The sequence below is a fragment of the Micromonospora sp. GCM10011541 genome (assembly GCF_042650725.1).
GTDB classification, from domain to species: Bacteria; Actinomycetota; Actinomycetes; order Mycobacteriales; family Micromonosporaceae; genus Micromonospora; species Micromonospora sicca.
In genome coordinates, this window is record NZ_JBHSBP010000049.1 from 55,801 (window position 1) to 169,391 (window position 113,591).

At 74.0% G+C, this 113,591-nt stretch carries 100 protein-coding genes, 1 tRNA gene and 1 pseudogene (2 of these 102 only partly in view); 54 read left to right on the forward strand and 48 right to left on the reverse strand.

The annotated features are described in order from the left end of the window. Nucleotides 1–681 carry the 5' portion of a 2-isopropylmalate synthase gene (gene leuA, locus ACFOYX_RS17380; RefSeq protein WP_322441362.1) on the reverse strand. The gene continues 1,071 nt to the left of window position 1, outside the view, so only the first 681 of its 1,752 coding nucleotides appear in the window; the start codon lies at nt 679–681; its stop codon lies beyond the left edge, outside the window. 336 nt (nt 682–1,017) lie between these two features. Then, nucleotides 1,018–2,346, reverse strand: a complete 1,329-nt coding sequence (locus ACFOYX_RS17385; protein ID WP_322441363.1) for an MFS transporter — start codon at nt 2,344–2,346, stop codon at nt 1,018–1,020. A 77-nt stretch (nt 2,347–2,423) separates the two neighbouring features. On the opposite strand from ACFOYX_RS17385, the gene ACFOYX_RS17390 reads away from it, so the two are divergent. Further along, a complete protein-coding gene (locus ACFOYX_RS17390) occupies nt 2,424–3,413 on the forward strand; it encodes an ArsR family transcriptional regulator (RefSeq protein ID WP_322441364.1) in 990 nt (329 codons plus the stop codon). A 102-nt stretch (nt 3,414–3,515) separates the two neighbouring features. Here ACFOYX_RS17390 and ACFOYX_RS17395 read toward each other — a convergent pair whose 3' ends face one another. Next, nucleotides 3,516–4,046, reverse strand: a complete 531-nt coding sequence (locus ACFOYX_RS17395; protein ID WP_109800884.1) for a nitroreductase family protein — start codon at nt 4,044–4,046, stop codon at nt 3,516–3,518. An 85-nt stretch (nt 4,047–4,131) separates the two neighbouring features. Next, nucleotides 4,132–4,914, reverse strand: a complete 783-nt coding sequence (locus ACFOYX_RS17400) for a hypothetical protein (RefSeq protein ID WP_236647389.1) — start codon at nt 4,912–4,914, stop codon at nt 4,132–4,134. A gap of 235 nt (nt 4,915–5,149) precedes the next feature. Here ACFOYX_RS17400 and ACFOYX_RS17405 point away from each other — a divergent pair, with 235 nt between their 5' ends. Further along, nucleotides 5,150–6,415 carry an aspartate kinase gene (locus tag ACFOYX_RS17405; RefSeq protein ID WP_109800885.1) on the forward strand — a complete coding sequence of 422 codons (1,266 nt, stop codon included), beginning with the start codon at nt 5,150–5,152 and terminating at the stop codon, nt 6,413–6,415. A 4-nt stretch (nt 6,416–6,419) separates the two neighbouring features. Then, nucleotides 6,420–7,481: an aspartate-semialdehyde dehydrogenase gene (locus ACFOYX_RS17410; protein WP_109800886.1), complete on the forward strand. Its 1,062-nt coding sequence runs from the start codon at nt 6,420–6,422 to the stop codon at nt 7,479–7,481. Nucleotides 7,482–7,638: 157 nt separating this feature from the next. Here the strand turns inward: ACFOYX_RS17410 and ACFOYX_RS17415 are convergent, their stop codons facing one another. Then, complete coding sequence (locus tag ACFOYX_RS17415; protein ID WP_377534133.1) at nt 7,639–9,015, reverse strand: diguanylate cyclase; 1,377 nt, start codon at nt 9,013–9,015, stop codon at nt 7,639–7,641. Between the two features lie 230 nt (nt 9,016–9,245). On the opposite strand from ACFOYX_RS17415, the gene ACFOYX_RS17420 reads away from it, so the two are divergent. Together ACFOYX_RS17420 and ACFOYX_RS17425 are read left to right on the forward strand one after the other, a co-directional pair. Beyond that, on the forward strand, nt 9,246–10,025 hold the full coding sequence (locus ACFOYX_RS17420; RefSeq protein WP_109805471.1) for a phosphodiesterase: 780 nt from the start codon (nt 9,246–9,248) through the stop codon (nt 10,023–10,025). A 258-nt stretch (nt 10,026–10,283) separates the two neighbouring features. Next, nucleotides 10,284–10,421, forward strand: a complete 138-nt coding sequence (locus ACFOYX_RS17425; protein WP_322441366.1) for a hypothetical protein — start codon at nt 10,284–10,286, stop codon at nt 10,419–10,421. A gap of 5 nt (nt 10,422–10,426) precedes the next feature. On the opposite strand, the gene ACFOYX_RS17430 is transcribed toward ACFOYX_RS17425, so the two are convergent. Further along, nucleotides 10,427–10,951, reverse strand: a complete 525-nt coding sequence (locus ACFOYX_RS17430; RefSeq protein WP_322441367.1) for a hypothetical protein — start codon at nt 10,949–10,951, stop codon at nt 10,427–10,429. A 282-nt stretch (nt 10,952–11,233) separates the two neighbouring features. Between ACFOYX_RS17430 and ACFOYX_RS17435 the strand changes: the two genes are divergently transcribed. After that, nucleotides 11,234–12,973 carry a bifunctional metallophosphatase/5'-nucleotidase gene (locus tag ACFOYX_RS17435; protein WP_322441368.1) on the forward strand — a complete coding sequence of 580 codons (1,740 nt, stop codon included), beginning with the start codon at nt 11,234–11,236 and terminating at the stop codon, nt 12,971–12,973. A 64-nt stretch (nt 12,974–13,037) separates the two neighbouring features. Here the strand turns inward: ACFOYX_RS17435 and ACFOYX_RS17440 are convergent, their stop codons facing one another. Next, a complete protein-coding gene (locus tag ACFOYX_RS17440; protein WP_322441369.1) occupies nt 13,038–14,327 on the reverse strand; it encodes an MFS transporter in 1,290 nt (429 codons plus the stop codon). Nucleotides 14,328–14,437: 110 nt separating this feature from the next. Here ACFOYX_RS17440 and ACFOYX_RS17445 point away from each other — a divergent pair, with 110 nt between their 5' ends. Then, on the forward strand, nt 14,438–14,911 hold the full coding sequence (locus ACFOYX_RS17445) for a hypothetical protein (RefSeq protein ID WP_109802586.1): 474 nt from the start codon (nt 14,438–14,440) through the stop codon (nt 14,909–14,911). 31 nt (nt 14,912–14,942) lie between these two features. Here ACFOYX_RS17445 and ACFOYX_RS17450 read toward each other — a convergent pair whose 3' ends face one another. The 5 genes from ACFOYX_RS17450 to ACFOYX_RS17470 all read right to left on the reverse strand — a co-directional run bounded on the left by ACFOYX_RS17450 (nt 14,943) and on the right by ACFOYX_RS17470 (nt 20,468). Continuing rightward, nucleotides 14,943–15,755: a methyltransferase domain-containing protein gene (locus tag ACFOYX_RS17450; protein WP_322441370.1), complete on the reverse strand. Its 813-nt coding sequence runs from the start codon at nt 15,753–15,755 to the stop codon at nt 14,943–14,945. Between the two features lie 69 nt (nt 15,756–15,824). Next, nucleotides 15,825–18,434, reverse strand: a complete 2,610-nt coding sequence (locus ACFOYX_RS17455; protein ID WP_322441371.1) for an AAA family ATPase — start codon at nt 18,432–18,434, stop codon at nt 15,825–15,827. A 78-nt stretch (nt 18,435–18,512) separates the two neighbouring features. Beyond that, nucleotides 18,513–19,145, reverse strand: coding sequence for a VOC family protein (locus ACFOYX_RS17460; RefSeq protein ID WP_322441372.1), 633 nt, complete (start codon nt 19,143–19,145; stop codon nt 18,513–18,515). Between the two features lie 268 nt (nt 19,146–19,413). After that, a tRNA-Pro gene (locus ACFOYX_RS17465) sits at nt 19,414–19,490 on the reverse strand. A gap of 84 nt (nt 19,491–19,574) precedes the next feature. Further along, a complete protein-coding gene (locus ACFOYX_RS17470; RefSeq protein ID WP_238454381.1) occupies nt 19,575–20,468 on the reverse strand; it encodes a metallophosphoesterase in 894 nt (297 codons plus the stop codon). Between the two features lie 25 nt (nt 20,469–20,493). On the opposite strand from ACFOYX_RS17470, the gene ACFOYX_RS17475 reads away from it, so the two are divergent. Beyond that, nucleotides 20,494–20,949 carry a GatB/YqeY domain-containing protein gene (locus ACFOYX_RS17475; RefSeq protein ID WP_109802591.1) on the forward strand — a complete coding sequence of 152 codons (456 nt, stop codon included), beginning with the start codon at nt 20,494–20,496 and terminating at the stop codon, nt 20,947–20,949. Nucleotides 20,950–21,026: 77 nt separating this feature from the next. Here ACFOYX_RS17475 and ACFOYX_RS17480 read toward each other — a convergent pair whose 3' ends face one another. Next, nucleotides 21,027–23,465, reverse strand: coding sequence for a transglycosylase domain-containing protein (locus tag ACFOYX_RS17480; RefSeq protein ID WP_322441373.1), 2,439 nt, complete (start codon nt 23,463–23,465; stop codon nt 21,027–21,029). A 403-nt stretch (nt 23,466–23,868) separates the two neighbouring features. Here ACFOYX_RS17480 and ACFOYX_RS17485 point away from each other — a divergent pair, with 403 nt between their 5' ends. Next, nucleotides 23,869–24,189, forward strand: a complete 321-nt coding sequence (locus tag ACFOYX_RS17485) for a WhiB family transcriptional regulator (RefSeq protein ID WP_109802593.1) — start codon at nt 23,869–23,871, stop codon at nt 24,187–24,189. Nucleotides 24,190–24,196: 7 nt separating this feature from the next. Here ACFOYX_RS17485 and ACFOYX_RS17490 read toward each other — a convergent pair whose 3' ends face one another. Genes ACFOYX_RS17490 through ACFOYX_RS17500 form a run of 3 tightly spaced genes read right to left on the reverse strand, consistent with a single transcriptional unit; the run spans nt 24,197 to nt 27,000 of the window. Next, a complete protein-coding gene (locus tag ACFOYX_RS17490) occupies nt 24,197–25,345 on the reverse strand; it encodes an ArsA-related P-loop ATPase (RefSeq protein WP_322441374.1) in 1,149 nt (382 codons plus the stop codon). A 57-nt stretch (nt 25,346–25,402) separates the two neighbouring features. Further along, nucleotides 25,403–26,368 carry an ArsA-related P-loop ATPase gene (locus ACFOYX_RS17495; RefSeq protein WP_322441375.1) on the reverse strand — a complete coding sequence of 322 codons (966 nt, stop codon included), beginning with the start codon at nt 26,366–26,368 and terminating at the stop codon, nt 25,403–25,405. Nucleotides 26,369–26,394: 26 nt separating this feature from the next. Continuing rightward, nucleotides 26,395–27,000, reverse strand: a complete 606-nt coding sequence (locus ACFOYX_RS17500; protein ID WP_322441376.1) for a hypothetical protein — start codon at nt 26,998–27,000, stop codon at nt 26,395–26,397. Between the two features lie 362 nt (nt 27,001–27,362). Here ACFOYX_RS17500 and ACFOYX_RS17505 point away from each other — a divergent pair, with 362 nt between their 5' ends. The 7 genes from ACFOYX_RS17505 (at nt 27,363) to ACFOYX_RS17535 (ending at nt 35,244) form a co-directional block, all read left to right on the forward strand. Beyond that, nucleotides 27,363–27,824 (forward strand): hypothetical protein, encoded by a 462-nt coding sequence (locus ACFOYX_RS17505; protein WP_322441377.1) that lies wholly within the window; start codon nt 27,363–27,365, stop codon nt 27,822–27,824. A 52-nt stretch (nt 27,825–27,876) separates the two neighbouring features. Then, entirely contained in the window at nt 27,877–28,032 is a 156-nt protein-coding gene (locus tag ACFOYX_RS17510) for a DUF4177 domain-containing protein (RefSeq protein WP_013289021.1), read from the forward strand. Between the two features lie 5 nt (nt 28,033–28,037). Further along, nucleotides 28,038–28,499 carry a RidA family protein gene (locus ACFOYX_RS17515; RefSeq protein WP_109802598.1) on the forward strand — a complete coding sequence of 154 codons (462 nt, stop codon included), beginning with the start codon at nt 28,038–28,040 and terminating at the stop codon, nt 28,497–28,499. A gap of 118 nt (nt 28,500–28,617) precedes the next feature. Next, nucleotides 28,618–29,454: an MBL fold metallo-hydrolase gene (locus tag ACFOYX_RS17520; RefSeq protein WP_322441378.1), complete on the forward strand. Its 837-nt coding sequence runs from the start codon at nt 28,618–28,620 to the stop codon at nt 29,452–29,454. Further along, the gene (locus tag ACFOYX_RS17525) at nt 29,451–33,023 is read left to right on the forward strand and encodes an adenylate/guanylate cyclase domain-containing protein (RefSeq protein ID WP_322441379.1); all 3,573 of its coding nucleotides are present in this window, start codon (nt 29,451–29,453) and stop codon (nt 33,021–33,023) included. Before ACFOYX_RS17520 ends, ACFOYX_RS17525 begins: the two co-directional genes overlap by 4 nt. 139 nt (nt 33,024–33,162) lie before the next feature. Beyond that, nucleotides 33,163–33,687, forward strand: a complete 525-nt coding sequence (locus ACFOYX_RS17530) for a hypothetical protein (RefSeq protein ID WP_322441380.1) — start codon at nt 33,163–33,165, stop codon at nt 33,685–33,687. 30 nt (nt 33,688–33,717) lie between these two features. Then, on the forward strand, nt 33,718–35,244 hold the full coding sequence (locus ACFOYX_RS17535; RefSeq protein ID WP_322441381.1) for a serine/threonine-protein kinase: 1,527 nt from the start codon (nt 33,718–33,720) through the stop codon (nt 35,242–35,244). Here the strand turns inward: ACFOYX_RS17535 and ACFOYX_RS17540 are convergent. Next, a complete protein-coding gene (locus tag ACFOYX_RS17540; RefSeq protein WP_322441382.1) occupies nt 35,231–35,614 on the reverse strand; it encodes a hypothetical protein in 384 nt (127 codons plus the stop codon). The genes ACFOYX_RS17535 and ACFOYX_RS17540 overlap by 14 nt on opposite strands. A gap of 243 nt (nt 35,615–35,857) precedes the next feature. Here ACFOYX_RS17540 and ACFOYX_RS17545 point away from each other — a divergent pair, with 243 nt between their 5' ends. Beyond that, nucleotides 35,858–37,648, forward strand: a complete 1,791-nt coding sequence (locus ACFOYX_RS17545; protein ID WP_322441383.1) for an alpha/beta hydrolase — start codon at nt 35,858–35,860, stop codon at nt 37,646–37,648. A 169-nt stretch (nt 37,649–37,817) separates the two neighbouring features. On the opposite strand, the gene ACFOYX_RS17550 is transcribed toward ACFOYX_RS17545, so the two are convergent. The 9 genes from ACFOYX_RS17550 to ACFOYX_RS17590 form a co-directional block, all read right to left on the reverse strand. After that, complete coding sequence (locus tag ACFOYX_RS17550; RefSeq protein ID WP_322441384.1) at nt 37,818–38,981, reverse strand: acyl-CoA dehydrogenase; 1,164 nt, start codon at nt 38,979–38,981, stop codon at nt 37,818–37,820. Then, the gene (locus tag ACFOYX_RS17555; RefSeq protein ID WP_322441385.1) at nt 38,978–40,984 is read right to left on the reverse strand and encodes a biotin carboxylase N-terminal domain-containing protein; all 2,007 of its coding nucleotides are present in this window, start codon (nt 40,982–40,984) and stop codon (nt 38,978–38,980) included. The genes ACFOYX_RS17550 and ACFOYX_RS17555 overlap by 4 nt, the downstream gene beginning before the upstream one ends. 11 nt (nt 40,985–40,995) lie before the next feature. After that, on the reverse strand, nt 40,996–42,597 hold the full coding sequence (locus ACFOYX_RS17560) for a carboxyl transferase domain-containing protein (protein ID WP_322441386.1): 1,602 nt from the start codon (nt 42,595–42,597) through the stop codon (nt 40,996–40,998). After that, complete coding sequence (locus ACFOYX_RS17565; RefSeq protein WP_322441387.1) at nt 42,594–43,787, reverse strand: acyl-CoA dehydrogenase family protein; 1,194 nt, start codon at nt 43,785–43,787, stop codon at nt 42,594–42,596. The genes ACFOYX_RS17560 and ACFOYX_RS17565 overlap by 4 nt, the downstream gene beginning before the upstream one ends. Beyond that, nucleotides 43,784–45,490, reverse strand: a complete 1,707-nt coding sequence (locus ACFOYX_RS17570) for an acyclic terpene utilization AtuA family protein (RefSeq protein WP_322441388.1) — start codon at nt 45,488–45,490, stop codon at nt 43,784–43,786. The genes ACFOYX_RS17565 and ACFOYX_RS17570 overlap by 4 nt, the downstream gene beginning before the upstream one ends. After that, the gene (locus ACFOYX_RS17575) at nt 45,487–46,332 is read right to left on the reverse strand and encodes a TIGR03084 family metal-binding protein (protein WP_322441389.1); all 846 of its coding nucleotides are present in this window, start codon (nt 46,330–46,332) and stop codon (nt 45,487–45,489) included. The genes ACFOYX_RS17570 and ACFOYX_RS17575 overlap by 4 nt, the downstream gene beginning before the upstream one ends. Nucleotides 46,333–46,372: 40 nt before the next feature. Next, nucleotides 46,373–47,038: a TetR/AcrR family transcriptional regulator gene (locus tag ACFOYX_RS17580; protein WP_236647983.1), complete on the reverse strand. Its 666-nt coding sequence runs from the start codon at nt 47,036–47,038 to the stop codon at nt 46,373–46,375. A gap of 288 nt (nt 47,039–47,326) precedes the next feature. Continuing rightward, the gene (locus ACFOYX_RS17585) at nt 47,327–48,070 is read right to left on the reverse strand and encodes a metallophosphoesterase family protein (protein WP_322441390.1); all 744 of its coding nucleotides are present in this window, start codon (nt 48,068–48,070) and stop codon (nt 47,327–47,329) included. A gap of 111 nt (nt 48,071–48,181) precedes the next feature. Then, nucleotides 48,182–48,859: a Crp/Fnr family transcriptional regulator gene (locus tag ACFOYX_RS17590; protein ID WP_007466162.1), complete on the reverse strand. Its 678-nt coding sequence runs from the start codon at nt 48,857–48,859 to the stop codon at nt 48,182–48,184. Between the two features lie 219 nt (nt 48,860–49,078). On the opposite strand from ACFOYX_RS17590, the gene ACFOYX_RS17595 reads away from it, so the two are divergent. The 6 genes from ACFOYX_RS17595 (at nt 49,079) to ACFOYX_RS17620 (ending at nt 54,447) form a co-directional block, all read left to right on the forward strand. Beyond that, nucleotides 49,079–49,741: an adenosylcobinamide amidohydrolase gene (locus ACFOYX_RS17595; protein ID WP_322441391.1), complete on the forward strand. Its 663-nt coding sequence runs from the start codon at nt 49,079–49,081 to the stop codon at nt 49,739–49,741. Between the two features lie 89 nt (nt 49,742–49,830). Further along, nucleotides 49,831–51,003, forward strand: a complete 1,173-nt coding sequence (locus tag ACFOYX_RS17600) for a CapA family protein (RefSeq protein ID WP_322441392.1) — start codon at nt 49,831–49,833, stop codon at nt 51,001–51,003. Between the two features lie 69 nt (nt 51,004–51,072). Next, complete coding sequence (gene nth / locus ACFOYX_RS17605; RefSeq protein WP_322441393.1) at nt 51,073–51,852, forward strand: endonuclease III; 780 nt, start codon at nt 51,073–51,075, stop codon at nt 51,850–51,852. Then, nucleotides 51,849–52,457 (forward strand): TlpA disulfide reductase family protein, encoded by a 609-nt coding sequence (locus tag ACFOYX_RS17610; protein ID WP_109802624.1) that lies wholly within the window; start codon nt 51,849–51,851, stop codon nt 52,455–52,457. The genes nth and ACFOYX_RS17610 overlap by 4 nt, the downstream gene beginning before the upstream one ends. A gap of 55 nt (nt 52,458–52,512) precedes the next feature. Next, nucleotides 52,513–53,205, forward strand: a complete 693-nt coding sequence (locus ACFOYX_RS17615; protein WP_109802625.1) for a CoA pyrophosphatase — start codon at nt 52,513–52,515, stop codon at nt 53,203–53,205. A 63-nt stretch (nt 53,206–53,268) separates the two neighbouring features. After that, the gene (locus tag ACFOYX_RS17620) at nt 53,269–54,447 is read left to right on the forward strand and encodes a MarP family serine protease (RefSeq protein WP_109802626.1); all 1,179 of its coding nucleotides are present in this window, start codon (nt 53,269–53,271) and stop codon (nt 54,445–54,447) included. Nucleotides 54,448–54,484: 37 nt separating this feature from the next. On the opposite strand, the gene ACFOYX_RS17625 is transcribed toward ACFOYX_RS17620, so the two are convergent. The 4 genes from ACFOYX_RS17625 to eccCa form a co-directional block, all read right to left on the reverse strand. Continuing rightward, complete coding sequence (locus tag ACFOYX_RS17625) at nt 54,485–55,204, reverse strand: phosphatase PAP2 family protein (protein WP_322441394.1); 720 nt, start codon at nt 55,202–55,204, stop codon at nt 54,485–54,487. Nucleotides 55,205–55,234: 30 nt separating this feature from the next. Continuing rightward, nucleotides 55,235–56,020: a phosphatase PAP2 family protein gene (locus ACFOYX_RS17630; protein ID WP_322441395.1), complete on the reverse strand. Its 786-nt coding sequence runs from the start codon at nt 56,018–56,020 to the stop codon at nt 55,235–55,237. A 77-nt stretch (nt 56,021–56,097) separates the two neighbouring features. Next, the gene (gene mycP / locus ACFOYX_RS17635; protein ID WP_322441396.1) at nt 56,098–57,432 is read right to left on the reverse strand and encodes a type VII secretion-associated serine protease mycosin; all 1,335 of its coding nucleotides are present in this window, start codon (nt 57,430–57,432) and stop codon (nt 56,098–56,100) included. Between the two features lie 130 nt (nt 57,433–57,562). After that, nucleotides 57,563–61,525, reverse strand: a complete 3,963-nt coding sequence (gene eccCa, locus ACFOYX_RS17640) for a type VII secretion protein EccCa (RefSeq protein ID WP_322441397.1) — start codon at nt 61,523–61,525, stop codon at nt 57,563–57,565. A gap of 99 nt (nt 61,526–61,624) precedes the next feature. Between eccCa and eccD the strand changes: the two genes are divergently transcribed. Further along, entirely contained in the window at nt 61,625–63,028 is a 1,404-nt protein-coding gene (gene eccD / locus ACFOYX_RS17645) for a type VII secretion integral membrane protein EccD (protein ID WP_322441398.1), read from the forward strand. Between the two features lie 51 nt (nt 63,029–63,079). Here eccD and ACFOYX_RS17650 read toward each other — a convergent pair whose 3' ends face one another. Then, nucleotides 63,080–63,583: an inorganic diphosphatase gene (locus ACFOYX_RS17650; RefSeq protein WP_109802630.1), complete on the reverse strand. Its 504-nt coding sequence runs from the start codon at nt 63,581–63,583 to the stop codon at nt 63,080–63,082. Between the two features lie 675 nt (nt 63,584–64,258). Between ACFOYX_RS17650 and dacB the strand changes: the two genes are divergently transcribed. The 3 genes from dacB to tilS all read left to right on the forward strand — a co-directional run bounded on the left by dacB (nt 64,259) and on the right by tilS (nt 67,836). Continuing rightward, nucleotides 64,259–65,686 (forward strand): D-alanyl-D-alanine carboxypeptidase/D-alanyl-D-alanine-endopeptidase, encoded by a 1,428-nt coding sequence (gene dacB / locus ACFOYX_RS17655; protein ID WP_377534267.1) that lies wholly within the window; start codon nt 64,259–64,261, stop codon nt 65,684–65,686. 79 nt (nt 65,687–65,765) lie between these two features. Then, entirely contained in the window at nt 65,766–66,833 is a 1,068-nt protein-coding gene (locus ACFOYX_RS17660) for a zinc-dependent metalloprotease (protein ID WP_322441399.1), read from the forward strand. 10 nt (nt 66,834–66,843) lie between these two features. Further along, entirely contained in the window at nt 66,844–67,836 is a 993-nt protein-coding gene (gene tilS / locus ACFOYX_RS17665; RefSeq protein WP_322441400.1) for a tRNA lysidine(34) synthetase TilS, read from the forward strand. Between the two features lie 199 nt (nt 67,837–68,035). Here tilS and ACFOYX_RS17670 read toward each other — a convergent pair whose 3' ends face one another. Beyond that, nucleotides 68,036–68,995, reverse strand: coding sequence for a helix-turn-helix domain-containing protein (locus ACFOYX_RS17670; RefSeq protein ID WP_322441401.1), 960 nt, complete (start codon nt 68,993–68,995; stop codon nt 68,036–68,038). A gap of 99 nt (nt 68,996–69,094) precedes the next feature. Here ACFOYX_RS17670 and ACFOYX_RS17675 point away from each other — a divergent pair, with 99 nt between their 5' ends. From ACFOYX_RS17675 to folE, 4 genes are all read left to right on the forward strand, one after another. Continuing rightward, complete coding sequence (locus tag ACFOYX_RS17675) at nt 69,095–69,283, forward strand: hypothetical protein (protein WP_322441420.1); 189 nt, start codon at nt 69,095–69,097, stop codon at nt 69,281–69,283. Between the two features lie 99 nt (nt 69,284–69,382). Beyond that, on the forward strand, nt 69,383–69,958 hold the full coding sequence (hpt, locus tag ACFOYX_RS17680) for a hypoxanthine phosphoribosyltransferase (RefSeq protein ID WP_109802634.1): 576 nt from the start codon (nt 69,383–69,385) through the stop codon (nt 69,956–69,958). A 336-nt stretch (nt 69,959–70,294) separates the two neighbouring features. Further along, complete coding sequence (gene ftsH / locus ACFOYX_RS17685; protein ID WP_109802641.1) at nt 70,295–72,301, forward strand: ATP-dependent zinc metalloprotease FtsH; 2,007 nt, start codon at nt 70,295–70,297, stop codon at nt 72,299–72,301. A gap of 32 nt (nt 72,302–72,333) precedes the next feature. Further along, on the forward strand, nt 72,334–72,999 hold the full coding sequence (gene folE / locus ACFOYX_RS17690) for a GTP cyclohydrolase I FolE (protein ID WP_322441419.1): 666 nt from the start codon (nt 72,334–72,336) through the stop codon (nt 72,997–72,999). 27 nt (nt 73,000–73,026) lie between these two features. Here folE and ACFOYX_RS17695 read toward each other — a convergent pair whose 3' ends face one another. Continuing rightward, nucleotides 73,027–73,731 (reverse strand): hypothetical protein, encoded by a 705-nt coding sequence (locus tag ACFOYX_RS17695; RefSeq protein WP_322441402.1) that lies wholly within the window; start codon nt 73,729–73,731, stop codon nt 73,027–73,029. Next, a complete protein-coding gene (locus tag ACFOYX_RS17700) occupies nt 73,728–76,256 on the reverse strand; it encodes an FtsK/SpoIIIE domain-containing protein (RefSeq protein ID WP_322441403.1) in 2,529 nt (842 codons plus the stop codon). Before ACFOYX_RS17700 ends, ACFOYX_RS17695 begins: the two co-directional genes overlap by 4 nt. A 226-nt stretch (nt 76,257–76,482) precedes the next feature. Here ACFOYX_RS17700 and ACFOYX_RS17705 point away from each other — a divergent pair, with 226 nt between their 5' ends. Next, a complete protein-coding gene (locus tag ACFOYX_RS17705; RefSeq protein ID WP_238454310.1) occupies nt 76,483–77,043 on the forward strand; it encodes a hypothetical protein in 561 nt (186 codons plus the stop codon). A 4-nt stretch (nt 77,044–77,047) separates the two neighbouring features. Here the strand turns inward: ACFOYX_RS17705 and ACFOYX_RS17710 are convergent, their stop codons facing one another. The 7 genes from ACFOYX_RS17710 to ACFOYX_RS17740 are packed head-to-tail and all read right to left on the reverse strand — an operon-like array spanning nt 77,048 to nt 85,589. Beyond that, nucleotides 77,048–77,650 (reverse strand): hypothetical protein, encoded by a 603-nt coding sequence (locus ACFOYX_RS17710; protein WP_322441404.1) that lies wholly within the window; start codon nt 77,648–77,650, stop codon nt 77,048–77,050. 13 nt (nt 77,651–77,663) lie between these two features. Continuing rightward, nucleotides 77,664–78,851, reverse strand: a complete 1,188-nt coding sequence (locus tag ACFOYX_RS17715; protein ID WP_322441405.1) for a M23 family metallopeptidase — start codon at nt 78,849–78,851, stop codon at nt 77,664–77,666. Next, the gene (locus ACFOYX_RS17720; protein WP_322441406.1) at nt 78,848–79,405 is read right to left on the reverse strand and encodes a hypothetical protein; all 558 of its coding nucleotides are present in this window, start codon (nt 79,403–79,405) and stop codon (nt 78,848–78,850) included. The genes ACFOYX_RS17715 and ACFOYX_RS17720 overlap by 4 nt, the downstream gene beginning before the upstream one ends. Beyond that, entirely contained in the window at nt 79,402–81,333 is a 1,932-nt protein-coding gene (locus ACFOYX_RS17725; protein WP_322441407.1) for an MFS transporter, read from the reverse strand. The genes ACFOYX_RS17720 and ACFOYX_RS17725 overlap by 4 nt, the downstream gene beginning before the upstream one ends. Nucleotide 81,334: 1 nt before the next feature. Continuing rightward, nucleotides 81,335–84,850: an ATP-binding protein gene (locus tag ACFOYX_RS17730; protein WP_322441408.1), complete on the reverse strand. Its 3,516-nt coding sequence runs from the start codon at nt 84,848–84,850 to the stop codon at nt 81,335–81,337. A gap of 49 nt (nt 84,851–84,899) precedes the next feature. After that, entirely contained in the window at nt 84,900–85,262 is a 363-nt protein-coding gene (locus ACFOYX_RS17735) for a hypothetical protein (protein WP_091317037.1), read from the reverse strand. A gap of 12 nt (nt 85,263–85,274) precedes the next feature. Continuing rightward, complete coding sequence (locus ACFOYX_RS17740; RefSeq protein WP_109800264.1) at nt 85,275–85,589, reverse strand: hypothetical protein; 315 nt, start codon at nt 85,587–85,589, stop codon at nt 85,275–85,277. Between the two features lie 357 nt (nt 85,590–85,946). On the opposite strand from ACFOYX_RS17740, the gene folP reads away from it, so the two are divergent. The 7 genes from folP to ACFOYX_RS17775 all read left to right on the forward strand — a co-directional run bounded on the left by folP (nt 85,947) and on the right by ACFOYX_RS17775 (nt 90,590). Further along, entirely contained in the window at nt 85,947–86,879 is a 933-nt protein-coding gene (gene folP, locus ACFOYX_RS17745; RefSeq protein WP_322441409.1) for a dihydropteroate synthase, read from the forward strand. Beyond that, on the forward strand, nt 86,876–87,235 hold the full coding sequence (folB, locus tag ACFOYX_RS17750) for a dihydroneopterin aldolase (protein ID WP_201749478.1): 360 nt from the start codon (nt 86,876–86,878) through the stop codon (nt 87,233–87,235). The genes folP and folB overlap by 4 nt, the downstream gene beginning before the upstream one ends. Then, nucleotides 87,232–87,759 carry a 2-amino-4-hydroxy-6-hydroxymethyldihydropteridine diphosphokinase gene (folK, locus tag ACFOYX_RS17755; protein WP_322441410.1) on the forward strand — a complete coding sequence of 176 codons (528 nt, stop codon included), beginning with the start codon at nt 87,232–87,234 and terminating at the stop codon, nt 87,757–87,759. The genes folB and folK overlap by 4 nt, the downstream gene beginning before the upstream one ends. Before the next feature lie 61 nt (nt 87,760–87,820). After that, the gene (locus ACFOYX_RS17760) at nt 87,821–88,309 is read left to right on the forward strand and encodes a DUF3180 domain-containing protein (protein WP_201749477.1); all 489 of its coding nucleotides are present in this window, start codon (nt 87,821–87,823) and stop codon (nt 88,307–88,309) included. A gap of 118 nt (nt 88,310–88,427) precedes the next feature. After that, entirely contained in the window at nt 88,428–89,648 is a 1,221-nt protein-coding gene (locus ACFOYX_RS17765) for an ABC transporter permease (RefSeq protein WP_322441411.1), read from the forward strand. A gap of 52 nt (nt 89,649–89,700) precedes the next feature. Further along, the gene (locus tag ACFOYX_RS17770) at nt 89,701–90,003 is read left to right on the forward strand and encodes a hypothetical protein (RefSeq protein WP_109800260.1); all 303 of its coding nucleotides are present in this window, start codon (nt 89,701–89,703) and stop codon (nt 90,001–90,003) included. An 86-nt stretch (nt 90,004–90,089) separates the two neighbouring features. Next, nucleotides 90,090–90,590: a hypothetical protein gene (locus tag ACFOYX_RS17775; protein ID WP_109800259.1), complete on the forward strand. Its 501-nt coding sequence runs from the start codon at nt 90,090–90,092 to the stop codon at nt 90,588–90,590. 60 nt (nt 90,591–90,650) lie between these two features. On the opposite strand, the gene ACFOYX_RS17780 is transcribed toward ACFOYX_RS17775, so the two are convergent. Next, a complete protein-coding gene (locus ACFOYX_RS17780; protein ID WP_322441412.1) occupies nt 90,651–91,652 on the reverse strand; it encodes an ATP-binding cassette domain-containing protein in 1,002 nt (333 codons plus the stop codon). A gap of 2 nt (nt 91,653–91,654) precedes the next feature. On the opposite strand from ACFOYX_RS17780, the gene ACFOYX_RS17785 reads away from it, so the two are divergent. From ACFOYX_RS17785 to ACFOYX_RS17800, 4 genes are all read left to right on the forward strand, one after another. Next, complete coding sequence (locus ACFOYX_RS17785) at nt 91,655–92,341, forward strand: ABC transporter permease (protein WP_322441413.1); 687 nt, start codon at nt 91,655–91,657, stop codon at nt 92,339–92,341. Then, nucleotides 92,338–93,063: an ABC transporter permease subunit gene (locus ACFOYX_RS17790; protein WP_322441414.1), complete on the forward strand. Its 726-nt coding sequence runs from the start codon at nt 92,338–92,340 to the stop codon at nt 93,061–93,063. The genes ACFOYX_RS17785 and ACFOYX_RS17790 overlap by 4 nt, the downstream gene beginning before the upstream one ends. 188 nt (nt 93,064–93,251) lie before the next feature. Continuing rightward, entirely contained in the window at nt 93,252–94,256 is a 1,005-nt protein-coding gene (locus ACFOYX_RS17795) for a glycine betaine ABC transporter substrate-binding protein (RefSeq protein ID WP_322441415.1), read from the forward strand. A 134-nt stretch (nt 94,257–94,390) separates the two neighbouring features. After that, nucleotides 94,391–96,082, forward strand: coding sequence for a hypothetical protein (locus ACFOYX_RS17800; RefSeq protein WP_322442272.1), 1,692 nt, complete (start codon nt 94,391–94,393; stop codon nt 96,080–96,082). Nucleotides 96,083–96,094: 12 nt separating this feature from the next. On the opposite strand, the gene ACFOYX_RS17805 is transcribed toward ACFOYX_RS17800, so the two are convergent. After that, the gene (locus tag ACFOYX_RS17805) at nt 96,095–97,261 is read right to left on the reverse strand and encodes an NADH-quinone oxidoreductase subunit D (RefSeq protein WP_322442273.1); all 1,167 of its coding nucleotides are present in this window, start codon (nt 97,259–97,261) and stop codon (nt 96,095–96,097) included. Nucleotides 97,262–97,294: 33 nt separating this feature from the next. Further along, nucleotides 97,295–97,513: a hypothetical protein gene (locus ACFOYX_RS17810; RefSeq protein WP_322442274.1), complete on the reverse strand. Its 219-nt coding sequence runs from the start codon at nt 97,511–97,513 to the stop codon at nt 97,295–97,297. Between the two features lie 169 nt (nt 97,514–97,682). Between ACFOYX_RS17810 and ACFOYX_RS17815 the strand changes: the two genes are divergently transcribed. Then, on the forward strand, nt 97,683–97,943 hold the full coding sequence (locus ACFOYX_RS17815; RefSeq protein WP_322442275.1) for a hypothetical protein: 261 nt from the start codon (nt 97,683–97,685) through the stop codon (nt 97,941–97,943). 111 nt (nt 97,944–98,054) lie between these two features. Here ACFOYX_RS17815 and ACFOYX_RS17820 read toward each other — a convergent pair whose 3' ends face one another. Beyond that, entirely contained in the window at nt 98,055–99,227 is a 1,173-nt protein-coding gene (locus tag ACFOYX_RS17820) for an SAM-dependent methyltransferase (protein WP_322442324.1), read from the reverse strand. A gap of 235 nt (nt 99,228–99,462) precedes the next feature. Between ACFOYX_RS17820 and ACFOYX_RS17825 the strand changes: the two genes are divergently transcribed. The 7 genes from ACFOYX_RS17825 (at nt 99,463) to ACFOYX_RS17855 (ending at nt 106,264) form a co-directional block, all read left to right on the forward strand. Continuing rightward, nucleotides 99,463–100,440, forward strand: coding sequence for a Rossmann-like and DUF2520 domain-containing protein (locus ACFOYX_RS17825; RefSeq protein WP_322442276.1), 978 nt, complete (start codon nt 99,463–99,465; stop codon nt 100,438–100,440). Continuing rightward, entirely contained in the window at nt 100,437–101,285 is an 849-nt protein-coding gene (panC, locus tag ACFOYX_RS17830; protein ID WP_322442277.1) for a pantoate--beta-alanine ligase, read from the forward strand. Before ACFOYX_RS17825 ends, panC begins: the two co-directional genes overlap by 4 nt. A 31-nt stretch (nt 101,286–101,316) precedes the next feature. After that, nucleotides 101,317–101,745, forward strand: a complete 429-nt coding sequence (gene panD / locus ACFOYX_RS17835) for an aspartate 1-decarboxylase (protein WP_322442278.1) — start codon at nt 101,317–101,319, stop codon at nt 101,743–101,745. A gap of 182 nt (nt 101,746–101,927) precedes the next feature. Further along, nucleotides 101,928–102,824, forward strand: coding sequence for a septum formation family protein (locus ACFOYX_RS17840; RefSeq protein ID WP_322442279.1), 897 nt, complete (start codon nt 101,928–101,930; stop codon nt 102,822–102,824). 61 nt (nt 102,825–102,885) lie between these two features. Then, a complete protein-coding gene (locus tag ACFOYX_RS17845; protein ID WP_322442280.1) occupies nt 102,886–104,580 on the forward strand; it encodes an L-aspartate oxidase in 1,695 nt (564 codons plus the stop codon). Then, nucleotides 104,577–105,473, forward strand: a complete 897-nt coding sequence (gene nadC, locus ACFOYX_RS17850) for a carboxylating nicotinate-nucleotide diphosphorylase (RefSeq protein WP_109800364.1) — start codon at nt 104,577–104,579, stop codon at nt 105,471–105,473. Before ACFOYX_RS17845 ends, nadC begins: the two co-directional genes overlap by 4 nt. 32 nt (nt 105,474–105,505) lie before the next feature. After that, entirely contained in the window at nt 105,506–106,264 is a 759-nt protein-coding gene (locus tag ACFOYX_RS17855) for a type III pantothenate kinase (protein WP_109800363.1), read from the forward strand. Nucleotides 106,265–106,301: 37 nt separating this feature from the next. On the opposite strand, the gene ACFOYX_RS17860 is transcribed toward ACFOYX_RS17855, so the two are convergent. Continuing rightward, entirely contained in the window at nt 106,302–107,042 is a 741-nt protein-coding gene (locus tag ACFOYX_RS17860; RefSeq protein ID WP_322442281.1) for a class I SAM-dependent methyltransferase, read from the reverse strand. Between the two features lie 91 nt (nt 107,043–107,133). Between ACFOYX_RS17860 and lysS the strand changes: the two genes are divergently transcribed. The 3 genes from lysS to ACFOYX_RS17875 all read left to right on the forward strand — a co-directional run bounded on the left by lysS (nt 107,134) and on the right by ACFOYX_RS17875 (nt 112,140). Then, a complete protein-coding gene (gene lysS, locus ACFOYX_RS17865; protein WP_322442282.1) occupies nt 107,134–108,642 on the forward strand; it encodes a lysine--tRNA ligase in 1,509 nt (502 codons plus the stop codon). 111 nt (nt 108,643–108,753) lie between these two features. Beyond that, the gene (locus tag ACFOYX_RS17870) at nt 108,754–109,104 is read left to right on the forward strand and encodes an Lsr2 family protein (RefSeq protein ID WP_304598663.1); all 351 of its coding nucleotides are present in this window, start codon (nt 108,754–108,756) and stop codon (nt 109,102–109,104) included. Between the two features lie 504 nt (nt 109,105–109,608). Further along, nucleotides 109,609–112,140 (forward strand): ATP-dependent Clp protease ATP-binding subunit, encoded by a 2,532-nt coding sequence (locus ACFOYX_RS17875; protein ID WP_109800359.1) that lies wholly within the window; start codon nt 109,609–109,611, stop codon nt 112,138–112,140. Nucleotides 112,141–112,365: 225 nt separating this feature from the next. Here the strand turns inward: ACFOYX_RS17875 and ACFOYX_RS17880 are convergent. Together ACFOYX_RS17880 and ACFOYX_RS17885 are read right to left on the reverse strand one after the other, a co-directional pair. Next, nucleotides 112,366–113,093 (reverse strand): annotated as a pseudogene (locus ACFOYX_RS17880) (transposase). 184 nt (nt 113,094–113,277) lie between these two features. Beyond that, a protein-coding gene (locus tag ACFOYX_RS17885) for a TetR/AcrR family transcriptional regulator (protein WP_236647335.1) crosses the window boundary here: on the reverse strand, nt 113,278–113,591 show its 3' portion. 274 nt of this gene lie beyond the right edge of the window; only the last 314 of its 588 coding nucleotides appear in the window; its start codon lies beyond the right edge, outside the window — the gene reads right to left on this strand; the stop codon is at nt 113,278–113,280.

Genomic DNA, 113,591 nt, shown 5'->3' on the forward strand with positions numbered 1-113,591 from the left:
CAGCTTCCGGTCCGGGGTCGGGTCGATCACCTCGATGACCTTGGCGCAGACCTCCAGCGCGTACTCCAGCTCCGTGCCGGTGTACGACTCGGGGGAGTACTCGTAGTGGATGTCGGTGTCCGGGGTGTGGATCTCGGCGTACTTCTGGCAGAGCCGGGCACCCTGGGTGGCGATGTCGGTGATGCCGTCGCGGTCCAGACCGAAGACCACCCGGCGCTGGAGCGTCGAGGTCGAGTTGTAGAAGTGCACGATGGCCCGGCGCGCGCCGCGCAGCGACTCGAAGGTCCGCTCGATCAGGTGCTCCCGGCACTGGGTGAGCACCTGGATGGTGACGTCCTCGGGGATCAGGTCCTGCTCGATCAGCTGCCGGACGAAGTCGAAGTCCGTCTGGCTGGCCGACGGGAAGCCGACCTCGATCTCCTTGTAACCCATCTGCACCAGCAGCTGGAACATCCGGCGCTTGCGCTCCGGCGACATCGGGTCGATCAGCGCCTGGTTGCCGTCGCGGAGATCGACCGCACACCAGCGCGGCGCGGCCCCGACCCGGCGGGTCGGCCAGCTGCGGTCCGGCAGGTCGAGCCGGAACTGCTGGTGGTACGGCAGGTAGCGCTGGAACGGCATCCGGCTGGGACGCTGCCGGGCGATCGGATCGGTCTCGACGTCGGTGACAGGTTGAGCCATGACGGAGTGCTCCCTGGGAACATGTGGCGTCAGCAATCGGAAGGTGTCGGCGGGTGCTGCCGGGCCACGGTGCCCGGGCGGTGCCGAGGTGAAGTTCGGATGTGCTGGACGGCGCGGTTCAACTCCGCGACGAGGTGCCGGCCGTCAGGCCTCGTCGCGGCAGCCAAGAAGAAGAAACGCCCGCCACATGACAGGGTGACCCTACGTGATCACGGCGGCCCGTGGTAGCCGGGTCCGTCATGTGAGACGCGGATCCCAGTGCCGGCCGCCGACTTCGCCCTCGCCGCCGCCCGGGATCGGCCCGGTCGCCGTCGACAAGGCCACCGGCAAGGCGTGCTACCTGTCCACCGTGCCGCTCCCCGTCGCGCTGGACATGGCCCCGGCGGCCCGGGACCGCTGAACCTCACCCTGCTCGGCCGGCGGGGCGGCCTCGCCGAGGCGCGGGCGGCGGTCCGCCCAGGCGACCATCGGCACGGCGGCCAGGGCGGCGGCGGCGAAGAGCCCGGCCATCGGCAGCCACCCCCAGCCGCCGGTGCCCACCCCCAGGGCGGTCAGCCCGGCGGGCGCGGCCAGGTTCTGGAACTGCCCGCCGAGCCGGAACGCGCCGACGTACGCGCCCCGGTGCGCGGCCGGCGGCAGTGTGCTGGTGATCCCCCAGGCGCCAGCCGACTGGACCAGCTCGGCGAGGGTGAGCACCACCGCCGCGCCGACCAGCACCACGACGGTCGCCACCCCGCCGGTGAGCGCCGACACCGGCAGGATCAGGCAGAACAGGGCGATCAGCAGGCCCCCGGTCCGCAGCGCCCGGCCCGCGCCGGCCACCGTGTCGGCGCCCCGGCTGGCCCGTACCTGGAGCAGCACCGCGAGGATCGTGTTGAGCAGCACCAGGGCGGCGATCAGGGTGCGCGGGGCGTCGGTGTGGCTGAGCACCCAGAGCGGCAGCACCACCAGGTAGAGCGTGCCGTGCGACATCAGCAGCCCGCACAGCAGTGACACCGCCATGAACGGCCGGTCGCGGAGCACGGCCAGGCGGCTGGTCTTCTCGGTCGGCCGCGTCGCCGCCGGCACCCGGGGCAGCCGGTACACGAAGGCCGCGGTGACCAGCAGCATGACGGCGTTGAACCAGACCATGCCCCGGTACGCGGCCATCGTGTCCACCGCCAGCACCACGCCGCTGATCACCGCGCCGAGCCCGAATCCGACGTTCAACGCGGAGCGCTGGTACGCCAGCGCGGTCACCCGTTCCTCAGGGCGGAGCACGTTGATCGAGTAGACCTGCCGGGCCACCCCGGTGGTCGCGTCCACCACGGCCAGGGCGACCACCACGGCCAGGAAGCCGGCGAAGCCACCCACGAAGGGGTACGCCCCGAAGAGCACCGCCTCGGCGAACATGCCGACCAGCCAGACCCGCTGCGCGCCGTACCGGTCGGTCAGCGCGCCGAGCGGGACCGTCCCGAGCAGGGAGACCCCGGCGGCGATCGACAGCCCCAGCCCGACCTGGGTGGGGGCGAGGCCGAGCGCCCGGGTGAAGAAGACCGCGCTGCCGGCCATGAAGAGGCCGTGACCGACCGCGTACACCATGGCCTGCACGGCCAGGGCGCGGGTCAGCCCGGCCGGTGGTACGACGTGCCGGACGGCGGTGCGGATGGTGTCCCGGGTCCCCATGGGCGCTGAGCAAACCGTGTCCCCCACGGGCGCGTCGAGCCTTTTAAGCTGAGCCGAATTCTCGACGGGGGTGGCGGATGTCGCAGCTGCGGTTCGGCGCGTCCGACGTCGCGGGGGTGCGGTTCGCCGTCTCGCCGGTCTGGGAGACCGTCTCCAGCATGTGGGCCCTGGCGGACCCGGTCCGGCACGCCGTGCACCTGCCCTGGATCGACCAGGCGCGGGCGACCCTCCGCCGCCCCGATGTGGCCGTCCGGGTCCGGCCGCTGGTCGAGCTGACCCGGCCGCGTCGCTGGCTGCCCGACTTCCTCACCCCGCCGGCTGCCGGTCCCGACGCCGACCTGGCCGAGCAGCTCGACGAGATCGCCGCCACCCCGCCCGACGTGGTGGTCCGGGACCTGCTCGCCACCACCCCGGCGAGCCCGCTCAGCCCGTTCGGCCGGGCGCTGCGCGACGACCCCGCCGGCCTGCTGCCGAAGCTGGTCACCGCCGTGCGGGTCTGGTACGACGAAGCGATCGCCCCGGACTGGCCCCGGATCCGGGCGCTGCTGGAGGCGGACATCGCCCACCGGGCCGCGGTGCTCGCCGAGGGCGGCGCCGGGCAGCTCCTCGGCCAGCTGCACGCCAGTCTGCGCTGGACCGGTGACCGGGTGGTGAGCGACGACCCCTGGCAGCTCGACTTCGACCTGGGCGGCCGGAGGCTCGCCCTCAACCCGGGCATCTTCACCGACCGGCGGGTGCTGTGGAACCTGCTGGAGGACTCGCCGCCCGGCGGGACGTACCCGGTGCGCGCGGTGGCCACCCTCTGGGAAGCGGCCCCGGTGGCGGCCGGCGACCCGCTGGCCCGGGTGATCGGGTCCGGCCGGGCGGCGCTGCTCAACCTGCTCGACACGGCGGCCACCACCACCGACCTCGCCCGGCGGACGGCGATGTCCTGCGGGAACGTCTCCCAGCACCTGTCCGCTCTGCACGCCGCCGGCCTGGTGTCGCGGTCCCGGCAGGGCCGGCACGTCCTCTACCGGGGCACCGAGGCCGCCGCGGTCCTGCTTCGCGCGAGCCGGGGCGAGTAACCCACGCGACCGCGCGACCGCCGGCGGCGCGACTGCCGGCCGCGCGACGCCGACCGCACGACGGCCGACCGCGACCCGGGGCCGCCGGGCGCTGGGCGCCGGTCAGCGCAGGAGGAGGGTGGGGAGCGGGTGGCGGTGGCGCAGGCCGGTCTCCTGGCGGCGCAGCTCCTCCGGCAGGGCGAGCGGGTCGCCGAGTCGCCCGACGGCGGCCACCACCACGGGGCGGACCTCGGGTGACAGGTCCAGCTCGGCGGCGAGGCCGGCCCGGTCGAACCGGGTGAGCTGGTGCACGTGCAGACCGAGCGCGGTGGCCTGCACGGTCAGGTGGGCGATCGCCTGACCCAGGTCGTACGCGGCCCGTTCGGCGTCGCCGCCGGTGTGCGCGCCGACCACCAGCGCGGAGGCGTGCCGGACCCAGTGCTGGTCGCCGGCCGCCAGGCTGACGAGGATCCGCTTCCAGGTCTCGTCCTGCCGGTGTCCGAGGGCGAACCGCCAGGGCTGCGCGTTGCCCGCCGAGGGGGCCCAGCGGGCGGCCTCGAGCAGCGAGGACGCCTCGTCGCCGGCCAGCTCGGCGTCCGGATCGAAGGACCGGGGGCTCCAGCGGAAGGCGAGCAGCGGGGTGAGGTCGGCCATGGGGAAAAGAGTCCCCTATGGGCGATTCGCCCCTCGAGGTAGGGCGGCCGGATGTGGCGAAAAGCACCCGTAACGTCACCCAGGGTCAGGGCGTTCCCGCGCTCGGGGTGTCGGACGGGGACGACCCGGCGCGACCGACCGCGTCGCCGTCCACCACCGGCCCGGCGAGTTGCACGGTGGCCGGCGCCGGACCGGGCTCGCCGGCCAGCCTGAGGGTGCCGAAGTCGGCGCGTACCGCGGTCGGCGTCCCGTCCGGCCGGTAGCAGTAGATGCCCACGTCCAGCGGGGCGTTCAGCGAGGCGGAGGTCGACTCGACCGAGTAGCACTGACCGGTGGCCCCGGTCGGCGTCGTGGCGGGGGAGACCGCGAGCGGGGCCCGCCGGTCGGTGAGCACCTCCAACCAGTCGGTGAACGGGTGCTGCACCCGGGGATCGAGCCGCCGGGGCACGGCGTCGTCGGGGTCGCCGAGGCGTACGCAGCTGGCCGGCTCGGGCCGGCCCGCCGACGGCAGGGCGCACTGGAAGAGCCCGTCCGTGGTGGCGGCGAGCGAGACGTCCACCGTGCCGCCCAGTCCCCACGCCGGTACGTCGACCCGCCAGGTGCCGTCGTTCGCGCTGGTCACCACGACCGTGCGTGCCGGGGCGTCGGCCGTGACGTACGCGTACTGCGCGGTGAGGTGGCGGTCCTGCGCGGCGGCCGCCAGTGCGGCCAGCTCGTCGCGCGTCGCGTCCACCCCCGCCGGCACCGGGTCGGCGGTGGTGAGCGGGGCCGGTGTCGGCTGGTCGGCGGTGCAGGCGGCGAGGAGCGCCGGCAGGGTGATCGCCACGACGCCGGTCAGGCGCCGGGCCGCGCGGAGGTGAGCGTGCACCGGGACATTCTGCGGTGCGGGGACGGGTGTCGGGAGCCCGGCGTACGGCGTGTCGCGCCGCCCTCCCGCCGGCGGTTCCCGCCCTGATGAGCCGGCCCTCACCGGGCCGGATGGTGGGATCACCCGACCCGGCGGCTCGTGCCGCCCGATAGGCTGATGAGGTCTGACACGCGCCGCCGGACCGGATCCCGGCGGCGTCGGCACGCTCAGGGTCGCTGGGAGGGAGTGCACCGTCGTGGCACTCGTGGTGCAGAAGTACGGCGGGTCCTCCGTCGCCAATGCCGAGCGGATCAAGCGGGTGGCCGAGCGCATCGTGGCCGCCCGCAAGGCCGGCGACGACGTGGTCGTGGTGGTCTCCGCGATGGGGGACACCACCGACGAGCTGCTCGACCTGGCCAACCAGGTCAGCCCGCTGCCGCCCGGCCGCGAGCTGGACATGCTGCTCACCGCCGGGGAGCGGATCTCCATGGCGCTGCTCGCCATGGCCATCCACAACCTGGGGTACGAGGCCCGCTCGTTCACCGGCTCGCAGGCCGGCGTGATCACCACCTCGGTGCACGGCAGGGCCCGGATCATCGACGTCACGCCGGGCCGCCTCAAGGGCGCGCTCGACGAGGGCGCGGTGGTCATCGTGGCCGGCTTCCAGGGCGTCTCGCAGGACACCAAGGACGTCACCACGCTCGGCCGGGGTGGGTCGGACACCACCGCCGTGGCGCTCGCCGCCGCGCTCGACGCGGACGTCTGCGAGATCTACACCGACGTGGACGGCATCTTCAGCGCCGACCCGCGGATCGTGCCGAACGCCCGGCACATCAAGCACATCACCTACGAGGAGATGCTGGAGCTGGCCGCCTGCGGCGCCAAGGTGCTGCACCTGCGCAGCGTCGAGTACGCCCGGCGCGCGGGGTTGCCGATCCACGTCCGTTCGTCATACTCGACCAACACCGGCACGATGGTCACCGGATCAATGGAGGACCTTCCTGTGGAACAGGCACTGATCACCGGGGTCGCCCACGACCGCAGCGAAGCGAAGATCACCATCGTCGGGGTGCCCGACGAGCCGGGCGCCGCGGCGAAGATCTTCGACACCGTCGCGGGTGCCGAGATCAACATCGACATGATCGTGCAGAACGTCTCCACCGAGGGCACCGGCCGCACGGACATCTCGTTCACCCTGCCCAAGACCGACGGCCCGACCGCGATGGCCGCGCTCAGCAAGATCCAGGAGGCGGTCAAGTTCAAGGGCCTCCTCTACGACGACCACGTCGGCAAGGTCTCCCTGATCGGCGCCGGCATGCGGTCCCACCCCGGCGTCGCGGCCGGCTTCTTCGCCGCGCTCGGCGGGGCCGGGGTCAACATCGAGATGATCTCCACCTCCGAGATCCGGGTCTCCGTGGTCTGCCGCGACACCGACCTCGACAAGGCGGTCCGGGCCATCCACGACGCCTTCGAGCTGGGCGGCGACGCCGAGGCCGTGGTCTACGCGGGCACCGGGCGGTAACCCGATGACCTCGCTGCCCACCCTCGCCGTGGTCGGGGCGACCGGCGCCGTCGGCACGGTCATGTGCCAGCTGCTCTCCTCCCGGCGCAACGTCTGGGGAGAGATCCGGCTGCTCGCCTCCGAGCGCTCGGTGGGCCGGCAGGTGCAGTGCCGCGGCGAGCAGCTAACCGTCCAGGCCCTCACGCCCGAGGCGTTCGACGGCGTCGACGTGGCCATGTTCGACGTGCCCGACGAGGTCTCCGCCGAGTGGGCGCCGGTCGCGGTGAGCCGGGGCGCGGTGGCGGTGGACAACTCCGGCGCGTTCCGGATGGACCGGGACGTGCCGCTGGTGGTCCCGGAGATCAACCCGGAGCAGGTGCGCAACCGGCCCAAGGGGATCATCGCCAACGCCAACTGCACCACCCTGGCGATGATCGTGGCGATCGCGCCGCTGCACCGCGAGTACGGCCTGCGCGAGCTGGTGCTCGCCTCGTACCAGGCGGTCTCCGGGGCGGGGCAGGCCGGCGTGGACACGCTGCACGCCCAGCTCGGCAAGATCGCCGGGGACCGGGTGCTCGGCTCGCGGCCCGGTGACGTACGGCAGGCGGTCGGCGACGAGCTGGGGCCGTTCCCGGCCCCGCTGGCGCTCAACGTGGTGCCCTGGGCCGGCTCGCTCGCCGACGGCGGCTGGTCGTCCGAGGAGATGAAGATGCGCAACGAGTCGCGCAAGATCCTCGGGCTGCCCGACCTGAAGGTCTCGGCCACCTGCGTACGGGTGCCCGTGGTGACCGGCCACTCGGTGGCCGTGCACGCGGTGTTCGCCACCGAGGTGGACGCCGAGGGCGCCCGCGAGGCGCTGCGCAACGCGCCCGGGGTGATCCTGGTCGACGACCCCGCCGCGGGCGAGTTCCCGATGCCGATCGACGCCGTCGGCACCGACCCGTCCTGGGTCGGCCGTATCCGCCGCGCCGTCGACGACCCGCGAGCGCTCGACCTCTTCGTGACGGGCGACAACCTCCGCAAAGGCGCGGCCCTGAACACCGCCCAGATCGCCGAACTCCTAGCCAAGGAACTAACCCACCCCTAACCCCCTCCCTCCCCTCACTCCCCCTCCCCGCGATCTTGCAGTTTGTGCCCGGGCGAATGGCGCGAATGGTGCAAGACGTGGGCCCAAAGTGCAAGATCGCGCGGGAGCGGGAGCGGGAGCGGGAGCGGGAGCGGGAGCTGGAGCGGGGAGTCGGGAGTTAGGCGGCGGCGAGGCGGACGCCGTCGCGGCCGTGGCGCTTGACGGCGTAGAGGGCCTGGTCGGCGCGGCGGAGGGTGAGCTCGGCGGATTCGCCCGGTCGGGGCAGGGCGACGCCGACGCTGATGGTGCGGCCGGTCCGGCGGGCCGCCTCGGTGAGGCGCTCGGCGATCCGGACCGCCTCCTCGGGGCGGTTCACCTCGATCACCGCGACGAACTCGTCACCGCCGATCCGGTACAGCTCGTCGCCGTGCCGCAGCGCCTCCTCCAGCGCCCGGGCCAGTCCGACCAACAGCCGGTCACCGGCCTGGTGGCCGTACGTGTCGTTGACGTCCTTGAAGCCGTCCACGTCGATCGCCAGCAGGGCGGTACGCCCCGGGGTGGCGGTCGCGATCCGCTGCCCGAACGGCCCGGTGTGGCGCAGCCCGGTGAGCGGGTCCGAGCTGGCCTGTTCGCGCAGCCGGGCCAGGGTGCGGAGCCGGTCCAGGCAGGTCCACGCCTGCCCGGCCAGCAGCTCCATCAGGTTGACCGTGGTCGGGTCGGGCCGGAGCAGCCGCTCGTCGGCGACCAGCAGCACCCCGCCGGCGTCCGGTGGCCCGACCGGCACCGCCACCAGGGTGCGCGCCCCGGCCCGGGAGAGCGGCAGGTAGTCGTCGGTCGGCGGGTGCCCGGCCTCGCCCAGCGTGTACGCCGCGCCGTGCCGATGGGCCCGGGCGATCAGCCGGCCGAGCGGGACGGCGCCGGCCTCGGTCAGCTCGGCGCGGATCCGCGCCTCCAACTCCCCGGGAGCGCTGGTCGGCGCGCCGAGCCGGGCGCCGCGCCGGCCGGCGAGGACCAGTACGGCGGCGGAGAGGGTCGAGACGTCCCGGGCCGCGGTGATCGCGGCGGTCATCAGGTCCCAGTCGGTGGGGGCGGAGGTCATCGCGGCGGCGTGCCGGAGCAGCTTCTCGCTGCGGCTCTCGGCCGGCGGCCCGCCGAGCGCCGTGATCCGGGCGCCCAGCCGGGCGGCGAGCCGCTCCGCGGTCTCCCGCCACGGGCCCAGCTCGACCGGGTCGCCCCACTGCAGGTCGAGCACGCCGATCGGCCGCCCCGCCGGATCCAGCACCGGTACGCAGAGTTCGGTGGTCACGTCGGGGCGTACCGGGAGGTAGTCGGGGTCGGTGGTGACGTCCGCGACGGTGGCGGGCTCGCCGGAGGCGTACACCCGCCCGACGATGCCCGTCTTCGGCGGCACGGTGGAGAAGACCTGCCAGGCGCCGGTGGCCGCGACGCAGCGGAGCCGGTCGTGGACCTGGAGCAGGATCGAGATGGTGGCCGGAGTGTGCCGGGCGAGCGCGGCGACGGTCCACTGGCACGCCTCCAGGGCGGTCGACGCCATCGGAAGGCGGACCGTGACGTCTCGGATGACTCGCTCGTGATCCACGTCGTTCCTGGTGGGAGGCCCGGGCCGGCGCCGGGGGGCGCGATCAAGGGTACCCAGCGACGGGTGGCGCGGCCTTCGTACACATGTGCTATCCACAGCCTGTGGACACGGCCTGTGGGGACGGCGGGGCCGCGCGGCGGGGGGGTCGGCGATAGCGTGAGGGTCCCGGTCCCGAGGAGGCGTCGATGCTCATCGCCCAGCTCAGCGACCCGCATGTGACCACCGGCCCGCTCGCCGCCGAACAGGCCGCCGGGCTGCACCGCGCCCTCGGCCGGGTGCTGGCGCTGCGACCCCGGCCGGACTGCGTGGTGATCACCGGCGACCTGGTCAACAACGGCCGCACCGACGAGTACGTCGCGCTCCGCGAGATCATCGGCCGCTTCCCGCTGCCGGTGCACCTCGCCACCGGCAACCACGACGACCGGGAGTCGCTGCTGGACACCTTCGGCGGCACGCCCTACCTGGGTGGCGGCTTCTCGGCGTACTACCACGTTGACCACCCGGACGGGACCCTGGTGGTGCTGGACTCGCTCGCCCCGGGCGGCAGCGGTGGGCGGCTCGGCGACGACCAGTTGGCCTGGCTCGACGGGCTGCTGGCCGGCCGGCCGGAGGTGCCGGCCGTCGTGTGCCTGCACCATCCGCCGGTCGCCGTCGGCGTCCCGGCCGCCGACGCCATCCGGCTCGCCGACTCCGACGCGCTCGCCGAGGTGATCGGCCGGCATCCCCATGTCGTACGCGTCACCGCCGGTCACCTGCACCGCGCGGTCACCGCCGGCTTCGCCGGCACGGTGCTCACCACCGCGCCGAGCACCTGGGTGCAGGCCTCGCTGACGATGAGCGACGACGAGCAGATCGGGCTGGTCGCCGAGCCGACCGCGTTCCTGCTGCACCGGGTGGCCGACGGCGGCTGCGTCACGCACACCGTCCAGGTCAGCCACGCCGCCGGGCAGACCTGCTGGTTCTGATTCGTCGGACCAACTCTGGTACGTCGCGTAGCGGCGCCGCCCGCACGGCCCGCCGATCCGGCCGGCCCGCTGCGAGGATGGCGCGATGTCCCGATGGCGACTGGCTCGGATCGCCGGGGCGATCCTGGTGCTCGGCACCCTGTTCTGCCTCTGTGGCGTGCTCGCGGTCGCGCGGCCGGGCCGCCCCCGGTACGACGTCGAGGCGGAGAACGCCGCGTTCACGGAGGTGCAGACCTGGGTCCTGCTGGTGGGCTGCTCGTGCTGGCCGGGGTGGTGCTGGGCGTGGCCGGCGCGATCGGCGAGAACGGACCCCTCCCGGGCCCGCACCGGGGCCGGGAGTCCTCCGGCGACGGGCCGGCCGCGGGGGAGCGCGGGGAGCCCGGGCCGGACGCCTGACTCACTCAGCCGAGCAGGGCCTCGCGCAGCGCCGGGGCCAGCACCTCCGGCGGCACCTCGTGGAAGCTGCCGGCCAGGCTGAGGTGGGTGGCGCGGGGAATCGCCCCGGCCGTCGCGGCGGCGGCGTCACGCAGCCAGTCCGGACTGCCGGTGCTGTCCAGGACGACGGTCGGGACGGCGATCGCCGCGAGCCGGGCGGCGGGCAGCGCGCCGTCACCGGTCACCGTGCTGTCGTACGCGAGGGTGTGCGCCAGGCCCTCCATCCAGGACCACTCCGGCATCCCGCGCATCCCGGCCACGGCCTCGGCGGGCACCCCCACCGCGTCGGTCAGGAAGAGCGCGACCGCGTCCCCGCGCCGGTCGGCCGACACCATCTCGGTCAGCCGCTCGGCCAGTCCGGGTTTGCTGCCGCCCGTGCGGGCCGGACTGAGGATGATCGGCGGCCCCTCGCCGGCGGTCTCGTACGCGATCGTGGTGCCGTCGGCGGACCGGACCGAGCCCACCGTCCAGGTCGTCCCGTCGGGAGTCATGACTACTTTCTAGCCAGCCCCCCGACAGCGGGCGGTCCTGAAGGAATTCATCTGCCGGTCATGTCGGACTCGTCGGGCAGACCGGTACAGGTCGTCACCCATATCCGTGGCTCTGTTGTGCTGCCCTGGTCGACCGATCGCGTGTCGGATGGCAAGCTTGCCCCGGCGGTGCGGCATCCCCGACCGCCGTCACCCGCCATCGACCCCTGCCACGGCACGGATCAGGGTCGCCGGGCGAACCATCGTCCGGACCGTCACGCGCCGATTCTCACGAGGAGTTCCATGTCCGTCCCCGGGATGCGCCGGGCCGCCGTCGGCCTGGTCGCGCTCGCCGCGACCGCGCTCGGCACGGTCGCCGTCAACCCCAACCAGGCCGAGGCCGGCCCCAAGCCGGTCGACGTCAAGCTGCTCGCCATCAACGACTTCCACGGCAACCTGGAGCCGCCGACCGGCTCCAGCGGCACCATCGAGGGCAAGCCGGCGGGTGGCGCGGAATACCTGGCCACCCAGCTCGCCAAGCTGCGTGGCACCACCGATGAGGAGCGGGAGCGCACCATCACGGTCGCCGCCGGTGACCTGATCGGCGCCTCCCCGCTGCTCTCCGCGGCCTTCCACGACGAGCCCACCGTCGAGGAGATGAACCTCGCCGGGCTCGAGTTCACCAGCGTCGGCAACCACGAGTTCGACGAGGGCGCCAGCGAGCTGCTCCGGATGCAGAACGGCGGCTGCCACCCGGTGGACGGCTGCGCCGACGGCACCCCGTTCGAGGGCGCGAAGTTCCAGTACCTCTCCGCCAACGCCTTCACCACCGCCACCGGGCAGCCGCTGCTGCCGCCGTACGGCATCAAGAAGGTCGACGGCGTCAAGGTCGGCTTCATCGGGATGACCCTGGAGGGCACCCCGCAGATCGTCAGCCAGCAGGGCGTCGCCGGCCTCACCTTCGCCGACGAGGCGGAGACCGCCAACAAGTACGCCCGCATCCTGCGCGCCCAGGGCGTGCAGGCCATCGTCGTGCTGCTGCACGAGGGCGGCGTGCAGAACGGCGGCGGGATCAACGACTGCACCGGCTTCAGCGGGCCGATCGTCGACATCGCCAACCGGATGGACCCGTCCATCGACGTGATCGTCAGCGGGCACACCCACGCCGCGTACAACTGCAACATCAACGGCAAGCTGGTCACCAGCGCCAGCTCGTTCGGCCGCCTGGTCACCGACATCGACCTGCAGATCGACCGGAAGTCCGGCGACGTGATCACCGCCAAGGCGAACAACGTCGTGGTCACCCGGGACGTCCCGAAGGACCCGGCGAGCACCGAGCTGATCAACCGGTACAAGACCGCGCTCGGCCCGGTCGCCGACAAGGTGGTCGGCGAGACCACCGCGGCGATCACCAAGACGCAGGAGAACCTGTACCAGACCGGCGTCGACGCCAACGGCAAGCCGACGTACCAGACCGGTGAGTCGCCGCTGGGCAACCTGATCGCCGACGCCCAGCTCGCCGCCACCGACAACGAGCAGAACGCGGTCGCCGCGTTCATGAACCCCGGTGGTGTCCGCGCCGACCTCGACGCCGGCCCGGTCACCTACGCCGAGGCGTTCACGGTGCAGCCGTTCGCCAACAACCTGGTGACGCTGGACCTCACCGGGGCGCAGCTCTACTGCATGCTGGAGCAGCAGTTCACGGTCGCCCGCGTGCTGTACGCCTCCTCGACCGTGCACTACGTGGTCGACCCGAACGGGACCACGGCCGCGGCCGGCGCGCCGTGCAGCGGCAGCCGGGTGGTCCGGGGCAGCCTCACCATCAACGGTGCCCCGGTCACCGACGCCGCGACCTACCGGGTCACGGTGAACAACTTCCTCGCCGGCGGCGGCGACGGGTTCAGCGTCCTCACCGGCGGCACGAACCTGGTCACCGGCATGATCGACCTGGACGCGTTCGTGGCGTACCTGACCGCGCAGTCGCCGGTCTCCGCGCCGGCGCTGAACCGGATCCAGACCACCACCGAGGTGCCCGCCGCCTGACGGCAGGTCCGCACGCCGACGGGCCCCGGAGCATCCGCTCCGGGGCCCGTTCGCATTCCCAGCGTCAGCGGGCCGCAGGCTCCGGGGTCCGGGCGGGGGTCGGGGCCGCGGTGAGGCGGCCGTCCTGGGCCGGGGTCAGCAGCCGGCGCAGCGACAGGGCCAGCACCGAGGCGGTCAGACAGCCGCCGACCACGACGATCACCCAGATCCGCCCGTCGGCGGCGCCGATCAACGGGCCGGCGGTCACCGGGCCGATGATCCCGCTGACCCCGAAGATCATCGAACTCATCGCGTTGTACCGGCCGCGCAGTTCGTCGGTGGCGAGCGCGTTGGTCAGCGCGGGCATCACCGGCGACAGCATCGTCTCGCCGAAGCCGAAGATCGCCGCGCAGGCCACCACGCCGAGCGCAGCCACCAGCGCGCTCCCCGTACGGATGACGCCGGCCGCGCCGAGCACCAGCCAGGCGGCCGCGAAGACCGCGCCGACCGCGGCGAGCGCGCCGGTCCGGCTGCGCCCCTCCATCCGGCGGATCACCAGCAGCTGGGAGAGCACGATCATCACGGTGTTGCCGGCGAGGGCCCAGGCCACCACCCGCGGCGTCACCTCGGCCACCCGGACGGAGTACGCGGTGAAGCCCACCTCGATCTGCGCGTACCCGCAGGTGGTGAGGACCAGGCCGAAGATGACCAGCCGGCGGAACGGCCGGTCCCGCAACACGGTCAGGTAGCCCCCGGTCGACGGCCGGTCCCCGGCGGTCGGGGCGGCGGCGAGCCGGCGGCCGACGTGCGGCAGGGTCAGCAGGATCAGCCCCGGCATCAGGTAGCTCAGCGCGTCCAGCAGGTAGATGGCCTGGAAGGTGACCGGCCGGGCGGTGTCCACGACCGCGCCGGAGATCAGGCCACCCACCCCGATGCCGAGGTTGAGCAGGGCGAACTGGAGGCCGAAGACCCGCTGCCGCTCGCCGTCGTCGGTCAGCGAGGCGAGGATGGTGGTCTGTCCGGACCAGAGCGCGGAGCCGCCCACCGCGATCAGCGTGGCGACCGCGAACGCCGACGCGGCCGAGTCGACCAGGGCGAGCGAGCCGGTGCCCACGGCCTCCACCAGCAGGCAGGGCAGCACCACCCGGCGGGCCCCGAACCGGTCGATCAGCGTGCCGCCCACCGGCGACAAGGCCAGGGTCACCGCGCCGAACCAGCCGATCACCAGACCGGCCCGGGTGTCGGTCAGCCCGCGCACGTCGGTGAGGTAGATGAACAGGAACGGCAGGGTCAGGCCGCGCCCGATGGCCGAGAGCAGGGTGCCGAGCAGGATCCGGCGGGCTTCCGGGCGGGCGGGCAGGGCGCGGCGCAGCATGGCTGGATTCTCTGCGGCGGGTACGACGCGCCGCGAGTCGTTTACCGGCGGCCAGGCGTACCGGCGGGCCGCCAGGTGAGCAAGCACACGCGGTCTGGGATGCTGGGCCGGTGACCGGCACCTGGCGACACCTGCCCGCTCCGGCCCGCGAGATCGCGGTGGCCGCCACCGACGCGGTCGCCGCCGCCCAGTCCCGGGACGCCGGGGCGTACGAGCCGGCGGTCGACCGGCTCACCGGCGTCGACCGGGCCGGCCTGGTGCTCGGCGGGGTGGTCCGGCTGCTGCTGGAGGAGACCCACCCGGACGGGCTGGACGGCGACGACGTACGACAGGTGCTGGAACGCTGCGTGCGGGACGTGGCGGCGTGGCGGCCCGACGTGGACCCGCACGTGCTGCTGGTCCTGCTGGCCGGCGCCCTCGGCGTGTACGACCCGGGCGAGGACGACGCCCCGCCGGACCCGGCGGCGATCGCCCGGCACGCCCCGCTGCTCGTCGCCGACCTGCTGGCGGTCACCGGCCGGCCGCTGGCCGGCTACCTGACCGCCGCCTTCGCCGAGGTGGCCCGCACCGAGCTGCACGACTGAGCCGGCGCGACGGCGAAGGGGCGGGCGGGCGTCACGCCCGGGTCGCCACCACCTCCAGGTACTCCGCCGGGATGCGGACCGTGCCGTCGGTGGAGCGGTCGTACCGCCGGGCCAGCTCGACCAGGTCGGCGTGCAACGCCGGCCGCCGCGGCTCGTCGAGCGCCTCGAACGCCTTCAGCGTCGGCCCGTAGTTGACCCGGAAGAAGTCGGCGAACTCCTCCGGCGCGGTGAAGCGGAAGACGAAGGTCCGCCGGGTGGCCAGCAGGTCACGCAGCGCCGCCCCGAACAGCTCGGCCAGCCGCTCCTCGCGGCCCCACTCGACCGGCCCGCGCAGCCCTGCGGGCGGCGGTAGGTGCCGGCTGACCGTGCGGAACAGGTCGCCGATGAAGCCCTCCGGCGTCCAGGCGGCCAGCGCGACCGTGCCGCCGGGCCGGCAGACCCGGACCAGCTCGGCCGCCGCGCGTTCCTGGTCCGGCGCGAACATCACCCCGACGCAGGAGAGCACCGCGTCGAACGAGGCGTCCGGGTAGGCCAGCCGCTCGGCGTCACCGGTCACGAACGTCACCGGCAGCCGCTCCGCCACCGCCCGCGCGTGCGCGCGTTCCAGCAGCTCCGGTACGTAGTCGACGCCGGTCACCCGGCAGCCGCAGCGGGCCGCCGCGATCGCCGCGTTGCCGGTGCCGGTCGCCACGTCCAGCACGGTTGCCCCGGCGGCGAGGTCGGCCGCCTCGACGAGCAGCTCGGAGACGAGGTGGATGCGGGCGGCGACGGCGCCGTAGTCGCCGCTGGCCCAGGTCTGCTGTTGCCGCGCCTTGACGGCGGCCAGGTCGATCGTGCTGGTCATGGCAGTGCCCTTCGGTCGGTTGCCGGTGACGCTAGGGCTGCCGCGGCGGCCGGACATGGGGAGAACCACCTATGTTGGCGGCACCAGGCCCCGCCGGCGCGCGACCGCGGCGGCCTGCCCCCGGTTGGGCACGGCCAGCTTGCCGAGGACCGCGGAGACGTGGTGCCCGACCGTGCGCGCCGACAGCGACAGCCGTGCGGCGATCTCGGCGTCGCTCAGCCCGTCGACGACAAGCGCCAGCACCTCCAGCTGCCGGGCGGTCAGCCCGGGCGGGTTGGCCGCCGTCGCCGGTCGTGGGCCGCGCGGCACCCGGGCCAGGCCGCGCCCGCGCAGCTCGGCCCGCAGCCGCCGGGCCGTCCGGACCGCGCCCAGGGCGTCCAGAATCCGCAGCGCCTCGCCCGCCGCCTCGGCGTCTCCGCAGGCCAGGGCCTCCGCCCGGCGGTACGGGCAGTCGAGGCGCCGCCACTCGTCGGCCGCGCCGGCCCAGTCGCCGTCGAGCAGCCGCCGGTACGGCGACGCAGCCACCTCCGGCGCCGACATCAGCCCCCCGGCCCGCCACCGCCAGTACGCCAGCTCCCCGGTGGACCACGGCTCTCCCACCGCGACGGCCAGCTCATAGCCGCGCCGGGCCTCGGCGGCGGCCTGCTCCGGCTCGCCGTCGAGCCAGTGGTGCTCGGCGAGGGCCGCCGCCGCGGGGCCGACGAACTGGAGCTCTCCCGTGCCGTATGCCCACCCGGCCACCCGGGTCAGCCCGTCCGTCGCCGCCGGATCGCCGTACCGGGAGCGGAGCAGGCCGCGGACGAGCAGCGCCGGCATCAGGCTGCCGCCGGGTTGCCCGGAGCCGGCGAGGGCGCTCTCGGCGTCGGCCAGCGCGCCCGTCCAGTCGCCCCGCAGCAGCCGCAGCCGGGCCCGGTAGCCCAACAGGTGGCGGGCGTACCCGTCGAGGTCCCGCCCGGTGGTGAACTCCAGCGCGCGGGCCAGTCGGGCACCGGCCGCGTCGAGGTCGTACCGCTCGACGGACATGGTGGCCAGGTTGACCAGGGCCCTCGCGGCATGGTCGTCGAGCCCGTCGAGCGCGGCCCGGACGTGCGCCCGCTCCAGCAGCTCGACGCCGTCCGGGTCGCCGCGCTGCAGCCGCGCCGACCCGACGTTGACCAGCGCGTGCGCCTCCGTGTCCCGATCCCCGATGCGGGCCGCCAGCGCGAGCGCCCGGCCGCCCCAGTCGATCGCCTCGTCGTCCCGGTTGGCCAGCATCAGCAGCTGCGCCATCCCGCTGTACGCCATGGCCAGCTCCCGGCCGGGCGGCGCCGACTCCAGCACCTCGACCGCCCGGGTGGCCGCCGCGCGGGCGGCCACACTGTCCCCGGTCCACCAGCAGAGCCGGGACAGCCAGCGCAGGTTCTCCCCGATCGGGACGGCAGCGCCGTCGGCCTCCCGCAGCGCGAGCGTCTCCCGTCGGGCGGCGAGGGCCTCCGTGCCCAGCCCGGCGAGGTAGGCGGCGGACGAGTACCCCTCCAGCAGCTCCGCCCGGCGCGCCGCCGGCAGCCCGGCCGCGCGCGGCAGGGCCACCGCGTAGTGGGCGACGGCCTGCCGGTGCGCGCCGACCGCCGCGGCCCGGCGCGCGGCCAGCGGCGCCCACCGGAGCACGGCCGGCGCGTCGTGGGCGTGGTGCGCGTGGTGCACCAGCCGGGCGACGTCCACGTCGGACCGGCCGGCGAGCCGGGCCAGCATCGCCGCGTGCAGGGCCGAGCGGCGTACCGGGGAGAGGCCGTCCCGGACCGCCCGGCGGAGCAGTTCGTGGCGGAACCGCACGCCGTCCTCCGCCGGCACCAGCAGCCCGCCGGCCAGGCACTCCTCGACGGCCGCCGCCGGCTCCCCGGCAAGCAGGTGCGACTCGGCCCGGGACGGCACCACCGACACCAGCCGGGCCACCTCCCGCGCGGCCGGGCTGAGCGCGGCGAGCCGGGCGGCCACCAGGTCGCGTACGGTCGGCGGGACACCCGGCTCGGCGGCGGCCAGCACCTCGGTGACCAGCAGCGGGTTGCCCCCGGTGGCCTGGTAGAGGCCGGCGGGGGAGCGCCCGGCGCGGCGGGCCAGCTCCTCGACGGCGGCGGTGGAGAGCGGCGGCAGCGGCAGCCGGCGCACCAGCGCGCGGGGCAGCCCGGCGAGCACCGCGTGCAGGGGGTGCTCCGGACCCACCTCGTCGTCGCGATAGGTGAGCACCAGCAGGGCGCGGCAGCCGGCCAGCCGACGGCCGAGGAAGGCGGTCAGGTCGAGGGTGGCCTCGTCCGCCCAGTGCGCGTCCTCGATCACCAGCACCGGTCGGCGGCGTTGCCGAGGTCCGGCCAGCTCGTCGAGGAGGGCGTCGAAGAGCACGCCTCGGCGTTCACCCTCCCGCCCGCCACCGGCCCGGCTGTCGGCGAGCCGCTCGGCCAGCGCGCCGCCGATCTGCCGGCCGATGTCGTGCAGCGGGCCGAGGGCGCGCGGGGTGAGCAGGGGGTCGCAGCCGCCCTGGAGCACTCGGGCCCGAACTCCGACCGCCGCCGTGAACGCACTCACCAGGGCGGACTTGCCGGCGCCCGCCTCGCCGGCGACGAGCGCGATGCGGCCACCGGCGGCACTGGCCGTCAGCAGCTCGTCCAGCGCGTCGAGTGGGCCGGCCCGCTCCAGCAGCTCCATTGCCGCCGATGCTAGTCACGGCGGGCGGCGGGCGAGCCGTCCTGACGTCGAGCCGACTGGTGGGCCGCGACAGCTCGCTCACTTGGGCGGTTCCGCGCCGCTCTGCTCGCTCACCATGTACTCCGCGTACCAGTGGGGCCAGTTCGCGTCCGTCTTGCCGGTGCGCTTCTCGTGCTCGCCGTGTGCGGCCGCCGCCCGCCGAAGCGCGCCCGCCAGGTCGCTTGCCGAGCCGAACGAGGTCGCAGCAGCCTCGATGCGCCCGGGAAGCCGGGTCGTGATCTCCTGAAGCAGCCAGTTGTTGCCGTCGGGGTCGCTGAACGAGGCGCGCGAGAAGTAGCTGCGACGCTCGGGATCCAGACCGCTCACCGGCCCGTCCGGGCCGATGTGGAAAATGTCGCTCACCTCGACACCGGCGGCGACCAGCGCGTTCCGGGCCGCCTCGATGTCGGACACGATCAGGTACTCCTTGGCCGAACCAGGCGTGGCCGACGTGAGGTTCGGTCCGAACTGGACCGAGCACTCGGAGCCGTGCGGCGTGAACTGGATCACACCCGGCGGCGTCTGGTCGAGCCGCCACCCGAGGCGCCCGTAGAACTCCTTCGCGCGGTCGACATCCGAGACGGGGATGACGACCACCTCGAGCTTCATGTCGACCTTCTTGATGCTCGTCGTCCCGCTCGCGTCGCTGCTCCGGACGTCCGTCGTGCTCATCGCGGCCTCCCCGGGCTGAGTCAGGGCGTCATCGTCTCGGTTACGAACGTACTGCCTCCGTACCTGCGGGGTGCCTCGATCTCGGCATCGCCTCCGCCGCCGGCTGGGACGCCCGCCGAGAGCGTCGTCCGGCTGCACCTGATCCCGGCACTCAGCACCAAACGCCTCGACACCCGGCAGCTGCCTGCTCAGTGCCTTCTAGAGAGCAGTGATCCCCAGAAACGAATCAAGGCCCCTCCACGGAGGGGCCTTGACCTGCTGTTACCTCTGGTCGGGGTGGCCGGATTCGAACCGACGACCTCTTCGTCCCGAACGAAGCGCGCTACCAAGCTGCGCCACACCCCGAGGCGTGCCGACAAATAGTAGCCCACCCGGACCGATGGTCAAACTCGGTACCCCCGCGCCGGGTCCGGGGCGTCCCGGACCCGCTCAGCGGGGGATCAGGGTGAGGATGCTCGCCTCCGGCGGGCAGGCGAAGCGCACCGGCGCGGTCGGGTGCGTGCCGAGCCCGGCGGAGACGTGCAGCCAGGAGTCCGAGCCGGGCCAGCGGTGCAGGCCGCGGGCCATCGAGCGGGGCAGCCCGCAGTTGGTCACCAGCGCGCCGTAGCCCGGCACGCAGACCTGGCCGCCGTGGGTGTGCCCGGCGAGCAGCAGCCCGAAGCCGTCCGCGGCCATCTGGTCGAGGACGGCCGGCTCGGGGGAGTGGGCCAGGGCGAGGGCGAGTTCGGCCGAGGCGGACACCGGGCCGGCCACCGCGGCGTAGTCGTCCCGCTCGATGTGCGGATCGTCGACGCCGACCAGTTCGACCTCCCGGCCACCGGCCTTCACCGTGGTCCGGGCGTTGTTCAGGTCGACCCAGCCGGCGCCGGTGAAGACGTCCCGGAGTTCCTCGTACGGCAGCGCCACGCCCTCGGTGTACTCCCGGTCGGGCAGGAAGTAGGTGAACGGGTTCTTCCAGACCGGCCCGGTGTAGTCGTTCGAGCCGAAGACGAACGCGCCCGGGAAGTCGAGCAGCGGTTGCAGGGCCCGCAGCACGCCGGGAACGGCGTCGGGGTGGGCCATGTTGTCGCCGGTCACCACGACCAGGTCGGGGTCGAGGGCGGCCAGCGAGGCCACCCAGTCCTGCTTGCGCCGCTGGCCGGGCGTCATGTGCAGGTCCGACAGGTGCAGCACGCGCAGCGGCTCGGCGTCGGCCGGGAGCACCGGCACGTCGTACCGGCGGAGGGTGAACATGTTGCGTTCGACGAGCGACGCGTACGCCAGGGTGGCCGTGCCCGCGGCGAAGGTCCCGGCGGCGAGCCGGAATAGTGTGCGCTTTCGCATGGCGTTCAGGGTAGTTTGACCGTCCATGAGCACGCTGAAGGACCGCCTCACCGTAGACATGCGCGCCGCACTCAAGGCGCGCGACGAGCTGACCACCTCCACGCTGCGGATGGCCCTCGCGGCCGTCGGCAACGCCGAGGTCGCCGGCAAGGCCAAGCGCGAGCTCACCGACGACGAGGTGCTCGCGGTGCTGACCAAGGAGGCGAAGAAGCGGCGCGAGGCCGCCACCGCCTTCGCCGACGCCGGGCGCGCCGAGCAGGCCACCAAGGAGACCGCCGAGGGTGAGGTGCTGGAGCGCTACCTGCCGAAGCAGCTCTCCGACGAGGAGCTGGCCGAGCTGGTCGCGGGGGCGCTCGCCGCGGGCGGCTTCACCGGCAAGGCCCAGATGGGCCCGGCCATGAAGGCGGCCCAGACCGCGGTGGCCGGCCAGGCCGAGGGCGGCCGGGTCGCCGCCGAGGTACGCCGGCAGCTCGGCCTCTGACCGACCCGGCTGCCGCCGCACGTACGCGAAACGGGCGAGCACCCCCTGGTGGGGTGCCCGCCCGTCCGTGCCACGGGTCAGCCGCGCGGTCGCCCGGGGCGGCCGGTGGCGGGCGGCGGTGCGCCACCGGGCGGGGTGGCGCCATCGGCCGGCGTGGCGCCGCCACCGGCACTGACCTCGATGCTCACCACGCCGCCCTTGATGGTGCGGCCGTCCGGGCTGGTGCCGGCGGCGGTGTCCTTCGGGCAGCTCGACGGGACCTTGCTGCTGGAGACGACGGGGTCGAACCCGGCGCCCCGCAGCCGCGACTTGGCGGTCTCGATCGGCTGGCACTTGACGTCGGGGATGGAGCGCTGGTCACCCAAGATGATCTTGCCGCTGGGCGGGGTGAAGTCGACGGGCTCCTTGTTCTTCATCGCGTCGCGCAGCGTCTCGTACACCGCCGGGTTGATGCCGTTCGGGACGTCGTGGCCCATCTTCTGGTCGGTCTGCGGCCAGTCCGGGTCGGCCATGATGCCGGCCACCGCGTACTGCTTGGTCATCGCCACCAGCGCGGAGGTCTTGTCCGAGTCGGTGGTGCCGGACTTGCCGGCGACCGGCGCGCCGACGATGCGGCGGACGTTGCCCGCGGTGGCGCCGGTGCACTTGGAGGTGGCCGACCGGTCACCGACCGGGCAGCGGGCCGCGTCCACGGCGGCCCGGGCCACCTCGGTGCTGATCCGCTGCTCGCAGTGCGGGTTGGCGATGTCCAGCTTGTTGCCGTCCGGGCCACGGATCTCCTGGACCGGGATCGGCTCGCAGTACTTGCCGTCCGCCCCCAGCGTCGCGTACGCGTTGGCCAGCTCCAGCGGGGTGGTCTGGGAGACGCCGAGGCTGAACGCGCCCCACTGGTGCGCGTAGTCCTTGTTCGAGGCGAACCGGGCGTCCGACGGCGCGCGGAAGGTGATGCCGAGCTTCTGGGCGGCCTTCACCACGTTCTCCGCGCCGACCTGCTGCTGCAGCGGGATGAAGTAGGTGTTGACCGACTTGCCGAACGCGCTCCACATGTTTTGCACGCCGGTCATGCTGGCGCTGGCGTTCTTCGGGCAGTAGAAGTGGGTGCCCTTGCAGGCCGCCGGTGAGCTCGAGTCGATGATGTACTCGGACTTGAAGAACGGCTGCGCGTTGATGGTGTAGCTGAGCGGGATGCCCTTCTCCAGGGCCGCCACCATCGCGAACATCTTGAAGGTCGAGCCGGCCTGGTACCCGGTGATGCCGCCACCGCCGGTGACCAGCGGGTTGACCGTGTTCGGGTAGTTGCCCCGGATCTTCTTCGCGGCCTTCTTCGGGTCGGTGGAGATCTTGTTCTGCGGGTGCTTCGGGTCGTCGATCTTGAAGTTGCGGTTCACCGCGATCGCCCGCACCCGGCCGGTGCCCGGCTCGATCGCCGCCACCATCCGGGCCGCCTTGCTGTTCTCGCTCAGGTGGTTGCGGACCGCCTTGTCGGCGCCCTTCTGCGCCTGCACGTCGAGCGTGGTGGTGATGGTGTAGCCGCCGCTCTTCAGCCGGCGCTCCCGGTCGTACGAGGTCGAGCCGAACGTCCCCTGCTGCATCCACCAGCGGTAGAAGTAGTCGCAGAAGAAGCCCCAGGTGCGCTGGTTGGTGGCGACGCAGCCGTTCGGGGTGCGCTTGTCGTTCACCCGCAGCTTGATCTTCTTGGCCTGGTCGGCGTCCGCCTGGGTGATCGCCCCGATGTCGACCATGTTCTGGATGACGTAGTCCCGCCGGGTTACCGCCTCCGGGTAACCGGCCCTGGTCGTCGGGTCGAACGCGGTCGGCGCCTTGACCATGCCGGCCAGCATGGCCGACTCCTGGATGTCGAGCTTGCTCGGCTGCTTGCCGAAGTAGACCTGGCTGGCGGCGAAGATGCCGTACGCGCCGTTGCCGAAGGCGGCGATGTTCAGGTAGCGCTCCAGGATCTCGTCCTTGGTGAGCTCCTTGTCGATCTGGAGCGCGTAGCGCATCTCGCGCAGCTTCCGGGCGCTGGTGTCCTCGGTCGCCGCCACCACGTCGGCCGGGTGCGTCGCCGAGTACGCGATGGCCAGCCGGACGTACTGCATGGTCAGCGTCGACGCGCCCTGGCGGGAGTTGGCGCCGGAGCTGTTGTTGACGAACGCCCGGGCGACACCGTTGAGGTCGACGCCGTTGTGTTTGTAGAAGTCGTGGTCCTCGGCCGCGATGATCGCCTTCTGCATCAAGGGCGAGATGTCCTTGAGCTTGACGTCCTTGCGGTTCTCGTCGTACATCGTCGCGAGCGGGGTCTTGCCGTCCGAGGCGAGCAGATAGGTGATCTGCGGGGCCCGGGCCACCGTCAGTTCCTTGGGCAGCGCGCCGAAGGTCTCGGCGCCGGCCTTGGCGGCCAGCCCGGACATCGCCACCGCGGGGAAGGCCGCCGCCGCGACCACCACGCCGGCCAACAGGCCACAGATGAGTAGCGATGCGGCGTTGGTCAGCACATTGTGGTCACGTTTCCGCATCCAGGTCACCTCGACAGGGTACGCGAGTAGGGAACGAGGGGCGCTGGGGCGTTCTTTCCCCATTTCCTGCGCGCGCCGACCTCGTTGTGCTAAACGCACGAACCCCGGTGGGTGGTTGCGTGAACCTGGCGACGAGTCTCCTCCGAACGGGGGAGCGGCGCAGCGTTTTCTCCGACCCGGGCCGGGTAGACGGCGGGCGAAGGCCCGGGAAGCCGGGAGTGTCCGGAATGATGGATTTCGCCGACAACGTTGCGTAATCAGGCGACTACAGAGCATGATGAGTGGCGGCGACAGGGCCACACGTCGTCCGTGCCTCCTTGGGGAAGGACGGGCCGGACGGCCGGGGGAATTCGACGGCTGGTCGCACGAAGTCGGTAGGTACTGCAAGGGGGGACGTGTACACATGGGCATGATCACTGACTGGCCGTCGCTGGCGGCATGTCAGAACGGGGACCCGGACGCGTTGTTCGTACAGGGCGCCGAACAGAACGTGGCGAAGAGGATCTGCCGGAGCTGCCCAGTTCGGTACGAGTGCCTGGCCGATGCGCTCGACAACCGGATCGAGTTCGGGGTGTGGGGCGGCATGACCGAACGGGAACGCCGCGCGCTGCTGCGCCGTCACCCGCAGGTGACGAGCTGGCGCAAGATGTTCGAGGCCGCCATGGCGAAGAACGCCAAGGAGAAGGCCGGCAAGGACAAGGTCCTGGTGACCGCCGCCAACTGACGGCGTTTCACGGTCGGCTGATCGCCGCGCCGATCGTCCGCAGCCCGTCGACGTCGTGCACGTCGGCGGGCTGCGCCGTCACCGACACCGCCGGCACCGCCGGGAACGCCTCGGTGAACTGGGCCGCCACCCGCTGCTCGCGTACCGCCTGCTGGGCCAGCGCGGCGTGAGCCCGCAGCACGTCGACGGTGCCCTCGTGGCCGCCCAACTCGGCCAGCCGCTCCGCGGCGGCCAGGCTCTCCGTCGCGTCCAGCGATGTCGCGGTCGGGCGGTGGACCCGGTTGAGCACCAGGCCGGCCAGCGGCATCCGCTCCTCCCGCAGCCGCCCGGCGAAGTAGGCGGCCTCCCGGACCGCGTCCGGCTCGGGCGCCGCCACCAGCAGGAACGCGGTTTCCTGCGCCTGCAGGATCCGGTACGTCTGCTCGGCCCGTTGCCGGAAGCCGCCGAACGTCGAATCCAGGCCGGCGACGAAGCCGGAGAGGTCGGTGAGCAGCTGCGCGCCGATCACCTTCTGGACGACCTTGGAGAACATCCCGAAGCTGGCGGTCACCAGGCTGAACATGCTCCGCCCCCCGCTGCGCGCCGGGGCCAGCAGCAGCCGCAGCATCCGCCCGTCCAGGAAGCGGGAGAGCCGCGCCGGGGCGTCGAGGAAGTCCAGCGCCGAGCGGGACGGCGGGGTGTCCACCACGATCAGGTCCCACTCGCCCCGGGCGTGCAACTGGCCCAGCTTCTCCATCGCCATGTATTCCTGAGTGCCGGCGAAGGTCGAGCTCATCGCCTGGTAGAAGGGGTTGGCGAAGATCTCCGCCGCCTTCGCCGGGTCGGTGTGCTGGAGCACCACGTCGTCGAAGGTGCGCTTCATGTCCAGCATCATGGCGTGCAGCTCGCCGCCGCTGGCCTCGACGTCGATGCCCTTGACCTGGCGGGGGGTGTTGTCCAGCTCGGTCAGGCCGAGCGACTGGGCCAGCCGCCGGGCCGGGTCGATGGTGAGCACCACCGTCCGCCGGCCGTGCCGCTCGGCGGCGCGCAACGCCAGCGCGGCCGCCGTGGTCGTCTTGCCCACTCCGCCCGCCCCGCAGCAGACGACGATCCGTACCCCGGGGTCGGCGAGGATCTGGTCGACGTCCAGCGGTGGCGCCGCGTCTTCGGAATGCACCAATCGAGCGTATCGGGCTCGGGGGTGTCTCTGCTCCGTGCCGGCCGCAGGTGTGAGTCAATCCGCCCGGACGAGAGCCGTGGCCAGCGTCTCCAGCGCGGCCCGGTCCACCCCGTCGGGCAGCAGCGGCAGCTCAGTGAGCGGCAGGCCCAGTTCCACCAGGTCGGCGCGGAGCGAGTCCTCCAGCTCCCGGCGTACCTGCTGGTCCCGGGCCTCCCCGGCCAGCCCGGCCACGGTGTCCCGGTCGGCGGGCAGGCCCGCGGCGAGCAGCCCCCGCTTCAGCTCGGCCTGGCTCAGCGCCCGCCCGGCCGGCACCGGCGGCCGGGCGCCGTTGACGATCACCCGACCGACCGGGAAACCGAGCTGGGTCAGCTCGGTGATCGCGTCCACCGTCTCCTGGACCGGCATCTCCTCCAGCAGGGTCACCACGTGCACCGCGGTCATCGGGGAGCGCAGCAGCACCGAGACCCCCTCGCTCTGGGTCTTGATCGGGCCCATCTTCGCCAGCCGGGCGGTCTCCGCGGTGACGTTGAGGAACCGGCCGATCCGCCCGGTCGGCGGCGCGTCCAGCACCACCGCGTCGTACGTCCGGCGCTGGCCGTTGGTGCGGGTGGTCGCCTCCTTCACCTTGCCGGTGAGCAGCACGTCCCGCAGGCCCGGCGCGATGGTGGTGGCGAAGTCGATCGCGCCGAGCTTGCGCAGCGCCCGGCCGGCCGCGCCGAGCTTGTAGAACATGTCCAGGTACTCGAGCAGGGCCTCCTCGGCGTCCACCGCCAGGGCCCGCACCTCGCCGCCGCCGGGGGCGTCGGCCAGGTGCCGCTCCTCGTACGGCAGCGGGTCGGTGCCGAAGAGCTGGGCGATGCCCTGCCGCCCCTCCACCTCGACCAGCAGCGTGCGCCGGCCGCCTGCGGCCAGGCCCAGGGCCAGCGCTGCGGCCACGCTGGTCTTGCCCGTGCCGCCCTTGCCGGTCACCACGTGAAGGCGGGCCGGCCAGGTCTCGGACCGTTGCTCAGCTGCTCGCACCCGTCGAGCCTATCCAGCCCCCGGGCTCAGGCGACCTCGCAGACCCACCAACCCGTTTTCCGCACCACGGTGAAGCGCAGCTCCTGGTCGGCCACCTTCTCGTCAGCGGTGGTCATGGTGACCTTGGTGGTGACGGTGGCCCGGTCGCCGGTCTGGTTGTCCACCGTCGGGGTGGTCCACCGGAAGCGCGGGTTCTGGTACTCCGCCGCGTACTTCTGCACCTCCGCGACCTTGCCGGCGATCTTCTTGTCGTCGCGGGCGGCGGAGCAGACGAAGGTGGCCGCCTTCCTGGCGTCCCGGTCCTTGTAGACGGCGGTGAGGAAGCCGTCCACGGCGACCGCCGGCTCCTTCGCGCCCTGGCCGTCCTCGGTGTTCCGCAGGGTCAGGAACGCCGCCGTGCCGCCCCCGCCGCAGAGCAGGATGGCCGCGGCCAGCGCGATCGAGGCGATCAGCAGGCCGCGCCGCTTCTTCGGGGCCGCCGGGCTCGGGTACGGCGGGTAGCCAGCGGCCGCCGGCGGCGGTGGGAACGTGCCGGGGGCCGGTGCGGTGGCCGGCGCGTGCCCGGCCGACGGCTCGTCGCGGGACGGGCCGTCGAGCGAGCCGGTGGCGCCACCGATGGGCGGTTGGGTCATGTCTTTCCCCCGGGGTGCGGCGCCGTCGCCGCCCGAGGGCGACGGACGCGTGATCGAGCGTGGCGGGCGGGCGTGGGTCGCCCGTCCGACCGGAAGGGTAGCGGTCGATGGGCGAGTTGCCAGCCCCCGCGTGCGATCGCGCCGGTCGCGCGGCGCCGCAACCACCGGTGGGACGTGAACCTCGATCGCCTCCCCGACGACGCATCTGTCGCATATGTGACTGCAGGTGATCACGCGTGCGCGTCCCGTTGTCGGGTCCGAGGATCGGCCCTACGTTCGTCGCGGTGCGGGGGCCGGACCGGGCGGATGTCCGAGCCGGACGGTGGTGATTCAGACCAGGTACGACGCCCGGAGGCAAGCGCATGCGCGACGCGGAGAACATTCCTCGAGCCCAGTTTCCGCCCGGTGACCGGGCTCGCCGGTCCGGCGACGCCGAACTCCCCGCCCTGCCGATCAACGAGCGGTCGTACCGCCGCTGCCTCGAACCGGCCGAGGCGATCCGCGTCCTGGTCCGCCCCGGCGAGCGGGGTCCCGACGAGGAGGAGCCCGGGTACGTCATCCACCTGCCGGTCCGGGTCGCCGACCTGGCGGCGGCCACCGCGCTGGCCGGCACCGTGGCCACCTCGCTGGGTTTCCTGAGCGAGCTGGACGCCGGCGAGACGACGGTCTCCACCGCCGACGACCAGAACAACCGGCACCGGGTCTTCTGCGACCTGCTGCTGCCCGACCGCAGCCGGTGCCCGCAGCGCTACGACCACGAGGGCCCCTGCGGCGAGCTGCCCGTGACGCCCGAGCAGCGTCCCGCGCCCAGGCCGCCGTCCTGACCGTAGTCTGTGCCTGGAAAGTGTCCATGCCAGTCAAGGGAGCCTTCACCCGATGCAGAAGTGGGAATACGCCACGGTTCCGCTGCTGGTCCACGCGACCAAGCAGATCCTCGACAACTGGGGCGAGGACGGCTGGGAGCTGGTCTCCGTGGTTCCCGGCCCGAACCCGGAGCAGCTCGTCGCCTACCTGAAGCGTCCGAAGGGCTGACGGGCGTGAGCAACGGACCGCACGCGAAGCTCGCGGAACTCGGCCTGAGCCTGCCCGAGGTGGTGCCGCCGGTGGCCAGCTACGTGCCGGCCGTCCAGTCCGGGCAGCACGTCTACGTCTCCGGCCAGCTGCCGATGGCGGAGGGCAAGCTGCTCGCCACCGGCAAGGTCGGCGCCGGCGTCTCCGCCGACCAGGCGAAGGACCTGGCCCAGCGGTGCGCGCTGAACGCCCTGGCCGCGATCGACTCGCTGGTCGGCCTGGAGAACGTCGTCAAGATCGTCAAGCTGAGCGGCTTCGTCGCGAGCGCGCCCGGCTTCACCGGCCAGCCCGGCGTGATCAACGGCGCCTCCGACCTGTTCGGCGCGGTCTTCGGCGAGGCCGGCCGGCACGCCCGCTCCGCGGTCGGCGTCGCCGAACTCCCCCTCGACGCTCCCGTCGAGGTCGAGGTCATCGTCGAGGTCGCCTGACTCTCCGTGCCCGCGATCTTGCGGTTCGCGCCCCGACGAAAGCCCTGAACGGGCACGAATCAGGGGCCGGAACCGCAAGATCGTGGGGACCGGCGGGCGGGGTCGTACGATCGCTGCCATGGGCGGGCATGTGACCGAGGCGGCGGGGGCGCTGGCCGACGAGTTACCCGGCTGGGCGACGCTGCTGCGGGCGCCGAACCCGGGGCCGATGACGCTCGACGGCACCAACACCTGGGTGCTGCGGGCGGCCCCCGGCGAGCCGGCCGTGGTGGTCGACCCCGGACCGGCCGACGACGCCCATCTCGCCCGGATCGCCGGGCACGCCCCGGTCGGGCTGGTGCTGATCACCCACGGGCACCCGGACCACACCGACGGCGCGGCGCGCCTGGCCGAACTGCTCGGCGGCGTCCAGGTGCGCGCCGCCGACCCGGCGCACACCATCGGCGGTGAACCGCTGACCACGCCCGGCGAGAACGTCGGCGGGTTCGGCCTGGAGATCCGGCTGCTGCCCACCCCCGGCCACACCGGGGACTCGGTCTGCTTCCTCGTCGAGCACGACGGCGAGCGGGCGGTCCTCACCGGCGACACCATCCTGGGGCGCGGCACCACCGTGGTCGCCCACCCGGACGGCCACCTCGGTGACTACCTGGCCAGCCTGGAACTGCTCTCGACGTACCGCGGGATCCCGGCGCTGCCCGGGCACGGCCCGGCCCTGGCCGACTGCGGTGCCGCCGCCGACTTCTACCTGGCCCACCGCCGGGCCCGGCTCGACCAGGTCCGGTCGGCGGTCGCCGACGGCGCCACCACCGCGCCCGAGGTGGTCGCCCGGGTCTACGCGGACGTGGACCGGTCGCTCTGGTGGGCCGCCGAATGGTCGGTCCGGGCCCAGTTGGAGTACCTCGGGGTCGAGCCCCGGGAATCCGGCGCCGGGGGTGCGGAGTTGAAGCAGCCGTGACCTGCCCGGTGTGTGGAACCGTCGCCGTACCCGGCGCCCGGTTCTGCCACAACTGCGGCGCGGCGCTGCCGGCCGCCGCCACCCTCCCCGCCGCCGAGCGGCGGGTGGTCACCGTGCTCTTCGGCGACCTCTCCGACTTCACCTCCTGGTCCGAGGACCTCGACCCGGAACGGGTCGGCGCGGTCACCGACCGGGTGCTCGCCGCGCTCGCCGGCGCGGTGAAGACCTTCGGCGGGCACGTCGACAAGCTCACCGGCGACGGGATCATGGCGGTCTTCGGCGCGCCGGTCGCCCACGAGGACGACGCCGAACGCGCGGTCCGGGCCGCCCTGTCCATGCAGCGGGCGGTCCGCCGGGTGCTCGACGACGAGCGCGGTGGCGGCGCGCCCCTCGGCCTGCGGGTCGGCCTGAACACCGGCGACGTGATCGCCGGCATCCAGGCCGCGATCGAATACACGGTCATCGGCGACACGGTGAACACCGCCGCCCGGCTCGCCGACGCCGCCGCCGTGGGCGCGGTCTACGCCGGCGCCCGTACCTCCGCCGCCACCCGGCACGTCGCCTCCTGGCGGGCGTTGCGCCCGCTGCGGCTCAAGGGCAAGCGCGAGCCGGTCGAGGCGTACGAGCTGCTGGGCCTGCTGGACGCGCCGGGCACCCGGTCCGGCCTCGGCGACGAGGCGCCCTTCGTGGGCCGGGAGACCGAGATCGGCCGGGTCGCCGGCCGGCTCGCCGAGGTGATCGACCGGGGTGACCCCCGAGTGCTGCTGATGACCGCCGAGGCGGGCATCGGCAAGTCCCGGTTCGCCGCCGAGGTGGAACGCCTCGCCGCCGGCTACGACGTCGGCGCCGGCCGGTACGCCGCGCACACCGGCGCCCGGGTGCTCTCCGTACGCTGCGCCGCCTTCGGCGAACGCCGCCGGCTCGCCCCCCTCGCCGACCTGGTCCGGGCGGCGGTCGGCCTGCCCAGCGACGCGGCCACCGCGCTCACCCGGCCGGCGGTGGAGGAGCGGCTGCGCCGACTCGCCCAGCGGCTCGGCCGGCTCCCCGGCGACCCGCCGCCGCTCGCCACCGACCAGTTGCTCGCCCTGCTCGGGTACGCCGAACTCCCCGCCGCCGCCGAGAACGGCGAGTGGAGCGCCGCCGCCCCGCCGCCGGACGCCGAGGCGGTGCCCAACGCGGTCGCCGGGCTGCTCAGCGGGCTCGCCGTCGAGGCGCCGCTGGTGATCGTGGTGGACGACCTGCACGACGCCACCGCCGAGACCATCAAGGCGCTCGCGCTGACCCTCAACCGGCTCAGCGGCCCGGTGCTGGTGCTGCTGCTCGGCCGCCCCGAACTGGTGCGTACCGCCGGGGCGCTGACCCGGGTCGCGGACGCCGAGGTGCACGGGCTGCCCGCGCTGCGCGGTGCCGACGCGGCCCGGCTGCTGACCAGCTATCTCGGCGGCGGGAAGCTGCCGCAGAACGACGCCGACCGGCTGCTGGCGACCGCCCAGGGCAACCCGTTCTACCTGGCCGAGCTGGTCACCCTGCTGCGTGAGCGCGGCGCGCTGACCGCGGGCGCGGACGGCGGCTGGCGGCTGGTCCCCGGCTCGCTGGGCAGCCGGCTGCTCTCCCGGGACCTGGCCGCCGTGCTCGCCGCCCGCATCGACGCGCTGCCGGTGGACGCCCGCTCGGTGCTGCGGGACGCGGCGGTGGTCGGCGACACCGTGCCGGCCGGCGCCCTGGAGGCGCTTCGCGAGCAGCGCGCTGGGCGGGACGGCCGACCGGCGGCGGTGGTCGCGGTCGCGCTGGACCGGGCCGTGGAGGAGCTGCTGCAACGCCGCATGCTGCACCGCACCCGCACCGGGTACGCGTTCGCGACGCCGCTGATGCGGGAGGCCGCGTACGCCGGGGTGAGCAAGGCGGAGCTGGCCGAGCGGCACGCGGCGCTGGTCCGCTGGGCCGCGCCCGAGACCTCCGACGCCGATCCGGCCGGCGGCACGCCCGGCGGCTTCACCGACGCCGCCCGGGACGACTTCGTCGCCGAGCACGTCGAGCGGGCCGCCGCGCTCGCCGACGCGGTCAAGCTGCGCCCGGACGCGCCGGCCCGCGCGGTGGTCCCACTCGGCGTCGCCGCGCTGGGCCGGGCCGCCCGCCGGTCGCTGCACGTCGGAGAGCCGGCCCTCGCCGTCGAGTACGCCGAACGCGCCGCCGAGCTGGCCCGCGACGGCGTCCCGCCGGCCGACCGGGTGGTGCACGCGCGGGCCCTGCTCCAGGTCGGCCGCCCCGCCGACGCGCTCGCCTTCGCCGAGAAGATCGCCGCCAACGCCGGGGACGCGCCGACCCGGACCAGCGCGCTGCTCCTCGCCGGGCAGGCCCACCAGACCCTCGGCGACCAGGCCCGGGCGGAGTGCTGCTGGCAGGAGGCGTTGCAGGTGGCCACCGCGGGCGAGCTGCCCACGCAGCGCGCCTCGGCGATGCGCCGGCTCGGGATGGCCGACTTCATCGCCGGCCGGCTGGGCCAGGCGAGCAGCCGGCTCGCCGCCTCCTACCAGGTCAGCCTCGCCGCCAAGGACCCGCGCGGGCAGGCCTGGTCGTTGCAGAACCTGGCCTGGGTGACCACCACCCGGGGCGACTTCGCCGGCACCGACGCGGTGCTCGGCCGGGCCGCCCGGCTCTTCGCCGAGCTCAGGGACCCGTACGGGCGGGCCTGGCTGCGCGGCACCACCGCGTTCGCCCGGCTGCTCGCCGGCCGGCTGCGGGAGGCGTGCCGGATGGCGCGGGTCTTCCTCCCGTTCGGCGAGCGGGTCGGCGAGGCGTGGGCGGTCGGTACGCTGCGCGCGGTCGAGGCGTACGCCACCGCCGAACTGGGTGAGCTGGCCGAGGCGGACCGGGCGGCGCGGCAGGCGTACCGGGAGTTCGCCGAGGTCTCCGACGACTGGGGGCAGGGCTTCGCCCTGGTCGTCCGGGCTGTGGTGGCGCGCGGGCTGGGCGAGCCGGAGCACGCGGCCGACCTGCTCACCGACGCGCACGCGTACGCCGAGCGGACGGCGCATCCGCTGCTCACCGGGATGGCCGGCACGCTGCGCGGCTTCGTGGCGCTGGACATGGGTGACTGCGACACCGCCGAGCGGGAGGCCCGCGCGGTGCTGACCAGCGTCGAGCCGCACAACCCGCAGGCCCCCGCGCAGGTGGCGCCCCGGGTGCTGCTCGCGATGGCCCGGCTCGCCGCCGGTGACCCGGCGACCGCGGTGGGGCTGCTCGCCCCGGTCGCCACCACCGCCGCGAACAGCCCGTCGCTGCTCTTCTCCCGCCGGCAGACGATGGCCCGGTACGCCTCCGCGCTGCTCGCCCACGGCCAGCGGGAGCAGGCGCTGGACTGGGCACAGCGGGCGGTGGTCGCCCCGGCGGAGGACGTCCGCAGCCAGGTGATCGCCGCGATGGTGCTGGCCGAGACGCTGGTCGCCTGCGGTCGCCCGGTCGAGGCGCTGGCCAGCGCCGACGAGGCGGTACGCCTGGCGTACTCCACCGAGCAGCGCAGCGAGCGCCCCGCCGCCGACGCCCTCCGGGCCCGCCTCGCCGCCGCCTGACCTGACGCCCGCTGCCGCCCCGCTGCGGCGCCGGCCGCAGGATTGGCGGTTCCGGGGATGTGGGCGTCGGGGGTGGCGGCTAGCGTGTGTCTGATCGAGGGGGCCGTCCACGGTGGCGGTCGCGGGTTGGGGAGGACAGATGAGGCTGCCGCGCTCCGGCGCCGGCTGGACGATGGCCGTCTTCGGCGTCCTCGCGTTGCTGCTGGGTGCGGTCGGGCTGATCTGGCCGGAGGCGCAGCTGCGGCTGCTCGGCTTCGAGGTGCCCGACACCCGCGCGCCCGGCGACTACACCGGGACGTTCCTCACCGCGTCCTCGATGGCCTCGTTCAACATGGGCGTCTACTACCTGCTCGCCACGGCGACCGAGTGGCGGCCCTTCTACCGCTTCACGGTGGTCTTCCGGCTGGTCACGTTCACCGTCTTCAGCATCGCGGTGCTCTCCGACGTCGCCCCGGGCCGGTTCTTCGGGGTGGCCGCCTGGGAGGGGCTGGGCGCGGTCGCAACCGCGGTGGGCCTGTGGTGGGACGCCCGCCGCGCCGCGCCGACGGTGGGCGGCATCGATCCGGTTGAGCCGGCCGGCGCGGCCGACGGCGACGCCCCGGCCGGGTCCGCGCCGGCGGACGACGCCGCAGGTAGCGCGCCGGCGGCTGGTCCGGTCCACTGAGCCGACGGTGGAGACAGGTATTTTCGAGCCGTGACCGACACCCCGCCCGGCGCCCGCCGGCTGCCCATCGTGCCCGGTCTGACCGATCTTGAGGTCTTCGCCCGGGGCGGCTACGCCACCGTCTACCGGGCCACCCAGATCTCGGTGGGGCGCGAGGTCGCGGTCAAGGTGGAGAACCGCACCCTGGACAGCGAGCGGGACCAGGCGCGCTTCCTGCGCGAGGCGCGGGCCGCGGGGAAGATGTCGTCGCACCCGCACGTGGTGGACCTCTTCGACGTCGGGGTCACCGTCGACCAGCACCCGTACCTGATCATGGAGCTCTGCGACGGGTCGTACGCGGAGCGGATGCGGAACTCGCCGCTGGGACCGGTGGAGGCCCGGGACCTCGGCGTCAAGATCGCCGACGCGCTCGCCCACTCGCACGCGGCCGGGGTGCTGCACCGGGACGTCAAGCCCGCCAACATCCTCTATTCGCACTTCAACCCGGCGGTGCTGGCCGACTTCGGGCTGGCGGTGCTGGCCGAGGTGCGGGACGCCTCGGTCACCCTGGAGGTGCTCACCCCGGCGTACGCGCCGCCGGAGATGTTCAGCCACAGCCCACCCTCGCCGGCGGTCGACGTGTACGCGCTCTGCGCGACCCTGTACGCGGTGATGCACGGCCGGCCGCCGCGCTGGCAGTCCGAGCGCAATCCAAGCCTGGTGACCGTGCTGGAGATGTTCCACCAGCCGATCCCCGGGCTGCCCGGCGTGCCCGAGGAACTGCTCGACGTACTGCGGGCCGGGATGGACAACGACCCGGGCTCGCGCCCGTCCGCCGTCGAGCTGCGCGGGCTGCTGGCCGCGCTTCCGCTCGATCCGGGCGCCGCGCCGGTCTCCGGTGCCCCGGTCTCCGGCATCCCGGTCAGCGGCGGCGACGGCGGTCCGTACACCGTCGGCCGGACGGGGCAGCCCGCCCAGCGCCCGCCGACGGAGGACGCGCACCCGACGGTGCCGACGCCGGGGCGACGGTGGCGCCGGCGGTGGTTCCTCGGCGGCGCCGGCGTCCTCGCGCTGGGCGCCTCCGCGAGCGCCGGCGCGTGGCTCGCCGGGGGCGCGCCGGCCGCGTTGTCGCCGATGCCCGTCGCCACCGGGGTGAGCGTGTCGGGCGGCGGAGCGGACGTGCTGCCGGGCTGCCGGGTCGGCTCGTCCGGCGTGAACCTGCCGGCGGGTGCCCGCTGCCCGTCCGAGTTGGAGTGTTTCGGGCCGGTCCGGCTGCGCGCCGCCCGGGCGGAGGCGGCCCGGGTCCCCTGCGACGGCCGGCACACCTGGGAGACCTACGCCGAAGGGGAACTGCCGGACGCGCTGGTCGGGGCCGGGCACGCGGCGATCAGCGCCGACCCCCTCATCCGCGGCGTCTGCAACGCCCGCACGTTCCGGCTCACCAGCGGGATCCGGTACCAGGCCGGCTGGAACCTGGAGGTGCTGCCACCGGCCGGGTCCGACGGCGACCGCACCTACCGCTGCCTGGCCGGACGCGGCGTGGACGCGTTGGCCGCGCCCACGCTCACCGGTCGCTGACCCCGTTCACCGACCGGCTGTCCCGCACGGCGCGCGGGTCCAGCGCCTCCAGTGTGTCCGCGTCCAGTCCCCGGAGGTCGCGCACCGCGCGCGGGTCCAGCGCCTCCAGTGTGTCGGCATCAACCCCGTAACCGGCGGGGAGCGGCTGGCCGGGCGGCTGGTGGGAGGCCGCCGGCCTGGCGTCGCGGCTCTCCCGCGCCGCGGTCACGGCCACGCCCGCCGTCATCGCGAGCAGCACGAGAAGCAGCGACAGCACCACGGCCGGGATGCCCTCCGGGCGCCAGATCAGCATCGTCACCAGCAGGGCGACCGCGGCCAGCGTCGCGGCGGCAGCCCGGAAGCGCGCCTCGGGCTTGGGGAACAACCTCACCCGACAAGCATGGCGCAGGTCACTCGGCTGTCAACCGCGGGGCCGGGCCGCGCGGTCGGCGGTGGACCGTCCGGCGTTACACGGGAGCAATAATAGCGCCGATCATGAAAATTCCGTTACATCAATCGGCAATTTGTCGGTTCCATGGGCGTTTGAGGGGCGACATTCGTTGCCGCTGATCCCTAGAGTGACGAAGGTCGAGTTCTGCTCGACTGACCCCGTTCCCCACCGGAAGGCAGCCACATGCCACGTGCAATCCGGTCCCTTGCCGCAACAGGGATCGCCGGTATCGTGCTCGCCGGATCGGCGGTCGCACCCGCCATCGCGGCGCCGGCTCCGAGGCTCACACCCCAGCCGTCCACATCGGACCGGACCAGCCCCGTCGAGGCCCGCCGGGTCGACAGCGTGCCGACCCCCAAGCTCGACTGGTACGCCTGCTACGGGTACGCGGAGTGCGCCACGGTCCGGCTACCGCTGGACTACGACCAGCCGAAGGGCGCCACCACCGAGGTGGCGGTGCTCCGGGTGAAGGCCCGCGACCAGCAGCACAGGATCGGCAGCCTCTTCCTCAACCCGGGCGGCCCGGGTGGCTCCGGCACCGACATCGCGCTCGCCGCGCCGTACTTCCTCGCCGACGACCTGCTCGACCGGTTCGACGTCGTCGGCGTCGACCCGCGCGGCGTCGCCGCCAGCGAGAACGTCAAATGCTTCCGGTCGGTCAAGGACCAGACCAGGGCGTACGCCGGGCTGAACGTCGCCTTCCCGTGGACGAAGGCCGAGGAGAAGGCGTACGTCGCGTCGTCGAAGGCGGTCGGGAAGGCCTGCTCGACCAGCGGCCGGCCACTGAGCGGGGCGGCCTCCACCGCCGAGGTCGCCCGGGACATGGACGTGCTGCGCCGGGCGGTCGGCGACAAGAAGCTCACCTACCTGGGCTTCAGCTACGGCACCGCGCTCGGCCAGTACTACGCCAACATGTTCCCGGACCGGGTCCGCGCCCTGGTGGTCGATGGCGTGCTCAACCCGAACGCCTGGATCGGCCAGGGCAAGGCCCGCAACCTGCTCCAGGAGACCCGGCTGCGCAGCGCCGACGGCGCCTACCACGCGCTGCACGAGATCCTGGTGCGCTGCGCGAAGGCCGGCGAGGACAGGTGCTCGTTGGCGTCCGGTGACCCGGTCGCCTCGTACCAGCTGGTGGCGCAGCGGCTGCGCAAGAAGACCCTGGTGGTCGACGACCCGGACCTGGGCCGGTTCACCGTCAGCTACGCCGACTTCGTCGGCGCCACCCTCGGCGCGCTCTACTCGCCGTACGGCTGGCAGGACGTCGTCAGCCTCACCGAGCAGCTGCTGGTGCTGACCGACCCGGCCGCCGCCACGGCCACCCGGGCGCAGGCCCGCACCGCCGTCGCACAGCGCGCCGTGACGGCCCGCCAGCAGCGCGGCTACGACTTTCCGTACGACAACGGCCTGGAGACCTTCCTGACCGTCGACTGCACCGACGCGTACCACCCGAAGGACGCGGCGGCCTGGTCGGCGCTGTCCGCCAAGGAGGACAAGCGGGCGCCGTACTTCGGTCGGGCCTGGGCCTGGGGCACCGCGCCCTGCGCCCGCAACACCTGGACGGTGCGGGACGAGGACGCCTACACCGGGCCGTTCAACAAGCGGACCAGCGCCCCGGTGCTGGTGGTCGGCAACTACTGGGACCCGGCGACCAACTACCAGGGGGCGGTCGGCTCGGCCGCGCTGCTGCCGAACAGCCGGCTGCTCACCAGCGACAGCTGGGGGCACACCGCGTACGGCACGTCGGCCTGCGTGACCGGGGCGGTCGACGCGTACCTGCTGACGGTGGCGCTGCCGGCCAAGGGCACGCTCTGCACCGGTGACGCCCAGCCGTTCGTGGAGGCGCCGGAGGCGGCCCGGGCGGAGGCGTCGAAGAGCAGCCTCGCCCGCCAGGGCGAGCCGGGCCGGGGCGAGCCCAAGCGGCTCCCGCCGGTGGTGGCGCCGCTGCCGGTGGTCGGCGCGCTGACCGTCCGCTGACGGGACCCCGGGGTACGGCGGGCGATCGGGCGCCCGCCGTACCCCGGGCTGTCGGCACGGGCTGGACACGCTGCGCGCCCAGCGACGAGTTCCCCTCGACTCGCGTCCGGTGGGCCGGACACCTCCACATCGGACTGAACCGAGCGGTGGGAGACGGGTGCTGGATCGGTCAGTACGACTTGTCCTGGCCGAGCACGTGCTGGGCGACGAAGTTGAGGATCATCTCCCGGCTGACCGGGGCGATCCGGCCGGCGCGGACCGCGCCGAGCAGGGTGGCGACCCCGTACTCGGTGGTCATCCCGGCCCCGCCGAGGGCCTGCACGGCGGTGTCCACGGCGAGCGCGGCGGCCTCCCCGGCCGCGTACTTGGCCATGTTGCCGGAGATGCCGGCCTCCAGGTCCCGGCCGGCGTCGTAGAGCGTGGCCGCCTTGTGGATCATGAGGCGGGCCAGCTCCACCTGCACCGCCGCGTGCGCCAGCGGGTGCGCGACGGCCTGGTGGGAGCCGATGCTGCGGCCGCCCCAGACCTTCCGGGTGGCGGTGTACTCCGATGCGCGCTCGATGGCGTACCTTCCGGTGCCGGCGCCCATCGCGGCGACCGTGATCCGCTCCGGGTTGAGGCCGGCGAAGAGCGCCGGCAGACCGGCGTCGAGCGACTCGCCGACCAGCGCGTCGGCGGGCACCCGCACGTCGTCCAGGTAGAGCAGGAACTGGTTCTCCGGCGACAGGATCTCCATGTCCAGCTTGGACCGGGTGAGGCCCGGGGCGTCGGTCGGCACGATGAACAGCGCCGGCTTCAGCTTGCCGGTGGCCGCGTCTTCGGTGCGGGCGACAACCAGGACGTGGCCCGCCTCGTCCACCCCGGAGATGTAGCACTTGCGGCCGGAGAGCAGCCAGTCGTCGCCGTCGCGGCGGGCCACCGTGCCGAGCCGGTGGAAGTTCGACCCCGCCTCGGGTTCGGTGATCGCGAAGACGATCTTCTGTGAGCCGTCTGCCAGCCCGGGCAGGTGGCGCTTGCGCTGCTCGTCGGTGCCATGCTTGTTGATCACGGTGGCGGCGATCGCGGGGGAGACCACGAGCAGCAACAGCGGGCAGCCGGCCGCCGCCAGCTCCTCGCAGACGACGGCCAGCTCGGTGATGCCGCCGCCCCCACCGCCGTACTCGGTGGGGATGTTCACGCCGAGGTAGCCGAGCCGGCCGGCCTCGTGCCACAGCTCGGTGGTGTGCTCGCCGGCTTTGGCCTTCTCGACGAAGTAGCCGTGGCCGTACCTGCGGCCCAGCGCCCGGACCGCGTCGCGGAGCTGGTCCTGCTCGGGGGTGAGGTCGAAGTTCATCGCGGATCCTCCTCGGGGTTGACCACGGCCAGCACGGCGCCGGTGTCGACCTGGCCGCCCGCCGGGACCGGCAGCTCGGCGACCACGCCGTCGGTCGGGGCGAGCACGGGGTGTTCCAGCTTCATCGCTTCCAAGGTCAGCAGCAGCTCGCCGGCGGCGACCCGCTGCCCGACCTCGACGTGCACCCGGGTCACCGCGCCGGGCAGCGGCGCGAGCAGGGACCCGGCGGCCAGCTCCGCGGTGGGCAGGGGGAAGCGCGGCCGCTCGGTGAGGCTCGCCGCCCCCGCCGGGCCGTCCACGAAGACCTCCGACCCCACCCGGTGTACGCGGAACGCCCGCCGCGTCCCGTCGACGTCGAGCACGACGCGGTCGGGAGCGGCCTCGACCACGGTCACGGCCGGCGCCGCGTCGGAAGTGGTGCCTCCACCGGCCAGGGACACGGACCACTCGGCGAGTGCCCCGCTGCGGTCCAGCTGGTACCGGACCTCGATCTCGCCGCCGTCCACTCCGCTGAATCGGGTGACCTGCGGAAACGCCGGCACGTTGCGCCAGCCCGACGGCAGCCCGCCCAACACGGGCGCGGACGCCCGACGCCCGGCGGCGCCCGCCAGCGCGGCGGCGAGGGTGACCAGGGGGAGCTGGTCGGCGGGGAGCAGCGGGGCGAAGACCTCGGGATGCCGGTCCAGGAAGCCGGTGTCGACGTCCGCGGCGCCGAACTCGGGGCTGCGCAGGACCCGGACCAGCAGGTCCCGGTTGGTGGCGACGCCGTGCAGCTCGGCCCGGGCCAGCGCGCCGGCGAGGGCGCGGACCGCCTCGGCCCGGGTGGGCGCCCAGGCGATCAGCTTGGCGAGCATCGAGTCGTAGTGAACGGTGACCGTCGAGCCGTCGACCACGCCGGAGTCGAGTCGCAGGCCCGCCCGCTGGAGGTTGCCGAACTCGCGGTCCACGCCAGGGACGGCGAACCGCCGCAGGGTGCCGGTGGCCGGGCGGAAGCCCTGGGCCGGGTCCTCGGCGCAGAGCCGCACCTCTAAGGCGTAGCCGCGCATCCAGTGCGCGTCACGGGCCCGCTCCGGCAGCGGCTCGCCCTCGGCGACGAGCAGTTGCAGCCGGACGAGATCCAGTCCGGTGGTCAGCTCGGTGACCGGGTGCTCCACCTGGAGGCGGGTGTTCATCTCCAGGAAGTGGACCTCCCCGTCGGGCGCGAGCAGGAACTCGACGGTCCCCGCGCCGACGTAGTCGACCGCCCGGCCGGCGGCCACCGCCGCCTCGTGCAGCCGCTCGCGCACCTGCGGGGACAGGACCCCCGGCGCCTCCTCGACGATCTTCTGGTGGCGGCGCTGAATCGAGCAGTCGCGCACCCCGAGGGCCACCACGGTGCCGTGCGTGTCGCCGAAGATCTGCACCTCGACGTGCCGGCCGCGCTCGACGTACCGCTCGATGAAGACCGTGCCGTCGCCGAACGCCGCGGCCGCCTCGCGGCGCGCGCCCGCGACGGCCTCGGCGAGCCCGGCGGCGTCGCGGACCACCCGCATGCCCCGGCCGCCACCGCCCGCGGCGGCCTTGACCAGCACCGGGAAGTCGGTCACCTGGTCGGCGTCGGTCCAGGTCGGCAGCATCGGCACGCCCGCATCGGCGAGCAGCGCCTTGGCCGCCATCTTGTCGCCCATCGCGGCGATCGCCTTGGCCGGCGGGCCGACCCAGGTCAGCCCCGCGTCGGTGACGGCCGCGGCGAAGTCGGCGTTCTCGGCCAGGAAGCCGTAGCCCGGGTGGACCGCGTCCGCGCCGGCCCGCCGGGCCGCGTCCAGGATGAGGTCGATCCGCAAGTACGTCTCGGCCGGCGTGTTCCCGGGCAGCCGGACGGCCAGGTCGGCCTCGGCCACGAAGGGCGCGTCGGCGTCCGCGTCGGAGTGCACGGCGACCGTGTCCACGCCGAGTGCCCGGCAGGTGGCGAAGACTCGGCGGGCGATTTCCCCGCGATTGGCCACCAGCAGTCGGTTGATCATGAGTCGCCCCCTCACATCCGGAAGACGCCGAAGCCGTCGGCGCCCTTCACCGGTCCGTTGTGGATCGCCGACAGGCAGAGCCCGAGGACGGTACGGGTGTCCCGGGGGTCGATCACCCCGTCGTCGTAGAGCCGGCCGGAGAGGAAGAGCGCCCCGGACTGGGACTCGATCTGCTGCTCGACCATCATCCGCATGGCGGCGTCGGAGTCCTCGTCGTAGTCGCGCCCCCGAGCGGCGGCGGCCTGCCGGGCGACGATCGACAGCACCCCGGCGAGCTGAGCCGGGCCCATCACCGCCGACCTGGCGTTCGGCCAGGTGAACAGGAACCTCGGCTCGTACGCCCGGCCGCACATGCCGTAGTTGCCGGCGCCGTACGAGGCGCCCAGGTTGACCGTCAGGTGCGGCACGGCCGAGTTCGACACCGCGTTGATCATCAGGGCGCCGTGCTTGATGATGCCGCGCTGCTCGTACTCGGTGCCGACCATGTAGCCGGTGGTGTTCTGCAGGAAGACCAGCGGGGTGTCGGCGGCGTTGGCGAGCTGGATGAACTGGGTGGCCTTCTGCGCCTCCTCGCTGAACAGCACACCCCGGGCGTTCGCCAGCACGCCGACCGGCCAGCCGTGCAGCTCGCCCCAGCCGGTGACCAGCGCGGTGCCGTAGCCGGGCTTGAACTCGTCGAACTCGCTGCCGTCCAGCACCCGGGCGAGGACCTCGCGCGGGTCGAACGGCACCTTCAGGTCGGCGCTGGCGATGCCGAGCAGCTCCTCCGGGTCGTACTTGGGCGGCTGGGGGAACGGGTTGCGCGGCGGCGGGCCCTGCTTGCGCCAGTTGAGCCGGCGTACGCACTGCCGGGCCAGCCGGATGCCGTCCCGCTCGTCGGAGGCGAGGAAGTCGGCCAGGCCGGACTTCGTGGCGTGCATGGCCGCCCCGCCCAGCGACTCGTCGTCGGTGACCTCGCCGGTGGCCATCTTCACCAGCGGCGGCCCGGCCAGGTAGACCTGCGAGCGGTCCCGGATCATGATGGTGAAGTCGGACATCCCCGGCACGTACGCGCCGCCGGCGGTGGCGTTGCCGAAGACCACGCTGACCGTGGGGATCTTCGCCGCGGAGAGCCGGGTCAGGTCGCGGAACACCCGGCCGCCGGGGATGAAGATCTCCGCCTGGGTGGGCAGGTCCGCCCCGGCGGACTCGACCAGGTTGACCATCGGCAGCCGGTTGGCCAGGGCGATCTCGCCGGCCCGCCGGGTCTTCGCGAGCGACCACGGGTTGACCGCGCCGCCGCGTACCGTCGGGTCGTTGGCGACGATCAGGCACTCCACGCCCTCGATCACGCCGATGCCGGTGACCACGCTGGCCCCGACCGGGAAATCGGTGCCGTACGCGGCCACCGGGGACAGCTCCAGGAACGGGCCGTCCGGGTCGAGGAGCAACTCGATCCGTTCCCGGGGGAGCAGCTTGCCCCGCTTGTGGTGCCGGGTCACGTACTTCTCGCCGCCACCCGCGCGGGCCTGGTCGAGCGCGGCGTCCAGCTCGGCGAGGCGCTCCAGCAGGGCCTCGCGGTTGGCCGCGAAGGCCGGCGAGGACGGGTCCAGTGCGCTGTCCAGTGTGGTCACAGGCCCATGCCCTTCGCGATGATCTCGTTCATGATCTCGGTGGTGCCGCCGCCGATGCCGAGGATGCGGGCGTCCCGGTAGTGCCGTTCCACCTCGGCGTCGCGCAGGTAGCCGAAGCCGCCGTGCAGTTGCAGCGCCGCGTCGACCACGTGGTCGCAGGCGGCCACCGCGACGTTCTTCGCCATCGCCACCTCGGTCACCACCGGCTCGCCGGCCGCGACCCGGGCGGCCACCTCGTGCACGTACGCCCGGGCCGCCTCGGCGCGGGTGTGCATCTCGGCCAACCGGTGCCGGATCAGCTGCCGGCTGGCCAGCGGCCGGCCGAACGTGGACCGGTCCCGGCACCACCGGGCCGCGAGCTCCACGCAGCGCTGCGCGGTCGCGTACGCCTGCGTGGCGAGGGAGAGCCGCTCGCTGGCGAAGTGCTGCATGATCGCGAGGAAGCCGGTGTTCTCCGCGCCGATCCGGTTCGCCGCCGGCACCCGTACGTCGACGAAGGAGAGCTCGGCAGTGTCCGAACAGTGCCAGCCCAGCTTCTCCAGCCGGCGTCCCACGGTGAAGCCGGGCAGGCCCTTGTCGATCACCAGCAGGCTGAGCTCGCCGCTGCCCGGGAAGTCGGTGCAGACCGCCGTGGTCACGAAGTCGGCCCGGACCCCGCTGGTGATGTAGGTCTTCGACCCGTTCACCACGTAGTGGTCGCCGTCCCGGCGGGCGGTGGTGCGGATCGCGGCGACGTCCGAGCCGCCGTCCGGCTCGGTGATCGCCAGCGCGCCGATCATCGTCCCGGCCAGGGTGGGGCGGACGTACCGGTCGATCAGGTCGTCGTTCGTCGTCCGCGCCCCGCCGAGCGAGGCGCCGAGCGAGGGGCCGAGGCGGGCGCCGGCCGCGGCCACCATGTGCGGCAGCGCGATGCCGTGGGTGAAGAGCGCCGCCACCAGACCGGACGAGCCGCCAGAGCGGATGATCTCCTCCGTGACGATGATCGAGTCGAGCAGGTCGCCGCCGCTGCCACCAACCGATTCCGGGAAGCCGACGCCGAGCAGTCCGATCTTCGCCGCCGTCTCGTGCAGCGACCGGGGCACCTCGCCGGCCCGCTCCCAGTCGGCCAGGTGCGGCAGCACCTCCCGGGTCACGAAGGCCCGGGTCAGTTCGCGGAGCTGCCGCCGCTCGGGGGTGTCCACGATGGTCACGGCTGTGCCCTCCTGGTGATGATGGCGGGCAGTTCCGTGGGCAGATCGACCACGCGGGAGCGGAGCAGTTCGCCGAGCGCCTTGGCCTGCGGGTCGAACCGGGTGGAGGCGGCCACCCCCTGCCCGAGCAGCCCTCGGACCACGAAGTTGACCGCGCGCAGGTTCGGCAGCTCGTACCGCTCGACGGTCAGCGCGGCGGTCTCCGGCAGCAGCTCCGCCAGCCGCTCGACGGTGAGCCAGCCGCGCAGCCAGGCCCAGGTCTCGTCGGTGCGCGCCCAGACCCCCAGGTTCGCGTCGCCGCCCTTGTCCCCGGACCGCGCCCCGACCAGCTCGCCGAGCGGCCCGCGCCGGGTCGCGTGTCCGGCGGCCGCCTCGGGCGCGGCCGCGTCGGCGGACCCGGTGTCCGCCGGCGTCGCGGCCGTCCGGATCGGCGGGGCGATCGGCACGCGTTCGCCGCCGGGCAGCACGGCGACGTGGGCGACCGCGTCCTGCGGCACGAGGTCCGCGGTGAAGACGCCGTAGGGGGTGGCGTCGCCCGGCAGGGTGGTCAGCGTGCAGCCCGGGTAGGAGGCCAGCGCCAGTTCCACCGCGGCCGCCGAAAAGGTCCGCCCGGCCCGTGCCTGGTCGCCGTCGCGCAGGTGTACGTGCAGCAGCGCGCTCGCCGCCTCGGTGTCGGTGGCGTCCGGGTGGTCGGTGCGGGCCAGCGTGAACTCCAGCCCTTCCTTGCCGACCGCCTCCTCGAGCTGCCCCCGGACCAGGGCCGCCTTGGCCGGGATGTCCAGCCCACAGAGCACGAAGGTCATCGAGTTGCGGAAGCCGCCCAGGTTGTTGACGCCCACCTTGAGGGTGTCCGGCGGCGGGGTGCCCCGGACGCCGGAGACGCGTACCCGGTCGGGCTCGTCGGCGGTCAGGGTGACCGTGTCCAGCCGGGTCACCACGTCCGGCCCCAGGTACGCCGGGCCGCCCACCTCGTACAGCAGTTGGGCGGTGACGGTCTCCACGGTGACCGCGCCGCCGGTGCCGGGATGCTTGGTGAGCACGGACGAGCCGTCCGGGTGCAGCTCGGCGATCGGGAAGCCGGGCCGGTGGCCGCCGTCGGGCAGTTCGGTGAAGAAGCTGAAGTTGCCGCCGGTGACCTGGGCCCCGCACTCGATCAGGTGCCCGGCCACGGTCGCCCCGGCCAGCGCGTCGAGGTCGTCGCGGCCCCAGCCGAAGCGGGCGATCGCCGGCCCGACGACGAGGGAGGCGTCGGTGACCCGGCCGGTGACCACCACGTCCGCCCCGGCGTCCAGGCAGGCGGCGATGCCGAACGCGCCGAGGTAGGCGTTGGCGGTGAGCGCGTCCGGGCGTCGCAGGGCGTCGCCCTCGACGTACCCGATCCGCGCGGTGAGGCCGAGCCGGTCGGCGAGCGAGCCGATCGCGGTGGCCAGGCCGGCCGGGTTCAGCCCGCCGGCGTTGGTCACGATCCGCACGCCCCGGTCGAGCGCGGTGCCGAGGCAGTCTTCGAGCTGGCGGAGGAAGGTCTTCGCGTACCCGAGGTCGGGGTCGCGCAGCCGGTCCCGGCCGAGGATGAGCATGGTCAGCTCGGCCAGGTAGTCCCCGGTCAGCACGTCCAGCTCGCCCCCGTCGAGCATCTCCCGCCAGGCGGTGAACCGGTCGCCGTAGAAGCCGGAGGCGTTGCCGATCCGTAGCACGCCGCTCACGGCGTCGCCCCGGCGCGCTCGTCCCGGTCCGGTACGGCCGCCGCCCGGCCACCGTCGGGCGGTGCGGTCGTCGGCTCGCGGCCGGCTCCGGGTGGCCCGGCGAAGGCCTGGGCCACGTCCAGCCACTCGTCGGCGGTCGGGCCGGTGGCGACCAGGGACAGGTCGGCGCGGTGTCGGCGCTGGGTGACCAGCAGGCAGAAGTCCAGCGCGGGCCCGGTGACCCGGTCGGCGGCGTCGGCCGGCCCGAAGGTCCAGGTGTCGCCGTGGGGTGCGGTCAGCTCGACCCGCACCGGCGCGGTCGGCGCCGGCCGGCCGTGGGCGGCGAAGCCGTGTCCGAGGGTACGGAAGCCGAGGTGGGCGATGTGGCGCAGGCGGGCGGTGGCCGGGCGGGTGACGCCGAGCGTGTCGGCGACGTCCTCGGCGTGCGCCCAGGTCTCCATGATCCGGGCGGTGACCATCGAGGCGGGCGACATCCGGGTGCCGTACCAGGGCATTTTCTCCCCGGGCGGCACGGCGGCGAGGGCCGACGCGAGCGCCGCCCGGCCGTCCCGCCAGCGGGCCAGCAGCTCGGCGGGCGGGGCGAGGAACGACTCGGCCCCGTCGTCGACCAGCCGGGCCGGGTCGGGCGCCGAGAGGACCGAGGCGTAGAAGGCCTCGGCGTCGGTGGCGGCGAGCCGGGCCACGTGGTCGGTCCAGGCCAAGTGGGCGATCTGGTGGGCGACCGTCCACCCGGGGGCGGGTGTCGGCCGGGCCCAGCCCTCCGGTGGCAGCCCGGCGACGAGGGCGTCGAGCTGGTCGGATTCGGCGGCGAGATCCGCGAGCAGTGCGGGCAGGTCGACCATGGTGCCTCCGGGCGGGGGTGTGCCGGTCAGGGCGTTCGGGTCAGGGCCCCTCGCGTCCCGGGCCTGCGGTCGCCGGTGGCATCGCGTCCGGCGATCCGGGGTTCGGGGCGAGCAGGGTGGCGAGCTGACGTTTCCAGGTGTGCAGCAGGGCGGTGCGGCGGGGCGAGTCGTCGCTGAGCAGGTTGGCCACGCCCAGCCCGCGGAGCAGGTCGAGGGTGGCCTGCACGGCCTCCCGGACGCCGGGGCGGCGCTCGTCCACCCCGAGCAGCTCGACGGTCAACCGGTGCATCTCGCGGCCCACCCGGGCCTCCAGCGGCACCAGGGCGGCGCGCAGCTCGGCGTCGGTGCGGGCGGCCACCCAGAGTTCGAGGGCGGCGACGAAGAGCGGCCCGGTGAAGGCCGCGCCGAGCAGGTCGATCACCCGGTCCAGCCGCTGCGGGCCCGCGGGCAGGGCGTCCGCCTCGGTGCGCAGCTCCGCCGCCCGGCGTTCGGTGAGGTGGGCGACGGCGGCGGTGACCAGGGCGGCCTTGGTGGGGTAGTGGTGCAGCTGGGCGCCGCGGGAGACGCCGGCTCGGGCGGCCACCACGGTGGTCGTGGTGCCGGACCAGCCGTGCTCGACCAGGCACTCGACCGTCGCCTCCAGCAGCCGGGCCTGGGTGGCGCGGCTGCGCTCCTGTTGCGGGACGCGGGTCGATGCGGCGGGCACGGGGACAGCGTGCCGCCCACGAAACAAACAGTCAAGACTGACCTTTTCAGGATCGACCACCGGCATCGTCGTCGCGGCCGCTCCTTCCGCGAGTGGCGACCACCGGGTGGGGTAGAGGTGACTACGAAGCTGATGACGTCGATGAATCGCGCTCGATCCACCTACGTCATCAGCTTCGTAGCGTCCAGAAGCCATGACCGGCGTCGGCGCGGACCGGTCCGCGCACGGCGGTGCCGGCGCGGAGCCGGCTGGCAGGCCCGGCGGGTGGCAGGCGTGACGGCCCAGGGTTCAGCGGCCGTCGCCGGGGCCGAAGACGGCGAGTGCGTCGGCGTCGCTGTGCCGGGAGCGGAGGTACTCGTCGGCCCACTCGGCGGCGTCCGGGTAGGTCGATTCGGCCGCCACCCGGGCGCAGGCCGCGGCCACGTCGTACCCGGTCCGGCGGAGCTGCACCCCGGGGCCGAGCAGCGCCCACCAGGCGCCCGCCCCGCCGTACGGCATGCCGACGCTGCCCGGGTTGACCACCAGGCGCCGGTCGACGAGTCGGGTGAACGGCATGTGGGTGTGTCCGCAGACCACCGTGCCGACCTCGGCGGGCAGCCCGGCGAAGACCTCCGCCCAGCGTTCCAGCCGGGAGTCGACCAGCACCATCTCCTCGTCGTCCCGCGGCGTCGCGTGGCAGAAGAGCACCTCGCCCAGGCCGGCGACCGACCGGGTGACGGTCAGCGGCAGCGCGGCCAGCCGGGCGACCTGGTCGTCGCGGAGCTGCGCCGCCGCCCAGTTCGAGACGTCGTGCGGGGACGACCGCCCGGACCGCGCCTCGACCAGCTCCCGGTCGGCGTTGCCACCGACCCAGCAGGCGCGCTCCCCGAGCGCGGCGAGCAGGTCCAGCACCTCGACCGGCTGCGGGCCGGCGGCGATGTCGCCGGTGAGCACGATCAGGTCGGCGGCGGCGACGTCCGGCTCGGCCAGTACGGCCTCGAGCGCCGGCAGCGCGCCGTGGATGTCGGAGAGGACGGCGACACGTTCGAGCATCAGCCCACCGTGCCCGTCCGGCCGCCGGACGTCGAGGGGGTTCTGCGCCGGGCAGAACGACGACAGGGACCGCCCCGGAGGGCGGTCCCTGTCGATGCTGTCCCGACTCGGTCAGACCCGCGCGCGGCGGGCCAGGCGCTCCGGGTCGAGGATGATGATGCTCTTGCCGTCCAGCCGCAGCCAGCCGCGCGAGGCGAAGTCGGCGAGCGCCTTGTTGACGGTCTCCCGGGAGGCGCCGACGAGCTGGGCGATCTCCTCCTGGGTCAGGTCGTGGGTCACCCGCAGCACGCCGCCGTCCCGGGTGCCGAACCGGCCGGCCATCTGGAGCAGGTTCTTGGCGACCCGCCCCGGCACGTCCGTGAAGATCAGGTCGGCCAGCGAGTCGTTCGTCCGGCGCAGCCTGCGGGCCAGCACCCGCAGCAGCTGCTCGGCGATCTCCGGCCGGTTGTTCAGCCACGGCCGCAGCGCCTGCTTGCGCAGCCGCACCAGCCGGGTGTCGGTCACCGCGGTGGCCGTCGCCGTACGCGGGCCCGGGTCGAAGAGCGACAACTCGCCGACCATGTCCGACGGGCCCATCACCGCGATCAGGTTCTGCCGGCCGTCCGCCGCGCGGCGGCCGACCTTGATCTTGCCGGACAGCAGGATGTAGAGACTGTCGCCGGGCTCGCCCTCGTTGAAGACGATCTCGCCCTTGCGGACCTCGATCGTCTCCATCTCCTTGGCGAGCGCCTCGGCAGCCTCCGGGTCGACACCCTGGAAGATGCCGCTGCGGGCCAGTACCTCGTCCATCGGTCACCTCCGCCAGCGCGTGCCGTCCGTCGGCCGGGTCCGCCGTCCGCTGATCCCCTCGCGCGCCGCCAGTCTAGGCGCACGTGAGCGCGAATCAGAGGTGCACCCCTGGAATCTTGATCGTTGGACGTAACCTGCCCGACCTGATCAAGGACTAGGATCCCGCGTCCGGTGCGGGTGGTCGCCGCCCGTCCTGACCTCGATCGTAGGGTCGTTCCCGTGCTGAGCGAGCCCTTCCTGACCACCCGTCCAGAAGACGGGTGGGATATCCCGCTGCTGGTGTGGCGGGCCGCCGAGCCGGTGCTCGCGGTCGGCACGACCCCGCTGGGCGGCGGGATCGGGGTACGCCGGTGGGTGGTCAACGCGACCGTGCCGATGTCGTACCACCGGGACGACCCGGCCGCCCACCTGGCCGAGCTGGCCGACGGGCTCGGCCTCCCCGGGCCCGGTGTCGGGCTGCTGACCGGAGTCGACGTGGCCGAGGTGGTGGCCCGGACCGACAGCGGCGTGCGGGTGTGGGCGACCGTCGGGCTCGGCACCCCGGTCTGGGCCGCCGCGCCGGCCCCGGCCGCACCCGGGCAGCGGGTCGGCACGGTCAACATCATCGTGTCCGTCCCCGCCCGGCTGGGCGAGGCGGCGCTGGTCAACGCCGTGGCCACCGCCACCGAGGCGAAGGCGCAGGCGATCTGGGAGCTGGGGCTGCCGGCCACCGGCACGCCCACCGACGCGGTCACCGTGCTCTGCCCCGCCGACGGCGAGCCGGCCCCGTACGGCGGCCCCCGGTCCGCCTGGGGAGCCCCGCTGGCCCGGGCGGTGCACGCGGCCGTGCTCGCCGGGGGCGCCGGCGCCGTCGTGCCCTGGTCCGACCGGCGGACCGGGTGACCCGGCCGGCGGGCGGCGCTCCGGGGGGCCCGGGTTTCCGGCCGATCGGCCCTCGTCGGAGCGTTTGCCGCGCGGTAGCGTCGCAGGCGATGTATGCTGCCGCCCCCTCAGCGTTCCGCCGCCGTCGCCGCCGTCTGGCCGCCCTCGGCGCGCTGCTCGTCGTGCTCCTCGCCGCCGGCTGCGCCGACGACGCCGGCGACCCGCCGGTCTGGCAGCAGGGCGCGGGCGGCGGGTCGACCGGCTCGCCCGTCCCGCCCGACCCGGCCGGGTCGGCGGACCCCGGACCGGCGGAGGCCGCCGGCAGCGCCATCTCGCTCGCCGCGACCGGCGACGTCATCATGGGCAACGCCCCGTCCCGGCTGCCCGCCAACGGCGGCAAGGGCTTCTTCGACCAGGTCAAGGCCGCGCTCAAGGCCGACCTGGTGATGGGGAACCTGGAGGAGCCGCTCACCGAGGACACCGGCGCGGGCAAGTGCGGGCCGAACCCGCAGAACTGCTACCAGTTCCGGGCGCCCCCGGAGTACGCGGCGCACCTCCGCGACGCCGGCTTCGAGCTGCTCAACCAGGCCAACAACCACGGCTACGACTACGGCCCTAAGGGCTACCAGAACACCCAGCGGACGCTGGAGGAGCACGGCCTCGAGCACACCGGCGCGCCCGACCAGATCACCGTGGTCGAGGTCCAGGACGTCAAGGTCGCGGTCGCCGGCTTCTCGTCGTACGTCTGGTCCAACAGCCTGGTCGACATCGAGTCGGCGAAGCGGGTGGTGGCGAAGGCGGCCACCATGGCCGACCTGGTGGTGGTGCAGGTGCACATGGGTGCTGAGGGCGCCGACCGGAGCCACGTGAAGCCGGGCACGGAGATGTTCTTCGGCGAGAACCGGGGCGACCCGGTCCGCTTCTCGCACGCGGTCGTCGACGCCGGGGCGGACCTGGTCGTCGGGCACGGCCCGCACGTGCTGCGCGGGATGGAGTTCTACCGGGGCCGGCTGATCGCGTACAGCCTGGGCAACTTCGCGGGCGGCGGCAAGTCGCTGAACAGCTCCGGCCGGCTCGGCTGGGGCGGCGTGCTGAAGGTGTCGCTGAAGCCGGACGGCAGCTTCGCCGGCGGGACGTTCACCTCGACCGCGATGAACGGCGTGGGCCGGCCGGCGATCGACCCCGGCCACCAGGGTCTCGGGCTGGTCCGGGCGATGAGCCGGGCCGATTTCCCGAAGACCGGGGCGCGGCTCGACACGGCCGGCCGGATCACCGCGCCGTAGGCCGGGCCGGGCGGTCCGCGCCCGCGTCGGCCCGCCGGGACGTCACCCGCGCGACGTAGGCTGGCCGGCGTGACAACCAGTTCCCCCGAGACCGACCTCGGCCGTACGCGCCGCGCCCGGCGGATCGGCCGGGTGCTGACCGAGACGCACCCGGACGCGCACTGTGAACTCGACCACTCCAACGCGTTGGAGCTCGCGGTCGCCACGATCCTCTCCGCGCAGTGCACCGACAAGAAGGTCAACGAGGTCACCCCGAAGCTCTTCGCCCGCTACCGCAGCGCGGCCGATTACGCCGGGGCGGACCGGGCCGAGCTGGAGGAGCTGATCCGGCCGACCGGCTTCTACCGCAACAAGACCAGCTCCCTGATCAACCTCGGCCGGGCCCTCTGCGAGCGGTACGACGGGGAGGTCCCCGGCCGGCTGGCCGACCTGGTGACCCTCCCCGGGATCGGCCGCAAGACCGCCAACGTGATCCTCGGCAACGCCTTCGGCGTCCCCGGCATCACCGTCGACACCCACTTCCAGCGGCTGGTGCAGCGGTGGAAGCTCACCACCGAGACCGACCCGGTCAAGATCGAGCACGCGATCGGGGCGCTCTACCCGAAGCGCGACTGGACCATGCTGTCGCACCGGATCATCTTCCACGGCCGGCGGGTCTGCCACGCCCGCAAGCCGGCCTGCGGCGCCTGCACGCTGGCGAAGCTCTGCCCGTCGTACGGGACCGGGCCGACCGAGCCGGCGGCCGCGGCCAAGCTGCTCAAGGGCCCCCGGGCGCGGGACCTGGCGGCGGCCGTCGGGATCGACCCGGAGCTGGTGCCGCAGCAGGCCGTCGCGGCGGAGGTGCCGTGAACCGCCGACTCGCGGCCCTGCTCGTCCCGGTGCTGCTGGCGGTCGCCGGCTGCACCGCCACCGACCAGCGGGCGGCCCCGCCGGCCGCCCCCCGCGCCGAGCGCCCCTCGCCGTTCGCCGACTGCGCGGCGCTGACCGCCGCGCCGGCCTCGGCCGCCCCCGCCCCCACCGCCGGGACGGGTGACCCGCTGCCCGAGCTGACCCTCAACTGCTTCACCGGGGGTGCCCCGGTGAACCTGCGGGAGGTGAAGGGCCCGGCGGTGGTCAACGTCTGGGCGTCCTGGTGCCCGCCCTGCCGCAAGGAGCTGCCCGCCTTCCAGCGGCTCAGCGAACGCGCCGACGGCCGGTTCCAGGTGATCGGGGTGAACAGCCGGGACAGCCGCGGCGGCGCCCAGTCCATCGGCGAGGACTTCGGCGTCCGCTTCCCGATGCTGGTCGACCAGGGGGACGCGTTCCAGCGGGCGCTGCGCCGCAACTCCTTCCCGCTCACCCTCTTCGTCGGCGCGGACGGCCGGGTCCGGCACGCCGACGCCAGCGGCGCGCTCGACGACGCCCGGCTCACCGAGCTGGTGCGGACGCACCTCGGCGTGGCGGTGGGCGCGTGACGGCGAGGAGCGAACCGGGCCTGCGAGCCCCGCAGTCGCGAACAGAGGTCGACCTGTGAACCGGCAACCGCCGCCGTGGCTGGCGCCGCTGCTCGGCCGGCTCGGCTCCGCCCGCGCCGAGGACTTCACCCGGCTCGCCACCCCGGAGAGCGGTGGCCGGGAGAGCGCCGTGCTGGTGCTGCTCGGCGAGGAACCGGACGGCGGCCCGGACGTGCTGGTCCTCCAGCGCGCCGCCACCCTGCGCAACCATGCCGGGCAGCCGGCCTTCCCCGGGGGCGCGGCCGACCCGGAGGACGCCGACGCCAGCGCCACCGCGCTGCGCGAGGCGAACGAGGAGGTCGGGCTCGACCCGACCAGCGTCACCGTGCTGGCCGAGCTGCCGAAGCTCTGGATCCCGGTCAGCGACTTCGTGGTCACCCCGGTGCTCGCCTGGTGGCACGCCCCGCACCCGGTGCACCCGCGGGAACCGGCCGAGGTCGCGCACGTCGCCCGGCTGCCGATCGCCGAGCTGGTCGACCCGGAGAACCGGATGCGGGTACGCCACCCGAGCGGCTGGATCGGCCCGGCCTTCTCGGCGCGCGGGATGCTGGTCTGGGGGTTCACCGCCGGAGTGCTGGCCACGCTGCTGGAGATGGGCGGCTGGGCGCGCCCGTGGCCGCGCGGCCGGGTGGTGGAACTGCCGCCGACCGCCGCCGCCCCGGCGCCCTCGGCCGGCACCGACGAGGTGGACGAGAGCCCCGTCCGCTGACCTGACCGTCACGTTGCGCGAGCGGTGGACCGGTTCCGTGCCGGCTGCCCGTACGCTGGACGCGTGTCCGTCGTGGATCTCGTCCTGCTCCTGCTCATGCTCGTGTTCGCGGTCAGCGGATACCGCCAGGGCTTCGCCATCGGGGCGCTGTCGCTCTCCGGTTTCTTCCTGGGCGCGCTGATCGGCCTCCAGGTCGGCCCGCTGATCGCCCGGCAGTTCGTCGACAGCGGGATCCGCGTGCTGATCTCCCTGGTCGCGATCTTCGGGCTCGCCGTGCTCGGTCAGGCGCTCGCCGGGTGGCTCGGCTCGCACCTGCGCAAGACGATCACCAACGACGTGGCCAAGCGGCTCGACGACATCGGCGGCGCGCTCGTGTCGCTCGTCGCCGTCATGCTGGTGGCCTGGCTGGTCGCGGTGCCGCTGGGCTCCTCCGCGGTGCCCGCGGTGGCCTCCTCGATCCGGAACAGCGCGCTGCTCACCGTGATCGACCGGATCCTGCCCGACAAGGCCCAGGAGCTCTCCACCGCGCTGCGGGACACGGTCGACACCAACGGCTTCCCGGACGTCTTCGGCGACCTCGCGCCCACCCGGGCCCGGCAGGTCTCCCCGCCCGACCCGACGCTCGCCGGTTCCACCGTGGTGGCCAACAGCCAGCGGGCGGTGGTCAAGGTGCTGGGCTCCGCGCCGAGCTGCGCCCGCCGGATCGAGGGCTCCGGCTTCGTGTACGCGGACGACCGGGTGATGACCAACGCGCACGTGGTGGCCGGCACCCGCTCGGTGGCGGTGGAGCTGCGCGGCGAGCGGTACGACGGTGAGGTGGTCGTCTACGACCCGGAGCGCGACCTCGCCGTGCTGCACGTGCCCGGGTTGCCCGGTCCGTCGCTGCGCTTCGCCGCCGGGCAGGCCGGCAGCGGCGCGGACGCGATCGTGCTGGGCTTCCCCCTCGACGGCCCGTACGACGCCCGGCCGGCCCGGGTGCGGGACGTGGACCAGATCACCGGACCCGACATCTACTCCTCCGGGGACGTGACCCGGGAGATCTACACCATCCGGGCGCTGGTGCGCAGCGGCAACTCGGGTGGTCCGCTGGTCTCGGCGAACGGGCTGGTGCTCGGGGTGATCTTCGCGGCGGCGGCCGACGACCCGAACACCGGTTTCGCGGTGACCGCCGCCGAGGCTCGGCCGGTGGCGCTGGCCGGCGCGGAGCGTACCCGGGCGGTCGGCACCGGCGAGTGCACCTGAGCCGACCTGACGGCACCCGGCCGCGGCGGACGCCGGGTCAGCCGCGCGCGGCGGCGGGGGCCGCGTCGTCAGCCGGGCGGGTGACGGGCAGCTTGGTCCGACCCCAGGTCAGCGTCCGGTCGAGCACCGCCCGGGCCATGATCGCCACGCAGGTCCCGCCGTTGAGGAACGACGCCACCACGTCGCTGGGATGGTGCATGCCCCGGTACATCCGGGTGAACGCGACCCCGACCGGCGCCAGGACCAGCAGCGCCCACCAGGTGATCTTCACCAGGGTGCGCTTCGCCCGCAGCGCCAGCAGCACCGCGATGCCGGCGTAGAGCGCCACGGCGGCGGAGGTGTGCCCGGACGGGAAGCTGGAGGTGGGCGGCGAGACGTCCATGTGCTCGACGGCTGGCCGGCGGCGGTCGATGGTCATGGTGGTGAACAGGAAGATCAGCGCCTGCGCGGTCACCGCGGCGCAGAGGAAGAGCGGCTCCCGCCAGCGGTGCAGCACCAGTCGCAGCACCAGGGCCACCACCACGGTGACCACGACGACCAGCTGGGTGCTGGCCAGCGTGCTGAACACCAGCGAGACGTGGTTCCATCCGGCGGTACGGTCGGCCGCCAGCTCGCGGTTGACCGCGTCCTCCACGGTGAACGGCCAGGTCCGGGTGAGGACCCGGGCGACCAGGAGACCCAGCCCCACCATGAGGGCGAAGAGCAGGGCCAGCGGCAGCAGTACGCGCTTGGTCACCTGGACCGCGACATTGGACATGGGCCGCCCAATACCCCACCGGGCGCGCAACTACGCGTGCCCCCGGCCCGCCTCGTCCAGGCCCGGCCCGGCCAGCTCCGGCTCGACCCCCTCCCGGGCGGTACGCGCCGGCCGCCGACCGGTCCGGCTGCGCCAGGTGCGGAAGGCGGCGGAGGTGGCCGCCACCACCGCGACGCCGAGCAGCCAACCGGCCAGCACGTCGCTGCTCCAGTGCACGCCGAGGGCGATCCGGCTGACGCCGGTCACCACCGCGAGCACGATCGCGGCGAACCACAGCGCCGAGCGCAGCGGTCGCCGGTCGTGGGTGAACGGCAGGAAGACCAGCAGCAGCACCCCGGCGGTCAGGGTGGCGTTCAGCGCGTGCCCGGACGGGAAGGAGAAGCCGGCCGCCCGGGCGACCGGGTCGAGCAGGTCCGGCCGGTGCCGCCCGACGAGCAGTTTGAGCAGCGCGCCGAGCAGCCCGCCCACCACCATCGTGGTGACCGCCCAGAGGGCCAGCCGCCGGGCCCGGCGCCACAGCAGCCAGGCGACGACGACGGCGGTGGCGACCCGCAGCGGGCCGGGCGCGAAGACGTCGGTCCACAGACTCATCAGCCGCACCCACGCCGGATGGGCGACGGCGTACCCGTGCAGCGCGTCGGTCACCGAGGCGTCCAACCGGAACAGCGGCGGCCAGGCCGCCAGCACCAGCAGGGCCAGCAGGGCGAACGGCACCAGCACCAGGAACGCCGCGGCCGCGGCCAGGGTGAGCCGGAGGCCCAGCGAATGGTCCTGGTCCAGCCGCCGGCTCCGCCAGGACCGCTCGACCGTGGACATCCGACTGTGCTCGCCCGACCCGCTCATTCCCCAAGCACTACCCAGCGGACGGCCCGGTCAGACCGGCGGTGCCGGGGTCACCGCCGCGACTGGCGGAACCTGCGGACCACCATCGCTGCGCCGGTGACCAGGGCGACGAAGAGGGCGAGGCCGGTCCAGAGCCGTTCCGGCGCGGAGTCGTCCGGCTGGCCCGCCGGGTGGGCCGTCCACCGGGTCTGCTGTTTCGGAGCGGCGAAGCTGAACGGGTCGGCGCCCCGCCCGGCCGCCCGGTCGCCCTGCCCCGGTCCGGGCGCCGCGCCGAAGCCCACCACGCCCGGGGAGTCGTTGTCGTCGAGCGGGTTGCGCCCTGCCGCCGGCACGTCGGCGGTCAGCGCGGCGACCGGGTCCACCATGCCGTACCCGAAGCGGTCGTCGCGGCCGGTGGGTCCCAGGTCCTTCGCGGTGGTGATCAGCCGGTTGACCACGTCCCCGGCGGACATCTGCGGGAAGCGGGCCCGGACCAGGGCGGCGGTCGCGGCCACCAGCGGGGACGCGAAGCTGGTGCCCTGCACCCGCCAGTACCCGCCGGTCGGCCCGCCGGGGCGGGCCCCGAAGAGCGCCGTGGCAGGGGCGGCGAGCGTGGTCTCGTGGCCGGTGATCGAGCCGGACCAGAGGTTCTGGGTGCTGCGTTCCAGGCCGGCGACGGCGAGCACGCCGGGCTCGCGGGCCGGGTACCAGACCTTGGTGCCGGTCGAGCTGGCGAGGTTGCCGGTGCAGGCGACCACCACGACGTCCCGGGCGAAGGCGTAGTCGAGGGCCGCCGCCAGGGCCGGGCTGTCGCCGCTGCCGCCGAGGGACAGGTTGATCACCCGGGCGCCGTTGTCGACCGCCCAGCGCACCCCCTTGGCGACGATCATCGCGTCGTCGTACCGGTTCTCGTCGTCGAGCACCCGGACGGGCAGGATCCTGGCGTCCGGGGCCAGCCCGACCACGCCCCGGTCGTCGTCGTTGCGGCCGGCGATCAGGCCGGCGACCGTGGTGCCGTGCCCCACCGGGTCCGGCCCCTCGGCGCCGTCCGGGGAGACCAGGTCGATGCCGGGCAGCACCTGACCGGCCAGGTCCGGGTGGGCACCGTCCACCCCGGAGTCGATCACGGCCACGATCACGCCGCGTCCGGTCGAGTCGTGCCACGCGGTCCTGGCCTGCAACTCGTCGAGCTGCCACTGCTCCTGGCGGACCTGGTCGACCCGGCTCGGGGTGTCCACCGGGGCGAGCCAGCCCGCTTGCCGGGCGGCCGCCGGCGGGGCGTTGAACTGCCCTGACGTCGCGAGCGGCGGGGTGGCCGTACGGGCCGGGGCGGCGTGCGCCGGCGGGGCGAGCGGGGCGGCGACCGCGGCGGCGACGGCCGCCACACCGAGCAGCGTGCGTCCCACGACATGTCGGGTGGCGGTCGGTCCGTGCCGATCCCTGGTCACATTCCCCAGCCATTTCGTCGCGACAGAATCATGCTGCTCGGAGATTACCGGGTTTCCCGTGCGTCACGGTGCAAGTCGGTGACTCCGGTCACGCCGGCGCCAGGTGCGCCAGTTGCACCAACCGGACCCCCTCCCTCCGGGTCACCAGCCGGCCCCGGCCCGGGGGCAATGGGCTCGCCTTCACCTGACCCACGAGCGCCCCCTCCTCCGGGCCGCCCGACATCACCAGACCGGCCGTGGAAAGCTCCCGCAGCCGCTGGATGATCGGCTCGTACTGGGTCCGGCCGGCGCCGCCGGAACGGCGGGCCAGCACCAGGTGCAGCCCGACGTCGCGGGCGTGCGGCAGGTGCTCCTCCAGGGCGCGCAGCGGGTTGGTCGGCCCGCCGGCCACCAGGTCGTAGTCGTCCACCAGCACGAACAGCTCCGGCCCCGACCACCAGGACCGGCTGCGCAGCTGGGCGGGGGTCACCTCGGGCCCGGGGATGCGGCCCTGGAGGTAGCCGGCCGCCGACTCGATCAGCTCGGCGGTGTGCGGGGCGGCGGCGCCGTACCCGATCAGGTGCGGCGTCTCGATCGTGCCCATCAGGCTGCGCCGGTAGTCCACCAGGATCACCCGGGCCTGCTCCGGGGCGAAGCGGGTGATGATCGAGGTGGCCAGCGCCCGCAGGAACGACGACTTGCCGCACTCGGCGTCGCCGAAGACCACGAAGTGCGGCTCGGCCGCGAAGTCCAGCACCACCGGGCGCAGGTCCGCCTCGGCCACCCCGACCGGGAAGGCCAGGCCGGTGGTCGCCGCGAGGTCCAGCTCGGCGTACGGCAACACCGGCGGGAGCAGCCGGACCCGGGGCGCGGGCGGCCCGGCCCAGCCGGCGACGACCGCCTTGACCAGGTCCACCGTCTCCCCGCCCAGCCCGGCGACCCGGGGCTGGGCACCGAGGAAGTGCAGCCCCTCCGCGGTGATCCCCCGACCGGCCTGCTCCGGCACGTTCGCCGCCACCGCCCGCTTCACCACCACCGAGTCCGAGGGGTCACCGAGGCGCAGTTCGAGCCGGGAACCGAAGAGGTCGCGGATCGCCGGCCGGAAATCGGTCCAGCGCACGGAGGCGGCCACCACGTGCACGCCGTACGACAGGCCGCGGGTGGCGAGGTCGGTGACCAGCGGCTCCAGGTCCTCGTAGTCGTTGCGCAGGGTGCCCCAGCCGTCCACCACCAGGAACACGTCACCGAACGGGTCGGTCCCCGGCTGCCCGGTGGCCGGTGCCGCCGCCCGCCGCCGGCGCCACGCCGCCATCGACTCCACGCCCAGCTCGGCGAAGCGGCGTTCCCGCTCGGCCAGCAGGGTGCCGATCTCCCCGACGGTACGGCGTACCGCGGTCGGCTCGGCGCGCCCGGCCACCCCGCCGACGTGCGGCAGGTCGCGCAGCACGCCGAGCGCCCCACCGCCGAAGTCGAGGCAGTAGACCTGCACCTCGGCCGGGGTGTGGGTGAGCGCCAGCGCGCAGATCAGCGTGCGCAGCAGGCTCGACTTGCCGCTCTGCGGCTGCCCGACCACCGCGACGTGCCCGGCCGCGCCGTCCAGCGCCAGCCAGGACAGGTCCCGGCGCTGCTCGTACGGCTTGTCGACCACCGCCACCGGCACCTGGAGGGCCCCGTGCAGCTCGGGATTGCCGACGGTGAGCCCGCGTACCGGGTCGGCGGCGACCGGGCCGAGCAGCTCGTCGAGGGTGGGGGAGCGGTCCAGCGGCGGCAGCCACACCTGGTGGGCCGGGGGACCCTGCCCGGCCAGCCGGCCCACCAGCAGGTCGAGCAGGGTCTCGGTGGGGGCTTCCTCCTCGGCGGCGGGCAGCGCGGCCGGGGTGGCCGGCTCCGGCTCCGGCACCAGGTGGGTGGAGAAGGCGAGCAGCCGGGGCCCACCGCTGCCGGCCGCGCCCGCCGGGCCGCCCCGGCGGCGGACCGCGCCGGAGACGTACGCGGCCTTGAAGCGGACCAGCGGGTCGGTGCCGGCGCGCAGGTAGCCGTGACCCGGGGAGCGGGGCAGCTCGTGCGCGTCGGGCACCCCGAGCACCGTCCGGGACTCCAGGGCGGAGAAGGTCCGCAACCCGATCCGGTACGACAGGTGGGTATCCAGTCCCCGTAGCCTCCCCTCTTCCAAGCGCTGGCTGGCGAGCAGCAGGTGCACGCCGAGCGACCGGCCCAGCCGGCCGATCTGGACGAAGAGGTCGATGAAGTCGGGCTTGGCGGAGAGCAGCTCGGAGAACTCGTCGCAGATCAGCAGCAGCGACGGCAGCGGGGCGAGCGGGGTGCCCGCCGCGCGGGCCCGCTCGTAGTCGCGCAGGCTGGCGAAGTTGCCGGCCCGGCGCAGCAGCTCCTGCCGGCGGACCAGCTCGCCGTTGATCGCGTCGACCATCCGGTCGACCAGCGGCAGGGCGTCGGCCAGGTTGGTGATCACCGCGGCGGTGTGCGGCAACCGGTCGAACGAGGCGAAGGTCGCCCCGCCCTTGAAGTCGACCAGCACGAAGTTGAGCTGCTCGGAGCTGTGCGTGGCGGCCAGCCCGAGCACCAGCGTGCGGAGCAGCTCGGACTTGCCGGAGCCGGTGGCCCCGATGAGCAGGCCGTGCGGGCCCATGCCGTCCTGCGCGGACTCCTTGAGGTCCAGCTCGATGGCGCCACCGTCGGCGCCGACCCCGATCGGCACCCGCAGCCGGTCCCGGGCCGGTCGGGGCGCCCAGCCCTGCTCGGCGGTGAAACCCTCCGGGTCGCCGAGGCCGAGCAGCTCGGGCAGGCCCGGCTCGGCGCCGGGCGGGGCGTCCGGTCCGCGTACCGTGCCGGCGAGCCGCAGCGGGGCGAGCCGGCGGGCGACCACCTCCGCGTCGGCGAGCTCCAGCGCGTCGGCGGCGCCCACCTCGGCGACCCCCTCGGCGGAGTGCGAGTGCAGCCGGCCGTCGCCCAGGTCGAGCAGGAGGGCGTACCGGTCGAGCAGCCGCGGCGGCGGGGTGTCCAGGTCGATGACGGTGACCGCCTCGATGCCGCCGTCGCCGGCCAGGTCGGTGGCGCCGGTCAGGTCGCCCCCGTCGAGCACCACCACCACGTGCGGCCCGTCGGTGGCCGGGCCGGCCGGGCTGAACCGCGACCGGCTGGCCAGCACCTCGTCGAGGAGCCGTTCCAGTTCGGTGGCGGAGCTGCTGACCAGGCGGACCGGGCCGAGCGCGTCGGCGCGGCTCGGGTGCTGGGCGTGCGGTAGCCACTTGACCCAGTCCCAGAGCGCCCGCCGTTCCGGCCCGGCGCAGACCGCGATCAGCAGCTCGTCCGGGGCGTGGAAGACGGCGAGCTGGGCGAGCACGGCCCGCGCGAGGGCCTGCGCGGCCGGCGAGCCGGCGCCCCGCGCGCCTGCGGGGCCGCGGACGAAGACCCGGGCGAAGCTGCGCAGCGAGAGCGCCACCGGCAGGTCCGGCACCACCGAGTACGCGTCGAGGAAGCGCCGCAGCGCGCCCGCGGTCATCGGCTCCAGCTCCTCCAGCGGCCGGGTGACCGGCGGGACGAGCGGGGTGGCCAGCGTCTGCGGGCCGACGCCCACCCGGACCACCGCGAAGTCCGGGTCGCCCGGACGGCGTTCCCAGACCCGGTGGCTGTCCACGGTGGACCAGAGTCGCCCCGGGTCGGGGTGCCGGTAGTAGAGCCCGGCCCGCTGCGCCCCGGCGGTCTGCCGGACCCGGCGGCGCAGCGCGGTCAGGTGCCGCAGGTACTCCCGCCGGGCGGCCATCATCTCCGACTTCTTCGGGGTGCCGGTGGCGCTGCCCCACGAGGTCACCAGCATGGCCACCGAGGAGAGCCCGAACATGCCGCCCACCACGTACGAGTAGGCCCCGCCACCGCGGCCGAACATCATCGCCATCGCCACCGTGCCGCCGAGCATGGGCAGCACCATCAGCGCCTGCTGCCAGCGCCCGCCCGCCCCGACGGGGATCTCCGGCGGCGCGTCCACCGGCAGCTCCCCGACCGGAATCTCCGGCGCGGGACGCCGCGGCGGGCGCTTGATGACGACAGTGGACACGGAGCCTCCCATGGCTCTCGGTAACCTGAGCCTGGCTCATCGTAGGTAAAGTCCTGTCGTCCGTCAGCCACCGTTCGCGCTCGATATGGAGATATGTCGATGACAGTCGGCCTGGCGCGGGTCACCATCAGCGCTCCCCAACGGCGGGTGGACGTGGCCCTGCCGGAACAGGTCCCGCTGGCCGAGCTGCTACCGGAGGTGCTCCGGCACGCCGGTGAGGGGCTGGCCGACGACGGGGAGCGGCACGGCGGCTGGGTGCTCCGACGCACCGACGGCGCGGTGCTGGCGACCGCGCAGGCGCTGCTGCCGCAGGGGGTGCGCGACGGCGAGGTGCTGCACCTGGTGCCGGCCCGCGCGCAGTGGCCCGAACTGGAGTACGACGACGTGGTCGAGGCGATCGCCGACGGCGCCCGCCGCCGGGGCAGTGCCTGGTCGCCCGCCGCCACCCGGACCGCCACGCTGGCCGGGGCGGCCGTGCCGCTCGCCGTCGGGCTGCTCGCCGTGCTGGCCGGCGGCCCCGGGCAGCGCACCGGCTGGCCGGTCGCCGCCGCCGTGGCGCTGCTGCTCGTCCTCGCCGCCACGGCCGCCTCCCGGGCGTACGGGGACGGCCCGGCCGGCGCCACCCTCGGCGGGTACGCGCTGCCGTACGCCGCCGCGGCCGGCGCGCTCGCGGTCAGCTCGGGCGACCCGGTCGGCCCGTTCGGGCCGTTGCGCTGGCTGGGCGCCCCCGAGCTGCTGGCCGGCTCGGGGGCGCTGCTGCTGCTGTCGGTGCTCGGCCTGCTCGGTGTGGCCACCCGGTCCCGGGTCTTCTCCGCCGGCGCGACCGTCGGCGCGGTCGGCGGGCTCGCCGCGCTCGGTGGGCTGTTCCTCGACCCGGCGGCCACCGCGGCGGTGCTGCTCTGCGCGCTCGTCTTCACGCTCGGCGCGCTGCCGCTGCTGGCCATCCGGCTCGGCAAGCTGCCGTTGCCGCCGATCACCCTGCCGGCCGCCGGGCCCGGCGGGGAGGCGCACCCGGTCCGGGACCTGCCCGACCGGGGCCGGGTCCACGCGGCGGTGGCCCGGACCGAGGAGATGCTGACCGGGATGCTGCTCGGGCACGCCGTCCTGGCCGTCGCCGCCGCGGCGGTGCTCGCCACGGCGGGCGGGACGGCCGGGCGGCTGCTGGTCGCGGTCGGGTCGGCGGTGCTGCTGCTGCGGTCCCGGCTCTTCGTCGCGCTGCGGCACCGGGTGCCGACGGTCGCCGCCGGGCTCGCCGGATCCGCCGTGCTCGGCGCGGTGCTCGCCGGCCGCGCCGGCTCCGCCGGCCTGCTCGCGCTGACCGTCGGCGGGCTCGCCCTGGCCCTGGTCGCGGTGGCGGCCGGCGCCACGTACGCCCGGCGGCCGGTCTCCCCGTACCTCGGCCGGCTGGCCGACCTCACCGACACCGCGCTGGTGGTCTCCGTGGTGCCGGTGGCCTGTGCGGTGCTCGACCTCTACGACCGGGCCCGCGACCTGCTCGGCTGAGACGCGAAGGTCCGGGTCGCCGAGCGACCCGGACCTGTCACACGTCCGTGATCAGTGTGCCTCGCCGTGCTCGGCGGCGTCCTTGGCGCGCTGGTACGAGGCGCGGATCTCGGCCTCCGCCTCGGTGCGCCCCACCCAGGTGGCGCCCTCGACCGACTTGCCGGGCTCGAGGTCCTTGTACACCTCGAAGAAGTGCTGGATCTCCAGCCGGTCGAACTCGCCCAGGTGGTGGATGTCGCGCAGGTGCTCCTGGCGGGGGTCCTCGTAGGGCACGCAGAGGACCTTGTCGTCGCCGCCCTTCTCGTCCGTCATCCGGAACATGCCGATGGTGCGGCAGCGGATCAGGCAGCCCGGGAAGGTGGGCTCGGGGACCAGCACGAGGGCGTCCAGCGGGTCGCCGTCCTCGCCCAGGGTGCCCTCGATGAAGCCGTAGTCGGCCGGGTACTGCGTGGAGGTGAAGAGGGTACGGTCCAGCCGGATCCGGCCGGTCGCGTGGTCCACCTCGTACTTGTTGCGGTGACCCTTCGGGATCTCAACCGTGACGTCGAAATCCATCTTCCACGCTCCCTCGTTTGCCCACGCTGGCTAACGGAAACCAGTGGCGCCGCTCCCCGGACAGGTGAATGCGCACCCGCCGGCTCCGGCCGCCGCATAGTGTTCGGACCGAAGTAGTGTCACCCAAGGTGCTTTTCGACGGGGGAGGAGGGGGTCGTGGGGAGGGAAGATTCACACTACCGCCCGGAGGGGGTTGACGGGCGGAAGTTCGGCGGTCCCGGTTCCGGCGGCGCCTCCGGGCGCGTCCCGGTCCCGGACGCCCAGTTTCCCCGCCTGCCGGGCGACCCCGGGCGTCGCCCGGACGCCGGCTCCGCGCCGGTCGGCCGGGCGAACCCGCAGCGGTACGGCCCCGACCCGGTAGGCCGGGCGAACCCGCCTTCGTACGGCCCGGAGCCGGTGGGCCGGGCGAACCCGCAGTCGTACGGCCCCGAGCCGGTGGGCCGGGCCAACCCGCAGCAGTACGGCCCCGGGTCGGCCGGCCCCTATGGTGCCGAGCCGGTCGGCCGGGCCCGCCCGGAGCAGTTCGCCGGCCGGGCCGAGCCGTCGCCCTACGGTGGCGGTCAGGTGCGCTGGCCGGACCAGGACGGCCCGGGCGGCGGCCCGGTGGGTCGGGCCGCCCCGCCGGCCGCTCCCGAGCCCCCGCCGGCCCGTCGTCGGCGGCGGCTCCCGCTGGCCGTGCTCGCCACCGTGCTGGTCGTCGTGCTGGCCGCGGTCGGGTTGGCCGTGGTGCGGCCCGGGCCGGTGGCCGGCTGGCTGGGCGGCGAGACCGCCGCGACGTCGGCGAGCGCCCAGCCCCCCGAGCCCGACCCGGCGGCGGTGCTCGCCGGTCCGGACGCCAACGCCCCGATCCCGTCCGCCGACGGGGTACGCGCCGCGCTCGACCCGCTGGTCCGCGCGGCGGCCCTCGGCGACCGGGTGAACGTGTCGGTGGCGGACGTGACCACCGGAAATGCGCTGTACGGCGCCGGCCAGGACGCGCCCACGGTGCCCGCCTCGGTGACCAAGCTGGCGACCGCGGTGACGGTGCTGGCCGCCCGGGGTCCCGCGTACCGGATCCCGACCCGCGCGGTGGCCGGCGCGACCCCCGGCGAGGTGGTCATCGTCGGCGGTGGTGACCCGACCCTGGCCGTGGACAAGAACGGCTTCTACCCGGGCGCGGCCCGGCTGGACGACCTGGCCGCCCAGGTCCGCAAGGCGCTGGGCGGCACCGCGCCGACCAAGGTGACCGTCGACTCGTCCCTGTTCAGCGGCCCGGTGTACGAGCCGGGCTGGGACGCCGACATTCCCACCGGCGGCTTCGGCGCGGCGATCACCGCGCTGATGACCGACGGCGCCCGCCGGGACCCCGAGGAGGCCCGGCGGAACTCCGAGGCCACCAACCACGCGGCCGAGCGGGTGCCCCAGCCCGACCTGACGGCCGGCCGGCAGTTCGCCCGGCTGCTCGGGCTCTCCGGCGACGCCGACGTGAAGCGGGGCAAGGCTCCCGCCGCGTCCGGTGCCAGCGCGGCGGCCGGGGCGCCGACGCCCGGCACCGAGCTGGGCAAGGTCGAGTCGCTGCCGATGGTCCGGCTGGTCGACATCATGATCAGCGACAGTGACAACGTGATCGCCGAGACGCTCGCCCGTCAGGTGGCCCTGGCCCGGAACAAGCCGGCCTCCTTCGCCGGTGGCGCCGCGGCGACCGACGCGGTGATCGGCGAGCTGGGGCTGCCCGCCGACGAGATCAGCCTCGCCGACGGCAGCGGCCTGTCCCGAACCAACCGGATCAGCCCGTCGCTGCTGACCGACCTGATCACCCTCGCCGGCAACGGCAGTCACCCCGAGCTGGCGGCGATCTTCGGGGGCCTGCCGGTGGGCGGCTGGTCCGGCACCCTCGACGAGCGTTACCAGGCGGCGGTGACGAAGGCCGGGGCCGGCGTGGTCCGCGCCAAGACCGGGACGCTGACCGGGGTCAACGCCATCGCCGGGCTGGTCACCACGGCCGACGGCCGGCTGCTGACGTTCGCGGTGCTGACCGACCAGGCGCCGCCGGACACCCTGGACGCCACCCGGCAGGCCCTCGACCGGATCACCTCGGCGCTGGCCGGCTGCGGCTGCCGCTGATCCGCGCGGGCGTTGGGATCGGCGTCGATCCCGGTCGCGACCCCGGGCTGGGGTGTTCCGGCGCGGGTACGGTGGGTGCATGGCGCAGTTCGTGGACTGGGATCTGGCCGCCGCGACCGCGGGGGCGCTGGGCAAGTCGGGCCCCCGGGTGTCGTATGCCGAGGCCACCGACGTGGTCGGCGAGCTGCGGCGGCTGACCGAGGAGGCGGCCGGGCACGTCGCCGACTACACCGGGCTGCGTTCGCAGGTCGCCCACCCGCCGGTGAAGGTGGTGGACCGCCGGGACTGGGCGGCCGCCAACATCGCCGGGCTCCGTGAGGTGATCACCCCGCTGGTGAACCGGCTCTCCGGGGACAAGCGGCCCGGGCCGCTGACCGAGGCGATCGGCTCCCGACTGACCGGGGTGCAGGCCGGCACCGTGCTGGCCTACCTCTCCGGCCGGGTCCTCGGCCAGTACGAGGTCTTCTCCGGCGATCCGGGCCAGCTGCTGCTGGTGGCGCCGAACATCGTCGAGGTGGAGCGGAAGCTGGGCTGCGACCCGAGGGACTTCCGGCTCTGGGTCTGCCTGCACGAGGTGACCCACCGGACCCAGTTCACCTCCGTGCCGTGGATGCGCGCCTACTTTCTCGGCGAGGTGCAGGCGTTCGTCGACGCCTCGCAGGGCGGCGAGCACCTGCTGGAGCGGCTGCGGCGCGGCGTGGCCACCCTCTCCGACGCGGTGAAGGACCCGGAGAGCCGGGCCAGCGTGCTGGACATCGTGCAGACCCCCGCCCAGCGGGCGGTGCTCGACCGGCTGACCGCGCTGATGACCCTCCTGGAGGGGCACGCCGAGTTCGTGATGGACGGCGTCGGCCCGCAGGTGATCCCGAGCGTCGAGTCGATCCGGTCCGCGTTCAACCGGCGCCGCGAGTCCGGCAACCCGCTGGAGAAGGCGATCCGCCGGCTGCTCGGCATCGAGGTCAAGATGCGGCAGTACGCCGAGGGCCGCAAGTTCGTCCACGGGGTGGTCGAGCGGGTCGGGATGGAGGGATTCAACAAGATCTTCGGCTCGCCGCTGACCCTGCCCCGGCTGGAGGAGCTGGGCGACCCGGACGCCTGGGTGGCTCGGGTGCACGGGCCGGCCGCCGCCACCCCGACCGCCGGCTGAGCCGTCCGCCGTGGCCGCGCTCGCCCCGCCGGTCGCCGCGGTCCGGGTCGCGGTCCGCCGGGCGCTGGCCGGGCTGACCGGGGACGGGCCGGTGCTGGTCGCCTGCTCCGGCGGCGCCGACTCGCTCGCCCTGGCGGCCGCCACCGCCTTCGTCGCCCCTCGGCTCGGCCGACTGGCCGGCCTGGTGACCGTGGACCACGGCCTGCAACCGGGCTCGGCCGAGCGCGCCGACGCGGTGGCCCGGTGGGCCGCCGGGATCGGGCTCGACCCGGTGGACGCGGTCCGGGTGACCGTTGCCGGCCGGCCGGGCGGCCCCGAGGCGGCCGCCCGGGAGGCGCGCTACCAGGCCCTCGTCGCCGCCGCCCGCCGGCACGACGCCGCCGCGCTGCTGCTCGGCCACACCCGCGACGACCAGGCCGAGACCGTGCTGCTCGCGCTGGCCCGGGGCGCCGGCCCGCGGGGCCTCGCCGGGATGCCGGAACGCCGGGAGCTGGACGGGGTGCCGCTGCTCCGGCCGCTGCTGGACGTCGGCCGGGACGACACCCGCAAGGCCTGCGCCGCGCTGGGGCTCACCCCGTGGGAGGACCCGCACAACGCCGACCCGGCGTACGCCCGGGCCCGGGTCCGCTCCGACGTGCTGCCGGCGCTGGTCCGGGCGCTCGGCCCGGGGGTGCTGGACAACCTGGCCCGGACCGCCCGCCTGGTGGCCGCCGACACCGCCGCGTTGGACGACCTGGCCGCCGCCGCACTCGCCGCCGCCCGGCTTGCCGACGATGGGCTGTCGGTCGACGTGCTGGTCGCGCTGTCCCCGGCGGTCCGCACCCGGGTACTGCACGCCTGGGCCCGGCAACTGGGCGCGGCACCGGCCGCCCTGTCGCACCGCCACGTCGCCGCGCTGGACGCCCTGGTCACCGGCTGGCACGGACAGGGCGTAGTCCATCTACCCGGCGGTCTGCGCGTGGCCCGGCGGAAGGGCCGGCTCATCCTCAGCGACCCCCGCTGAGCCGCCCCGGTCCGCCGCGTTCTCCCGTGCCGGGGTCGGCCCGGTCGCCCGCCGGCCCGACGGACCCTGTGCGCAGCCTTTGCTCTGCTGCAGCGGAGGCAACACCGGTCCGTCCCCGTGTTGCGTGGGTTGAAGCAGAGCAAAGGGAATGAGGTGACACCCGGCGGCCGGCTGGTGTGCCGGGGGCGCCGGCTGCTGATCAGACCTCGGCGCGTTCCCGGAAGGTCGTCCGGTAGGCGTTCGGGGTGGTGCCGACCCGACGGGTGAAGTGGTGCCGCAGCGCCGCCGCGTCGCCGAAGCCGGCCTGGTCGGCCACGGTCTCCACGCTCAACCGGGTCTCCTCCAGCAGCCGCCGGGCCAGCAGCACCCGCTGGTTGGTCAGCCAGTCGTGCGGGGTGGTGCCGGTCTCCGCGCGGAACCGGCGGGCGAAGGTACGGGGCGCCATGCCGGCCCGCGTAGCGAGTTCCTCCACGGTCACCGTCCGGTCCAGGTGGCCCATCAGCCATTCCAGCACCGGCTCCAGGGTGGGCGCCTCCGGCGCCTTCGGGATCGGCGCCTCGACGTACTGGGACTGGCCGCCGTCGCGGTGCGGCGGAACGACCATCCGGCGGGCCAGCCGGGTGGCGGTCGCCGAGCCGTGCTCCTGGCGGACCAGGTGCAGGCACGCGTCGATACCGGCGGCGGTGCCGGCGCTGGTCAGCAGCTTGCCGTCCTGCACGTAGAGCGAGTTGCACTGGACCCTCGCCGCCGGGAAGCGCTGTTGCAGGTCGTCGACGTGCCGCCAGTGGGTGGTGCAGTCCCGCCCGTCGAGCAGCCCCGCCTCACCCAACAGGAAGGCGCCGGAGCAGACGCTGAGCAACCAGGCACCCCGGTCGGCGGCCCGGCGCAGCGCGTCGAGCACGGCGGCGGGGACGCTCGTCCCTTCCGGGTGCGCCGGCACGGCGACCAGGTCGGCGTCCTCGACCGGGGTGAGGTCGGCGTGCGGGGTGAGCAGGAAACCGGAGCGGCTGCGCACCGGTCCGCCGTCGGCGGTGCAGACGTCGAAGCGGTAGCCGGGGAAGCCGTCGGCGGTCCGGTCGGTGCCGAACACCTCCGCCAGGACGCCGAGTTCGAACGCGGCGACCTGTTCCAGCGCGATGACGGCGACCGAACGCAACATGTGACGAGGGTAACCGCAGAGGTGGCAGAAAATCGATGCCCACTGGCATTCCTGCCACTTTCCGGTTGGTCCTGGCCGTCGGAGACTGGTCTCAGTCCGGTGCGCACCGGCGGCGAAACCGACATCAACCACGCGAAAGCGAGCGCCGCCATGGAGTTCCTGCTGCTCTTCCTCTTCCTCCTCGTCCTGGCCGTCGCCTCGGCCACCGGCCTGGGCGCCGACACCCGCGACTCGGCCGACTGGAAGCCCACCGCCGACGGCCGCCGCTGGCGCTCCGGCACCTGCTGAGGTGATTTGCACCTTCCACGCCGAACATCTCCGGCGGGACCGCGCCAAAAGGGGCGGCCCCGCCGACGGAGGCCATCCGGCGTACGGCAGGCTAGGAGCATGGCTGACGGCTCCTGGTACGACGCCGACATCGACCACGTGATCATTTCCGAGGCGCAGATCCGCGAGAAGACCGCGGAGCTGGCCAAGCAGATCTCCGCGGACTACGCGCACGTCGAGGACGGGCTCCTGCTCGTCTGCGTGCTCAAGGGCGCGGTCATGTTCATGGCCGACTTCGCCCGGGCGCTCGGCCGCCAGGGTCCCCCCGCCGAGCTGGAGTTCATGGCCGTCTCCTCCTACGGCCAGGGCACCACCTCCTCCGGGGTGGTCCGGATCCTCAAGGACCTGGACCGGGACATCGCCGGTCGGCACGTGGTGGTGGTCGAGGACATCGTCGACTCCGGCCTGACCCTCTCCTGGCTGCTGCGCTACCTGGAGTCGCGCTCGGCGGCGAGCGTCGAGGTGGTCGCGCTGTTCCGCAAGCCCGACGCGGTCAAGGTGCCGGTCCCGGTCAAGTACGTCGGCTTCGACATCCCGACCGAGTTCGTCGTCGGCTACGGCCTCGACTTCGGCGAGCGGTACCGGGAGCTCCCCTACGTCGGCGTGCTCAAGCCCGAGGTCTACGCCCGCGCCTGAGCCGCCCCGCCGACCCGCGGGTATCGGCGCTCGTCGAGCGGACGTTCAGCGGACTCTCAGCTCACCGGGCTACGGTAGGGACCGGTGGCGTGGAGGCAACCCTCCCCGTCACGCCGGCCCAAACCCCGGTTCGCCGTACGCGTAAGTGCTGGGCTCGCAAGCTCACATCCGGCACGAACGGTGTACCGTCGAATGACCGCGGCGCGGCAGTTCGCGCGCTTCGGGGTCGAGGCCGGCCCGCACGGCGGCTCCGGCCGCCGCCCGAGGCGGCGACACCATTCAGACGGTCAGGACGTCGATCAGGAGGATGCGGGCGTCTCGGCGCCCGACAACAGTATGGAACGTACGCGTTTCTTCCGCCGACCGGTGGTCTGGATCATCCTGGTCATCCTCGGCGCCGTTGTGCTCAGTCAGCTGTTCACCGCTGGTCCCAGCTACCACCGGGTGGACACTTCCGTTGCGCTCGACCAGCTCCACACGGCCAAGATCAACAAGGCGGTCTTCCAGGACAAGGAGCAGACGCTCCAGCTCGACCTGACCCAGAAGACCAAGTTCGGTGAGACCACCACCGACAAGATCGAGGCGCAGTTCCCGTACCAGGCCGGCGACCAGGTCTGGAACGAGGTGCTGGCCGCCAAGGCCGCGAACCGGGTCACCGGCCCGGCGGACACCAAGGTCTCCTCGGACAGCGTCTGGGTGAGCCTGCTGGTCAACCTGCTCCCCATCGCCCTGCTGGTGCTCCTGCTGCTGTTCTTCATGTCGCAGATGCAGGGCGGCGGCTCCCGGGTGCTCAACTTCGGCAAGTCCAAGGCGAAGATGATCACCAAGGACACGCCGAAGACCACCTTCGCGGACGTGGCCGGGGCCGAGGAGGCCGTCGAGGAGCTGCACGAGATCAAGGACTTCCTGCAGAACCCGGCGAAGTACCAGGCCCTGGGCGCCAAGATCCCGAAGGGCGTGCTGCTCTTCGGCCCGCCCGGTACCGGTAAGACCCTGCTCGCCCGGGCCGTCGCCGGCGAGGCCGGCGTGCCGTTCTACTCGATCTCGGGCTCGGACTTCGTCGAGATGTTCGTCGGTGTCGGCGCCAGCCGGGTCCGCGACCTGTTCGAGCAGGCCAAGTCGAACGCCCCGGCGATCGTCTTCGTCGACGAGATCGACGCGGTCGGCCGGCACCGTGGCGCCGGCATGGGCGGCGGCCACGACGAGCGCGAGCAGACGCTCAACCAGCTGCTCGTCGAGATGGACGGCTTCGACACCAAGGGCGGGGTCATCCTGATCGCCGCCACCAACCGGCCGGACATCCTCGACCCGGCGCTGCTGCGCCCGGGCCGCTTCGACCGGCAGATCCCGGTGGACGCCCCCGATATGGAGGGCCGCAAGGCCATCCTGCGGGTGCACGCCAAGGGCAAGCCGTTCACGCCCGACGTCGACCTCGACGCGGTCGCCCGGCGTACCCCGGGCTTCTCCGGCGCCGACCTGGCCAACGTGATCAACGAGTCGGCCCTGCTCACCGCCCGCAAGGGCGAGCGGGCGATCAGCAACGACTCGCTGGAGGAGTCGATCGACCGGGTGATCGCCGGTCCGCAGCGGCGGACCCGGGTGATGAGCGACCAGGAGAAGAAGATCACCGCGTACCACGAGGGTGGGCACGCACTGGTCGCCTGGGCGCTGCCGCACGCCGCGCCGGTGCACAAGGTGACGATCCTGTCCCGCGGCCGCTCGCTGGGCCACACCCTGGTCCTGCCGACCGAGGACAAGTACACCCAGACCCGGGCCGAGATGATCGACACCCTGGCGTACGCGCTGGGCGGCCGGGCCGCGGAGGAACTGGTCTTCCACGAGCCCACCACCGGCGCCGGCAACGACATCGAGAAGGCCACTCAGCTGGCCCGCGCGATGATCACCCAGTACGGCATGAGCTCCAAGCTCGGCGCGATCAAGTACGGCACCAGCGGTGACGAGCCGTTCCTCGGCCGCAACATGGGCCACGAGCGGGACTACTCCGACTCGGTGGCGGCCGAGATCGACGGCGAGATGCGGGCCCTGATCGAGCTGGCCCACGACGAGGCCTGGGAGATCCTGGTGGAGTACCGGGACGTGCTGGACAATATGGTCCTGGAGCTGATCGAGAAGGAGACCCTCTCCACCGCCGACATGGCCCGGATCTGCGCCCGGGTGGTGAAGCGCCCGCCGATGGCCCCGTACCACGGCTTCGGCAAGCGCCAGCCCTCCACCGAGCCGCCGGTGCTCACCCCGGCCGAGAAGGACAAGCTCAAGGCGCAGGCTCAGGCCGACGGCGCCTCGGTCGGCGGCTCCTCGAACAACTCGGACGGTACCCACTGAACACGGACGCCGCGGCCAGCCCCGACAAGGGGCTGGCCGCCTCGTTGACCGAGCCCGACGGTGACGAGGCGCTCGACTACGTCGCCGCTCGACTGATCAGCGGCAAGCTCACCGGCCGGCCGGTCGAGGAAACCATGGACCTGGGCCGGATCGAGAAGGCCGTCCGCGAGATCCTCATCGCGGTCGGCGAGGACCCGGACCGGGACGGCCTCCGGCAGACGCCGGCCCGGGTCGCCCGCGCGTACGCCGAACTCTTCGCCGGTCTCCGGGTCGACCCGGCCCAGGTGCTCAGCACCACCTTCGAGGCCAACCACGAGGAGCTGGTGCTCGTCCGGGACATCGACGTGATGAGCCTCTGCGAGCACCACCTGCTCCCCTTCCGGGGCAGCGCGCACATCGGCTACATCCCGGGGCCGGACGGCCGGATCACCGGCCTGTCCAAGCTGGCCCGACTGGTCGAGGTCTTCGCCCGGCGTCCGCAGGTGCAGGAGCGGCTCACCTCGCAGATCGCCGACCTGCTGATGAGCAAGCTGGAACCGCGCGGCGTCATCGTCGTGCTCGAGTGCGAGCACATGTGCATGGCGATGCGCGGCATCCAGAAGAGCGGCGCCGAGACCATCACCTCGGCCGTCCGCGGCGTGCTCCAGCGTGATGCGAAGTCCCGCGCCGAAGCGATGTCGCTGATCATCCACCGCTGACCGGGCGCGGCCGACGGAGCCCGTCGGTCAGCCGGCCAGCATCGCCAGGACGATCCCGGCGGTGGTCGCCACCGCCGGGACCAGGCAGACCAGCGCGCCGAACCGGGGTGTCCGGTCCACCCGGTCCGCCGGCCGGGGCCGGAACAGCCGGCCCACCGCCAGCCACCCCGCCATGAAGGCCACCGCCGGCATCGGCAGCCCGACCACCAGCGCCAGGATGCTCGCCGCGCCGCTGCCGGCACCGACCAGGACCAGCAGCTGGATCAGCGGAACCACCAACGCCAGCGGCCCGTACACCAGCAGGTTGCGGGGCCGGGACGGCCAGCGCGCCAGCCGGGGCAGTCCCCGCGCGGCCAGCGCGTCGTCCGCGGCGTCGGCCCACCGGCGGGCCGCCTGCAGCGAGGTCAGCACCGCCGCCGGCCCGGCCGACATCGACCGGGCCGCCTCGGTCAGCTCCGGCGGGGTCGGCTGCAACGAGATCGCCGGCACCCCGAATTCCCGCAGTTGCGCCTGCTGCGGGGCCAGCCGGGCCCGGACGACGCTCAGCTCCTCCCGGGCGGCCTGCACCGAGCGGGCCTGTTCGCTGGCGGCGGTCGTCGCGGCCCGGCGTACCCCGTCGAGCTGGCGGGCAGCGGCGACATAGTCCGCCCAGGCCGCCGCGGCCGGATCCGGGGAGTCGGCCGGCGGGCGGCCCGGCCGGGGGGCGGGCACGGCACTTCCGGTCTCGCTCACGTCGCCGCCTCCTCCCCGAACGGCACCAGCACCGTGCCCAGCTCGCCCGGGCCGTCCCAGAGCGCCGCCCGGCCCGGACGCGGGCGCCACAGCACCGGCCGGTCGAAGAGCGACTCCAACCGGGCCCCCGGCACGTCGGTGACCACCACGGCGGCCAGCTTGTCGATCTCACCCTCCGGGCCGAGCAGCCCGGCCAGCGGCCCCACCGAACGCCACCAGCCGAGCAGGTGCAACCCGGCCGGTGGCCCCTCCCGCAGCAGCGACCGCAGCCGCTCGACCGGCAGCTCCGCCGCGTCGGGCACGTCCAGCCCGAACACCACCAGGTAGCCCGGCTCGCCCGCGTCCATCGCGGCGCGCAGCCCGGCCACGTCGACCGTCTCCACCCGGTGCCGCTCCGCCAGCTCGCCGGCCAGCGCCGCGGCCGGCTCCGCCGACCCGTTCGCCAGCGGAGCCAGCACGAACCGGGCGGACGCGTGGTGGGCCGCCGTGCTCCGCGCCGCGGTGACCAGCAGCCGGGCGGCCTCCTCGTCGCGGCCCAGCACGGCGAGGTTCCGCCCCGCGGCCGGGCCGAGCGGCACCGCCACCGTGGAGCGGTGCACGTCCACCGCCCGACCGAGCAGCGCGGCCGGCCCGTGCGCCCGGCCGGCGAGCGCCGACCGGTGCCGTGGGTCGTTGCCCAGCAGCGGGCGCGCGAACCCGGCGAAGACCACCGGCGGCCCGCACCCCTCCGGCCGGGCCGCCCAGAGCCGGTGCCGCAGCTCGGCCAGGGACTCCGGCTCCTCGTGCGGATCGGGGAAGCGGATCATCCGCTCGTGCCCCCGGGTGGCGCCGCGTGGCCCGCCCAGACCGCCGGCGGTGTTCACCACCGCGCTGCCCACCGGCAGCCCGGCCGCGGCGTCGTTCGCCGGCTCCAGCACCCCCGACCCGCCGGGCAGCGCCACCCGCACCGGAAACTGGCCCAGCAGCGGATCGCGCGGGCCGCCGATACCCAGGTCGCCCTCGCCGGCCAGGACCAGGTGGATGCCGTACGCCCGGGCGGCGCGGGCCAGCACGTCCAGCCGGGCCAGCAGGTCTGCGGCGAGCCGGTCGCGCTCCCGCAGCAGCAGGGGGAAGTTGTCGATGACACAGACGATCCGGGGCAGCGGCTGGTGCTCCCGCAGCTCCGCGTAGCGCTGCCCACCGGCCCGCCGGCCGGCCTCCTCCCGGCGGTGCAGCTCCGCCTCGAGCTGGCCGATGAGGTCCGCCACGTACTCCCGATCGGCGGCCATCCCGGCCGCCCGGACCTGCGGCACCCAGGAGCGGTCCCGCTCGGTCTGCAGGAACTCCACGAAGGACTCGCCGTCGTCGAGGTCGGCCAGGTAGAGCGCCAGCTCGTCGGGGCCGTACCGGGCGGTCAGCCCGAACAGCACGTTGGTCAGGAACGCCGACCGCCCGGCACCGGACCGGCCACTGACCAGCCAGTGCGGGGTGAGCTCGGTGAAGCCGAGGCTGACCGGCCGCCCGGCGGCGTCGCCCACCACGGTCGAGAGCCCGTCGACGGAACCCGACTCCCACAGCTCCCCGGCGGGCAGCAGGTCGGTCAGGGAGAGCCGGGACCCGTCCTCGACCTGCCGGGCCAGCCGGCGGCAGACCCCGGTCACCAGTTCGTCGGGCGGGTCCTCCGCCACGAAGACCGGGGAGTTGAGCCCGCCGGCCGTCTCCGGGCCGGGGCTCCTCAGCGCCTGCCCGGGCGGATCACCCACCAGCGCGTACGCGTTGCGTACCGCGACGGCGGTGGCCTGCGGCAGCGGAGTGTCCGGCGACCAGCCGGCCACGACCAGGTGCAGGCCGGCCCGGTGGCCCCGCGCGGCCAGTTCCTCGATCCGACCGAGGTCGGACGCGCCGGTCGCGGCGGGCAGCGCGGCCACCACCAGGAGCAGCGTCCGGTCGTGCCCGCGCTGCCGGGCCGTGCCGGCGGCCACCCACTGCTCCGCCTCGGTGAGGACCGTCCGCAGCCCCGCCACGTCCACGGCGGGCGGCGGCAGCAGCCCCGCGTCGGCCAAGAGCGCGAACCCCGCGAAGGCCCCGCGGGTCGAATCCCGGTCGGCGGTGGCGTCCACCGCACGGACCAGTAGCGAGCCGGCCGGCGCGGCGGCGAGCAGCCGCAGTAGGAGAGCCCGGAGCAGCCCGGCCACCCGAGGGTCGGTGGCGTCGGTGTCGACGCTCAGGTGACCGCTGCCGAGCAGCGGCACCAGCGTTGGGAACCGGGCGTCGTCCAGCGGCGCGGCGGTGCCGACCCGGACGAAGGGTGGCGGACGGTCGCCGGGCGGGGTGGCCGCGGTCAGCGTCTCCAGGGCGGCGCCGGCCCAACCGGGGGCGGCGAGCGCCGCGGCCGCCCGCAGCCGCTCCGCCAACTCGTATTGCCGGTGGTGGTCGGCCGGAGCCGGCCGGATCTCGTCGAGGATGCCGGCGGCGGCGGTCGCGGTGGCCGTGGCCCGCCGGTGCAGGGCGGCGGCCCGGCCGGCTCGCGCCTTCGGACTGGCCACCCGTCCACCTCTCTTCCCGAGGCCGACATCTCCCCCCGCGCAGTGACGGTAACTCAGCCGGCGGCCCCGCTCCGGGATGTCGACCGGCGCTGCGTGGTCTTTGCGAGCCGGGTCACCTCGCCTCGGCCGGGCATTGTCCCGCCTGCGGGCATCGAGCGGGCGCGATCGGCGAATCTGGGGCATTGGGTACGAGGCGTGCAGCCGATAGCCTCAGGGGGTGGAATCAGTGCAGCCCCCCGCCGGTTCCCAGGTCTCCCGCGTACCGGCGCAGCGGACCCCGCCCGAGCAGGTGGCGCCCCCGGCGCCGGCTCCGGCGCCGCAGCGTCCCCGGCGTCGGCTGCGCACGGTGCTCTCGGTGGTTGCCGGGCTGCTCGCGCTGCTCTGCGTCGGCGGAGGGGTGACCGCGTTCATCCTGTACGACCGCGCCACCGCCCCCGACCGCAGCGCCCCAGACGTGGTGGTGGACAACTACCTGCGCGCCTTCCTCGTGGATCGGAACGACACCAAGGCGAGCCAGTTCGCCTGCGAGGGTGGAGGCGACCTCGGCGCCGTTCGAGGCCTCCGAGAGGAGTTGGAGCGGCGCGAAGCGAACTTCAGCGTCGTGGTTCGGGTCAGTTGGGGCGCACTCGCCAGAGCGAAAAGTGGCGACGGGGAATTGGTGACCACGACCTTGACCATCTCCAGCTCGGCAGACGGCCAGACGCGGAGCAGCCGTCGTGAGGACTGGCAGTTCAAGGTGATCGACAGGGACGGGTGGCGGGTCTGTGAGGGCCACAAGGCCGGCTGACCGGCTACTCGACCCAGAGCAGGTGGACGGGAACCTCCAGGGTGGTCGGTGCCTGGCCGCGCCAGGCCCACCGGTACCACTCCAACTCCGAGGTGACCCGGACGCAGATGTCCCCCTCGGCGCCGGAGTAGGTCTCGGTCACCGCCCGTAGGTCACGGTGCTCGGTCGGCCCGACGACGTGCACCACCCGCCGGCCGGCCACCGCGTCGGCCTCGAAGACCGGGGTCGGCGCCCGGTGGGCCGGCGCGTCGAGGGAGACGAGCCGGATCCCGGGCTCGCGGGGCGGGACTGCGGCGCCGCTCCGGTCGCCAACCGTCTCCACCCAGACCCGCTCCACCGGTACCAGCGGCGCGAAGACCTCCACCTGCTCGGACTCGGCGCGGTACCACTCGTGTTCCGGGATGACGGGCACATAGGTCCGGCTGCCCTGCACCACCCGCTCGTCGGCGCGCAGGTCACCCCGCCAGCCCAGGCCGGGCAGCCCGACCAGCACCCGCCGACCGCGGAGCTCCACCCGACCGGTGGCGGGGACGACCTCGATCGGTCGCGGTGGCAGCGGCGCCCAGTCGGGCTGGTCCGCGAAGGGGTCGGGCAGCGGGCCGGTCATCCGTCGGTGGGCCTCACGTGCTGCCGTCCAGCGGCGCGCCGCGTTCTCGCATGAACGGCACCGGGTTGATGGCGCCCCGGCTGGACCGGTCGCCGTCGACGTGCACCTCGAAGTGCAGGTGCGGCCCGGAGGAGTTGCCGCTGCTGCCGACCAGGCCGATCACGTCACCGGCCGCCACCAACTCACCGGGAACCACCCGGGGGCGCTCCACCATGTGGCAGTAGCGGGTGATGTACCCCCCGGCGTGCAGGATGTCCACGAACCAGCCGCACCCGCCCTTGCCCGGCCAGCCGTCACGGTCGCAGTCGCGTCGTCCGGAGTGGTCCGGGTCGCAGCGGGCGACCAGCACCCGGCCGGCCGACGCGGCGTGGATCTCGGTGACCCGCTTGGGTGCCGCGATGTCCACTCCGTTGTGGCTGGGCCGGTCGGCGGTGCGGAAGCCGGAGCCGACACCACCCGGGATCGGCGCCGTCCAGCCCGAGGCGGCGATCCGGGCGCCGGAGGCGGCGTCACACACCGCCTCGCCGGCGATCTGTACCGTCCGGGCGGCGCCGCCGGCCAGCGCGTCGACGATCCGGCCGGCCAGGTCCTCGTGCTTGGCGTAGGCGTCGGGGAACGCGCTGACCTGCACCCGCTGCGCCACCACGGTCAACGGGCGCTGCTCCCACCTGGCCACCCGGACCAGCTTCTCGTAGAACTTGCGGGCGGTGTAGGAGGGCGTCATGCGCTGCTGGACGCTGCCCCAGCCGGGCCGCTGCTGGAACAGGCCAAGCGAGTCGTGGTCGGACCCGACGCCCTCGTGCGGCAGCGCCAGCGACGCCGGCACCGTGCTGTTCGCCAGGTTCCGCAGCGCGGACTCCTGCATCGCGGTGGCCAGGGCGATGACCCAGCCGCGGGCCGGCACCTTCATGTCCTGACCGACCTTGATGATGACGGCCGCGTTGCGCAGCTGGCCCTCGCCGTACTCGGCGAAGCGGGGCATGTCGCCGGTGATGCTGACCCGGTGGGCAGCGTCGCAGGCCAGCCCGGCCACGGTCGCCTCGTCCTTCTCCTCGCCGCCCAGCTCGGTGAGGAAGAAGGCGGCGGCGCCGCCCACGCAGCAGAGCAGGGTGAGCACCGTCGTCACCGCGGCGGCCACGACGCCGAGCCGCAGCTTCCGGCGGCGCGGCGGCGCTCCCGCGTCCGCCCACTGCTCGGTCATTGGCGCTCCCAGTCCACCGCGTCCACCAGCCACCGGCCTTCCGGGGCCACCAGTTCGAGCCGGAGCCGACCGTTGTCCAGCGGGATGAGAACCTCCACGAAGGACTCCGTCCGGGGGCGGAGCGTGACCTGGCCGGTCACCCGCCGGGCGGGAACGCTCTCCGGGTCGGCGCCGGTCAGCTTCTCGGTCAGCGCGGGGGTCGACAGCGGGCGCAGCCGCGCCTGCCAGTCGTCCCCGCTGCTGCCCGGGCCGGCCAGCCAGGCGGTGGTGAACCGGCTGGCGGCCCGCTCGGGCGTCAGCTCGCCCGGCCGGGTCTTCGGCCTGGCGGCCGCCGGGCTCGACAGCACGCCGTCGTCGCCGGCCTCCGGATTCACCGTGCTGATCGGCTCCCTCGGCCGGTTGCTGAGACCGGTGGACGGGTCGACGGGCCCGGAGACCAGGCGGGCGGCCCCGATGACGCCGAAGACCAGGACGGCGATCACCACCGCGACGCCGAGCCGGGACCGCAGGGCCCGGGTGAACAGGAATTCCAGCGCCCGTCGCATCGTGCTCACCGCGCCTCGGAGCGCACCCGTGGACTGGGGTTGGCCGGCGCGCGTTCGGCGGAGCCCGGACGGTAGATGGCGAAGGCGGGCGACTCGTCGGGCACGTCGGGCTCCGTCCACGTGGCCGGCTGTCGGCGTCGGGGGCGCGGTGCGGTGGTCCGGCCGCCGCCCGGCTGCTCCGGTGCGGGCGCCTCGTCCGTCTGTTCCCGCCCGTCCGGCCGCTGCCGGCCGGCGGCGGCGTGCGACGGGTCCTCGTGCCGGGCCTCCGGCCGCAGGGTGCCCTGGTCGGGCACCACGCCGCGCCGCCGCCCGAGCGCCGGCTCGGCCGTGCCGCCCGGCTCCACCACGTCCAACCGGGCCGCCACCCGCATGTCCCGGAAGAATCGCCGGTGCCACGACCCCGCCGAGCTGATCGCCTCGCTGCTGTCCTTGCCGCCGAGCTGGGTGATCCGCCGGTACGGACGCAGCAGCAGCCAGCCGACCACGCCGCAGAGCCAGACCAGCACCACCTGGAGCCAGCCGGGCAGGGTGGGCGTGTTCATGATGAGGTCGACCGCGAAGAGGTAGATGGCCGCGCCGGTGCCGAAGATGGCGATGTTGAAGACCGCGGCGACCACCGCGTTCGCCAACCGGCGCAGCCCGGCGCTGGCCGGGCGCATCAGGCCGACGGTGCCGAGGATCGGCGCGGCGATCACCGCCCACCGGAAGATCAGGAAGCCCAGCAGCACCAGCACCGAGGCGGTCAGGTCGAACATCGCGAAGAGCAGCGAGGCCAGCACCGCGATGAAGCCGGCCCCGATCCGGTCCATGTCCCGGACGCCCTGGAGATACTCGTACGCCTCTGGGTCCTCCGACCTGATCTGCTCGGCGACCCGGGCCCACTGCTGCTGCTTCGCCTTGATGGTCGCCTCACGGGTGGCCGGGTTCTGGCGGAGCTTCTCCGCCTCCTCCCAGGAGAGCGACTTGGCGTCGTAGAGCGCCGGACCGTACTTCTTCGCGGTCTCGCTGTCGGCCGAGCCGAGCACACCGCGCAGCCAGTTCCGGTAGAGCATCGTCTCGGTGGCCGTGTCGCTGGCTCGGACGGCCGGAGGACGGTGATCCTTGCACGCCTCAGGGTTGGGGTCGTCGCACTGGCCCGGCGGCGTGTCCCGGGTCGCCGGGCCCACCGCGTCGTGCACCACGCCCAGCGTGGTGATCAAGGTGTTGTCGGCGATGTTCGCCGACTTGACCGGCCAGGCGGCCAGGGCGGTGACCGCCACCATCACCAGCAGCGCCCAGCCCGCCGTCGTCATCGCGTTGCTCATGTCCGACTGGCGGGAGCGCCAGAGCAGGTAGAGGCCGACCACGCAGAGCGTGACGATGCCGAAGACGCTGAACACCTTCTGGTAGACGGCCTTGGTGGCCTGCTCCACCAGCGGATCCGCCCAGCCCCACATCGAGCGGGGATCCCAGGCCCGCTCCCGCAGCGCGTTCGAGGCGCCGATCACCGCGTTGGCGAACATGAACTCGCCGTTGGCCACCATCGTGGTGAAGCGGTAGTCCGGATGCAGCACCGACGACGCGCAGCCGCCGTCGACGTCGTACGTCGTGTAGCTGTATCCGGCGTAGCCGTAGTCGCTGTAGAGGCCCTTCGGGCCGGGCAGCTTGGCGGAGTCGGGGCGGGAGGCGAACCAGCCGGCCAGACCGGAGTCCGGCGCCCCGGGGACGGGGGCGTTACGGCACTCGACCTGGTCCTCGCTGACCTCCTTGAGTTTCGCGACGCAGGCGCGGAAGTCGGCCTGCCACTCCTTGGTGCTGCACAGCTCGGCCCGGGCCTGGGCGGCCGGCGTGGCGGCGTACGCGGGTGTCGCCCCGACCACCGGCCAGGCGATGGTGGCCACGGCGAGTACGCCGAGCGCGAGGAGGAGCGCCGCGATCCGTGCCCGGGCCCTCGCCATGTCACGCCTCCAGGTCAGCCAGGACGGTCGGCAGCGCCCCGGCGGTCTGGGCGACCGCGGCGGGGGTGGTGTCCAGGTGGTCGAGCAGCCCGTCGACGTACGACACGTCGACCCGGACCTTCTGCACCCGGCCGTCGACGTCGCGCATCACGAACTCGCGGAAGCCGAGCCGGGCGGCCGAACCGGCGTCCGCCGTGGACAGCGAGGCGAGGGTCGCCTCGTAGCCGTCGTTGACCGGCACCCGGAGCAGCCGGAGCGCCTCGGAGGCGATCTCGGTGTCCTCGGCGATCCGGCCGACGAAGACGGTGGAGACCAGGTTCTGCACGTCGAGGCCGAGGATGTCCTTCGGGTTCTGCGAGGCGACCAGGGCGGCGAGGTTCCACTTGCGGGAGTCCCGGGCGAGGCGGACCAGGAACGAACGCCCGGAGCGCCAGCCCTCCATGAAGTGCGCCTCGTCCAGGCCGACCAGCTTCCGGGACGACATCGAGCCGCCGTAGCAGCGGCGCACCGCGAGCCGGTGCGCGGTGTGCAGCATCGGCAGGGCGAGGGACTCCTCGGCCGACCAGTACTCGCGTTCGATCTTGAGGTCGGGCAGCCGCAGGCCGGCCATCGTGATCACGGTGAGCGCCGCGTCGGCGCCGAGCAGCCCCTCCGGCGGCCGGCCGAAGAAGAGCATCGCGAGCGGCATCTCGGCGGTGTCCAGCAGCAGGTTGGCCAGCTCCCGGCCGGCGTCGTCGTCGAGCCCTTGGAGGCAGGCGACCACGTCGTCCAGGGTGGAGGTCTCCTCCGCCGGCACCTGGCGTACGGCGTGCCGGAACAGGGTGGCGGTGGAGGCCTCGCGGGCGACCTGCGGCGGCACCAGCATCATGCAGATGTCCTGCACCAGCATCCGGCGCTCGGCCCGGGCGTTGGAGACGGCGATCTCGAACTCCCGGTCCCCGGCCGAGCCCGCACCGAACTCGCTGCGCAGCGGCGTCGGGATCAGCGCGTACGGCGCCAGCGTCCCCTGCTCGGAGCCGGTCAGGTTGAGCACCCGGGAGTACGGCCGCAGCTCCGGCATGGCGCAGAGCCGGGCCAGCGGGCCGGACGGGTCGAGCAGGGTGACCTGCACCCCGCGCCGGGCGGCCAGGTAGCCGAGCGCGCCGAGCAGGGTGGACTTGCCACCGCCCGGCTCCGCCACGAAGACCGCGAGCCCGGAGCGTTCCCGGACCTCCATCGGGAAGTGCAGGTCGAGGAAGACCGGGCGGCGGCAGGTGCCGGCGGTCCGCCCGATCAGGTCGCCCCGTCGGTCGCCGACCGTGGACGCGGCCTGCGGTAGCGCGGCGGCGAGCAGCGGGACCGGCATCCGCCGGACGTAGCCGGTGTTGGCGATCGGCTCACCGGGGATGAACTCGCGGGCCAGCCAGTCCTGGTTCTTCGGATGCTGCAGCGAGATGCGCAGCTCGCGCGAGTAGAGCTGGATGAGTCGGCGGGCCCGCTCCAGGCACTCCTCCCGGGTCCGGCCGCCGACGGCGATCCGGTGCCAGCCGTGCGCGCGGGCCGAGTCCACCGGCAGCCCGGTGGTCATCTCGTCGCCGATCACCAGTGCCCGCTTGGCCAGGCGTTCCAGCTCCGGCGGGGCGTCGATGCCGTGTTCGGCGTAGTCGAGCTGCTGGGACCGGATCATGCGGAGCCGGTGCTCGAGGTTGCGGAAGGAGTCACCCGAGCCGAGGATGTCGACCCGGGTGGAGATCTCCATCGGCCAGGGCAGCCGCTCGTGGAAGTGCAGCCAGGGTTCGTGCCGTTCGGGGATCTCCAGCGGCTCCATCCGGCCGACGGCGAGCACGGCGACGTGCCGCTCCTCGCCGGTCATCCGGTTCACCAGCTTGACCGTCGACCCGTACGGGGTGCGGTAGCGCTCCACCTGCTCGGTCAGGGCGAGCAGGTCCCCGCGCTCCCACCGGCCGTTGGTGATCGGGGAGAGGGTGCCCGGGGGCGACATGCAGAGCGCGACGGAGCGGTAGAGCAGCCACTCCAGCTCCTGCGCGGTGACCCGGCGGCCCCGCATGCCGAACGCGCCGAGGACCTCGTCGAACTGTTCGACCGTGCGGCCCAGCTTGCGGCGCTCGCCGTCGGCGGTGCCCCGTCCGAAGGTGCGCAGCAGCCGCTCGGTGAGCGAGTCGCCAAGCGACCGGCGGGCGAAGGTGACGCCCAGGTAGGTCTGTCCCTCGGCGTGGTTGACCGCCATCAGGTGCCGTTGGGCGGCGACCAGGTGGTCGGCCCAGCCGGCCGTGCCGGGCACGTCGGGCAGCGGCGACGCGGTGTGCGCGTCGATGGTGCGGGCCCACTCGTCGGCGGGGAACGGCCGGGTGGTGCGGCGCAGGTGCAGCCGGAAGCCGGCCAGACCGGCGTACTGCTCGGAGATCGCGGAGAGCAGCGCCTCCCGCTCGGCGTCCGGGCGGAACGCCCAGCGCACCTCGGGCAGCCAGTACCAGGCGGTGACCGTGTTCGGGGTGAAGGTCAGGTGACCGGCGATCTCGGTGATCGCCAGCTCGACGGACGGGTCGCGATCGCCGAACTTGATCTTCGGGGGACGGACCTGGACCGGCTTGGCGGGCTGGCCCCTCCGCTCGGCGGCGGAGCGTTGCCGGGGGGTGGCCACCTCCCGGGCGGGTGGTGGGGCCACCTCCCTGGTGGTGGGCGCGGCGATCTGGCGGACGCCCGGTGCGGCCACCCGCTCCGCTTCGGCCCGGCGCCCGGCACTGTCCGGTGTGCGGCGCGCGGGGCGCTCCGGTGCGGGCTCGGCGCCGGGGTCGGTCAGCTCCGGTTCGGCGGTCGGCCGCAGCGCGGGGAGCCGGTCGCCGGCCTGGTGCGGCACCCGGTTGCGGCCGGGTGCCCGGTCGAGGGCGAGCGCCGGGTCGGGGGCGTGGTCCGGCAGCTCGGGACCGCGAGGCGTGGACCGCGGGACGGCCACGATGTCGCCGTCGCCGGCCGGCCGGGTGCCGGCGGGGGCCTCGCGCAGTCGGGCCGCAGGCTGGTCGGCGGGTGCGCCCCCCGGGCTCCCGGCGGCCCGGGCGGGCCGGCGCTCGGCCGGCGACGCGGGCGCGACCGGCTCGACGGGTACGACGTGCTGGTGCGGGATCGGCGGCGCGTCCCGCCCGACGCCGCGGCGGGGCGGCGCGACCACCGGCACCGGCTCGGCTTCCGGCGGCGCCGGTGACCGGGGCGCGGTCGGCGGCGCCGGGCGGCGGCCGGCCGGCTGCGCGCCGCCGAAGAGGTCGAGGAACGGCGAGTCGATGTCGCCGCTGTCGCCGACCGTCGACGCGGGCTGATCGCCCGCCGCCTGGCCGCGCGGCGAGGCGGGCCGGGGCGGCTGGAAGACGCCGACCCGGCCGTGCCCGGGGCTGGTCACCAGGGCCGGGTCGAGGGCGACCTCGTCCAGCTCTTCGGCCTCTGGGTAGTCGAACGATCGCGCACGGTTACCGTGGGGATCGGCGTGCCGCCCGGCCGGGGAACCCGGCGTGGAAGAGCGATTCATGCGACCGCCTCACCCGCGTCGTTCGTCTGCCCGATCGGCGTACGCCCGGTCATGCCAGTTCCTCCCGGATCCTGATCCGGCTCGCCACCAGGCGCGGGTCGCGCAGCTCGGCGGCCGGCTCCCGGGTGCGTCGCCAGTCGGTCAGCGCGGTGCGGATGACCATGCGCGCCGGCCGGTCCGGGTCGACGTACCGGAAGATGAACGAGGTGGTCACGATGGCGAGCGAGATCTCCCACGCGGGGAAGAGCTCGACCTGCAGCGTGAACAGCCAGTGGATGAACATGTAGAGGGGTACGAGCAGCATGAACAGGCCGTACTGGGCGTACGGCAGGTGCACGGGAAGGGTGTAGCCGGGCGGCCCCAGATAGACGAGACGAGCCCGGTAGATGTCGTCGTCGGTGCGCAGCCGCATGGTCGCCCGCGCCTATTCGAAGATCAGGTTGATCAGGTAGTCGCCGACGAAGAAGAGGGTGGCGGCGCCGGCGATGAACGCCAGGCCGACGATGGCGATGGCCGAGCTGGTCAGCACCTTCGAGATCTCGCCCCGGCTGGCCCGCCCGATGAAGATGACGCCGAGCACGGCGAGCAGAATCGGTGCGATCTTGCTGGCGAAGAAGGTGACGACACCCTCGGTGTCGATGCCCTTGGGCGCCGGCTCGGCGAGTGGAGTCGACGCCAGGGTGTGGAGCGCGTGGTGGACGGCGGACGACGCCGTCCCCAGGAGCTCGATGGCGATCACTGGAAACCTCCCCATGACGCGGCCGGCGACGCCGCGGTGGTGCAGTAGTCAAGCCTGGCGGGATCGGTGCTCACTCTGCGCAGCGTCGGCGACGCTGCGTTCGTTACCCACCACGCAGAGTGGTGAGCTTTGGGGGAATTTCTCCCGCTTCGGCCCTCCCTCCAGGCTTCGCCATCTCAATGCTGGACAATTCCAAAGCGTACGGCCCGGCCACCTTTGCGACAACCCGCGAAGAGTCGGCCCGATACGACCCGGACGACCGATCGTACACCTGTTCCAATCGGCATGTCAGGACCGTTGCGGGCGGTCCGGGGCCGGGTCGGCGAAGGCGCTGTCGGCGACCGGTACGGTCTAGTCGTGACCGATCTGGTACGGGCCCAGGCCCCGGTGGTGATGGGCGTCCTCAACGTCACGCCCGACTCCTTCTCCGACGGCGGCAGATACGCCGATCTCGACGCCGCGGTCGGACACGGAGTGCGACTGTGCGCGGCCGGTGCGGACCTGGTGGACGTGGGCGGGGAGTCGACCCGTCCCGGCGCCGACCGGGTCGACGCGGAGACCGAGAACGCCCGGGTGCTGCCGGTGATCCGCGAGCTCGCCGCGGCCGGCATCCCGGTCAGCATCGACACCAGCCGGGCCCGGGTGGCCGAGGCGGCCCTCGCCGCCGGCGCCGACGTGGTCAACGACGTCTCCGGGGGCCTCGCCGACCCGGACATGGCCCGGGTGGTCCGCGACGCCGGCTGCCCCTGGGTGCTGATGCACTGGCGGGGGCACTCCCGCGAGATGCGCGACCTGGCAAGCTACACCGACGTGGTCGCCGACGTCCGGGCCGAGCTGGGTCAGCGCGTGGACGAGGCGTTGGCCGCCGGGGTGGCCGCCGACCGGATCATCGTCGACCCCGGGCTCGGCTTCGCCAAGACCGCCGCGCACAACTGGGAGCTCAGCGCCCGCCTGCCGGAGCTGCTCGAACTGGGCTTCCCGCTGCTGTTCGGGGCGAGCCGCAAGTCGTACCTGGGTCAGCTGCTGACCGGCCCGGACGGCGCGCCCCGCCCGACCGCCGAACGGGAGGCGGCCACCGTCGCCACCAGCCTGCTCGCCGTCGCCGCCGGCGCCTGGGGGGTCCGGGTGCACGACGTCCGCGCCACCGCCGACGCGCTCGCCGTCTGGGCCGCCACCGGCCGCCCCCACCTGGTCGCCGGTCCCACCGGGAACGACGGCGGCGACCGGCGGCGGCCCGGCGCCGAAGCGGGCCGGCCGGCGGGGCCGGCGCGGGGAGAGGACGCCCGATGACCGACCGGATCGAGCTGACCGGGCTGCGGGCGCGCGGCCGGCACGGCGTCTACGACTTCGAGCGCGCCCAGGGGCAGGAGTTCGTGGTCGACGCGGTGCTCGAACTGGACCTGGCGCCGGCCGCGCGCTCCGACGAGGTGACCGACACGGTGCACTACGGCGAGCTGGCCGAGCGGCTGGTGGCGGTGATCACCGGGGAGCCGGTGAACCTGATCGAGACGCTCGCCGACCGGCTGCTCGCGGTCTGCCTCGCCGAGCCGCTGGTCGGCGCCGCCACGATCACCGTGCACAAGCCCGAGGCGCCGATCCCGCACGCCTTCCGGGACGTGGCCGTCACGATGCGGCGTACCCGGTGACCCGGGCCGTGCTGTCGATCGGCAGCAACCTCGGCGACCGGCTCGACCACCTGCGCTCGGCGGTGAACGCGCTCGGCGACGCGGTGCGGGTGGTCTCCGGCGTGTACGAGACTCCACCCTGGGGGGACGCCGCGCAGCCGGCGTACCTGAACGCGGTGGTGCTGGCCGTGGACCCGGCGGCGACCGCGCGGGACTGGCTGGAGCGGGCCCGGGCCGCCGAGGCGGCGGCCGGCCGGGTCCGCGACCCGGAACGCCGGTTCGGGCCGCGCACCCTGGACGTCGACGTCGTCACGGTCTGGGACGACGCGGGCCGGCCGGTGCTCAGCGACGACCCGGAGCTGACCCTGCCGCACCCTCGCGCCCACCTGCGGGCCTTCGTGCTCCGGCCGTGGATCGACATCGAGCCGCACGGGCGACTGCCCGGCCACGGCTGGCTGACCGACCTGCTCAACGCCGAGCCGCTGGCCGGGGACGCGCTGGAACTGAGCCCCCGACCGGATCTGGCGTTAGAGTCGGACGCATGACCCACTGGAGCCGGACGGCATGAGCCAGGCGCAGTTCCCGCGCGACCCCGACCGCTTCCGGATGGGTCCGACCCGGATCTCCACCCTGGTTGTGGCCGCTCTCGCCGCCGCCGCGGTGGCCTGGCTGCTGATCAGCAGCTTCTACTACGACGTCGCGCCGAACCTGCCCTGGCTGCCGGTCGTCACGCTGGCCGCGCTGGCCGTGCTGGAGGGGTACGCGGCGGTCAACACCCGGGGCCGGATCGAGCGCCGGCCGGGCCGGGACCCGGTCAACCCGCTGCTGGTCGCCCGGTTCGTGGTGTTGGCCAAGGCCTCCGCGCTGGCCGGGGCGATCTTCGCCGGCTTCTACGCCGGGCTCACCGCGTGGCTCTTCGTCGAGCGGACCAACGCGGCGGCCGGCGACCGGCCGGCCGCCGGCGCCGGGCTGCTCGCCTCGCTCGCCCTGGTGGCCGCCGCCCTCTGGCTGGAGCGGGCCTGCCGGGTGCCGGAGCAGGAGGACGACGAGGATCGCGAGCCCGGCGACCGGGAGACACCTCGCGGCCGCCTCTGATCAGGGGGTTCCCACCACCCGCGCCCGCAGGTACCGTGCCTGGCGACCGGAAGCAACGGCCGCCGCCGGTCCGCCCGTGCGTCGGGCCGGTCGGCCGGCGACGTGGGAGGCGCGGGTCATGACGTACGACGAAACGGGCCGGGATGGGCCGGCGGAGCCGTCGTCGGGGGTGCCCGCCGCAGTGCTGGAGAACGTCTTCGACGACCCTCTGCACGGTGAGCCCGGGCGGGACCGGATCGCCGTCCACGTGGTCTGGGAGTTCGTGCTGCTGGCCGGGCTGGGCGGCATGGCGTACCTGCTCTGGCGGGAGAACGCGGACGCGCTGCGCGGCGACGGCCTGAAGTCGCTGCTCGTCGACGTGGTCGCGCTGGGCCTGCTGGCCCTCGCCGCCGGGCTGAGCCTGCGCGCCGCCGCCGTCAACCTGGCGGTCGGCCCGGTCGCGGTGGCCGCCGCGCTGCACTTCGCCGAGCAGGGCGACCATGGCCTGCGGGAGGCCCTCCTCCCGGCGCTGGTGGTGGCCGCCGTGGGCGGCGCGGCGCTCGCCCTGGCGGTGGTGGTGCTGCACGTGCCCGGCTGGGCGGCCAGCCTGGCGGGCGCGGCCGGGGTGATCGTGTACATCGAGCGGCGCGCCGGCCCCGTCGCCGTGCAGGGCACGTACGACCCCCGGGGCATGGCCGTCAACCTCTTCGCCGGGTTCGCCGCGCTGGCCGTCCTCGGCGGCCTGTTCGGCGCGGTCAAGGCGATCCGCCGGCTGGTGGGCCGGTTCCGGCCGGTCGTCGACCCGGCCCGGCGGCGGGGCGGCGTCGCCGCGACGGTGGCCGCCCTGGCGCTGGTCGGCTCCACCGTGCTGGCCATGCTCGCCGGGGTGCTGATCGCGGCCAACGGGACCGGCCCCGTGGCGCCCACCTCCGGGCTGGACTGGTCGATCCTGGCCGTCGGCACGGCGATGCTCGCCGGCACCAGCGCGTACGGCCGGCGCGGCGGGATCCTCGGCACCCTGATCGCGGTCGCCCTGGTGGTGGTCTTCCTCGCTTGGGCGCAGGCCCGCGGCTGGACGGTCAGCCGGTGGGCCGTCGGCGGGGCGATGCTCGGCACCGGGCTGCTGGTCACCCGGCTGGTCGAGACGCTCGGCCGACCGCGGGCGGTCACCGGCGAAGCGTTCGAGCGGGCGCCGGCCGGGGACGGCACGATCAGCACGGGCTGGGCGCTGTCCCGGTCCGGCCCGGTCGACAGCTGGCCGTCGGTGCTGCCCGTGCAGGCCCCCGAGACCACGGTCGACCCGTGGGAGGCGCACCGCTGGGAGACCGGCCCGCAGCGCTGGGACGCCGACGACCGCTGACCGGGCCCCGTCCGGCGGGCCGAGCCTGATCTCGCCGGTTAGGCTCGGCGGCATGACCGAATCTCCTGCCACCGGCGGCCGTACCTTCGACCAGCTCGACCAGCTCTCCACCGAGGAGCTGCGCGAGCAGGCGTTCGCCCTGGCCCGGGAGCGGCACGACGTCAACTTCTTCTGGACGGTGCTGCGGCACCTGCCGAACGCGGACGAGGCCGCCGTGCTGGACGGGGCGCCCAACTCGATCGGGCCCATCATCGATGAGGCCAACGCCCTGTGGCGCGAGCTGACCGGGCACGGTTACGAGGAGGCCGCGCCACTGCTGCGCGCCGCCTTCATCGACTACCTGCTGAAGCACTGACCCGTCCGGTGGCTGCCCGCCGGCTGGCGGGGGTGGCCCGTGCGCGCAGGTTTGCCCGGCGGCGCGGGCCGGGAACTGACCGCCCCATGGCCCTCACCAACCGCCCCCGGACCGTCAGCGGCTACGGCACCGCCGCGGGCACCGGCACCCTGGCCGCGCTGCTCCTGGTCGGGGTCGGCGGCAGCCCCGCGTACGTGGGGTGGGTCCAGGCCCACACGGACCCGAACGGCGCGGGCGGCTGGTTCCTGCGGCTGCTGGCCTGGCCGGCCTGGCGGCTGCACTCCGACGACCCGGCGCACGGGGTGTTCGCCACCGACCTGCGGGCGGTGCTGATGGTGATCCTGGCGGCGGCGCTCCTCTATCTGCTGCCCGCCTCGCAGGTGGCCCGGGTGCAGGGCTCGGTCAGCCAGTTCTTCTCCGGCTGGGCGGCGTACGTCCTGGCGGGTGGGTTCACCGGGCTGCTCGCCGCGCTGCTCGGCCCGGACGGGTCGCTGCTCGCGGCCTTCCAGGCGGCGAGCACCGGCGCCACGTACGGCTTCTTCGCCGGCTGGATCGTCGGCGCCGCCAGCCTCGGCGGCCGCGCCTGACCGCGCCCGCCCCCGTCGCGGGGGCCGCGCTCGACGCCGGAACCGCCGGGCGAGGCCCGGTCAGCCCGCCATGGCTCCCAGGGTCAGCACCCGGTCCCGGCTGAGCAGCCCGACCGGGCGGCCGTCCTCGGTGACCACGGCGTGTTCGGCGGCCGAGGTGAGCAGCACGCCCAACGCGTCGTACGCCGACCCGCCGAGCGGCACCGCGGGCAGGTCCGATCCGTCGCCCGCCGGTAGCGGGTCGAGCACCTCCCGGGTGACCGGGGTGACCGCCAGCCGGCGGATGCCCCGGTCGGCGCCGACGAACTCGCGGACGAACGGCGAGGCGGGCGAGCCGAGGATGGCGGCCGGGGTGTCGTACTGCTCCAGCCGGCCGCCCTGGGAGAGCACCGCGATCCGGTCGCCCAGCCGGACCGCCTCATCGAGGTCGTGGGTGACCAGCACGATGGTCTTGCGGACCTCGGCTTGGAGCCGGAGGAACTCCTCCTGCAGCCGGGTCCGGACGATCGGGTCGACGGCGGAGAACGGCTCGTCCATCAGCAGCACCACCGGGTCGGCGGCGAGGGCCCGGGCCACCCCGACCCGCTGCCGCTGACCGCCGGAGAGCTCGTGCGGGTAGCGGCGGCCGAACTGGGCCGGGTCGAGGCCGACCAGGTCCAGCAGCTCGTCGACCCGGCGGCGGGTGCGCTCCCGGGGCCAGCCGAGCAGGCCGGGCACGGTCGCCACGTTCGCGCTGACCGTCTGGTGCGGGAAGAGGCCGACGTTCTGGATCACGTACCCGATGCGGCGGCGCAGCCGGACCGGGTCGACCCGGGTGACGTCGTCGTCGCCGAGCAGGATCCGGCCAGCGGTCGGCTCGATCAACCGGTTGATCATCCGCAGCACGGTGGACTTGCCGCAGCCGGACGGGCCGATCAGCACCGCCAGCTCCCCGGCCTTGACCTCGAGGCTCAGCTCCCGCACCGCCTCGGTCCCGTCCGGGTAGCGCTTGCGGATGCCCTCCAGAGTGATGGAGGCAGCGCCGTGTCCGGCGTCGCCGCCGGCCTGCGGGGTAACGTCCACCTGTGTCCCTCCACCTGAGCTACCGGGCCGAGCCGGAGAACCCGTGGTTCTCCTGGCAGTACGTGCGGGACAACTCTGACACGATCCTCTCCGCGCTGCGCGAGCACGCCTCGCTGACCGCCCGGGCGGTGCTGATCGCCGCGGTGGTGGCGCTGCCGCTGGCGGTGGCCGCGTACTGGTTCCGGTCCCTCGCCGGGCCGATCCTGGCTCTCACCGGCGTGCTCTACACGATCCCCTCGCTGGCGCTGTTCGCCTTCCTCGCGCCCTATCTGGGCATCGGCGTGCTGACCGTGCTCAGCGTGGTGGTGCTCTACGCCCTGCTGGTGATCGTCCGTAACGCGGTGGCCGGGTTGAACCAGGTGCCCCCCGAGGTCCGCGAGGCCGCCGAGGGGATGGGGTACGGCCGCTGGGGCCGGCTGTTCCGGATCGAGCTGCCGCTGGCCCTGCCCGGCATCCTCACCGGCCTGCGGTTGGCCACCGTCTCCACGGTGGCCCTGGTCACCGTCGGCGTGGTGGTCGGTCGCGGCGGCCTCGGCCAGCTGATCTTCGCCGGCTTCCAGAACAACTTCTACAAGGCGCAGATCATGACCGGCACGCTGCTCTGCGTCCTGCTCGCGCTGGTGCTGGACCTGGTCCTCGCCGGGGTCGGCCGGCTGCTCACGCCGTGGCTGCGCGGGCGCGTCTCATGAACGCGATCGAACAGGCCGTGCGTTGGCTGAACGACCCGCTGAACTGGACGAACCCGGGCGGCATCCTGGACCGGCTCGGCGAGCACCTGAGCATGTCCGCCGCGGCGGTGCTGCTGGGCTGCCTGGTGGCCTGGCCGGTCGGGCTCTGGCTCGGGCACACCGGCCGGGGCGGCGGCGGGGTGCTGCTGATCTCCAACGTCAGCCTGGCGATCCCGACCCTGGCCCTGCTGACCATCCTGCCGTTGACCTTCCTCGGTTTCGGCCGGCCGTCGGTGGTGGTCGCGCTGGCCGTGTTCGCGGTGCCACCGCTGCTGGCCAACGCGTACACCGGGGTGCGGCAGGCCGATCCGGAGGCCCGGGACGCGGCACGTGGGATGGGACTCTCCGGGGGGCAGCTGCTGCGCCGGGTGGAGCTGCCGCTCGCCGTGCCGTACCTGGCCGCCGGCTTTCGTACCGCCGCGGTCCAGGTGGTCGCCACCGCGGCGCTGGCGTCCTTCGTCAACGGCGGCGGGCTGGGTCAGATCATCCGGGCCGGCTTCGGGCTGGACATCGCGGCCGGTGGCGGCCAGATCATCGCCGGCGGCGTGCTGGTGGCCGGGCTCGCCGTGCTGGTGGAGCTGCTCCTCGCGCTGGTCGAGCGGGTGGCCACGCCGCGCCCGCTGCGCCGGGCCCGCGGCGGCGGGGACCGCCGGGCCGCGGACGCCGTCACCGGTGGCGGCTGACCGCCGGTACGCCCCAGCGGGCGCCCGCCGGGGACCGGGTGACGATCCGGTGACGAAGGTCGCCACATGTTGTCGGTCCCCCCGGGCAAGATGTTGGGTGGACCTTGCGGGCGCATCAGTGGACGATCGCCCGTCGGACACGCGGCCGGCCCGGAAGGGTCGCGCCGGGACACGGAAGGCGGGCTTTGATGCGCGCACGTACCAGGCTGGCCATCGGGGCGGTCGGCGCCCTGGCCGCGGCCGGGCTCCTTACCGGGTGCGGCAAGGGCGGTTCGTCCGGCACCGAAGCGCCCGACAAGGGCGCCTCCGGGGCCGGTTGCGCCCCGGTCAAGGGTGACCAGTTGGTCGTCCTCACCGACGACAAGAAGCTCCAGAACACCGACAACGTCCTCCCGGCGATCAGCGCGAAGGCGGCCAGCCCGCAGCTCGTCGCCGCGCTGGACAAGGTCTCCGAGAAGCTGGACACCCCGAAGCTGATCGAGCTGAACAAGTCCGTCGACGTCGAGCGGCAGACCCCGCAGGTCGCGGCGAAGGAGTTCGCCGACTCCAACGACCTGACCGAGGGCATCGAGAAGGGCCCGGGCGGCGCGGTCACCGTCGGCGCGGGCAATTTCAGCGAGAGCCAGACCATCGCCGAGCTCTACAAGATCGCGCTCACCGCGGCCGGTTACCAGGTCAAGGTGCAGACCATCGGCAACCGGGAGCTCTACGAGCCCGCCCTGGCCAAGGGCGAGATCCAGGTCGTCCCGGAGTACGCGGCCACCATGGCCGAGTTCCTCAACACCAAGGCGAACGGCCAGAACGCCCAGCCGGTCTCCGCGCCCGACCTGGACAAGACGGTCAGCGCGTTGAAGGCGGAGGGCGACAAGGCCGGGATCACCTTTGGCAAGCCGTCCGCGGCGCAGGACCAGAACGCCTTCGCCGTCACCAAGGCCTTCGCCGACAAGTACAAGGTGGCCACGCTCTCCGATCTGGCGAGCAAGTGCTCCGGCCAGGCCACCGTGCTGGCCGGCCCGCCGGAGTGCCCGCAGCGGCCGAAGTGCCAGGCCGGCCTGGTCCAGGTCTACGACTTCAAGGCCGGTTCGTTCAGCTCGCTGGACGCCGGCGGTCCGCAGACCAAGAACGCCCTGAAGACCGGCCAGGCAAGCGTGGGCCTGGTCTTCTCCTCGGACGGGGCGCTCGCCGCCAGCTGACCCACCGGTCGCCGACGGGCCTGGGTGGCCCGTCGGCGACCGTCCGCGGTGGCGGTCGACGGGTGCCGCGTCCCTGCCGGATCGTGCGTTCGGCCTGTTCCCAGCCGCGGGAACTCTCGGTACTGTGCACAGCCATGCCCGCCCCGGTTCCCCCCGCCGAGAAGCGCACTTCGTCGCTGCTGACCGTCCTGTTCTGGATCGGTGTGGCGCTCGCGCCCATGGCGGCGCTGATCCTCCTGGTGGCCGACGGCAACGGCCCGCTGCGCTTCGGCGCCGTGCTGGCCATCCTGGCCGTCGTGCTGATCGGCCTCTCCATCGCGCTGCGCGCCGAGGGCGGCGAGTCGGCGGGCTCCGAGCACCTGCTCGACGAGGTCGAGCAGGTGCGCCGGGAGTTGCGCGGCGAGATCGTGGCCGCCGCGCAGCGCGGCAACCAGGCGCTCGACCAGGCCCAGCGCGCCCAGGAGTCGATCATCGCGCTCCGGCGCCGGCTGGACGCCGCGGCCGCCGGCATCGCGGCCGCCGCGGGCATCACCGCCCCGGCCGCCGACGAGCAGGCCGGTGGCCGCGCCCGGGTGCCGGCCGCCGAGACGTACGGCGACGCGCCGGGCCGGGGCCGCTACGCCGCCCAGGACGAGGCCCCGACGGGCTGGGGGCAGTCCGCCGGCGACCGCCGGGACGAGGAGGAGGCGGTCCGCCACCCCCAGCCGGCCGGCCGGTACGCCGCCGAACGCCCCCAGTCCGGCGTGTACGGCGCCCCGCGCGCCGCCGAGCCGGAGGCCCGGCCTGAGCCGGCCCCGCGCCAGGTCGGGGTGGTGCACCACACCGAGACCGTGCACGTCACCACCCGGCACACCATCGTGGACGGCGCCGACCCGGCGGCCGGCAACCGCTACGGCGCCGGGTACGCCGGCCGGTGGTCCCCGGAGGAGCGGGCCCGGGGCGGTGCGGAGCCGGAGGAGCGCTCATGGGCCGGTCACCGGGAGCCGGAGGACGACCGGGGCTGGTCGGGCGACGACCGGTCCCGGGGTGCCCAGGCCGGTGCCCGCGATGACCGGGCCTGGTCCGGAGCCCCCCGGGACGACCGGTCGTGGTCGGGCGCCCCGGCGGACGACCAGCGCTGGGCGGGCGCGGCCCAGGACGACCGCGCGGGTGCGCCGCGCGACGACCGGGGCTGGCCGGCGGGCCAGGGTGGGCCGCGCGACGACCGGTCCTGGGCCGGTCAGGGCGCGCCCCGGGACGACCGCTCGTGGGCCGGCCCGGCCGGCCCGGGTGACGACCGGTCCTGGGCTGGCCGGGGTGCGGCGTACCCCGCCCCGGACGCCCGTGCCTGGGGCTCGTCCGAGCAGCCCGGCCGGGCCGCCGTTCCCGCCTCGGACGACCCGGACGGCGACTACTGGTCGGAGCTGCGCGCCGGGGACCGCTGGGCCTCGGTCCGCGACGACGAGCACGGCCGGGAGGTGCGGGTCGGTGAGCGGCACGCGGCGGTGCACGCCGACGGCGCCGGCACCGAGTTCCGGGTCGAGGACCGCTGGGCGTCGGTACGCCGTGGCGAGCCGCGCCGCGACCAGGAGCGGGACGCCGAGCCGGGCTGGGGTGGCGGTTGGGCGGAGGAACGCCGCCCGGCGCTCCCGGCCGGCGGGGTGCCCGTGCCCGACGAGTGGCGTCCCCCGACGCAGCGCACCGCGCCGCCGGCGGACGAGTGGCGGGCGGCGGAGCCCGAGCCGGCCCGGTACGGCCGGCCCCGCGCCGACGAGCGGTACGGCTACCCGCCGCAGGACGAGGTGCCCCGCGCGGGTGGGGCCCGGTCCGCCGACCGCTGGCGCTGACCGCCCCGGCGGCTACTTGTCGATGTCGCCGACCACGAAGAACATCGAGCCGAGGATGGCGATCAGGTCCGGCACCAGGCAGCCGGGGAGCAGCGTGGCCAGCGCCTGCACGTTGGCGTACGAGGCGGTGCGCAGCTTGAGCCGCCACGGCGTCTTCTCGCCCCGGGACACCAGGTAGTAGCCGTTGATGCCGAGCGGGTTCTCGGTCCAGGCGTAGGTGTGCCCCTCGGGCGCCTTGACCACCTTGGGCAGCCGGGTGTTCACCGGCCCGGTGAGCCGGTCCACCCGGTCCAGGCACTGCTCGGCGAGGTCGAGGGAGACGTACACCTGGTCGAGCAGCACCTCGAACCGGGCGTGGCAGTCCCCGGCGGTCTTGGTGACCACCGGCACTTCGAGCTGGTCGTACGCCAGGTAGGGCTCGTCGCGGCGCAGGTCCAGGTCGAGGCCGGAGGCCCGGGCGACCGGCCCGGACGCGCCGAACGCGGCCGCGTCGGCGGCCGACAGCACCCCCACCCCGACGGTGCGGGCCAGGAAGATCTCGTTGCGCCGGATGAGGTGGTCCAGGTCGGGCAGCCGGCGGCGTACCTCGCCGATCGCGGCACGGGCCCGCCCGGTCCAGCCGGCCGGCACCTCCTCCTTGAGGCCGCCGACCCGGTTGAACATGTAGTGGATCCGGCCGCCGGAGACCTCCTCCATCACCGCCTGGATCGTCTCCCGCTCCCGGAACGCGTAGAAGACGGGGGTGATCGCGCCGATCTCCAGCGGGTACGAGCCGAGGAACATCAGGTGGTTGAGCACCCGGTTCAGCTCGGCGAGCGCCATCCGCAGCCAGACCGCCCGCTCCGGCACCTCCATGCCCATCAGCCGTTCGACGGCGAGCACCACGCCCAGCTCGTTGGAGAAGGCGGAGAGCCAGTCGTGCCGGTTGGCCAGCACGATGATCTGCCGGTAGTCGCGTACCTCGAAGAGCTTCTCCGCGCCCCGGTGCATGTAGCCGACGATCGGCTCGGCGGCGACCACCCGCTCGCCGTCGAGCACCAGCTTCAGCCGGAGCACGCCGTGCGTGGACGGGTGCTGCGGGCCGATGTTGAGCACCATGTCGGTGCCGAGCTGCTCGCCGCCTGCGCCGGTGCCGACGGTCAGTTCGCGGAGGTCGCCGTCGGTGGTCATGCCCGTCATCGTGCCATGAGCGGCGGTTGTCGTTGTCGGCCGTTACTCGGCTTCGTCGCCGTCGGTGACCCGGGGCGGCCGGTACTTGGCGATCCACTCTTCAACATCGACGCGCAGCCAGACCTTCATTCCGCGCAGCTCCTGGTAGGGCTTGGGAAAGGTCGGACGCATCACGATCTGCTGGAAGCGGCTGCGGGAGACGTTGAGCCGTTGGGCGATCTCATACGGCCCCATCAGCTCGCCTGGCCCACGGTGTCCCACACCTGGAAGGTAGGCACATTCACGTCTCCCCGTTCGCGGATCCCCGATCGGGGGTCCCCGACTTGACAGGGGGCTCCGCCCGGCGCAAGGTAAGCCGGGGGTGGCCGTCCGAAGTAGGACCAGAACCGGGCGGGCGGTCGCCCACCTCAGCGACCGGAGGGAGCGGCAGGTGGAGCAGGCAACTGAGCTGGAGTGGTTGCGCGAGCGGGTCAAGGGGCTGGAGACCGCGCTCCATTGCTCCCGGCGGGAGCTGCTCGACATGCGCTGCCGGCTGGCGTTGATCGCCCGAGTGGCCGAGGACCTCGAACGGGCCAAGCGGGCTCCGGGGGTGGCGTTCGGCGCGATCAATGCGGCGTTGTACGCGGAGACGCAGAACCTGCGGCACGTCGGGCGACACCTGTCCCGGCGGCGATCTCGGCCCATCCTGTAGCCGGGTGACCCGTACCGGCGGCCGGCGGGGCGGTTGACGAGGGCGACGGATCCGAGGTCAGACGGCCTGAGCCGGCCCGGGCCGGACGGAGCCGGATGGCTGTCAGACCAGTCATCGTGCCATGAGCGGGTCGAGGGCGACGTCGACCGGTTGCAGCAGCCACCAGTGCCCGCCGAGCCCGGCCGGGTCGGTCAGTTCGGCCACCGTCGAGGCGGCGGCGAGCGCCCGCACGTACCCGGCCGGGTCGCTGGCGGCCAGGCTCAGCGGTGGTCGCCCGCCGTCGGCCCCGAGCGCCCGCAGCGCCTCCCGCTGCGAGACCAGGCGGTACGCACACCGGGCGACCCGCTCACCGGCGGAGGCGACCGAGTCGACGGCTACGTGCGCGGTCACGTCACCCGAACCGTCCGGCACCGGTGGCACCTGCCGCCCGCCCCGGTACCCGGTGAGCGTCCCGTCGACCGGCCGACTGTCCCGCAGGTGCCCGTAGTCCACGGCCAGCGCCAGCCCGCGGTCCATCTTCGCGACCGCCTCGGCCCACGCCTCGTCCCTCGTCCGGCCGATCTCGGCTCTCGCGCCCGAGGCGGCCGGCGTGGTCGGCCACCACCGGTCCAGCCACTCCTCGTCAACTGGGCTGACCGGGTCACCCACCGACTCCTCCCCGGTGGCGGGGTCGACCAGGAGGTAGCGCCAGCCGTCGTCGGACTGCACGGCCACGTCCAGCGGCACGTTGTCCAGCCACTCGGTGGCCAGCAGGAGGCCGGTGATCGGGTCCGGAATCTCGTCCACCCAGTTGATTTCCTCTGGGAGGTCCCGGGGTCGGGGTGCCCGCTCGACGGCGGTGAGCCGCAGCCGCTCGGCGATCGGCGGATGCAGGGCTTTGTGCTGGTGGTCGCTGCGCGACGGACGGACGACGATCCCGGAGCCGGAGGGTGACGACCGGGCGGTGGCCGTAGCGGTCGGGGTTTCCGGGGAGCCCGCCCGCGGAGGGATCAAGCCTGACCGCCCGGAGCGGGTGGGCTCCCCGGAAACCCCCAGAGCCCAACCAGCGGAACCCAGAGCGCAACCAGCGGAAACGCCGAGGGCCGAGAGGAGTTCTCCGCGACCGGCGCCCACGTCCACCACGTCCAGCCGGGCAGGATGGCCCAGGGCCGCGTCGACCTGGTGAACCACGGCCAGAAGGGCGGCGGCGAAGACCGGCGAGGCGTGCACGCTGGTGCGGAAGTGGGCGGCCGGCCCGGCCCCGGCGACGAAGAAGCCGTCGGGCCCGTAGAGCGCCCGGTCCATCGCCACCCGCCAGGGCAGCCGGTCCTCGGGAAACGTCACCCGCCGACCGTACGGGCTGCCGCGCGGCAGGGCGGAGCGGGTCGCGGAGCAGCCGCTCCGGCGGGTCGTGTCGTGCCCCGGAATTCCGCCTTTCAACCGCCCGGTGAAGGTTTTCACACATGCTTGTTTTCGATCCGTAACCCCGGCGCATACTTGCGATCGACCGGTACCCACTCGTAGGACTGGATCGATTGCCATGAGCGCACCGCTGCGCCCGCGTACGGCCGCCCCGCACGGGCCCGCCGTACCGTCGGGTGGCGCCTCCGCCGGCGCCCCGTTGGTCTTTCCCCGCATCCTCACCGTCGGCGTGATCGGCGCCGGCCGGGTGGGCGCCGTGCTCGGCGCGGCCCTCGCCGCCGCCGGCCACCGGGTGGTCGCCGCCTCCGGCATCTCCGGCGCCGTGAAGGCGCGGATGGCGCTGCTGCTCCCGGAGACCCCGAACCGGTCCGCGACCTCGGTCGCCCGCGCCGCCACCGACCTGCTGATCGTGGCGGTGCCCGACGACGCCCTGGCGGGCGTGGTCGCCGGCCTGGCCGAGACCGGGGCGCTGCGCCCCGGCCAGGTGGTCGTGCACACCTCCGGCGCGCACGGGCTGGCCGTCCTCGCCCCGGCCGCCGCCGTCGGCGCCCGGCCGCTGGCGCTGCACCCGGCGATGACCTTCACCGGTACGCCGGACGACCTGACCCGCCTCGCCGGCATCTCGTACGGGGTGACCGCCCCGGCGGAGCTGCGCGCGTTCGCCGCCCGGCTGGTGGCCGACCTCGGCGGCGTGCCGGAGTGGGTGGGGGAGGCCGACCGGCCGCTGTACCACGCGGCCCTGGCGCACGGCGCGAACCACCTGGTCACCCTGGTCAACGAGGCGACCGACCGGCTGCGCGACGCCGGGGTGGCCCAGCCGGAGAAGGTGCTCGCCCCGCTGCTGCGGGCGGCGCTGGAGAACGCCCTGCGGCTCGGCGACGACGCGCTGACCGGCCCGGTGTCCCGGGGCGACGCGGGCACCGTACGCCGGCACCTGGAACGACTGGCGGCGACCGCGCCGGAATCGGTGGCGCCCTACCTGGCGTTGGCACGACGGACCGCGGATCGGGCGATCGCGGCCGGTCGGCTCCGGCCGGCGGACGCGGAGCCGCTGCTGGACGTGCTGAGCGGGAGGGACCGGGAGGTGGCCGCATGACCGAACTGGTGCACACGCGCAAGGAGCTGGCGGCGGCGCGGGACGGGCTGACCGGCACGGTCGGCGTGGTGATGACCATGGGCGCGCTGCACTCCGGGCACGAGGCCCTGCTGCGGGCCGCCCGGGAGCGGGCCGACCACGTCATCGTGACGATCTTCGTGAACCCGCTGCAGTTCGGCCCGAACGAGGACTTCGACCGGTACCCGCGCACCCTCGACGCGGACCTGGAGGTCTGCCGGCGGGCCGGCGCGGACGTGGTCTTCGCCCCCTCGGTGGCCGACATGTACCCGGACGGGGAGCCGAAGGTGCGGCTCAACCCGGGCCCGCTGGGGGAGGACCTGGAGGGGCTGAGCCGGCCCGGCTTCTTTCACGGGGTGCTGACCGTGGTCCTGAAGCTGCTCCAGCTCACCCGCCCCGACCTGGCCTTCTTCGGCGAGAAGGACTACCAGCAGCTGACCCTGGTCCGGCGGATGGTGCGGGACCTGGACGTGCCGGTCGAGGTGGTCGGCGTGCCGACCGTGCGGGAGCCGGACGGCCTGGCGCTGTCCAGCCGCAACCGCTACCTCTCCGCGCCGGAGCGGGCGGCGGCGCTGAGCCTCTCCGCCGCGCTGCGGGCCGGCGTCGCGGCCGCGGAGGAGGGCGGGGACGCGGAAGCGGTGCTGGCCGCCGCCCACCGGGCCTTCGACTCCGGTACGCCCGGCACCCGGCTCGACTATTTGGTGCTCACCGATGCCGACCTGGAGCCGGGGCCGGTGTCCGGTCCGGCGCGGCTGCTGATCGCGGCCTGGGCCGGCGCCACCCGGCTGATCGACAACACGGCGATCCCGCTCGCCCCGCGTTCCTGACTCCTTCACCGACCCGCGGAAAGGCACCCCGATGTTCCGGACCATGCTCAAGTCGAAGATCCACCGCGCCACGGTGACCCAGGCCGACCTGCACTACGTCGGCTCGGTGACCGTGGACGAGGATCTGCTCGACGCGGCCGACCTGATCCCCGGGGAGCAGGTGGCGATCGTGGACATCACCAACGGGGCCCGGCTGGAGACGTACGTCATCCCGGGTGAGCGGGGCAGTGGCGTGATCGGCATCAACGGTGCCGCCGCGCACCTGGTGCACCCCGGTGACCTGGTCATCCTCATCTCGTACGGCCAGATGGACGACGCCGAGGCCCGCGCGTACCGCCCCCGCGTCGTCCACGTCGACGCCCAGAACCGCATCGTCGACCTGACGGCCGACCCCACCACCGCCGCCCCCGGCACCGCCGGCAACCCCATCCCCAACCCCCTCGCCGCCACCCCCGCCTGACCTCCACCCACCCCTCGCGATCTTGCAGTTGAGGCCCGCGACTCGCGGCTTTTGTCGCGTTCGCCGGGGCGACAAGTGCAAGATCGCGGGGGCGTGGCGGGTGAGCGGCCTGTCACCGGAACGTCATTTCTGGTTACCCTGATCACGCCGTCGGGTGACGGTCGTCGGCTGGGGAGGCCGCGATGCGCCGTGCGATGAGGAACCTGGTCGCCGCGTTGGTCGCGGGGGCGGTGCTGACCGGCTGTGCCTCGCCCGCCGGGCTCGACGGCGACGTCACCGACGACTGGGCCGCCCTGCCGGCGGCCGGCGCGTTCACCCCGTCGGCCGGGGTCTGCCAGGTGGCCGACGCGGGCGGCACGCTGACCCTCGCCGCGTACGAACCGGTCGGGTGCGACCTGCCGCACCGGGTCGAGACCGTGCACGTCGGCGCCTTCCCCGCGGAGCGGGCGGCCCCGCCGGCCGTCGGCTCGGTCGAGCTGCGGGGCGCCTTCGCCGACTGTGACACCCGGGCCAGCGGGTACGTCGGTGACGACTGGCGGGCCGGCCGGTTGCGGCTGGCCGTGGCGGTGCCCTCGGCGCCCGGCTGGACGGCCGGCTCCCGCTGGTACCGGTGCGACCTGGCCGAGCTGAGCACGGTGGAGGCGAAGGCCGAGGTGGTCACCCGGACCGGCAGCCTGCGGGACGCCCTGAAGGTGGCGTCCGCGCTGCGGCTGGGGTGCCAGCAGACGGGGACCGGCGACGGGCGGGGGGTGCGCACCCTGACCCCGGTGGCCTGCGGCACCAGCCACGACGCCGAGTTCGTCGGGGTGTGGCGGGCGCCGGACCGTCCGTACCCGAGGAAGGACGCCGACTGGGCGCCCTTCTACACCGGCTGCGGCACGGTCCTCGCGAGGTACACCGGGGTGCCGGACGACCCGACCCTGCGCTTCCGCAGTGGCGTGGTGGTCCGCCCGCCCGCCGCCGGGCGCTGGACCGTGGGCGACCGCGGGGTCCGCTGCTACCTGTGGCTCAGCGACCGTACGGTGACCGCCTCGTTGAAGGGGGCCGGCCCGGCCGGGCTGCCGGTCCGGACGCGGTAGCCGAAAACACTCGTCCCGCCCCCGCCGCCCGGAAGGAGTGGCCTTCGGGTTGACTGTGTTCATGGACCTTCCGACCGTCGAGCTGCCGGCCCTGCCCGGGCTGCTGGCCGCGCCCGCACCCGGCTGGGTGGAGACCACCGACGTGATCGTGGTCGGCTCCGGGGTCGCCGGCCTGACCGCGGCGTTGCACCTGCGCGAGGCGGGGCTGCACGTCACGGTGGTCACCAAGGTCAACATCGACGACGGCTCGACCCGCTGGGCGCAGGGCGGCATCGCCGCCGTGCTCGACCCGGCGGACAGCCCGGCCGCCCACGCGTACGACACGGAGGTCGCCGGGGTCGGCCTCTGCGACCCGGCCGCGGTGCGGGTCCTGGTCGAGGAGGGGCCGACCCGGCTGCGGGAGCTGATGCGGATCGGCGCCGAGTTCGACCGGAACCCGGACGGCTCGCTGATGCTCACCCGGGAGGGCGGCCACCGGGCCGACCGGATCGTGCACGCCGGTGGCGACGCCACGGGCGCCGAGGTGCAGCGGGCGCTGCACGCGGCGGTCCGCCGGGACCCGTGGATCCGGCTGGTGGAGCACGCCCTGGTGCTGGACCTGCTCCGCGCCCCGGGCGACGGCCCCGGCGGCCTCGGCCCGGCCTGCGGGATCACCCTGCACGTGCTCGGCGAGGGCAGCGAGGACGGCGTCGGGGCGCTGCTGGCCCGCGCGGTGGTGCTGGCGACCGGCGGCATGGGGCAGGTCTTCGCGGCCACCACCAACCCGGCGGTCTCCACCGGCGACGGGGTGGCCCTCGCGGTGCGGGCCGGCGCGGCGGTCACCGACGTGGAGTTCGTGCAGTTCCACCCGACCGCGCTGATCGCCCCGGCCGGGGTGGGCGTGCCGGGCGCCACCCGGGCCCAGCAGCCGCTGGTCTCCGAGGCGCTGCGCGGCGAGGGCGCCCACCTGGTCGACTCCGACGGCAAGCGGTTCATGGTGGGGCAGCACGAGCTGGCCGAGCTGGCTCCCCGCGACGTGGTGGCCAAGGGCATCCACCGGGTGCTGCTGGCCACCGGCGCGGACCACGTCTACCTGGACGCCCGGCACCTCGGCGGGGACTTCCTCGCCGGGCGCTTCCCGACCATCGTCGCGTCCTGCCTGGCCATCGGCGTCGACCCGGCCACCGATCTGATCCCGGTCGCCCCGGCCGCCCACTACGCCTCCGGCGGCGTCCGCACCGACCTGCACGGCCGGACCTCCATCCCCGGCCTGTACGCCTGCGGCGAGGTGGCCTGCACCGGGGTGCACGGCGCGAACCGGCTGGCCAGCAACTCGCTGCTGGAGGGGCTGGTCTTCTCCCGCCGGATCGCCGAGGACATCGCCGCCGGCCTGCCCGAGCAGGCCAGGCCGGCGGAGACCGGCGCCTGGGTGGGCGGCGCGGGTTGGGTGGTGCCCGCCGAGGGCACGCCGGCCCTGCAACGGGCGATGACCCGGGGCGCGGGCGTGCTCCGCTCGGCGGAGACCCTCGCCGGGACGGCCGGCGCGCTGACCGAGCTGGGCGGGGGACGCGGCGTGCCGCGCACCGCCGACTGGGAGGCGACGAACCTGATCACGGTGGCGTCGACACTGGTCGCCGCCGCGTACGCCCGCCAGGAGACCCGGGGTTGCCACTGGCGGGAGGACTTCCCGACGGCCGACGAGCGGTGGCTGGGCCACCTCGTCACGGCCGTCGGGGCGCAGGGCCGGTTGACGCAGCAGTGGGAGGAGTCGGAATGAGGGAGTCGACGGAGCAGGCGTTGCGGGCGGCCAGCCTGGACCCGGTGTGGGTGCAGCGGGTGATCGTCGACGCGTTCGCCGAGGACCTGGGCCCGGACTTCCTCGACGTCACCAGCGTGGCCACCATCCCGGACGCGCAGAACGACACCGCCGACCTGGTCGCCCGCGCCGACGGCGTGGTGGCCGGGCTGGCCGTGGCCGCCGCCGTGTTCGATCTGGTCGGCGAGGTGACCGGTTCGGACCGTACGGTCGAGGTGTCGCTGGTGGCCCACGACGGGCAGCGGGTGGCGCGCGGCGACGTGCTGGCCACGGTGACCGGCCCGACCCGGCTGCTGCTCACCGCCGAGCGGACGGCGCTGAACCTGCTGTGCCGGATGTCCGGGGTGGCCACCCACACCCGTGCCTGGGCGGACGCCCTAGCCGGCACGAAGGCGATGGTGCTGGACACCCGGAAGACCACCCCGGGCCTGCGGGCCCTGGAGAAGTACGCGGTCCGCGCCGGCGGCGGCACCAACAAGCGGATGGGCCTGCACGACGTCGCGATGATCAAGGACAACCACAAGGTCGCCGCCGGGGGCGTCGGGGCGGCCTACCGCCGGGTCCGGGAGGCCTTCCCGGACGTGCCGGTGCAGGTGGAGGTGGACACCATCGCGGAGGCGGTGGAGGCCGTCGAGGCGGGGGCCGGCTTCCTGCTGCTGGACAACATGACCCCGGCGCAGTTGCGCGAGGTGGTCGCCGCGGTGGGGGACCGGGCGGAGCTGGAGGCGACCGGCGGGCTCACCCTGCCGGTGGCCGCCGAGTACGGCGCGACCGGCGTGGACTTCATCTCGGTGGGCGCGTTGACCCACTCCTCGCCGATCCTGGACATCGCCCTGGACCTGCGGGAGGAATGAGCCGGGGAGGGGGTGCCGTCTAGGCTTCGTGCGTGCTGCTCTGCATCGACATCGGAAACACCAACACCGTGCTGGCGACCTTCGACGGCGACAAGCTGGTGCACTCCTGGCGGATCAAGACCGACGCCCGTTCGACGGCGGACGAGCTGGGTCTGATGTTCCGGGGGCTGCTGGCGGGTGACGCCGTGGAGATCACCGGGGTGGCCGCCTGCTCGACGGTGCCGGCGGCGCTCCGCTCGCTGCGGACCATGCTGGCCCGCTACTACGCCGACCTGCCCAGCGTGATCGTCGAGCCCGGGGTGCGGACCGGGGTGCAGCTCGCCATCGACAACCCCAAGGAGGTCGGCTCGGACCGGGTGGTCAACACCCTGGCCGCGTACACCCTCTACGGTGGACCGTCGATAGTGGTGGACTTCGGCACGACCACCAACTTCGACGTGATCAGCGGCCGGGGCGAGTTCCTCGGCGGCGCGTTCGCGCCCGGCATCGAGATCTCCTTCGACGCGCTCGCCGCCCGCGCGGCGCAGTTGCGCAAGGTGGAGGCCACCAAGCCCCGCTCGGTGATCGGCAAGAACACCGTGGAGTGCCTCCAGTCCGGCCTCTACTTCGGCTTCGCCGGGCAGGTGGACCGGATCGTCGAGCGGATGGCCGAGGAGTTGGGCGAGGTGAGGGCGGTCATCGCGACCGGCGGGTTGGCCTCGGTGGTGATCGGCGAGTGCCGCACCATCACCCACCACGAGCCGATGATCACGCTGATCGGCCTACGGATGGTCTACGAGCGCAACACCTGACCCCGGCCGCGCCGGAGCCGGGCGCGCCGCGCGGGCGTCAGCGCCGCCGGGCCCGGAAGACCAGCGTCCGGTACGGCAGCTCGACGGTCTCCCGCCCGGCCAGGTCGGGGTGGGTGGCGAAGAGTTCCCGCAGTTCCCGGTCGACCTTCTCCCGCTCCTCGGGCGTGGCCGTCAGCCAGTACGAGCGGGTGCGCAGCATGCCGACCACCTCGGCCGGCGTGAGCGTGGTCCGGTGGCTGAACTCGCCCAGCTCCACCGCGCCGAACGCGGGGCCGAAGTCGGTGACCTTCTCGATCAGGTTGCCGGAGTGGTCCCGCAGGTCGGCGATCCGCCCCAGCTCGGCCACCCAGGGCACACTGGTGTCCCGGGTGTTCCAGATCGGGGCGAACGTCCCGCCCGGCCGGAGCACCCGGGCGATCTCGACGTGCGCGCGTTCCTTGTCGAACCAGTGGTACGCCTGGCCCACCAGCACCGCGTCGGCCGCGTGGTCCGGCAGCGGCACCGACTCGGCGCTGCCGGCCAGGGCGGTGACGCCCGGGGTGGCGGCGTCGAGCTGGGCCCGCATCCCCGGGTCGGGTTCCACCGGGACCACCTGGTGACCCAGGGCGAGCACGCCGCGGGTGAGGATGCCGGTGCCGGCGCCCAGGTCGACGACCCGGGCGGACGGGTCCAAGCCGTCGAGCGCCCAGCCCAGCGCCGCCTGCGGATAGCGGGGTCGGAACCGGTCGTAGTCGGCCGCCGCCGCGCCGAAGGACAGGGCCTGAGTGGGGTCGGTCATGGCGGGCAGGTTATCCGGTAACGGCCACCTGGGGGCTTGAGTACGCTCGGGTCCTGACCCCGCCGATATCTCCTTCCCGAGGAAGCGTGCCGTGACCGAGCAGAACGCCGTGCCAGTGGACCCCGCCGACGACCTTCCCGAGCAGATGAAGGTCCGCCGGGAGAAGCGGGACCGGATGCTCGCCGAGGGGGTCGAGCCGTACCCCGTCGGGTTTCCCCGGACCAGCACCCTGGCGGAGATCCGCGAGAAGTACGCCGAGCTGCCCACCGACACCGCCACCGGGGACAAGGTCTCGGTCACCGGCCGGGTGATCTTCGTACGGAACACCGGCAAGCTCTGCTTCGCCACCCTGCGGGACGGGGACGGCACGGAACTCCAGGCGATGCTCTCCCTGGACCGGGTCGGCGCGGAGCGGCTGGACGACTGGAAGCGCCTGGTCGATCTCGGTGACCACGTCGGCGTGACCGGTGAGGTGATCACCAGCCGGCGGGGTGAGCTGTCGGTGCTGGCCGACGAGTGGGCGGTCACCGCCAAGGCGCTGCGCCCGTTGCCGGTGGCGCACAAGCCGCTGAGCGAGGAGGCCCGGGTCCGCCAGCGCTACGTGGACCTGATCGTCCGCCCGCAGGCGCGGCAGATGGTGCGTACCCGGGCGGCCGCGGTGCGCAGCCTGCGCGATTCCCTGCACGGGGCGGGCTTCATCGAGGTCGAAACCCCGATGCTGCAGTTGCTGCACGGTGGCGCGGCGGCCCGCCCATTCGTGACCCACAGCAATGCGTTGAGCACCGATCTGTATCTGCGAATCGCGCCGGAACTGTTTCTCAAGCGCGCCGTGGTCGGCGGCGTCGACCGGGTCTTCGAGATCAACCGTAACTTCCGTAATGAGGGAGTCGACTCGTCGCACTCTCCCGAGTTCGCGATGCTCGAGACCTACCAGGCGTACGGCGACTACGACACGATGGCGGAGTTGACGCGCAATCTGGTGCAGGGCGCGGCGATCGCGGTGAGCGGCTCGACCGTGGTGACCCACGCCGACGGCCGCGAGTTCGACCTGGGCGGCGAGTGGCGTTCGGTGACCCTCTTCGGGGTCCTTTCCGAGGCGCTCGGCGAGGAGGTCACCGTGCGCACCGAAAGGTCCCGGCTGGTCGAGTACGCGGACAAGGTCGACCTCGCCGTCGACCCGAAGTGGGGGCCGGGGAAGCTGGCCGAGGAGCTCTTCGAGGAACTGGTCGTTCCGTCGCTGCAGGCCCCGACGTTCGTCCGGGACTACCCGGAGGAGACCAGCCCGCTGACCCGGGCGCACCGCAGCGAGCCGGGCCTGGCCGAGAAGTGGGACCTCTACGTCCTCGGCTTCGAGCTGGGCACCGCGTACTCGGAGCTGGTCGACCCGGTGGTGCAGCGGGAGCGGCTGGTGGCCCAGGCGCAGCTCGCCGCCCGTGGCGACGACGAGGCGATGCGACTGGACGAGGACTTTCTCCGGGCGATGGAGTACGGAATGCCGCCGGCCGGTGGTATGGGAATGGGAATCGACCGGCTCTTGATGGCGCTGACCGGGCTGGGAATTCGGGAAACCATCCTCTTCCCGTTGGTCCGCCCGGAGTAGCCGCCAACCTTCTCCGGCTCGTTACCGCGTCCTATTGACGCGGTAAGCGGCGCGCAGGTTATTGTGCTCCTGGATTGTGGCAGGAGACCCTGCTCGAAAGGAATGTGGGACGTGGCCAAGCAGATCATTCACAAGCTGGTCGATGACCTGGACGGCGGGGACGCTGACGAGACCGTCAAGTTCGCGCTGGACGGCGTGCAGTACGAGATCGACCTGTCGGTGGCCAACGCCGAGAAATTGCGTGAGGTATTTGCGCCGTACGTGGCGCACGGCACCAAGGTCGGCCGGGGCGGCGTGGTCGTCGGCGGGCGGGCCGCGCGCGGGCGGGGCGGCGCGACCGCCGACCGCGAGCAGAACAAGGCCATCCGCGCCTGGGCCAAGAAGTCGGGCAAGGACATCTCCGACCGGGGTCGGATCCCGCAGGAGATCGTCGACGAGTACCACTCGAAGGCGGGCCGCTGAGCCCTGGGCTCGTCATCGGGCGAGATCGACGCCGGACCGGAGTGCCACTCCGGGCCGGCGTCGCCGTTTCCGCCCTCCCGTGCCGATTGCCCGGTTCGCGGCCGGTGGCCCGCTCGCGCCCGTTGGGGCCCGCTGCGAACCCCGCCGCCGGCTGGGAAGAACCCCGGGTGGGTGGGCGTTGTCCACAGGCGGTGGAGATTGCATCCACAGGCTGTGGACGAGATGTTCCCGGGTGACCCGGTCGAAACGGGTCCGGCTCGGGGCGTCCGCAGCGCGTGCGAATTTCGCTCTGCGCGTACAGGTAGGGGTACCGGAACACCTCCTGAGCGCGGACGGTTGTCAGAAACGACGCGTACACGGCATTCCGCAGGGACACACGACCTCAGCGGAGTCGGTCCGCGGCGATAGAGTAAGGAGGCACGGACGCCCGTCCCGGACGTCCGCGCACCGGCCCCGCCAAGATCTAGACCATCAAGGCGCACGGCACGTGAGGAGCACGAGGGCATGTTCGAGCGGTTCACCGACCGAGCGCGACGGGTTGTCGTCCTGGCCCAAGAAGAGGCCCGGATGCTCAACCACAACTACATCGGTACGGAGCACATCCTGCTGGGCCTCATCCACGAGGGTGAAGGCGTCGCGGCAAAGGCCCTGGAGAGCCTCGGCATCTCCCTCGAGGGCGTCCGCCAGCAGGTCGAGGAGATCATCGGCCAGGGCCAGCAGGCGCCGAGCGGGCACATCCCGTTCACGCCGCGGGCCAAGAAGGTGCTGGAGCTGTCGCTGCGCGAGGCGCTGCAGCTCGGCCACAACTACATCGGCACGGAGCACATCCTGCTCGGCCTGATCCGCGAGGGTGAGGGCGTCGCCGCCCAGGTGCTGGTCAAGCTCGGCGCCGACCTCAACCGGGTCCGCCAGCAGGTGATCCAGCTGCTCTCGGGCTACCAGGGCAAGGAGCCGGCCGCGGCGGGCGCCGCGCCGGGCGAGGCCGCGCCGTCGACCAGCCTCGTGCTGGACCAGTTCGGCCGCAACCTGACCCAGGCCGCCCGCGAGGGCAAGCTCGACCCGGTCATCGGGCGCGAGAAGGAAATCGAGCGGGTCATGCAGGTGCTCTCCCGCCGTACCAAGAACAACCCGGTCCTGATCGGTGAGCCCGGCGTCGGTAAGACCGCCGTGGTGGAGGGGCTGTCCCAGAAGATCATCAAGGGCGAGGTGCCCGAGACCCTCAAGGACAAGCAGCTCTACACGCTCGACCTCGGTGCGCTGGTCGCCGGTTCCCGCTACCGCGGTGACTTCGAGGAGCGCCTGAAGAAGGTGCTCAAGGAGATCCGCACGCGGGGCGACATCATCCTGTTCATCGACGAGATCCACACCCTGGTGGGTGCGGGTGCCGCCGAGGGCGCGATCGACGCGGCGAGCATCCTCAAGCCGATGCTGGCCCGTGGCGAGCTCCAGACCATCGGTGCCACCACGCTCGACGAGTACCGCAAGCACCTGGAGAAGGACGCCGCTCTCGAGCGCCGCTTCCAGCCGATCCAGGTGGGCGAGCCGTCGCTGGCTCACACCATCGAGATCCTCAAGGGCCTGCGCGACCGCTACGAGGCGCACCACCGGGTGAGCATCACCGACGCCGCGCTGGTGGCGGCGGCGACGCTCGCCGACCGGTACATCTCCGACCGCTTCCTGCCGGACAAGGCGATCGACCTGATCGACGAGGCCGGGGCCCGGATGCGCATCCGCCGGATGACCGCGCCGCCAGACCTGCGCGACTTCGACGAGCGGATCGCCCAGGTCCGCCGCGACAAGGAGTCCGCGATCGACGCGCAGGACTTCGAGCGGGCGGCGCAGCTCCGCGACAAGGAGAAGCAGCTGCTCGGCCAGAAGGCCCAGCGGGAGAAGGAGTGGAAGGCCGGTGACCTGGACGTCGTCAGCGAGGTTGACGACGAGCAGATCGCCGAGGTGCTCGGCAACTGGACCGGCATCCCGGTCTACAAGCTGACCGAGGAGGAGACCTCGCGCCTGCTGCGCATGGAGGACGAGCTGCACAAGCGCGTCATCGGCCAGGAGGACGCGGTCAAGGCGGTCTCGAAGGCGATCCGGCGTACCCGGGCCGGCCTGAAGGACCCGAAGCGCCCGTCGGGCTCGTTCATCTTCGCCGGTCCGTCCGGCGTGGGTAAGACCGAGCTGTCCAAGGCGCTCGCCGAGTTCCTCTTCGGCAGCGAGGACGCCCTCATCCAGCTGGACATGTCCGAGTTCCACGACCGGTACACGGTGTCCCGGCTGGTGGGTGCCCCTCCCGGCTACGTCGGCTACGACGAGGGCGGGCAGCTGACCGAGAAGGTGCGGCGTCGGCCGTTCTCGGTGGTCCTCTTCGACGAGATCGAGAAGGCTCACCCGGACGTGTTCAACACGCTCCTCCAGATCCTGGAGGACGGGCGGCTGACCGACGGTCAGGGTCGGATCGTGGACTTCAAGAACACGGTCATCATCCTGACCACCAACCTCGGCACCCGGGACGTCGCCAAGGCGGTCTCGCTGGGCTTCCAGGCCTCTGAGGACTCCGAGTCGAACTACGACCGGATGAAGCAGAAGGTCAACGACGAGCTCAAGCAGCACTTCCGGCCCGAGTTCCTCAACCGGATCGACGACACCATCGTCTTCCACCAGCTGCGCGAGAACGAGATCCTCTCGATCGTGGACATCATGATCCAGCGGATCGAGACGCAGCTGCGCAACAAGGACATGGGCCTGGAGCTGACCGACAACGCCAAGAAGTACCTGGCGAAGAAGGGCTTCGACCCGGTGCTGGGCGCGCGGCCGCTGCGTCGCACGATCCAGCGCGACATCGAGGACAACCTCTCCGAGCGGATCCTCTTCAACGAGCTGACCCCGGGTCAGATCGTGGTGGTGGACTGCGAGGGCGACCCGGAGAACATCGACAAGTCCAAGCTCGTCTTCCGAGGCGCGGACAAGCCGGTGGAGGTTCCGGACGCCGTCCCGGCCGATCTCGGTGGCGCCGCCACCGCGGGCGCGGACGAGTAAGCGACACCTGACAGGGCGACGGCCCCGGTTGGCGAAAGCCACCGGGGCCGTCGCCTTTCCGCATCCCCACCCGCCCGCACCTGGCGCGCCGGCCGCCGCCGATCCGTTCGGGCTTGATCAGCTCAACCTCGCGACGGGATGGCCTCGGCGTGCCGCGCGGACCCGACATACGGCCGGAGAGCGATATGCCTGAGAGGCATGAGAGCTCGCGCAGATTGGTGGTGATCATCGGCGGCGGGTGGGGCGGTTGTCCCACCGGTAGGTGGTCCACGCTCGCCGATCAGGCTACGGACGGTCATGATCGCGTCGGCGAGGTCGAAGAACGCGTCGATGACCTGTTCGGTTCGTTCGTAGCAGCGTTGCAGTCGGTTGAACGCGTTGTGCCAGATGTTCGTCCGTTCGCGTGCCACCGTTGGGATGGGCGCCTTGTCGCCTGTGGGCGATCTTGCCGGTCAGGCCGCGTTCGGCCAGCAGCATGCGAGTGACCGCCGAGTCGTATCCGGCGTCGAGGTGCACCGTGATGGTCTCGGGGAGTGGGCCCAGGTCGTCGAGCCGGTCGAGGGTGGGGCCGGCAGCGGTGAGTCGTGTCGGTTCGCGCCGGCCAGGACCCGGCCGAGGGGAATGCCGTAACCGTCGACCATCGATGAGCGTTTCATTCCCTGCTTGCCCCGGTCGACCGGGGGCCGTCCGGCGCAGTCACCTCCGCCGGGGGCCTTGGTGATGCAGCCGTCCACGGCGATGTCGTCCAGGACCAGGCCGACGAGCCGGTCGTAGGCGTCGTAGGCGCAGCCGAACTGCAGCACCTGAATCAGCTTGTCGAACACGATCCGGTCATCGATCCGCCTGCGGTGACAGCCCAACGGATGCGTCGGGGCGCACGTCGGCCGATCAGGTAGCAGCGCGGTGAACTGGACCCACAGTGGCTCGATCAGCCATGCTGGGATGGCAGGCACAGGATCTCCCGGTGATCACGAGGCGTAAGCACCCTCATGATCATGGATCCTGTGCCTGCACTCGTTCAGACACGCCCGCCCCGCCTCGCCATTCTGCGCGGGCGCTTATCGCCCGTAGACGGCAGCGATGTCGTGTCGGTCTGGTACTACGGCGCCTCGGGATGAACTCGCTGCTGACTTCGCCTCAGCGGAGGCGAAGTCCAGCGATGAGGAGCTCGACCAGGCGGCGCGCGTCGTAACGGGGGTCGCTGCCCGCGCCGATGCAGAGATTACCGACGCCGCGCAGCAGTCCGTAGGCGTCCATGTCGGGACGGATCTCGCCCGCTGCGACGGCGGCGTCGAGCAGCTGGTCGCACACCGGGACGAGGCGGTCGAGGAAGTAGGCGTGCAGGGTCCGGAAGGCGGCGTCGTCAGACTGTAGCGCCGCGGCGAGGCCGTGTTTGGTGATCAGGAAGTCGACGAACAGGTTGATCCACTGCACCAGGGCGGTGTGCGGTG

Bases quoted from the DNA above. Each gene is read 5' to 3' on its own strand.
- ACFOYX_RS17385 (WP_322441363.1), bottom strand. From the start codon at position 2,346: ATGGGGACCCGGGACACCATCCGCACCGCCGTCCGGCACGTCGTACCA.
- ACFOYX_RS17390 (WP_322441364.1), top strand. From the start codon at position 2,424: ATGTCGCAGCTGCGGTTCGGCGCGTCCGACGTCGCGGGGGTGCGGTTC.
- ACFOYX_RS17395 (WP_109800884.1), bottom strand. From the start codon at position 4,046: ATGGCCGACCTCACCCCGCTGCTCGCCTTCCGCTGGAGCCCCCGGTCC.
- ACFOYX_RS17410 (WP_109800886.1), top strand. From the start codon at position 6,420: ATGACCTCGCTGCCCACCCTCGCCGTGGTCGGGGCGACCGGCGCCGTC.
- ACFOYX_RS17415 (WP_377534133.1), bottom strand. From the start codon at position 9,015: ATGGCGTCGACCGCCCTGGAGGCGTGCCAGTGGACCGTCGCCGCGCTC.
- ACFOYX_RS17420 (WP_109805471.1), top strand. From the start codon at position 9,246: ATGCTCATCGCCCAGCTCAGCGACCCGCATGTGACCACCGGCCCGCTC.
- ACFOYX_RS17430 (WP_322441367.1), bottom strand. From the start codon at position 10,951: ATGACTCCCGACGGGACGACCTGGACGGTGGGCTCGGTCCGGTCCGCC.
- ACFOYX_RS17435 (WP_322441368.1), top strand. From the start codon at position 11,234: ATGTCCGTCCCCGGGATGCGCCGGGCCGCCGTCGGCCTGGTCGCGCTC.
- ACFOYX_RS17440 (WP_322441369.1), bottom strand. From the start codon at position 14,327: ATGCTGCGCCGCGCCCTGCCCGCCCGCCCGGAAGCCCGCCGGATCCTG.
- ACFOYX_RS17450 (WP_322441370.1), bottom strand. From the start codon at position 15,755: ATGACCAGCACGATCGACCTGGCCGCCGTCAAGGCGCGGCAACAGCAG.
- ACFOYX_RS17455 (WP_322441371.1), bottom strand. From the start codon at position 18,434: ATGGAGCTGCTGGAGCGGGCCGGCCCACTCGACGCGCTGGACGAGCTG.
- ACFOYX_RS17460 (WP_322441372.1), bottom strand. From the start codon at position 19,145: ATGAGCACGACGGACGTCCGGAGCAGCGACGCGAGCGGGACGACGAGC.
- ACFOYX_RS17470 (WP_238454381.1), bottom strand. From the start codon at position 20,468: ATGCGAAAGCGCACACTATTCCGGCTCGCCGCCGGGACCTTCGCCGCG.
- ACFOYX_RS17475 (WP_109802591.1), top strand. From the start codon at position 20,494: ATGAGCACGCTGAAGGACCGCCTCACCGTAGACATGCGCGCCGCACTC.
- ACFOYX_RS17480 (WP_322441373.1), bottom strand. From the start codon at position 23,465: ATGCGGAAACGTGACCACAATGTGCTGACCAACGCCGCATCGCTACTC.
- ACFOYX_RS17485 (WP_109802593.1), top strand. From the start codon at position 23,869: ATGGGCATGATCACTGACTGGCCGTCGCTGGCGGCATGTCAGAACGGG.
- ACFOYX_RS17500 (WP_322441376.1), bottom strand. From the start codon at position 27,000: ATGACCCAACCGCCCATCGGTGGCGCCACCGGCTCGCTCGACGGCCCG.
- ACFOYX_RS17505 (WP_322441377.1), top strand. From the start codon at position 27,363: ATGCGCGACGCGGAGAACATTCCTCGAGCCCAGTTTCCGCCCGGTGAC.
- ACFOYX_RS17510 (WP_013289021.1), top strand. From the start codon at position 27,877: ATGCAGAAGTGGGAATACGCCACGGTTCCGCTGCTGGTCCACGCGACC.
- ACFOYX_RS17520 (WP_322441378.1), top strand. From the start codon at position 28,618: ATGGGCGGGCATGTGACCGAGGCGGCGGGGGCGCTGGCCGACGAGTTA.
- ACFOYX_RS17530 (WP_322441380.1), top strand. From the start codon at position 33,163: ATGAGGCTGCCGCGCTCCGGCGCCGGCTGGACGATGGCCGTCTTCGGC.
- ACFOYX_RS17545 (WP_322441383.1), top strand. From the start codon at position 35,858: ATGCCACGTGCAATCCGGTCCCTTGCCGCAACAGGGATCGCCGGTATC.
- ACFOYX_RS17550 (WP_322441384.1), bottom strand. From the start codon at position 38,981: ATGAACTTCGACCTCACCCCCGAGCAGGACCAGCTCCGCGACGCGGTC.
- ACFOYX_RS17555 (WP_322441385.1), bottom strand. From the start codon at position 40,984: ATGATCAACCGACTGCTGGTGGCCAATCGCGGGGAAATCGCCCGCCGA.
- ACFOYX_RS17575 (WP_322441389.1), bottom strand. From the start codon at position 46,332: ATGGTCGACCTGCCCGCACTGCTCGCGGATCTCGCCGCCGAATCCGAC.
- ACFOYX_RS17585 (WP_322441390.1), bottom strand. From the start codon at position 48,070: ATGCTCGAACGTGTCGCCGTCCTCTCCGACATCCACGGCGCGCTGCCG.
- ACFOYX_RS17590 (WP_007466162.1), bottom strand. From the start codon at position 48,859: ATGGACGAGGTACTGGCCCGCAGCGGCATCTTCCAGGGTGTCGACCCG.
- ACFOYX_RS17600 (WP_322441392.1), top strand. From the start codon at position 49,831: ATGTATGCTGCCGCCCCCTCAGCGTTCCGCCGCCGTCGCCGCCGTCTG.
- ACFOYX_RS17625 (WP_322441394.1), bottom strand. From the start codon at position 55,204: ATGTCCAATGTCGCGGTCCAGGTGACCAAGCGCGTACTGCTGCCGCTG.
- ACFOYX_RS17630 (WP_322441395.1), bottom strand. From the start codon at position 56,020: ATGTCCACGGTCGAGCGGTCCTGGCGGAGCCGGCGGCTGGACCAGGAC.
- eccD (WP_322441398.1), top strand. From the start codon at position 61,625: ATGACAGTCGGCCTGGCGCGGGTCACCATCAGCGCTCCCCAACGGCGG.
- ACFOYX_RS17650 (WP_109802630.1), bottom strand. From the start codon at position 63,583: ATGGATTTCGACGTCACGGTTGAGATCCCGAAGGGTCACCGCAACAAG.
- ACFOYX_RS17660 (WP_322441399.1), top strand. From the start codon at position 65,766: ATGGCGCAGTTCGTGGACTGGGATCTGGCCGCCGCGACCGCGGGGGCG.
- ACFOYX_RS17670 (WP_322441401.1), bottom strand. From the start codon at position 68,995: ATGTTGCGTTCGGTCGCCGTCATCGCGCTGGAACAGGTCGCCGCGTTC.
- hpt (WP_109802634.1), top strand. From the start codon at position 69,383: ATGGCTGACGGCTCCTGGTACGACGCCGACATCGACCACGTGATCATT.
- ftsH (WP_109802641.1), top strand. From the start codon at position 70,295: ATGGAACGTACGCGTTTCTTCCGCCGACCGGTGGTCTGGATCATCCTG.
- ACFOYX_RS17710 (WP_322441404.1), bottom strand. From the start codon at position 77,650: ATGACCGGCCCGCTGCCCGACCCCTTCGCGGACCAGCCCGACTGGGCG.
- ACFOYX_RS17715 (WP_322441405.1), bottom strand. From the start codon at position 78,851: ATGACCGAGCAGTGGGCGGACGCGGGAGCGCCGCCGCGCCGCCGGAAG.
- ACFOYX_RS17725 (WP_322441407.1), bottom strand. From the start codon at position 81,333: ATGGCGAGGGCCCGGGCACGGATCGCGGCGCTCCTCCTCGCGCTCGGC.
- ACFOYX_RS17730 (WP_322441408.1), bottom strand. From the start codon at position 84,850: ATGAATCGCTCTTCCACGCCGGGTTCCCCGGCCGGGCGGCACGCCGAT.
- ACFOYX_RS17735 (WP_091317037.1), bottom strand. From the start codon at position 85,262: ATGCGGCTGCGCACCGACGACGACATCTACCGGGCTCGTCTCGTCTAT.
- folB (WP_201749478.1), top strand. From the start codon at position 86,876: ATGACCGACCGGATCGAGCTGACCGGGCTGCGGGCGCGCGGCCGGCAC.
- ACFOYX_RS17760 (WP_201749477.1), top strand. From the start codon at position 87,821: ATGGGTCCGACCCGGATCTCCACCCTGGTTGTGGCCGCTCTCGCCGCC.
- ACFOYX_RS17765 (WP_322441411.1), top strand. From the start codon at position 88,428: ATGACGTACGACGAAACGGGCCGGGATGGGCCGGCGGAGCCGTCGTCG.
- ACFOYX_RS17770 (WP_109800260.1), top strand. From the start codon at position 89,701: ATGACCGAATCTCCTGCCACCGGCGGCCGTACCTTCGACCAGCTCGAC.
- ACFOYX_RS17775 (WP_109800259.1), top strand. From the start codon at position 90,090: ATGGCCCTCACCAACCGCCCCCGGACCGTCAGCGGCTACGGCACCGCC.
- ACFOYX_RS17790 (WP_322441414.1), top strand. From the start codon at position 92,338: ATGAACGCGATCGAACAGGCCGTGCGTTGGCTGAACGACCCGCTGAAC.
- ACFOYX_RS17795 (WP_322441415.1), top strand. From the start codon at position 93,252: ATGCGCGCACGTACCAGGCTGGCCATCGGGGCGGTCGGCGCCCTGGCC.
- ACFOYX_RS17800 (WP_322442272.1), top strand. From the start codon at position 94,391: ATGCCCGCCCCGGTTCCCCCCGCCGAGAAGCGCACTTCGTCGCTGCTG.
- ACFOYX_RS17805 (WP_322442273.1), bottom strand. From the start codon at position 97,261: ATGACGGGCATGACCACCGACGGCGACCTCCGCGAACTGACCGTCGGC.
- ACFOYX_RS17820 (WP_322442324.1), bottom strand. From the start codon at position 99,227: ATGGACCGGGCGCTCTACGGGCCCGACGGCTTCTTCGTCGCCGGGGCC.
- ACFOYX_RS17825 (WP_322442276.1), top strand. From the start codon at position 99,463: ATGAGCGCACCGCTGCGCCCGCGTACGGCCGCCCCGCACGGGCCCGCC.
- panC (WP_322442277.1), top strand. From the start codon at position 100,437: ATGACCGAACTGGTGCACACGCGCAAGGAGCTGGCGGCGGCGCGGGAC.
- panD (WP_322442278.1), top strand. From the start codon at position 101,317: ATGTTCCGGACCATGCTCAAGTCGAAGATCCACCGCGCCACGGTGACC.
- ACFOYX_RS17840 (WP_322442279.1), top strand. From the start codon at position 101,928: ATGCGCCGTGCGATGAGGAACCTGGTCGCCGCGTTGGTCGCGGGGGCG.
- ACFOYX_RS17845 (WP_322442280.1), top strand. From the start codon at position 102,886: ATGGACCTTCCGACCGTCGAGCTGCCGGCCCTGCCCGGGCTGCTGGCC.
- nadC (WP_109800364.1), top strand. From the start codon at position 104,577: ATGAGGGAGTCGACGGAGCAGGCGTTGCGGGCGGCCAGCCTGGACCCG.
- ACFOYX_RS17860 (WP_322442281.1), bottom strand. From the start codon at position 107,042: ATGACCGACCCCACTCAGGCCCTGTCCTTCGGCGCGGCGGCGGCCGAC.
- ACFOYX_RS17875 (WP_109800359.1), top strand. From the start codon at position 109,609: ATGTTCGAGCGGTTCACCGACCGAGCGCGACGGGTTGTCGTCCTGGCC.